Below are 115,343 nucleotides of genomic sequence, written 5' to 3' on the forward strand. Positions count from 1 at the left end.
CTAAAAGAAGTACTTCCGGGTTGATAATGAGCGCCCGTGCAATAGCAAGCCGCTGCCGCTGACCACCAGATAAGGAAACGCCTTGTTCGCCAACCTCAGTATCAAATTGAGCAGGTTGCTCTAAAATATCTTCATACAGATCACTTTTTTTTGCAGCTTCTTCTACTTCTTCATCGGTTGCAGAAAAGTCCCCAAATTTAATGTTGTTTTTAATTGTGTCAGAGAATAGAAAACTTTCTTCTGGAACGTAACCAAGTGAAGGCAAATATGAATTCAACGCATAATCCTTAATATTAATTCCACCGACAGTTATCGCACCTTTATACTCATCAAATTCACGCAAAACAAGCTTCATAATTGTTGATTTTCCAGTTCCAACTTTTCCAACCAACCCAATGGTATTTCCTGCAGATAATTTAAAATTAACGTTATCCAAACTACTTTTTTCATCACCCGGATAAGTAAAGGATTGAATTGCAAAATCTAAATCGCCAGTCGCCCGTTTCTTCACAGCGTGTTTATCGTCAATAATGCTGGATTTGGCGTGGAGTAACAAATTAACCCGGTCGTAACTAGCATTACCACGTTCCATAATGTTAAATAGATTTCCAATCGCAAACATTGGCCAAATTAACATTGTAATATAAGAAATAAACGAAACTAGTTGTCCAATATTGATTACATTATGCACAACAAACGATCCCCCAACAACAAGGGTAATCATGTAAGAAATTCCAATCAAAATTGTGGTCATCGGGTTAAACAGAGCATCCAAAGCATTTACTTTTCGATTAATTTTTATGGTCTGATCAATTAGTTTTTCAAAATCAACTGTATCTTCTTTATCTTGTCCAAGGGATTTGATGACTTTGATCCCCATAATACTTTCCTGCGCTTTATTATTTAGCTTAGAAAATGCCGCTTGTGATTTTCGAAAGGCAATATGAATTTTAGTCCCCAAATAACCAGCAGTTACCGCAAGAATTGGGAACGGAATCATTGCCAGAAGTGTCAATCGCCAGTCAACAAGGGCCATCATGGCAATAATTGTTGTAATCCCTGTAATAATTGAATCGGCAAACGAAAGAATTCCAGAACCCGCAACCTGTTGAATCGCCTGCAAATCATTCGTAGCATGAGCCATTAAATCACCAGTTCGATGTTCTTGATAGAAGGTTTGGTCCATCTGCATGTAGTGGGTAAAAAGGCGACTTCGTAATGTTTTTTCAAGGCGAGCTGCCCCACCAAATATTCTTGAACGCCAAACAAACCGAAAAAGATACTGGAGAATACCAACAGTCGCCAAAATGATTAACGAAAAAACTAGCGTTGACGCACTCAATTTTCTTGTGCTAATTACTTGCACTAAATTACCAATAATCTTAGGCGGTAAAATGTTTAAGACAGCAACAAGCAGGAGAAAGATGACTCCAATAAGGTAATTCCATTTTTCTATCTTAAAAAACCAAGCTAATTTATGAAAGATTGACACGAGTTACTCCTCCTAATATTACTATCTTCTATAATTTGTCCATTTTTTGGCAACAAAAAAAGGACAAAAAATAATCTTTGTCCTTTATCATTCATAAAATCTGTCTAAAACTATTTTTGATGTTTAGATTGGTTCTGCATAGAAGTCATCATTTGATGTAACTTCTTTTGTGATGGTTTTTGTCCCATTTGCAACATCATAGTTCGTAACATATCTTCATTGATTGGAGGATTATTCTTAAGATAGCTTTCCATATATTTACGAGCAGCAAAGAAACCACCTACTGCTCCGACTAATACCGCAATAACGACGATTAAAATCCAAATTCCTGTTGACAATGTCCTAACCTCCTATCAATTATGTATACTACTCTATAGTACACAAAAACTTCGTAAAATAAAAGAGGTCGATCTGATTTATCTATCAGTACCTCTTATTCTATCATTAAATTTAAATAAGAAAAGATTAAATGATTATTACAAAACTAAATGATAAATTTTAATCATCACGAAGACCCTTTTTACGTTGAACTTCTTTCACCTTTTCGGGTGTAACTTCCTTACCGCTCTTGTCAAAAACCTGCATCATTTCAACTTGGCTCTTAAAGCCTTCTCTAAACCGTTTTAAATACCTTTGACGCAGATCTTTTCGCTCAATAATTTCCAAATCTGTTAATCCGTCACTTTTTGCTTTATGTGCTAGTTCATTAATCCGTTTGATTAACTTCTGAAATTCTTCATCTGATTTAGCCAATTTAATCACTCCCGATTTCTTTATACATAATTCTACACTGTTAATGACTTTTTTTCAAAAAAACAAACCCGAACGTTTGTTTGAATACTAAATTTACATATGGTAAAATGAAAGCAAGAAAACGCGAGGTGCTCACAATGTCAAAAACATCTGAAAGCAAGCAATTTGCTGTGCTTCGGTTCATATATGATAAAGTAAACGAAAAAGGATATCCTCCGACCGTCCGAGAAATTGGCGAAGCTGTTTCCTTATCCTCTACTTCTACTGTACATGGCCATATTGAAAGATTGCAAAAAAAAGGGCTTCTACAAAAGGATCCTACAAAACCACGGGCTTTAGAAATTACACCTGCTGGTTTAGAAGAACTGGGCGTTAGTGTAACACCTAACAAAATCCCAGTATTAGGAACTGTCACTGCCGGAGAACCTATCTTAGCAGTTGAAGAAGCCACTGACTTTTTTCCCTTACCACCAGAATTTGAGCATGAGGACGGGGACTTGTTCATGCTAAATATCCGTGGTGAAAGTATGATTCAGGCTGGTATTCTAAATGGTGACCAAGTAATTGTGCGCAAACAAACTTCTGCAGATAATGGCGACATTGTGATTGCAATGACTGAAGAAAATGAAGCCACTTGCAAACGATTCTTTAAAGAATCAGATCATATTCGTTTACAACCTGAAAATGATACGATGGCACCAATTATTTTAGATAACGTCAGTATTCTTGGTCGCGTCGTTGGCTTATACAGAGATCAAATTTATTAAAATAAATAATGGGCTTCAATAAAGTTAGTTTTTTCTATCTTTATTGAAGCCCATTTAATTTAGAACAAAAGAGAAAGTTTTTAGCTAACCATTCACTTGCCTGACGAATGTTTTCAGGTCCCCTACTTAACGTCTGATCAACCAACTTTTGACCGTCATTTATATTTTTAACCAGTGTGATATTTTTAGGTAAGTCACCTAAATTCGAGGAAACTTTCCCTGCTAAAATAATTACCTGACACTTAGGATTTATTTGCAAAGCCATTTCAGCAATTCCAAATGGAACTTTTCCATTTTTTGACTGCGTATCAAATGACCCTTCCCCGGTAATTATAAAATCTGCGTCTTCACAATCTTTTTTGAAATCTAGTAATTCCAAGATTGTTTTAATACCGGATGTCAGCTGTGCGCTAAAAAATGTTTTCAAGCCATAGCTCAAACCACCTGCACCACCAGTTCCCCAATCGTCTGCAAAATCTAGATTCAAATCTTGCTGAACTATTAAGGAAAAGTGGTGGAGATTTTCTTCAAGGATTTTTTTATCATCGGATGAAGCTCCTTTTTGTGTTCCAAATATATTAGTTGCGCCCTCTGGACCTAAAAGAGAATTCGCCACATCATTTAAAACAGTTACCGGTACTGATAGGACGTCTTTTTCAGGTGTCACAATCGTTTTAAGTTCACCCAAGCCGATATTTCCTAGAGGAATTGGTTCTCCAAATTTGTTCAACAACTGGTACCCAAGTGCCATAGCAACACCTGCACCACCATCATTTGTGGCACTGCCGCCGACCCCTAAATAAATCTTTTTGGGGTGATAAGTAAGACAGGCTTTAATGAGTTGCCCAGTTCCATAAGTTGTGGCGCTAAATGGGTTAAGCTCAGAACTATTCAAATGTTCAATTCCACTCGCCGATGCCATATCAATCACAGCCACACCACTATTTGTGATTCCAAATTGGGCTTGAATAGGACGACCTATTGCGTCCAAAACTTCACGAGAATATAGTTCTCCCTTCAAGTGGTCCATAAGCACTGACATTGTGCCTTCCCCACCATCTGCCATGGGCAAGGACACAATGTCAATTTGCTGCTTGGCTTGTTTCAACCCAGCCACAATCTGTTTAGTTGCCAGTTTAGCCGTCATACTATTTTTAAAAGAATCTGGTGCCACAATAATTTTCATCATTTAAACCTTCATTTCACTGCTGCTTTTCCTCATCTAATTCTACTCGGACAATTTGAACATGCTTACAATCCTTTACTTCTACAACCGTATTATACTGAATTAATGTCGCTTTGTAACGGTCACGACGATCAATTTGTAAAATTTCAACTACGAGCTTAGTGCTTAATATGTTTATTATTTTGCCAACAAAAGGATAATCTAAATCATCACAATTCACACATTTTATCAACATTCCAATCTTGAGTTCAGACAGCATTTAATCACCGCCAATCATTAGTTTAACTATATAATAACAATAAGAATACTCATAATACAATCTATAACCTTCGTCATAACGTATTTTCTCGATTGTACTTTCAGTTTTTTTGCGCGATAATATAAGAAAACATCCATACAAGGGGAATAATTATGTTATTTTTGTTCATCATGGCAATTTTTGCACTCATTTTATCCATTCTTAGACTTTCAATGGTCATTCAAAATGGCGAAAATTTAATTTCACCAATTTTACTTATTTTAGTTTGTGCTGGGCTCATTATCTATAGTGGGATTAACCTACCTTTCTGGCATAACTCTAAATCAAATAGCACCACAAATAATACTTCTACTGCGCTAGTTTCCAAATCTTCCAAAGACTTTTCAAGTGCTGGTACAAATGCCTTTCCAGATGGTTCAGACAAGCAGAAAAACGCGGCTCAGTCTGTTAAAGCCCACAATATTCTTACCTCTCTTCAAAAAAATTACAACGGTACAGGAACAGTTACTTTCGTTAAAGGAACTAAGGAATATCGGGTTAAACCAACTAACAAAGATTTTGTCAGCTCGTTAAAGGCTTTAATAAAAACACCAGCTAATGCAAAAGAAGCTAACTTCGATCAAGTAGTCACAAACTTTAAAAAACTTTCCTTATCCATTAAAAAGAATTTAGGAAGTGGCTATTCAGTTTCATTGATGAATCCCAACAAAGAAGATCAGCCAATCTTAACAGCTAAAGATGGTGTCATTACTTATAACTATTTCAAATAATCAGTTAACTAAAAGGGGCCGCGCATCCATCCGATGCACGGTCCCTTTTGTTTTTTTAAACTTCTCGCCGTCGATATAAACGCTGCTGATCTTTTTGACCCGCTAGATAAAACTTAGCAGAATCCAATTTATCATTAGTCACAAAATTATCGTCAGTCAAAGGCATCTGTGAATTAAACATAGTTTCATACTCAGAAATTGAAAGTTCTTCCCGATCTTCTAGCACTTTTTTGATTGATCCACTTTCAATTGCAGTTTGAAAATTTGTTTGAAGAGTTGCCACATAAAACTCGCCTTCCGCTCCAGATCCATAACTGAATAGGCCAATTTTTTGTCCACTTTTCAGGTTCTCACTATTAACTAGGAGAGAAAGTAAGCTTAAGTATAAGGAACCCGTATATAGATTCCCAACCTCACGGCTAAAAATACGTGAATATTCAAATTCTCTTAATAGTTGGTTTGCATGCCGTTCATCGGTCCTATTTAAGACAGATTTCAGGGCCTTTAATCCCATCTTTGTGTAAGGAAGATGAAAAATAACTGCCTGTAAATCGGCAAGTGAAGATTTGGTTTTAGTTTGGTATTCGGTTAATGTCCGATCAAAAAAATCGATGTATTCTTGAGAAGAATACTTACCATCCACTACGGCCTCTGTTGCATATAATGGCCGCCAAAAATCCATGATATCTGCCGTGTAATGGGCGGATGGCTCTTCGATTGCCAAAATTTTAGGATCTGCACTAATGATCATGGCTACCGCACCGCCACCCTGAGTTGGTTCACCGGCCGTATGCAAGCCGTATCGCGCAATATCAGAACCAACGACCAAAACTTTACTGGCTGGATGTGCAAGGACATGATCTTTAGCAAGCTGAATTCCCGCCGTCATTGCATAGCAAGCTTGTTTAAGTTCTACACTTTGAATATCGGCGCGCAATTGCAACAAATGCTGCAGATAGATTGCTGCAGATTTCGAATTGTCGATACCAGACTCCGTTCCAAACAAAACTAGATCAATCTGATCGCGGTTATTGTCATTAATAATTTGGTCAGCAGCATTGGCCGCCATTGTGACCGCGTCTTGTGTATTTGGAATAACCGCCTGTTTACTCTGACCAATCCCAATCAAATACTTTCCAGGTTCTTCATGACGGGCTTTTGCCAACTTCGCCATGTCCACATACCATCTAGGTGTGTAAAATCTAATTCGATCTATTCCAACTTTCACCGCAACCAGCCTCCGTTTTCCGTTAAGTTCTTGCTATAGTTATTTTATCATACTCAATTTAACTGCCAAACGATTCAGAAAACCTTTTAACTAAAACCTAAGCATTGTTCCAATTAATCTATAATATTATTTTCAATCATGCTTAAAACGGCTGGTGGAAATGCATATAAATCATCCATGTTTATCGATCTTCCTTAATTTAACAATACCTATTATTTGTTTAAATGTAATAATTTTGCAGCATTAGTATAGGCAATTTTTTCTTGATCCTTGGCGCTTAAGCCGGCGTCAGCTAAAAATGTCGCTACACCAGTGGGATGATTGTATGGGTAATCTACTGAATACATCAAATGATCGCTACCCATTTCTGTCATATCTAATTGTAATTGAGTGTCAAAAAACATACCGCTGGGCGTAATATAAAAATTGTCTTTATACGTCTGGCTAATACTCCGTTTGAGTTGAACTGTTAGCCCAATTGTTTGATCCATCCGTTCTAGGAAGTTAGGCACCATTTCACCCCAATGACCAGTTATAATGTGCAAATTAGGATGACGATCAAACAATCCAGATAAAATCAATCGAACCATTTGAACGCCAAGATCTTCATGCCAACCCCAGCCAGCACCAGCAAAGGTGAACGCAGTTAATTCTGACCAACTATCACCATCATAATAATGTTCCTTAACGTCATTAGGAATTACCGCAGGATGAAAATACAATGGCACATCTAGTTCCTCAGTCTTAGCAAAAATTGGCTCGTAGAATGGATCATCAAAAAACTTACCATCATAATAGCCGTGAATCATTGCCCCTTGGAGCCCTTTTTCTTTCACGGCCCGCTCAAGCTCTGCAGCAGTGGCTTTCGGATCCCCAACTGGCAGCACAGCCCAACCACCGAAACGATCAGGATTTGTGGCAATTGCATCAGCCAAATCATCGTTAGCCATTCGGCTCAGATCAATAGCCACCTTTGGATCAAGGTTTTATGGTGAATTATCACCATAGCCCATAATTTGCATTTCAATGTGATTTTTATCCATAAATACCAAACGTTTATTACCCACGCTCGTCAACTCTGTATTGTCTCTTTTGGATTTTGCCATAAATTCTTCAATACTGTGATCCTCTGGATTTTTATGTGGGCTGACTGGAGCTGGCATATAAGGTTTAGCTGCTGCATTGACACGTTCTGATTCCCAGTGTTCTTCTAATGTAATAAATTTCATTTTAATTTCTCCTCGTTTTCTATTTATTTAGTATTTACTTTACGAGACCCATAATAATGATTGCCAAAAATAATTAATAGCCTATTTTGTTGTCAAAAGAGTTAAAATGTCACATAAAAGGGTGATGAATATGAAAATTGTTAAAATGCCACTTGCACATGATCAGCATATTGACAAACGCTTACGGGCCACTCAAAATAAGTTGTTCGTAACTTTGAAAACCTATTTTTCAACTAACCAGCCATTCTCTACAATCCGAGTAGGAACCCTATGCAAAGATGCAAAAATCACACGCCAAACATTTTACCGTCATTACGGTAGCATCGGTGAAATTATTACAGTTAGCTGTGTCAGAATGATCAACCAATTTCTCCAGAAAATTGATCAAGCATCCAATTCCAGTCATATTTCTGCACAATTAATTGTAGATGCACTGCTTAACCATCAAACATTATTGGAAACGATGTTTTGGAGTAATGAAGAAGACGCGGTCATACAGTTGATGACTGGCGATATTCTGCGTGCTTACAGTTTCGAAGACATTCACAAAACCCATAAACCTTTCATTGCCGAATTGATGGCTCGCAGTATAATTAGTTTTGCGCAGGTCCTAATAAAATATCCGAATACAAACAAAACAGATTTAATTCGCATTTATAAACGAATGGTCCCGTCGTCTGCCATTTTGGTTACAGAAGACAAAAAATGATAAATATATTTTCTTTTTCGTTACGCAAACAGCTCACCTCATTCCTCTTTTACAATTCAGCAAAATTTTTCAAACAAACATTAAGATGTAAAATCTAAAAGCTAACCACCACGTCAGGCCTAAATAAAGCGTTTTCACGGGCTTTTAAAGAGAAAAAACTTACGATAGTCAGAAATTTATGCTAATGTAAATACCTGTTTGGTAAATAGATAGAAGGAAGTAGAATTATGTCAGAAAGTCAAGAACAAAAATCAGCGGCGTATACTGCCACTGTCCCCGTTAAGCACCCTATGCTAGCCATGATGGGAATGTTAATTGGAGGATTTGTGGGAATGTTAAGTGAAACTTCGCTTAACATTGCCCTTCCAAGCCTAATGGTGAAGCTAAATGTTAGTGTTGGTACAATTCAATGGTTAGTAACTGGATATATGTTAATCATTGGGATTGTCCTTCCACTTTCAAGCTTGCTTACAAAGTGGTTTTCAACCCGCCAACTTATTATTTTTGGATTAGTTGATTTTATCGTTGGTGCTATTATTTCAGCCATTGCACCCAGTTTTACAATTTTGTTGATTGGACGAATGATTCAAGGAATTGCAACTGGCCTGATCTTGCCACTCATGTTCACTGTAGCTACATTAATTTTTCCACCATATAAATTAGGCACAGCAATGGGCTTAATCGGTTTGGTTATTATGTTTGCTCCCGCAATTGGACCCACATTGTCAGGAATTATTTTAGGTACACTTTCATGGCGCTGGATCTTCTGGCTTTTCGTACCTTTTTTGCTTGTTGCAACATTTTTTGCCATTAAGTACCTACCTAATGTAAACAAGCTCACAAAACCCAAAGTTGATGTTCTCTCAATTTTGCTATCCACAATCGGTTTTGGTGGCCTGGTCACAGCCGTAAGTATGGCAAGTAACTATGGTTGGGGATCAGCCGCGGTTTTAATAACTTTAGTAGTTTCTTTGCTAATCCTCTTCGCATACATCTATCGTCAACTACATTCGAAAGCTCCTATCTTAAATTTCCATGTTTTCGAACGTCCTAATTTCAGAATCGGCGCCATTTTGGTGATGCTAGACTTTGGTATTATTCTTTCATCAATGTATCTACTACCAATGTTCTGGCAAAACGGTTTAGCAATTGCCGTTGCATTAACTGGTATTGTTATGTTGCCTGGTGGTGTTGCAAACGCAATATTCTCTGCAGTTTCTGGACGTCTGTATGACCGTTTCGGAGCTCGCCTATTAGCAGTTATTGGTTTCTTAATTGTGATTATTGGTGTCATTATGCTATTATTTGCAACTTCACATTCTGCAGTTTGGTACGTTATTTTGGCCCATATCGTTATTATGATTGGAGCCCCCGTTGCCATGTCACCTACTCAAACATTTGGATTAAATGCTTTGGATGCACATACTGCTGGTGACGGAAGTACAATCATGAATACTTTCCAACAAATTATTGGTGCAATCTCAACAGCTGTTGCTACAAGTCTCCTTGGCTTAGGACAACATGCTTCTTCTTCACCTTTGAATTCACAAAATGCTTTTACAAATGGTGTCCACTTTGGATTATTTTTCACCTTGGCACTAGCAATCATTGCTTTCTTGCTATCATTTACAATAAATGATAAATCAGAAGAAAAATAAAATTAAAATAACTTAATAATCACAAAAAGCTTATTCAGAAATTTATTCTGAATAAGCTTTTTAATTACCTTTTTTCATGTTGATAATAGCGAACTTTTAAGCAATCAAGGATTAAGGTAGCAATGATAATGAGAATGATAACTAGCGCAATCCAAGTCCACGAAACTGATACTGTAATCCAGCCAAAACCAACTAAACATGTGGCTACAATAATATCCAACGCAACCATTGATGCAACCCAGTTACTTGGTCGTGAGTGCCAAAAGGTGCCCTCAGTTCGCGTCATTAAAATTGTTGTCATCGCTGAATAAATTAAATAAAGAAACATAATTGAGCTAATTCCAGCCTGCGATAAAAATGTTTTTGAAACGAAATACCACAAAAGTCCCAATCCAACCACTAACCAGCTAATTGTGAAAATCGCAGCAATTTTTGACAGCTTCGGTAAATCCCAATGCTCAGGGGTTTTCGATGGCACAGCTTGATCTGTACCCAAAACTAAGGTAACCATATCATTCATCACCACGATAAAAACGATTAGGCTTAAAGATACCGGAAAGAACCCTGTAAAAATAAATCCAAAAGTTAGCAGTGCAGCAAGCTCAGCCGTCCGCGCTAATTTAGTAATCGTCCAAGTCATCATTCGACGATAAACACGATGACCACTGTCAATGACTTTCATAATGTCTAACAAACTATCATTGGTTAACACTACTTTCGCCGCATTTTTGGCCACATCAGTTGCCGTGGACACCGCTATTCCCACGTCAGCTTGTTTTAGAGCTGGCGCATCATTAATACCATCGCCGGTCATTCCGACGACCTTTCCTTGTTTCTGTAAGGCCTTAACAACTTTAAACTTATCTTCAGGAAAAACATTGGCGTATCCATCATAGTCAAGCGGATTCTTTAATGCTTCATTAATATCAGAAATGCGATTACCAATCCCAACTTTTGAGGCAATTACCGTTGCAGTTTCTCGCGTATCACCGGTCAACATAATCACTTTGATCCCACGATTACGGATCTTTTGGATTGCTTCTTGCGCATCTTCTTTAGGAACATCTGTCAACCCAAGCAATCCCACAATATTAAGTTTTTGCTCATTCCGAATTCCAACTGCCAAAACCCGCGCACCATTAGCACTAATTTTTTTAATGTCCTGCATATAACTTTCAGGTACACTGCTTATTTTCTGTAAAGCATTGGGTGATCCCATCACTATGTCTTCTGTATGATTATCCACCGTAATCGTTGCAGTTGAGTATTTTACAGACGGATCAAATCCCGTAAAACTGGTTCGAGGAATTTCTTGTAATTTTCGTTTTGCAAATTCATTTCGAATTGCCAGATTGATCGCGTCCGTAGCCGTCTCATCAGTAGCGGTGTTTGCTAGGGCTATTAAATGATCTTCATCATATTTTGGATCATAAATAATCGTTTCGGAAACTTGGGATTGATTTTTCGTTAACGTCCCAGTCTTATCAATCAACAATACATCTAAACTCGCTGCTTCTTGAATTCCCGTCAATCCGGTCACTAGGACCTGTTGTTTAGTGAGTTCCTTTGCCTCCAAAGAATTTGCAACTGTGAAACTAGATGGCATTGAAATTGGAATCGTAGCAATGAAAAGAATTACCAAAAATGGAAGTAATTGTTGCCAAGCTGTCCCCTTTGCAATCGCCGCAATCACTAAAATTACAGCAAGAACAACATCTAAATAGGCAAGATAACGCACAATATTAAATAGCAGAACCTGAAGCCGACCAGGTGCCTCTGACTTTTGTGAAAGCTCTACAGTTTTACCATACGAACTTTTTGCCCCTGTAGCACTGACTTCTGCAATTATTTCTCCGTGCGTAATTGTGGAGCCGGAGGGAACTTTTTCATCAACTGCCACCGTCACATCAGCAGATTCACCAGTGAGCGCTCCCTGGTTAACACTAACCGTGCCCTGAAGCACCTGCAAATCGGCGGAAACAATATCACCGACTCGTTGATGCACAATATCTCCCGGAACCAGTTGCTTTGAAGAAATAAATTGCCAAGTGCCATTTCGACATGCTCGCACTGAAATGCTTAACTTTTTATGCAAATAACCGACCGCATTTTTAGCTCTTCTTTCCTGAATCTCACCATCAATGGCTGAGAACAGTAACAATAAAACAATAACTAGTGCTTGAAACTGTTTCCCTAAAAGAAACTCAAAAATTATTGCTGCCTCGAGGAGCCATGAAATTGGGTCCCACATTCTTTTTAAGGTTCCAACAACAACGCCATCCTCTTTTTCGGTCACTTCATTGGAACCATACTGTTTCAATCGTTGGGCAACTTGTTTTGAAGAAAGACCAGACTCAATTTTAAATGCTTTTTCAAAATTGGAAACTACCGCAGTTTGTTTTTCAATCATCATATAACCTCTCATCATTCTAAAAAAACGCCTACCAAAATTTAATTCAGTAGACGTTATTAATTATCATTGCTGATAATGGTTAAGGTGAACATCATCGCCGCATATGAATTGATTTTAATTTATAAAAAAGGCGATACAAATTTACTCGAGTCCAAAAGACTCTGTTAGCACTTAAAAGCTTGTCACCAAGGTGCTACCGTCCCTCTTATTACTGATATTTATGCACGTATCTTTTTCAGGAGGAGATACTAATTTAAGATAAATTTGGCATTGATTACTTAATGATTAGTCAAAATCAACGTCATTAGGGAAGCGAGCAATTCTTGTACTCTTGCCTAAGTCTTCTTCAATTCGTAATAATTCGTTGTACTTTTCAACACGTTCTGAACGTGCAGGAGCACCAGCCTTTAATTGAGCTGAGTTGGTAGCAACTGTAAAGTCAGCAACGAAGGTATCACCAGTTTCACCAGAACGATGTGAAATCATTGTTGTGTAACCATTCTTACGTGATAAACGAACAGCTTCAAGAGTTTCAGTAACAGTACCGATTTGGTTAAGCTTAATTAAAATTGAGTTAGCCAAGCCATTCTTGATAGCTTTAGTGATTAATTCAGGGTTGGTGCAGACAGGATCATCAGCAACGATTTGAACTTTGTCACCCATTTTAGCAGTAAACTTCTCAAAATTATCCCAGTCATCTTCACTGAATGGATCTTCAATAGAAATAATTTCAGGGAACTTCTTAAGAAGACCTTCGTAATACTGACCCATTTCGTCAGCTGATTTATGAGTTCCTTCAAAATCATATTGTTTTGTCTTTGTGTTGTAGAAATATGAAGCTGCAGCGTCAAAGGCAATCGCGATTTCTTTACCAGGTGTGTAACCTGCTTTTTGAATCGCTTCATGTAACATTGTCAATGCTTCTTCAGAAGACTTCAAGTCAGGTGCAAATCCACCTTCGTCACCTAGTCCTGATTGATAACCAGCATCTTCAATAACTTTTTTCAATGTGTGATATGTGTTAGCAATCTTTTCAAAACCATCACGGAAGCTTGTTCGTTCAACTGGAGTGATCATGAATTCTTGCATATCAATACCATTATCAGCATGTTCTCCACCGTTGATAACATTATGGAATGTTTGTGGTAATTCAAGGTCTGCACCGCCAAGATAACGGTACAAAGGAATCTTTTCGAAATTGGCAGCAGCACGGGCAGTTGCCATTGAAACACCGAGAATAGCATTAGCACCTAAACGAGCCTTATTCTTAGTTCCATCAAGATCAATCATAATTTGGTCAACATTGCCTTGGTTAAATGGTGAAACACCTTTCAAGGCTTTGTTGATCTCAGTATTTACATTGTTAACAGCTTTGCTGACACCTTTACCCTGAAGACGATCGCCGCCATCACGTAATTCAACAGCTTCAAGTTCACCAGTTGAGGCACCTGATGGTACTTCGGCACGGCCGAGTGTGCCATCTGATAAAATGACATCTGCTTCAACAGTTGGATTGCCTCGAGAATCAAAAATCTCTCTTGCTTTAACCTGATCAATATATACTGACATATAAAAAATCCTCCTCATATTTTACCTCGAAAAAAAGGACGTCTGCCATAGCTAAATAAGCTTGGCAGACGTCATCAATTATCCGAAAATAATATTAACGCGAACGTCATCGCGTTTAAGTTTTTACAAGATCAGTATAGTTCAGGTTTTTTAATTTTGCAAATTTAAATGTTAAAAATGAAAGCACCAAAACTAATTGCAGTAATTCCCACAATTAAAGAACCTAAGACATACTCTACTGCAATCCAATAACGCCGCTCTTGAATTAAAATTATCGTTTCAAAACTCAAGGTTGAAAATGTTGAAAGGCCCCCACAAAAGCCAACGCCACCCAACGCATACAGATTGCCAGTTTCTAACGTTAATGTTGCAAACATGCCCAATATTAAACAGGCTAAAACATTAATTATTAAGGTTCCAAAAGGAAAATAAGACGGGACCCGTTTTTTTATATATTTTGTCATCTCATAACGCAAAATTGCCCCAAAACTTGCACCGATTCCAACCAAGCTCACTGTCACCATTCTGATTTGTCCTCCCTTGGATGTAACTTCTCACCAAGAAGAATTCCCAGCCACGCACCAATGATGCCACTAATCAAGCTCAAGGCTGCATAGCCAAATCCCAATAAGTATTGATGATTAGCTAATAGATCAAAGATTTCTAATGAAAATGATGAAAAAGTGGTAAATGCCCCAATCAACCCGGTTCCGATTCCCAAAGTTAACCTCGCTGAAATACGTTCATTCAAACTCCACGCGGTTGTTATTAAAGCCAATAGAAAACTACCGATGATATTAATAAATAGTGTCGGCACAGGAAAATAATCTCCAAATGGAATCAGTTGATCGAGCCCATAACGTAAAATACCACCTGCAAACGCAAAAATCCCAATAACTAGTTCATCCATTTAGGACATCTCTTTTCTAAACCGTTTAAAATCATAGTTAATAGTTTACCAAAATTTTTGGTTTCTGAAAAGAACGTTATTTTCATGCTGGTTTTCAAAATTTCATAAAACAGGCACAAACAGGATAAATAAGGAGAGTACAGGAATTGAACCTAAGCAGCTGTTGCCTGTATGAAGACAAGCTTGAAATGAAGATTTAAAAAAAACGCTTTTTGCCAATATGCCAGATTTTTGGTATACTTATTTAGTAAATTCTGGAGAGTTGGCAGAGTGGTAATGCACCGGACTCGAAATCCGGCGAACCGGCTTATACCGGCGCGCAGGTTCAATTCCTGTACTCTCCTTAAAATAATAGAAAAGTGTTGCCATAATTTGTCCTGATTGGACATCTTATGACAACATTTTTTTACTTACTTTAATAAAACTGGGCTTGTTCCCTTCACTGCCTGTTTTATCTAAACCGCCACTTGCCCTAGTATCAAAAGATGGCTCGTTGATCAAACTTACCACATATGTGGCCACACTTAAAAAAAAGATTTCTGACCAATCGGGCAATCGCACAGTCTGCAGCTAAATTTAGAACTAAAGGCTCCAATTCGGTTTAAACTGTCAAAGTTTTTTTGATAAGTCCATAAAAAGCAAATTTAAAAATTTCTCACAAGTAAGTTACAATGGAAATACTGTTATCATTTTCTGCTTCAAACGAAAGGAATCTCCACAATGGGAAAAATCATTTTATCTGGTGCCACAGCCTACATATCGACAAGTATCGATTACTTGATCATCTTAATGCTTATTTTTAGCCAGGTACGATCTCACAAACAGCGATGGGCCGTTTACTTAGGCGATCTGTTGGGAACCGGGACCTTAGTTTTGGCCGCTTTGATATTGGCCTTCATTCTCCACCTTGTACCAGCCGAATGGGTACTCGGAATACTGGGTATCATTCCAATTCTTATGGGGCTTAAGCTCTTAATAAAAGGTGAAGAAGATACGGATGACATTGTTCATGAAACCCTATCCAGTCACCGGGGCTTAATGTTGAACGTCGCTACGATTACAATTGCAACTTGTGGTGCAGACAATATTGGGATTTATGTCCCATTTTTTGTGACCCTTTCCCCATCTGCCATAGTCATTGTATTGCTTACCTTTTTAGTCATGCTAACCCTATTCTTTATTGCTGGGTACAGCCTAGTAAAAGTCCCGATAATTGCGGGCATTCTGGAAAAATATGGTCGTTGGTTGACGGCGGCAGTTTATATTTTAATTGGCCTGTACATTATGGTAGAAAGCGGCACTTTAACTAAATTTCTATCATTAATATAATGCTAAGTAATCCGGATTGGCGTAAAATGAAAATCATAAACGTAAAACAAGGGAGTATATCATGTATCAATTACTAACAGATTCAGGCGTTGACTTACCCTACCAACTTCTTGCAGATAATCATGTTGGCTTCGTATCAATGCATGTGGATATCGACGGCCAGGACTATACTGATGATTTAGAACATAAATTTGATCTTAATCATTTTTACCAACAAATTGATAAGGGCGTTATGCCTTCAACAGCCCAAATTAACATTGGTCAGTTTGTTGAGTTTTTCAAGCCTTATGTAAAAAAACAAATTCCTATTTTATACCTAGGTTTCTCATCTGGTTTAAGTGGCACCTTTAATAACGCTAAAAATGCTAAAAAAATGCTAGTACAAGAGTATCCCGATGCTCAAATATTTTTAGTGGATTCTCTTGCCGCTAGCTGTGGCGAAGGATTAATGGTACTTGATGCAATTGACAAGAAAAAAGCTGGCATGGACATTACTGAACTAGCTGACTGGTTAGAAACAAACCGCCTGCGTTATCGCCAGTGGTTTACAGTTGATGATCTGAATTATCTGTATCACGGTGGTAGAGTCTCACGGGCATCAGCTGCTGTTGGGTCGCTCCTCCATATCAAACCAGTAATGGATGTAGATACGATGGGTTACTTGCGAGTGGTTAGCAAAGCCCGCTCGCGACGAAAATCACTAAAAGCACTGGCAGACAATACGCTTGAAACGTTGGCAAACCGGGATAATCCCCGCATCGTCATTGCAACTAGTCAAGCTGATGAGGCTGCTCAACTAGTTAGCGATCATATTCATGAAAGCATCCCTGAAGCTCAGGTCTTAATTGAGCATATCGGACCAACCATTGCTAGCCACACTGGTTTAGGATGTGTGGCAGTCTTCTCCTTAGGTAATTCAGAACGTAAATAAATTTAACGATTATCCAGACTAGCATATTGCTAGTCTTTTTTTGATCTTAGGTCAATTAATTCCCGAATATCACTAGAATTTTTCAATTTTGCCCGATACTGATCATGCGTGGTTGGATCCACAAATTTTGTTCCGGGCGTAAAGTGAATATCTTCGGTTCCTGCTTCTACAGAAGTTTTGTAGTACCATTTTTTAAATCTCAAAAAATCCAATTGGCTTTGCATTTCATGAACTTTATCCTCTAAAGCGCCCTCTTCTTGATCTAAATAATCATATCGCTCCTGGAGTGTCCCATCCCCTTGCAAACATAAACTAATGAAGTTCCCGATGTCTTTGATAGGTACGCCACTCTTTTTTAAACAATTAATCACTTCAAGAAAATTAAAATCATTATCTTTAAATTTACGTCTGCCAGCGGCATCTCGATCTACAAAAGGAAGCAATCCTTTTTTATCATAATACCTAAGTGCCGATGTGGTGGTTCCCATTTTTTCTGCTGCTTCTCCAATTGAATAATTCAAAATATTATCTCCATTTCATGTTTGACTTAAACCCGGGTTCAAGTCGTATGATAACAGAGAATTAAGAAATTATAAATATGAGGAGATAATTTTTATGGCAAATAAAACATGGTTAATCACAGGAACATCAACAGGCTTTGGTCGAAACTTAGCAACTTTACTGGCAAAAAAACCAAATATAAACTTAGTAGCCACTGCCCGAAATGTTGATAAGCTAGCCTATTTAGACAAGTTTAACCAGGGTCAGATCAAAAAGCTAACTTTAGACGTCACCAAGCCAGCGGAAATTGAAGAAGTTGTCAAACAAACTTTAAAATCTTTTGGTTCCATTGATGTTTTAGTTAATAATGCTGGTATTGGGTATTTTGGGACTTTTGAAGAAAGTAATCGCGATGCCGTCAAATATATGTTTGACGTCAACGTATGGGGACTAGTGGATATGACGCGTAGTGTATTAGCCACCATGCGTAAACAAAAATCGGGTGTGATTGTAAATTTTTCATCAATTGGTGGCCTGTTCTCTTTTCCTACCCTTTCGTTTTATCATGGAAGCAAGTATGCAGTTGAAGGCATTAGCGAGGCAATCGCCAAAGAGGTTGCAAATTCTGGTATCAAAGTAATGTTGGTCGAACCAAGTGGTTTTAGAACCGACTGGGCCGGTCGCTCCTCAGAAAAAGTACTACCTGAAATTAAAGACTACGAGCAATTCAAACAATTTATTGTCGCTAATACTGAAGGCGCCCATCACGAAGCCGGTGATCCAGAAGCAGCGGCAGTGTTTGTACACAAACAAAGAACTCTCGGATCGTTGAACTGAGGCTTGCCTCCAATAACGTTAAATATTAATTTGCAAAAAAAGTAGCAAACTCAAATCTGGAGTTTGCTACTTTTCTATCTATAAAGACTTAATTTTACGGGCCGGTACACCACCAACTAATGTGTTATCTGAAATATCTTTCGTAACGACTGCTCCGGCAGCAATCACCACGTTATTGCCGATTGTCACCCCCGGCATAATGGACACTTTGCCACCGATCCACACATCATTACCAATTGTGACTGGTGAAGCCTGGGCCAAATATTTACGGCGCCCTTCTGGAGTCATGGGATGATTAACCGTGTAAATATCTACATTTGGTCCAATCATCACGTTATGACCCATCGTGACCGGTGCAATATCCAAAATCGTTAAATTATAATTACTTAGAAAATCTTCACCCACATGAATATTTTTGCCATTGTCACAATTAAAATTTGCTTGGACTGACACTCGCTTACCAGTTGAGCCAAAAATTTCTTTAATTTTTTAGTTTGCGCTTCGGGATTATTTGCAGAAATTTGGTTAAACTCCTCGCATAGATGAGCAGCACGTGCCTTTCGCTTAGCTACCTCACTGTCTAAAAAATAATATTCCTCGCCAGCCTCTAACTTTTCCAATTCAGTCATCATATCACCTCATATTCCATGTTAGCACTTAGACTCTGGTTTAAGTCCAGCAATTAAGGGAATGTTTTTCTCATTAGCTTTAACTATTACTTAATTTCACCCTTACGAAACGCTTCAATCATCGTTTTCGTCAAGCTAAGGGTTGTATCATCTTGCGGAAGCTTATCACGATCGAACCACTTTGCCATTGCCAATTCTGCTTCATCAGAATGGTATTCTTCGGTTGTATAAGCATCCGGACCCACATTATCGGCAAAAAATCCCATTAAAACAGATTGGGAAAATGCCCACGGCTGACTTTTATAGTATTGAATGTGATTAACTTGTAACCCTGTTTCTTCAAAAACTTCTCGTCTGATCGTGTCTTCAAGGGTCTCCCCAACTTCAACGAATCCTGCGATTAGCGCGTATCGTTTATAGCCAACAGCATATTTAGTTAATAACAATTGGTCGTTTTTCTTTACACCCACAATAATGGCTGGCGAAATTCTCGGAAAGATTTCTGCGTGACATGATGGACAAACTAACTTTCTCTCATTGGTTCCTTTAACTAAGCGATGCCCACAATGCCCACAAAAACGAGTTTGTAAATACCAATTTGCCAAATGGGCTGCTGTGGCGGTGGCAAAAGCTAACCATTTGGGTTGCAGTGTTCTCAACACATTCAAATTTTGGAACCTAAAATCGGTTTTCTCTTTGAGTTCTATATCAAAAAAGAAGAAGCTGCGGCCTTCAATTGATAACAAGTAGTCTGCCTGCGTGAACTCTTTGCCATAGTTTTCTTGTATTTTCTGAAATGTCGGTACCTGAGCAACACCGTCGACATCCCGCATTAGAATTTTATTTTTATTTAAAATTACCACGTAATCCAACGGAGTAATTTCTTTAGGCAGATATTGAATATCTAAAATATGTGGTTGAATCTCTTGAAACATTTAGGTTGCCTCTTTTCAGAATTGTTTGTCTTTTCATAATAAATCTAAACTAAAAAAATAGCCATCAAACATCTTTCAGCATCGAAACATGTTTGATAAGCTATTGCTACTTCAAAGCTACCAGGGTAAAGTTCCTTCGTTTTCAGTAAAGGTACCGGTAGTTTTATCATCTGGGTCAGAGGCAAGTTTAACAACGCGAGCTGCCCCTTCTTCAACATCTTGCATCCCCGGTATCTTAGGGCTATCAATTGAACGACCACCAAATCCCGTAGCCGTCCAACCAGGATTAACAGAATTCACGGTGATTCCAAATTCTTTTAATTCTTTGCTGAGGTCAATTGTTACAAAGTTTACGGCTGCCTTAGAAGATTGATAACCGACTGAACTAACTTGATAAAAACGGGACTGCGGATCACTAGCCAATCCCAAAGAGCCCATGTTGCTTGAAAGATTAATAATCTTAGCCCAGGTAGATTTTTTCAATAGTGGCACCATTGCTTGCGTAGTATCAATTAAGCCAAAGAAGTTAACATCGAACTCTTCACGAATTGTTGCTGTTGAGATTTCTGAAGCTTTTTGATGGGCATCATTGGTCATTCCCGCATTATTAATTAAAACATTTAACCGACCATATTCAGCCTGAATTTTGTCTGCTGCTTTTTTGATACTCTCTTGATCAGTCACATCAAGTTGAATGAGATCAGCTTTAACGCCCAGATCAGTCAACTTTTTTACTGCTTTTTCTCCACGTTCAATATTGCGTGAACCCAGCAAAATGTGTTGACCTTTTTGTCCGAGTTCCTTAGCCGTTTCAAAACCAACGCCCTTATCGGCCCCGGTAATTAAAGTTAATACTTCTTCGTTATCAGCCATCTTTAAAAATCCTCCATTTTTAAAATCAAAATTCTTTCAAAAATATCCTAACACATTTTTAGAATTTAATAACCAGTGTAATAAAACAAATAAGGGGCCTATGTCTCACAACCTGTTGGGTAATAGTAATCGATACAATCGCAAGGCCTCTGCTTTGGGCATGGGTTCTTTTGCGTCAGCAATTTGTTGCGCAAAATTGAAGATTGCCGTACCCAAATATTCACTAATAAAATTCTTAGCTTCTTTTGAATAATCACGTGAAATTAGGATTTTCAACGCTGTTCCGCCAAATAAATCCTGAATCTTAGCTTGCATATGACTCCATTTAACCATTTTAATCAAATCTAGATTTGCATATATCACATCAATAACTGTGATACTGCCGTTCTCAAAATTCACCCGATTTAACGCATCTATCTTCTGTTCAAATTCAGAAATGGCCATTAGAAACTGAACCATCACAACATCTTCAATTCCTTGATGATGTCGGTAAAATGTCGCTCTTGAAACTCCTGCACTTTCACATAATGCTTTGATTTCAATTTGATCAAAACCGATGCCCTCTTGCCATTTTTGCTTGAGTGTTTGAATTAATTTTGATTCCGTTTGTTGTTTGCGTTTATCAATTTTAAATTGCGCATCTAAAAACATTTTTGCCATATTATGTAGTGAGCCATCTCCTGCTTTGACAGCTCTTAATCTCCTTTGTTTATGATTCTTCTAACATCATCAAGATTTGTGCTACGCTCTTTTTAAAATCAGCCTGTCTCACTTCAATACTATTTCCATCATTATCATGCGAATTGACTGATTCTCCGAGCATGAAGTCAGAAAGCAATGCGGTCCCACGCCGAATCGTCTCAGCATCACGCGTAAGTTGTCCCAGGTATAAAGGTAACATGTCATATAAGCGGTGATATTGTGTCGCGACATCTACGTACTTTAAATACTTGGATACCGCCGCAAAATCATGGGGAATGACATCACTATATTTATCAAATGCCACAGTGTATGTTAATTGGATAAGTGCCGCTGCTCCACTTAATCCAATTAAAGATTGATAAAGCTGGTCCACCAATTCTTGCATGCTTTTCGCAAAAACCTTAGCTCGCAGGTCTTCGGTATTTTTTGTATAGCGATACATGGATTGAGGCTGAATATCTAGACGTTTCGCAACCCGACTTAAAGTAACTGTTTCAAAACCGCTTTTTGCTGCAAGTTCGGTAGCAGCCTCCACAACACGTTCTTCATTTAAAATTCTTTTTTTCATTATTTTCTCCAATTCGAGCTGAATGGCTTGCTAAACTTAGTCACTAAGTTTATAATTCTTGTTAAACTTAATAACTAAGTTTATCATAAAATCTTGATATTCATCAATCAATATAATTATAACGAGTTTCCGATTGTGACTGAGATATCAAACTTATAAGGAGAACTATTATGAAAATTGGAATTATTGGTGCCACCGGTAACTTTGGTAACGTTGTTTTTAATGAAGCACAGGATCGTGGTCATGAAGTCACGGCCATTGTTCGGAATGCAGCTAAGGCTAAAAAAATGCTTGGTGATGATATAAAGGTCATCGAAAAAGACGCCCTCTCACTTACCAAAGCGGACCTGAGCGGTTTTGATGCGATTGTTAACGCATCTGCGATCCAACCAGCCTATCTAAACTTGGATCTTGCAACAAAACTAGTTAGCTTCTTCCGTGAGGATGAGCATACCCACTTATTATTCATCTCTGGAGCAAGTTCCTTAATCAAAGCTGATGGTACGATCCAGATCAACGACATTTTAAAAACATTTGCTGGACAACCTTGGATCGATACTCCCCTGCAACAAGTTCATGAACTACAATTTCTACAATGGATTGATAATGTGAAATGGACTGTTATGACCCCACAAAGTGACTTTATTGCTGGTGATAAGACTAAGTATCGCCTTGGAACTAACGAAATTATGACCGATAAAAATGGCAAATCTCAAGTTTCATTTGGTAATTTTGCCGCAGCTTTAGTTGATGAGTTAGAAACACCTAAACACGTTCAACAACAGTTCACCGTCGTTGATGATTAATCTCTCCATCACGGACAACACGCTAATCCCCCTCACCGGTGGTTGGCGCGTTTTTTTATACAAATCAAAAAATAAGGCAAAAAAAGTAAAATATAGTTTACTTACTTTTTGTAAGCTGGTATACTATGCTCAACAAATATAAAAGCACTAGCCAAGGGAGGCAATCATTATGAATACAAATTTACTGGGACTTCACCACATCACCGCGATTACTTCTAGCTCACCAAAGATCTTTAAATTTATGACCGAGATTCTTGGGTTACATCTAATCAAAAAAACGGTTAATCAAGACGACGTTCGTACCTATCATTTATACTTTACAGATGATATGGGAAAAGCCGGAACAGATTTGACATTCTTTGATTTTCCTGGTATTCCAAAGGGTAAACAAGGAAAAAACGGTATTACTCGGATTGGATTCCGTGTTCCAAATGACAAGGCCCTTGACTGGTGGCAAGACCGCTTTGACGAATTTGATGTTCGTCACAAAGAAATTAAAACGCGTTTTGGAGCCAAGTACCTTTATTTCTATGATTTTGACGATCAGCAATATCAACTTGTATCAGATGAAATTAATCATGGGGTTCCGGCTGGCGATCCATATCGTCACAGTCCCGTACCTGCAGAATACGCCATCAGCGGCTTAGGACCTTCCTTTGTCACGGTTGACTATCCCGAACAATTAAATAAGGTCTTAACTGAAGTGATGGGCTTCACAAAATTGGATACTGAAGATGGCAAAACTCTTTATGAATTACACGACAGCGGCCATGGCGCCCAAATTGTCACAGAAACAAGCGTTGTGCTACCAGATCAATTCCAAGGTTTCGGAACTGTGCATCACATGGCGTTTCGAACTGAGGATGCCGAAAGTCTGAATTGGTGGATCAAACGGATTCAAGGAGCACGCCTTGCCCAATCTGGGTTAGTGGATCGATTCTACTTCAAGTCAGAATACTTCCGTCCTGGTCGTGGCGTACTCTTTGAAATTGCTACCGATGGCCCTGGATTCTTACTAGATGAAACTTATGAAGAAGCTGGCGTTCATTTGGAATTACCACCTTTCTTGGAAGATCAACGTGAAGATATTGAAGGACACCTTGTAGATTTTAATACGGAACAAAAAACGGAGGATTAACAATGGCTAACGAACAAGCCCATGTTTTCTTCAAATCAGGAGACCCTGCTGTCGCCCCTATTCTGATGCTTCATGGTACCGGTGGTGATGAAGAGGATCTCTCAAAAATTGCCAGTTATCTTTCCCCATCTAGTCCGCAATTAGGGATTCGCGGACACTTGATTGAAAACGGACAAACCCGTTATTTCAACCATACTGAAGATGGCGGTTTTGATCTAGAAAGTTTAGATTCTGAAACCGATTGGTTGTTGGAAGCTATCGACACCTACTCTGAACAGTATCATCTCAACCAGGAAAAAATGATTGTGGTTGGTTACTCCAATGGTGCCAATGTGGCCGCGTATGCTTGGTTAGCAAAACACCCTCTTTTCAAGAAGGCCGTGTTATTTCATCCGATGGTGTTGACCCAAGTCACGACACTACCCGATCTTTCTAACGTTAGTTTGTGGGCATCACATGGTGCACAGGATCCGATCGTCTCTAAAACAAACTTCGATGAACTGATGCAAACTCTTGATACAGCACATGCTGATATTTCCATTTTTGAACATGAGCAATCACACAACATTAACGAACCTGAATTAGTCAGTGCTAAGGCATGGGTAACCGCCCATTTAAATTAAATGCACATAAAAACTCAGCAAACCTATTGTGAATTTAGGTTTGCTGAGTTTTTTGTTTAATAACTTTTTAAATATAATTCATTCTTAAAATCTTGCATACGTGACATTTTGATCAATATAACCGTTAAAAAAGGTCTTTACTTCGAATGTGATAGTATAGATTCATTATTATTTTATTGATAACCACTATTTTAGACCTTATTAATTAGCCTTTCATTCTTTTCAACGTACGCCAATCCCAAAAAAGTGCAAGCAGCGAAAAAATCATCACCATAGGAAAGAGCGCACGTAAATCCATCCAGAACATTGCCAAAACGATGCCAAACACGGGAACGATGATAATATATCTATACATGCCAAATTTAAGAAAAACCCATTTTTTATATTTTCCAGGAATAAAACTACTGATAATCAAAAGTACGGGTAACCCAACACTTACGATTGTTTCAATATTCATATCTTATTTACCTCCTTAGAAGGTGTGAAAAGATACGCCACCTTGATAATTCATATCCATGTAAATATGTTTCTTGCGGTGTGAATTATTATAAGCATTTAGTCGCCGGGCTACATGCTGAAAATATAGTGCTCCTGATCCTGCAACGGCGGTCGCAACTCCAGAAGACAACACAGTACTTACAATTCCAAGTCCAGTAAGAGTTTCAGCATGACTATAAAACCTATTCACAATATAATTCACTGCTGCATTTGTTTTAAAATAAACTCTTTCTCCCCACCAGAACCATTTGTGACTTAGTCCCTTAACAGAAGCTGATCGTGCCATAATTTGAGGAGTGTGTGTATTCTCGTTAATTTCTTTTGTTTCTGGATTAATAGTGTATCCATTTTTTCGGATAGTATCGTTAGTGGTAGAAATTTGTGTTTCGATAATGTCTCTCAGATCTGGCGTAACCATCGATGTATTAAGAATAAATTGATTATCTTTTACTACCACAAATTTGTCTACTTTTTCAACTTCTGACTGCGACAAAAATTGTTTCTCATTCCCCCCCTGTAACTGTTCTGCACCGGTTGTTGCAGCCTCAGCATATGTAATTGATCCTCCAAACGACAACAAAATTGAAGCTACAATAATTTTAATTACTAGCTTTCTCATAAAAAATCCCCCCATATTTTATTTTGTTAAAATGGATTTAGGTCAAGAATCTGGACACATTTTATGTATAATTTAAGCGACTAATTTTTCCTTTTCATTTGGAGTTAAATAATCAATGCTACTGTGAATTCGAGCACTGTTATAAAAGCTCTCAATGTAGCTGAATATTGCAGCATTTGCTTCTTCAAAATCCTGATAATGGTGTTGGTAAACCTCTTCTTTTTTCAAACTGGCGTGAAATGATTCCAAACATGAATTGTCATAGGGACAGCCACGCTTGCTATAAGAATGGCGAATATGGTGTTGCGCTAAGATCTGTTCAAAGCCAGCACTGCGGTACTGGCTACCCAGATCGGTATGCACAATTAAGTTATTAGTCGTCTTTCTAGTTTCAAAGGCTTGTTGAAAAGTGCTGATCACAAGATCAGCAGTCATATGACGGCTGATTTTATGGGCAATGATTTTACGTGAATATAAATCCTGAATGCTTGATAAATAACACCAGCCATTGGCTTTGGTGTGAATATAAGTTATGTCTGCACACCACTTTTGATTTGGACTGGTTGTACGAAAATCTTGCGCGAGTATATTTGAATAATCAGTCGCATCAATATCATTAGTTTGTTGATAATGCCACTTCTTGCGCGTGATTGATTTTAACCCCATTTGGCGCATTAATCGTTGAACTAGCTTAATACTGGCAGTCTTACCTTCTTTTTGTAACGCTTTTAGAATTTTAGGTGCCCCGTAGATACGTCTAGAATTAAAGTAAATGCGTTTAATCGACTGGCTAAGTGTCTTACGACGCTTGGCTTGTGGCGATACATGATTCTGCTGATGTTCATAGTAAGTTGAGCGTGGAACTGAGAGTACTTTACAGGTTTCTTTGATACTATGGTGCTTCAAATTAATATCAACGGCTGTCTGCCAGTCATCTGGGTTTACTTTTTGGCGAATATGGTTAAGGCTTTTTTTAAGATGTCATTCTCACTTTCTAGCTGTTTCAAACGTTTTTGCAACGCTAAAACATCTGATTTGGAAATTCCACTTCCTTTGTCTTCTTTATATAGATTAATCCATTTGTAAATAGTTACATTTGATACACCATATTCGTCTGTAAGATCAGCTACCGGGGCGCCATCCTGGTACAGCTTGACAATCATTTTTCTAAAATCTACTGAGTACTTTTTCTTGGTCATAAAAACACAATCCTTCCTATTATGGAATTATACTAAATCGTGTCCATGATTTCATACTACCTTCAAAACGCTTTAATTGTATATCACTTAACCTCAAAAAACAATTCTATTTTAATACGTAAGTTATTTAAACGTTTAAAGTACCATCGCTATTATCTTCCCAAATTGTTAAATTAAGTTAGAAAGAAGTTAATACCTCATCTGTGATATGTTTCATAAAAATTTTAATAGGCGTTTTATAGCCTAAAGACTTACGTGAGATATGATTTCTTCTTGTACTGATTTGTTGAACAAATTCGTCAGATTAATCACAAAAATCTAACAACTTTTCAAGGCCCTCTTTTCGAAGAAGCCCATTATTATTTTCGTTAAGTCCTCGCTGATTAGGTGTACCAACTTGAGCAAAGTACGTACTAATATCGTGTTTGTTGGAAATTCCTTGCCAATCAGCAAATGCTGTATTTTTCATTGGTAACTGATGGACATCAAAATAACCACGTTTGAACATTCTGTAAAGTGTTCGAGCATTACAGCTAATCTGGTGTTCTGAACGACCGATGATCGTGTCAGGCGTCCAACCATCTTTTTATGCGTTCGTTAATGTAGTCAGTCTCGTCAACGGGCAAAATAATACGTTTGCGCCCACATTTGGCCTTGTTTTTGATGTAGCGTTCCTGATAATCAACAACGCTTAGGCCATCTTCTAAAGCGTGATAAACATGATAAATTGTTTGTTTTGAGCGCCTAAGGTGCTGAGATACTTTATAAGCTTTTTCACCATTTTTCCAGAATGCATATATAGTTGTGAGTTCAGTTGTGCTAAGATGTTTGTAGGTCATTTGTGGTCATCACTTTCTATTTTATTAGCGTAGAATGAAAGCTTACCACAAATGGCTTTTTTGTTTTTTTCTAACTTAATTTTACAAACGGCGTACAAAAATACTCGTACCCAATCAGAATTCTGTTTCTGAGTGAATACGAGTTTAATTTCATTTTATTAATCTTTCAAAACATCTTACCTAAGCTTTGTCTCAATTTTACTTTGGTCGTGTAATTCGATAAGTTTTTCCAAGATTTGCGTATTGGGGACCAGCTAATCTAGCAACCGGCTTTAAAGCCTTCGCATCGATATAATTCTTTTCTTGATTCAAAATTGTCTCGTCAAAATACATCTCAACAACTTTCAAAATAAACATATCGGTAATGATCTGATCATGAGCATCTTTAATAGGCACGTATTGATAAACTTGGACTTCAAAACGAACCTTAGCAGCCTGCAACCCCGGAACTGCCACAAGTTTACTTTCAACTGTTTCTAAATTAGTGTCTGCCAACTCGGTTTCCTTGGCATCCAAACTGGCCGCAGTCTGATTCATTTTATGCACGAGCCCTTCCGAAACAACGTGAACAACCGCTTCTTTGGTATCGATCAAATTACGGGCAGTATCTTTTATGCTGCCATCTTCCTTCCGTAAAATTGAAACGGAAACAAGCGGTTCCTTGCCAGCAACACCACTAAAAAAGCTGAACGGTGCCAGATTAATCACACTTTTATCCCGATTATAGGTTGTGATCCACGCAATCGGACGGGGAATCACGCTGCCACTAATAAGTTTGTAGGCTTCTTTAGCTGCTAAATCCTGGCTATTTATTGAAATCAACTTGATCACGCTCCTTATTTTATGTAAGCAAGTGTAACTTATTTAACCACACTCTGGCAACTGATTCAGTTTTCAGAGTGTTTAAGCCAACAGCTGCTTATACAACCAAAATCCAATCAAGAAGGTTAGAACATCTGCCACCGGTTGAGCCACGATAACACCCTGAAAGCCAAACACGGCCGACAAAATTATAATTGCAATCGCAAAAATCACACCTTGCCGAGAAATTGCCATAACTAAAGCTCCAAGTGCTTTGCCAGCGGATTGAAAAATTGTCGTAAACACAAGGATTGCACCAATGAATGGGGCTGTTATCAAAAGCCACCGTAACATGATGGTACCCATGGAAATAACAGCAGCGTTACGCATGAATAATGCCATTATTTGTGGTGCAAAAATCATTAAAATCACTGCACAGATTAAGGCGTATACAACTTCAACCATAAAATCAAATCTCACAATATCTTTGAATCGCTGTTTATCTCCAGAACCATAATTATAACCAATCAACGGCTGTGCACCAAAGGCAAAACCAACCATAATCAACATCACGACCATGTATATTTTTAACACGATCCCCATTGATGCAATCGCCGTCGCCCCATAGGGAGCCAAATAATTATTTAACATCATGACTCCGAAGCTTTGCATAAAATTTGTCAACGAAGCTGGAATTCCAATACTTAAAACATCACGCATGGCAGTCTTCGAAACGTGCACCTTTTTAAGGGATAAAGAGAGTACCTGAGAATCTTTAATCATGAAATAAACCAACAAAGAAGTATTCAACATATAGCCAATTACATTTGCCAAACCAACGCCAATGGCTCCCCAGTGAAAACTAAACAGAAAAATTGGATCTAGGATAATTGTCAACACCGTTCCTGAAATCGTTGCAATCATTGATTTGGTGGCTAACCCTTCCGTCCGAATAATATTACCGGGTACCAAAGACACAATAATAAAGACTGCCCCCATTGCCAACATGCGGTAAAAATCGGCCGCATATTGATAAGTTTGTGAAGTCACCCCCATTACTCCCAAAATTGGCCGTTCAAACACCAACATTAAAACCGTTAAAAATAAGCTGAATACAATGGAACTGTAAAAACAAAAACTACTAAGGCGGGCACTTTCGTCATGTTTCTTTTTACCCAAAAGCCGTGAAATTGCTGCGCTCCCACCTAACCCAAAGATATCGCCGATTGCCAGCATAAATGAAAATAATGGGGTTCCTAATGCAATGCCAGCAACTAAGTCTGCATTACCAGTTTGTGCCACAAAAAATGTGTCAGCTAAATTGTAAATCATACTAGTAACCATGCCTAACACCACTGGCAAGGCGATCTTCATATACACCTTTGGAATTGGCGCATGCGCGAATAATTCATCCATATCCATAATTGTTTCCTCCTTCCATAAAAAAATCCCCAGCCAAAGTAACCTGAATCCGGTTGCTTTGCCCTGGGGTTTTAATACCTCTTACATTAACTCGATATTTCTCAATTAATTCTACTACTGGGTTTTATTTTTGTCCAACATTGTTTGAAAACGGCTTCTTACTTTTTAGTAGTGAGCCAATCCTCTGCTTTCGCATAGACCTTGGCAACATCATCCGGACGATCAATCCCCAGTAAATCGGAACTGATTTTTCCACCAGCAGCCTGACGAACATAAGCCAAAAATTGATATGAAGGACGTAATCCTTCAAGTTCTTTAGGATCAATTTTTAAAGTTGTCCCTGGCACGACTGGCCGTAAATTATCACTTTCGTTGATTGAAATCATACTTGCAATCTTCCAATCTTGATCGCGTTTTTCCACCCGATAGATCAAACGACGGTAAGATTCAATTTCCATTAAAACACCTTTGACAATCATCCGCATATGGGGTCGTTGTAGGTAATTCCACATAAGCTCGAGTGCCGTTTTGATGCACAACAGGAGTACTAATACTACCGAAAATTGAAAACTTAGGATCAACTTCCGCAGGTTCCCCATGTAAAAAGCTGTCTAAACTACCAGCCTGCCAACTAGTTGCCACCGTCGAATCTGGGTAGTAGCAATCTGCTAATTCCTTAACGTGCCGTACTCGGTATAAACGTTCTCTGGCCACTAATTGACTAATTTCAGCGTAATCATTCATAAAATTTCCTCCTAATTCTTAGATCGATAAGTTTCTTTTCTTTAAATAATATTCCGGCTAATTAAGTCCTCATACTAATTACCCATAGTATAAGTGTTTTTACACATGAATAGAAGAAACTTATGAAACGGATTTCCTCTAAATGTCGCAATATAAAAAATTTAAATGTAGTCATAAAATAGACCTCTTGGCATCCAAGTTTAAGTGTTTATAATCAAATTAGATAAGTGAGTGATTACTCACTTATCTAAAAAAACATTAGAGGAGATTATTTTTTTATGAAAGAAGCAATAATTTCATTAACACACTTAATGAAAAAATTTAGTTCGCAAACTGTTTTAAAAGATGTAACACTCGCTGTTAAACCAGGCGAAATAGTTGGCTTGATTGGCCCATCAGGTGCTGGAAAATCAACAATTATTAAAACTACGCTTGGAATGGAAGTTGCTGATGGTGGTTCCGCAACCGTGTTTGGTAAAACAATGCCTAACCGACAATTGCTTTCTAAAATTGGCTATATGGCTCAAACTGATGCGCTTTATGACTCATTAACTGCTAAAGAAAACTTAGCTTTTTATGGAAGAATGAAAGGCCTTAATAAAACAGAGATTCAAAATGAAATTGAACATGTCATTCGTGTCGTGGATTTGTCTCAAGACTTAAATAAACGAGTCAGTGGATATTCTGGTGGTATGATGCGTCGCCTTTCACTGGCAATTGCGCTACTAGGTAATCCCAAATTATTAATTCTAGATGAACCAACTGTGGGTATCGATCCAGCCCTTCGTCGTCAAATTTGGCGAGAATTAGCGAAAATAAGAAATGAAGGTCGTGCCATTTTAATCACAACCCATGTCATGGATGAAGCTGAGCTAGTTGATAATGTGGCACTAATCCTGGATGGAAAAATTATGGCTTTTGACACTCCAAAAAAATTAAAACAACAATACCAGGTCAACACAATTGAAGATGTATTTTTGAAAGCAGAAGGTGTAGAAAAATGAGAACAATTACAATTATGAACCGCGTTTTAAAAGAGCTTTTCCGAGATAAACGAACTTTAGCGTTGATGTTTTTGGCACCAATTTTAGTCCTAACTTTGATGAATGTCGTGTTTTCAAGCAATTCTTCCACAACAGTCTCAATTGGCACAGTTTCAGTTTCGAAAAGTGTAAATTCTGATCTCAATAAGATTAAACATGTTAACGTTCAAAAATACGCAGATTATGCTTCAGCAAAAAAAGACTTAAAACAAAACAAACTAGATGCAATTATTCAAAAGGCGCATAATAAGTATACATTAACGCATGCAAATACCGATTCTAGCAAAACAATTGCTGTTAAAATGGCTTTTAAAAGTGCCTTAACTGAAAGTAATATGAATGATCTTAAAAACAATTTACTGACTTCAACCACTGCACTAAAAAAAGTACAAAAACAACTTGTGACAACTTCTTCTGCCTTGGCAAAATTGCAGGTACAAACTGCTAAAGCTAATAAGCAAAAATCAATCAATGAATCTACAAAATTACCCAATCAACCACAAAAAGAGACGTCAGTTAAACATGTTTCATCTCCTCAAGTGTTAAATAAATATGTATACGGGAATTCAGATACCGGTTTCTTCACTAAAATCATTCCGATTTTAATGAGCTTCTTCGTTTTCTTCTTTGTCTTTCTAATTTCTGGCATGGCATTATTAAAAGAACGCACCAGTGGCACCTTGGATCGCCTGTTGGCAACTCCGGTCAAACGATCAGAAATCGTGTTTGGTTATATGTTAAGTTATGGTATTCTAGCAACCATTCAAACTATCACTATAGTGCTGTATACGGTTTGGGTACTTGGTCTTCAAGTCATAGGAAATTTAGGTAGCGTAGTCTTTATCAATTTAATTTTGGCGTTAGTAGCGCTGGCTTTCGGAATCTTGATTTCTACTTTTGCCAATTCTGAATTCCAAATGATGCAATTTATTCCTGTTTTAATTATTCCTCAAATTTTCTTTTCGGGAATTATTCCGTTAGATACAATGGCGGATTGGGTAAAAGGTATTTCCTATGTTATGCCCATAAAATATTCTGGTGATGCCGTCTCAGATATTGTTATGCGTGGTACCCACATTACAGCGCTCGGATCAAACATTGACATACTTTTTGGATTCTTGATCGTTTTAACTTTATTAAATATTATTGGTTTACGCCGTTATCATAAAGTATAGTAATCTATATATATGGAGGACTCTCAAAATGGATAACAATATATTTTTAAATTATCGCGAATGGCTTGCTGAACAAAAAATTCCCAAAGGAAAGCGATCCGTTTTGCTTGCAGGCCTTGATTTGTTTTCGCAGTATGGCTTTAACGGAACCTCAACAGCTCAAATAGCTACAAAAGCCGGAACTAGTCAAGCCACCATTTTTAAATACTTCAAAACGAAGGAAGACTTATTATTGGCAATTATTCAACCCATCATCAAGAACTTGCTTCCCATTTACCAAAAAGATTTCTTGAATTCTTTAAATAAATTTACGACCGTCAAAGATCTGATTCACTTCTTTATAAGAGATCGTTATCATTTCGTTTCTGTGAATATGGATGCCTTTATAATCATTTTTTCTGAATTTCTAACTAATAAAAAGGTTCGGGATTTATTTATGCAACTTATTACTGCCTCTGCTCCTAAAATATCCGGAGCAGCATTCATGCAGAATCCACTTAAAAAACAGATTCGACCGGAGTTGGATTCTTTAACGATTATCAGAACGATTCTTGGACAAATGATAATTTATCTTTTGCAACAAAAATATGCTCCAAAAATTACGACAGATTTAAATCATGATTTAAATCTTATTGAAGAACAAATTACCCGTGCAATTAGCATTAACTAAAAAAGAATGAAGCCAAGATAATAATTTTGATATTATCCTTGGCTTCATTCTTTTTACTTTTATTTAACTACGCCATTTCTTTAAAATAGCTAATTCTTGGTCATTAACATAATTTTGTTTTTTAACTTCTTCAATTAGAATAGAATAATTGGTCACCGTATCAAATTCAATTCGCGCATCTGCAAAATTTTTAGTGGCACTTGGAAGCTGATAACTAAAGATTCCGGCCACGCCTACCACTTTGGCGTCTGCATTTTGAACGGCTTTGACCGCTCCCAACACACTTTGGCCCGTTGAGATTAAATCATCAATCACTACAACTTTTTGACCAGGCTTTAAAACACCTTCAACCTGCTTGCCTTGTCCATGATCCTTTGGCTTAGAACGGACGTAAATCAACGGCAGATTCAACTTATCTGCGACCCATGCTGCATGCGGAATCCCAGCCGTTGCTGTCCCCGCAATTACTTCAGCCTCGGGGTAATTTTTTTGAATTAACTGAGCCAGTCCTTTACAAATCAAGTTTCGAACTTCTGGATATGAGATGGTTAATCGATTGTCACAATAAATGGGGCTCTTCATCCCACTAGCCCATGTAAACGGATCATTTGGTCTTAGTGCAACAGCCTTAATTTCAAGCAACGATTGGGCAACTTCTTGAGCGATTGTCATAGATAATTCCTCCATTTTTTAGATTGCAGTAACTTCATAAGTCTGGCTCATTAGCATGGTGACCACTGCCGCTAACGTGTCCAGTGATGTAAAAACTAAGATGCCATGACTCACTGCCAGCGCACGAATCTTCGCACCATCATTGACGGAACTCGAGTTGTCATCAATGGTGGTGACGACCAATTGAATCGTTTGATTCGCCAGTAAATCCGTAATTTCACAGGCATCATCACTTAGTTTACTTACCTTCTGTTCCACAAAGATCCCTTGGTCTTGTAAATAATTAGCGGTCCCACCAGTCGCATACAAATTAAACCCTAATTGCGATAATTGTTTGGCTAACTTGCCAGCTTCCGGTTTTTCCTCATCACTTACGGTCATCAAGATGTTTCCATGAGCTGGCAGATGCAACCCGCTCCCTTCGAAGGCTTTATAAAGAGCCTTCGCAAACGTCGTATCCGTGCCCATCACTTCACCAGTTGATTTCATTTCCGGTCCCAGTAAACTATCAACATCATTCAACTTACTAAACGAGAAGATTGGCGATTTAACATGTACTAATTTTGATTCCGGCTGTAAACCGTTTTGATACCCTAAATCGACCAACTTTTGATCCATAATAACTTGAGTGGCTAATTGGGTCATCGGTATTTTTGTCGTTTTACTTAAAAACGGCACTGTGCGGCTTGCGCGTGGATTCACTTCAATCACGTATGCCTCTTCATTATGAATGACAAATTGCACATTCATCAGCCCGTAGCACTTCAAGGCATGCGCTAACTTGATCGTTTCACTCTCAATCTGATTTTTGACTGATTGTGAGAAAATTTGGGGTGGATAAACCGCCATCGAATCTCCGGAGTGAATTCCGGCGCGTTCAATATGCTCCATAATTCCAGGAATAACAACCGTATCACCATCACAGATCGCATCAACTTCACACTCGCGACCAGTTACATACCGATCTAACAAAACGGGATGATCGTGCGAAACTTTAATGGCGGCGTGCATATAATGTTTCAGCTCCTGCGTGTTATGAACAATTTCCATGGCCCGACCACCTAACACATAACTTGGGCGCACCAGCATTGGATACCCCACCTTTTCGCCAACCGTTAGTGCTTCTTCATTGGTAGTGGCTGTATCTCCGTATGGTTGCGGGATCTTCAGTGCTTGAATAATTTTATCAAATTCATCACGATCTTCTGCTCGGTTAACATCTTTGACCGCTGTGCCTAAGATTTTGACGCCATGGTCTGATAATGGTTGCGCTAAATTAATTGCGGTTTGGCCTCCAAATTGAACAATAACACCAACTGGCTGCTCCAAGTCAATCACATTTAACACGTCCTCTAAAGTCAGCGGCTCAAAATACAATTTATCCGAAATGGAGAAATCAGTCGAAACTGTTTCCGGATTATTATTCATAATAATCGCTTCATAACCGGCCTCTTTTAAGGTTTGCACACAATGAACGGTGGCATAATCAAATTCAATGCCTTGTCCAATTCGAATGGGACCCGCGCCAAGCACCAAAACGGATGGTTTCTCATCTCTGACACTTTCATTTTCAGTTTCATACGTACTGTAAAAATAAGGAGTTTGTGAGTCAAACTCGGCTGCACAGGTATTGACCATTTTATAAACTGGCCAAATGTGATTAGCCTGTCGTAGCTGACGAATTTCATCACCGGATTTTTGCCAGGCAACACCAATCTCTTCATCCGTATACCCATTTTCTTTGGCTATCTTTAAAATGGCTGTGTCATTCGGGCTTTGAAGTAATTGCGTTTTAATTTCAAGAATGTGCACTAATTTATCCAAGTAGAAATAATCAATTTTGGTAAATTCATGAATTTCATCAGTCGTCCATCCTCGTTTTAAAGCTTCAAAAATACAAAACAAGCGATCATCTCGCGCATGAACCAAACGATCCGTTAACTCTTGATCAGTTATGAATTTTAATTCTGGCAAACTCAGGGAATGGGTTCCGATTTCTAAAGAACGCACTGCTTTTTGCGTGGCTTCTTCGATGTTACGCCCAATCGCCATCACTTCTCCGGTGGCCTTCATTTGTGTACCCAGTAAGCGATCCGCGTGATTAAATTTATCAAATGGCCAACGCGGAATCTTGCAGACTACGTAATCTAAAGCAGGCTCAAACATTGCATAAGAAATTTGGGTAATTGGATTTTTGATTTCGTCCAAAGTTAGCCCAACGGCAATTTTGGCAGCGAGTTTTGCAATGGGATAACCGGTTGCTTTTGAGGCCAATGCGGAAGAACGGCTTACCCGTGGATTTACTTCGATAATGTCATAGTGGAAACTATCCGGATCCAGTGCTAATTGGACATTACAGCCACCTTCGATCTTAAGTGCTGAAATCAACCGCAAGGAAACATCCCTTAACATTTGATATTCCCGATCCGACAGGGTTTGGACGGGCGCGTATACAATCGAGTCGCCCGTATGAATACCCACTGGATCAAAGTTTTCCATTGAGCACACGACCATTGTATTATCGTTGTGGTCACGCATCACTTCAAATTCAATTTCTTTATATCCGGCAATACTTCTTTCAATCAAAACTTGTGTAATTGGTGACAAGTCTAATCCGTTTTCCGCAATATCGGCGAGTTGTTGCGCATCGTGGGCAATCCCCCCACCGGTACCGCCCAGCGTATAGGCCGGTCGAATAATAACGGGAAACCCAATTGCTTTCGTAAATGCTTCTGCTTCTTCAACAGTTGAAACTGTCTTTGATTCAGGTACCGGTTCTCCTAGTTTTGCCATTAATTCCTTGAATTGTTCACGATCCTCGGCCTGGTTAATCGATTTTAAACTAGTTCCCAACAATTCAATCTTGAAGTCTTTTAGCACACCGGCTTCATCCAATTGTTTTGCCATGTTAAGCCCAGTTTGGCCTCCGACCGTTGGTAAAATTGCATCTGGACGTTCTTTGCGAATGACCCCACTCACAAATTCCAACGTTAAAGGCTCTACGTACACGCGATCAGCAATCTCTGGATCCGTCATGATTGTGGCGGGATTGGAGTTTACCAAGATTACTTCATATCCCTCTTCTTTAAGTGCTAAACAAGCTTGAGTACCAGAATAATCAAATTCGGCAGCTTGACTAATAATGATTGGACCCGACCCAATAACTAATATTTTATGAATATCTTGACGTTTAGGCATTCTGACCAGCTCCTTTTCATAATCAATGGTGATTTTGCAGATGCAAAATCTTATCCTCAACTACGGATGTCTATCCTCGCTACACCGCTAAAGCGGCTAGTCGGACTAGCTCCTTTTCATAATCAATAACAATTTTGCATTCGCAAAATCTTATCTTCAACTACGGATGTCTATCCTCGCTACACCGCTAAAGCGGCTAGTCGGACTAGCTCCTTTTCATAATCAATGACAATTTTGCATTCGCAAAATCTTATCTTCAACCACGGATGTCTATCCTTTTTTGGCGTTGGTAGCTTGTAATAGATTCTAAAAATTCATCAAACAAATGGCTTGAATCATGAGGCCCTGGCGCCGCGTCAGGATGAAACTGAACCGAAAATGCCGGATATTTTTTATGACGTAGCCCCTCAATGGTGTCATCGTTAATTTCTTCATGAGTCACCAGTAAATCAGTGTCTGCCACTGAAGATGCGTCCACGGCATAACCATGATTTTGTGCGGTAAAATCAATTCAGTTCGTCGCAATTTCACGAACAGGATGATTAAAACCTCGGTGACCAAATTTCATCTTAAACGTATCCGCCCCATTAGCTAAGGCAAACAGTTGATGTCCAAGACAAATTCCGAATAAGGGTACCGTCCGTTCAACCGTTCGAATCATTGTGGCTGCCCCTTGCACATCTTTTGGATCACCAGGCCCATTGCTCAAAAGAACACCATCAGGTTTATAATTCAAAATTTGCGCTGCCGTTGCGGTTGCAGGCAAGACAACCACATTACATTTTCGTTTTGAAAGTTCCCTTAAAATACTATGTTTTAATCCAAAATCAACAACCACAATCCGCTTGCCAGTATTGGGATTCGGATAACCATTTTTGGTGGTACTTTCCATCACCAGACTCTTTGGAGAAACTTGCATTCCTTGTTCTAAAACTGATTGAGCTTCCTTCTTAGAATTAACTAGTACGGACTTCATCGTCCCACGTGCGCGGATTTTTTTGGTGATTGCCCGCGTGTCCAATCCAGAAATTCCGGGAATGTCATGTTGTCTCAAAAATTCGTCCAAACTCATTTGATTTCGCCAGTTACTGGCTAACCGAGCTAATTCATGGACCACCACTCCTGCAGTGGTTGGGGTGACCGATTCATTATCATCAAAGTTAACACCATAATTACCGATGAGCGGATATGTAAACATCAAAATTTCGCCATTATAGGACTGGTCCGTAATCGACTCTTGATAACCAGTCATACCGGTATTAAAAACTAGTTCGCCAGTTCCGCTATGCTCTCCGCCAAACGCAGTTCCCTCATAGACACTGCCATCTTCTAAAACCAAATATCTTTTTGCCATGTTTTAATACCTCCGATAGACAATTTGACCGTTCACTAATGTGAAAAGCGTATTTCCATAAACTTGTTGGCCAAGAAATGGTGAATTATGCCCTTTTGATAAAAAACCAGTAGCCGAAATCTTTTCACGATGTGCTAAATCAAAAACCGCAATATCTGCCAGATCCCCGACCCTAAGTTGCCCCACAGTTGAAAGCTGAAATACTTGTTTAGGTGCCTCGCTAAGCCAGTCGATCAATTTGTTTAATGGCCAAATGCCAGTTTTTACAAATCTTGTATAAAGTAAGGCAAATGCCGTTTCAGAACCGACAATCCCATTTGGTGAATTCAGCAATCCTTGTTGTTTTTCTTGATCCGTATGGGGTGCATGATCTGTGGCAATTAGATCGATCGTGCCATCCATCAACCCAGCCACACAGGCCATGCGATCTTCGGCACTTCGCAACGGTGGATTCATTTTGAATTGCGCATCGCCGTTTTGAATCATTGTGTCGTCTAACAACAAATGATGAGGTGTAACTTCGCAGGTAACGTTGACCCTCGCTTTTTTCGCAATCCGAATCAATTCAATGCTTTCTTTTGTGGAAACGTGACAGACATGGTAGTGAACACCAGTAGCCTGCGCTAAAACTAAGTTGCGTGCGATTTGCGAACTTTCACTGACCTTATTCACACCAGGCATTTTCAATCGTTCAGCTGTAGCTCCAGCATTGATCACCCCGCCGTTAGTAAGTTGCATATCTTGGGCATGATCACAAAGCACCATGTTTAAGGCCGCAAGTTTTTGCATGGCCGTCCACATGACCTGACTGTTTGCAATGCCAGAACCATCATCACTAAACGCAAACGCCCCTGCACCTCGCAATGCTGCAAAATCAACTGTAGCTTGTCCTTTTCGATCCTGAGTTACCGGTGCATATTGCTTTATCTTCACGGAACTCTTTTGATTTAACTCAAGTTGCTTTTTGAAACGTTCAGGTGTGTTTGGCGTAGGATTTAGATTCGCCATTGCGCCGATTGTCGTAAAGCCTCCGTGGGCTGCAGCCGCGCTTCCGGTTTTAATCGTTTCTTTGTTTGTGAATCCTGGTTCGCGTAAATGAACGTGCACATCGATTAATCCTGGCGTAACCAAGGCTTGGTGTAAATCAATGACCGTGTCGGCAGTTTGGGCGGTACTATGCAGATCACTGATGTGCTCGCCTTCAATTAACACGTTCAACTGTTGCAATTTCTTATCGACATAACCTTGACCATTTTTAAGTAACATTGACATTGGGACACCTCCTATAAGAAGTTCTGGAAACGAAGCATTCGACTCAAGATTGCCATCCGCACAAACACACCGTTTTGCATTTGGGTAAAGATACGAGAATGTTCACTTTCAACCAGATCATCATCAATCTCAACACCGCGATTGACGGGACCTGGATGCAAGATGATGGCATCTTTCTTTAATTGGTTTACCCGCTCATCCGTTAACCCAAATTGCTGACGGTATGTTGCCGCATTAAAACTGGCATTGGCATCCCCACTAATCCGTTCATGCTGCACCCGCAATAAATTAATGACATCCATCTTTGGTAAAAGTTCCTCAAAACCGCCATGTTGCCCATACTTCTCTAGTTTCGGATCAGCCCAATCTTTTGGACCGGAGAAATATACGTCGGCACCCAGTTTCCAGAGCATCTCTGCATTCGAACGGGCAACTCGTGAATGGCGAATATCACCGATGATCATAACTTTCAATCCTTTGAAATGATTGAATTGCTCGTAAATGGTCATCATATCAAGTAAGCATTGAGAGGGATGCTGACCTGTGCCATCACCGGCATTGACTAATCCTATGTTCAGATTTTTATGGTTGAGTAAATCTTGATAGTAACCAGTTTGCGGATGGCGGACAACCGCCACATTAACGCCGATCGATTCTACTGTTTTTAAGGTGTCATATAAACTTTCACCCTTTGTTACGGAACTGGTTGACGCATTGAAATTCAAAACCTGCATTCCTAATTTCATTTCGGCCATTTGAAAGCTTGTTTTCGTGCGCGTTGAGTTTTCAAAAAATAAATTCATCGCATACGTCGGCTTTTTTAAGGTTACCTGTTTACCAGCTTTGAAAGCTTGAGCTTCATCAATTAAAGCTAGTGCATCATCCGCATCGATTTGATCAATCGTCACTAAGTTTGCTTGTTTCCGATCAGTAGTTGTCATGTCGATCATCCTTTCTTATACAAAAAAAGCACTTGGTTAATCGTTTTCCGATCAATCAAGTGCACTTAGTCTGCGGGTAGACTCTTTGCCTAGTTCTGCAAAGACTTTACTGCACCGTTTTGCTCTCTCAGGAAACAATTAAATGGTTCAGTTACTTTATATTTAGTTAGATACACAATAAAAGATCTCTCAACCGTTTTGGTTAAGAGATCTCCTCATACTTTCTACCGAGATCATTCTTAGCCTCACGGGACTAAATTAAAGATCATTTCTGTTAGTGATTAGTATGGACGATCACCAACGCTAAGTCAATAGCCAATTAATTATAGATTTTGGTGCCTGAGACTTTGTAGCGCTATAAACCCAAACACCAAAATGACAACCGCCTCAATCCCAACGTTGATCCAACTACTTGCTGTCGCACCTGAATCAAAAGCTGAACTGCTCATAAGTGGCCCTGCTACTACCATACTGACTATGAAGCTAAACCCAAAGTATAGTAAAATGCTCAGTGTTTTTCCTTTTAAAAGAATTACAGCAGTCATTAACATGACTAGTCCCGCGATATAACCCAAAACACTATAAATACTAAGTGGGACCATTTCAGGTGCCATGATTACACCAATATTTTGAAAGAGCTCATCCCAGCCACCATTAGCACCAACCTCAAAGAAAATTGTCCCGATTGGCACAATGGTTAAAATAATGGACATGACTACCGTTGCCAAGATAGTTGCCCCAATTTTTGAAAAGAACAATTTGCTTCGATTAACGCCGGAAGCTACCATCAAAGCTAATACCCGGTTTTTATAATCAATTGCCAGCAAGTGGAAGGGATAAATAATTCCCAAGAATATCATATTACTAAATAGTAATATGATCCCCAGGAGAATTGCTGTCCCTAAAAGACCTGAAGAAAGATGCTCAAAATTAACAAATAGGACAGTTGTCAAAATGTTTAAGATCAGTAAAACTAAGGCTGCAATCAAATAAAATTTATCACGCAGATATTTAAATAATTCCATTTTAAAAATCAATCTTGCATTCATTAGTTAACCTCCTGCTGATCTAGCACCGAAACTTTGGACATCGCGGTAATCGCAATCGCGTGTTCGCCGAGCTGTGGATATAGGGTCTGCCACTGTTCAGAATTAATATCTATTTTAAACCCAGTGGCTGTTTTATCAAAAGAAACTTCTGCTGAAGCAAGTAAATCAGCAAAAAGCGCGTCATTATCAGTGGAAATAAGGCGAAAAGCTTGGTCATTCACGCTAGTCAAGTCGACAGTTTTAACTAAGCGACCCTGGTCAATCATGAAAACTGTATCGCATAAACTTTCCAAGTCAGTTTGGACATGACTGGAAATAATTAATGTGTGTTCCGCACTCGCCCACTCTCGTAAGTAATCCTGAAACCACTTAACCGTTTTTTGGTCCAAACCACGGAATGGTTCATCCAAAATTAAAACTTCTGCAGAATTAATCAGTGCAATCAATAACACCAATTTCTTTTGCATCCCGTAGGAAAAAGTCTTAACTGGGCGATCAAGGGCTGCTAATAGTCCCAACTCGTCAGCCAACTTTTCAGCAGCAACGGCATCATAATGACCTCGCAACCCAGCAAAATATTGAATATTAAATCGGGCACTATAATCTTTGTAAACAGAAAGGTCATCTAGGACAATTCCCATTTTGGTTAAAATGGCAGTTTCTTTGCGTGGATTATGGCCATCAAATATAATTTCTCCAGAATAATCCGTAATAATATTCGTTAAGCATTTAAAGAACGTTGTTTTACCAGCCCCGTTGGCCCCGACCAAACCATAAGCATGCCCGGGAGCAATTGTAAGTTGGTCAAGGTCTAATGCTTTAATACTACCGTAACTTTTACTTAAATTTTTCACCGTAATCGTCATTACACCATCTCCTCATATTTATGTATTATTATATCAAAATTAGATATTCATTACACTATTATTTCATACGTTTATTTTTTCGAATTATATAAATTCAAATTATTTTAAACGCCAAGGCAATCAAAAAAAGTAGTGAATCATCGGTATGAAGATTTCGCCAATTTTTTTACTTCATATTCTCTTTGACTTAACTCACATTATCAAAAAATTAGTCATAATAGGTTTCTGTTCCCACATCCAAAAGTTTGATTGCTGATTCACCAGCAATCCGACCTGAGTTCCAAGCAAACGCACAGCTAATTCCTTCTAGAGTTGGATATGAAGTATCATACATCCCACTGGCATTGTTGCCGGCCACAAACGTTCCTTGCACAGGCTTTTTGTTCGTCTTCAAAACTTCCATCCTTTCATTAGTTTCAATGCCGCCAATGGTTCCTAAAGAAGTCGAGCGAGCCTTAACTGCATAAAATGGTCCTTGCGCTACTGAAAAGCGCATGAATTCACTTGGCTTATAGAAATCAGAATCTTCTTTTTGGGCAACCTGCATATTGTATCGGTTCACCGTTTGTCCAAGAGTTTCTTTTGAGACCTGAAGTTGCTCTGCTAATTCTTTTAAGTTTTCGGCCTTCCAAGCGGCCCCTTTGGCAACGGCTTCTTCTAAATCAACATCAATTTGGGGAAATGGTCCAACCTTATGTGTCATTGGTTTGTGCGCCAAACTGACAAACGTTCGCTCAAATGAATTGGTCCAATTAAGTTCTTGATCAGACAATTTATCCACGAGGGCTTGATCCAAAATGAAGTAGTACGCTCCGCCAATTGTGTAAGTAATATTCCCCCACAGCGCAAAGTCATAACAAACACTTTCATCAACAAATCGTTTGCCACTTTGATCAACCCACAGAAACGGCAAATTGGTTAGGGTAAAAATTGTGTCGTTGTGCCATTTAGCGTCATGTGGTGAAATGACAGAAGCTGCGTGATTTTCAAACACCCCAATATGGCTGGTGTCTGCGCCCAATTGTGCCAACATTTTAATACCGTCTCCAGTTGCTTTGCGCTCGCCCATGCTATACAGGTTATTTGAATCAATTGCTAAATGTTCTTTGACCAAATCTGAGTTGCCAATAAATCCACCATCAGCTGCGATAACTATCGAACAATCAATCACAAAATCTTTCTTGTTTTGGATAACTTTAATCCCTGTAACTTGATCCTGATCACGGATAATTTCAACTCCAGCAGTTTGTAACAGCAACCGTCCACCTTGATCTTTGAAATTTTGCATTAATCGATCAAATCCGGCAAATTTATCAATATATTGGTGATAGACTTTAGGATGATCTTGATGCACTTCTTGAGTATTGTTGACTAACTCGGTTTTTAATCCGCGTTCACTCAACCAATCAATCGTAGAAGCTGATTTGGACAGAATTGCTTTTGTTAAGGCAGAATTAGAACGGTAATGCGTGTATCCTACCAGCTCTTGGTAAGCCTGTTTTAAAGTGAAAGAATTACCTTCCGCTTCTTGCTGGCTACTGCCAACTGCAAACAAGCCTTGAGCACCAAACATTCCGGCACCCCCAAACTTATCTCCCTTTTCAAGTAAGATAACCTGTTTGCCTGCTTCAGCTAAAGTGAGTCCCGCACCAATTCCTGATGCGCCGGCCCCAACTATCACTACATCTGCTTTCATGTCCAAAGATCTCCTTTGCAAAAATTTGTTTTGTCGATCGTTATCAGTGTACTCCAATATTTACATAAAATCAGAATGCTTTACGATCCTCAAAAAAATTCTATCGCAGGCTTATTTTGCCGACAATAGAATTTAAATTATTTCTTTTAGTGCATCTTGGCATCAATATTCATAATTTTCCAGCCAATCAGCTAACTTTTCTACGTGTAAATTCAATTGTAAAGGCCACGTATTTCGACCACCATGAATACTGGCATCTACCTGGCTCTGCCCACTTAAGACCGACTTATCATTACCCTCTTCTTTGATTTCCACATGTTCTCCAGTTGAAGAGAAATAATTCATTTGTTTGCTATCAATTTGTCCCAACCATTCGGCCTTAGTTTGGACCATGCCGGTCATATGAACTAAATGAAAATTATCATCTGAACTGAACCCCGATAATTTGAATTACTCCAATTATCGGGGTTTGTTATGTTCTCAAAGGAAAATAAAATAAATGCAGTTCTAGAATTAACTAGTGGCCTGCCTCAAAGTATCATCATGAAAAAGTACGGTATCAAGGGCTCTGCCACTTTATATGAATGGAAACGCAGGTTAGAACAGTTCGGTGTTGAAGGTCTAAGTTTAAACCATAAGAAGACTTACTTTGATTATTCGTTTAAAATGAAAGTAATTAAATGGCGTTTAGATCAAAATGCATCCTTGCCGATAACTGCTAAGCAGTTTCGAATTAAACATCCAGCTGTAATTTGGCAATGGGAACGAGCTCTTGAACAAGGACGCCTTAATCCTAATCAAAGGCGGTCAAATACCATGTCAGATAGTAATAATGAAAAGTCTAAAAAGGAATTAGAAGAAGAAAACCGTGAATTGAGAGTTAAATTAGCTTATTTGGAAAAATTACACGCCTTGGTTCAGAAAAAGAAAGCATTAAAAACCAGGAAAAAGCACAAATAGTTGCTGAATTAAGGCGTGATTTGAACGAAGTGCTTAGCTTTATTTTAAAAGTTGTCGGTATGTCAAGTAGTAGTTATCATGATGCACTTAACCGACAATATAAAACTAATTATTCCCAGGACTTAGTGGATGAAATTCTTCAAATTAGACAAGATAATCCAGATTTCGGGTATCGTACGGTTACCGATGCATTAAGGAACAACGGTAAAATTGTTAACCATAAAGTGGTATTAAAGATCATGAAACAAAATGACGTGCTTTGTCATGCTTTTGATCGAAAAACTAGAAAATATAATTCTTATCGAGGTACTGTTGGTAAACTTGCTAAAAACAAACTGAATCGCAGATTCAATACGGATCGACCTTATCAAAAAGTAGTGACCGATGTGACTGAAGTTCGCTGGGGTTCTGGTTCGATTTCTGAGCGTGCTTATTTTACTTCATTTGTTGATCTTTACAGTAACGAGATATTGTCATGGAATATTGGTCTTAGCCCTAATGTAGCGTTTGTCACAAAACCTTTAATGGATTTAATTCGTTCAAAACCACAATTACCTTATAAGATGACAATTCATTCAGATCAAGGTTTTCAATATCAGAATTATCAGTATGTTTCCAAGCTAAAGAAAAACGGGTCTACACTTTCTGGTATTGGTGAATAACTAATACCGGTTTTTTGTCTGTTTTGAAAATCAGAAAAATAAAAAAGGACATCTGTCCTCTTTGTGCTACGATTTAATCGCCAAAACAAATCGAAAAGAGGAAATTCAGATGTCCCTAACTAATCCTATCTTATGCTTATTCGAAATAACAGACCCAAACTTAATTGTCACTGGTATTTCTAAAGAACGGTGTTCCACAAACCAACGTATTCATGTCGTCCATGCAACTTTGTCTTATCAACTTTTAAAGTGCCCACATTGTGGCCATAAAAGCTTAATTAAAAACGGAACTCACATGAGTCACCTGCGTTTAGGAACCTTATCCGGTGGTCGTTACGAAATGCATTTAAAACGTCAAAGATACCAATGTAAAGATTGTTCAAAAACCTGTGGTGCTAAAACTAAGTTGGTTAATCGTAACGAAACTTTCACACATAATATCAAACATCAAGTGATCGTTTTGGCACGCGATATGTTGACGAGTAAAGAAATTGCTAAACTTTGTGGAATTTCGCCAAGCAGTGTTCAACGAATCCTAAATGCCAATATTCACTTAGCCTATCGTGTTAAACATCTCCCAGAGAATCTTTGCTTTGATGAATTTCGTTCCTGTAATCACTGGATGTCCTTTAATTGTTGCGATGCCGTTAGTCATCGCCGAATTGTTACTTTAAAAGATCGGCTAAGTAAAGATATCATTGACTACTTTGAAGCTCGTTTTTCGGTTCAAGAACGTGCCCAAGTTCAATCAGTGACGATTGACATGAATGCTGAATATGGCAGCTTCATTCATCGCTTATTTCCCAATGCGGCCACGATTATCGATCGTTTCCATATTATTCAACTGGCTGGGCGTGCCTTAGATAATGAACGCACGCAGACCATTCGTACTATCCAAGATAAGCATTCACGAATTTATCATATTTTAAAATCTCAATGGCGTTTATTTCATCTTGATGAAATAAAAGTTAATGATTCTAAGGCTGTTTATTTACGCGGAATTAACGAGTATATGACGCAACAAAACGCCATTGATTTAGCTCTAGACGCTTTTCCCAGATTTAGATCTGTGTATCAAACCTATCAAGGTATCTTAAGTGCCATACACCAAAAGGATGCTAATGCGTTCCAATCCTTACTTACTAACTACCAACCCACTAGTAATCAAATGGACATAACGATCAACACGTTTATCAAAAATGGTTCAGCCCTTCTAAACAGTTGTCGTTATCCATTTTCCAACGGTCCAATTGAAGGACTTAATCGTAAAATCAAGGCATTAAAGCGTAACTGTTTTGGTTTTCAAAATATTGACAACTTCTTTATCCGGATTAGTTTAATTCATGAGTAAACAAAAAGCACATTCACCGAAGTGAATGTGCCGTTCAAAATCTCCACCAATACGATTTGACAGAGACCCAGAAAAACCACATTATGCAGAGTATGAGTCGCAAAGCGACTTGTCTGGATAATGCGGTTGCTGAGAGTTGTTTCCATATTTTAAAAGTTGGAACGGTGCATAATAACCACTATTCCTCCTACGAAGAATTAAGAATAGCCATAACTGAATACGTTAGTTATTATAATAATAAAAGAATTAGAACAAAACTGGCCGGAAAAACTCCGGTACAATACCGAAACCTATCCGACCAGTTGGTTGCTTAAAATCCACTCCAAATTATGGGGTTCAGTTCACATTCCTTTTTTTATGCTAATTTTATCTCCTCAATGACCACTTCTTTAATACAATACTAGTGTAAACTACGGTCTGGACTCTATAGCAAGCTTTAATTCTTACTTTTTTATTATTTGCCACGTGTCATTCTAGTCAATTTGAAGTTAGTCGATAAATAATCCTCATCGTAGTCGGTGAATCAGTACCTGTAAAGAGATATTGTGCGGCACGGCTCTCGCTGAATCGATATCAGTAACTACTTCCACTAAATCCATATCAAACCGGACAGCAACATCACTCCAAATATTAATCACGGTTTCAGTACTAGCTCCAGCCGGCATTACTAAAACCAATTTTTTTCGTCTAAACGGATTATCAATTCCCTGCACCTCAGCCATTCGCTTAATAAATGCGGTCATTGATGATCTACTTTGCCAATCTGGCGGCACACCGACAGTCAAAACATCTGCGTCACGAACCGACTCACAAATACCTAAAAATTCATCCTCATCCTCTTCCCCAAGATCAGCTAAAACGAGATGTTTAGCTAAACTAATCGTTTGACTCATCTGCTTTGAAACAACTATTTTAGCTAATTTAAGAACCAGGCTACCGTGATAATTACTTGTATTAATAAATAATGTTCGTTGCATACGCTCACCTCAAAATTATAGACAAAGTTGATTGCTCTGTCTTCAATAACCGTAGTTTAAGCCCTAGACTGAACTCTATGGCAAGCTTTTTAATCAAAAAAATTTTCTGAACGAATTATTATTTTTAGCGCAGTTCAGTATAAACACCCTTTAAGGGACAATTGAAGCATTAAACGCATAAGCAAACAGAATCAGCGAATAGCTTTTGGCTTCCGTAATTACCATCATTCAGTTTCCCGAATCAAGTCACAACAGCTGCGAACCAAACCAAATAAAAAAACAGAACTAGAAGTTATGTAACTTCTAGTTCTGTCCAAAAATTAGCTATCAGTAGGATTGGACAGGTGCCCAATTTAAACTTAATGATTACATAACTGTGTCTTTGCTTTATCTGTTATTCATCAACTTTAATAATTATTTTACCATGAGCGTGACCAGTTTCGGAATATTCTAACGCCGCTTGCGCATCTGGGAGTGAAAATATCCGATCGATAATCGGTATTAATTTTTCCTGTTCAATCAACTTTGTCAATTGCTCAAGTTCTTTTCCACTAGGTTGCATAAATAAAAAATGATACGACACATGATATTTGCGCTCCAACCGCGATAACTTAAGCGTTGCTAGTCCAAATAACCATGTTTTTAGCCACCCTAATTTTCGTTCACGACCAAATTTTGCATTTGGTAATCCCGATACTGAGACAATCCTGCCACCTGGTTTTAAGATTTTAAATGATTTATCGAGTTGATTGCCACCCAATGTGTCAAAGACTATATCGTAGTCGCTCAAAACGTCTTCAAACTGCGTAGTGTGGTAATCAATTACTTGATCCGCACCTAATTCTCTAACTCGTTGTTCATTTTTAGCACTTGCAGTAGTTGTTACATATGCTCCTAAATTTTTTGCCAGTTGAATTGCAATTGAACCGACGCCACCAGCACCAGCCTGAATAAATACTTTTTGGCCGGGTTCCACCTTGGCGATATCAACTAATGCTTGGTAACTGGTCAACCCAACTAAAGGAATCGCAGCTGCTTGCTCGAATGATAAATTAGCTGGTTTAAGTGCAATATCAGCTTCATCGACTGCCAAATAATCTGCAAAAGTACCAATTCTTGTATCGCGTGGCCGACCATAGACCTCATCACCCACTTTAAATTTAGCCACCTGTGCACCAATCTTTACAATTATGCCAGCAAAATCCTGGCCTAAAGTGAGTGGCATGGTATGCTTCACCAGTAGCTTAACTTCTCCATCACGAGTCTTAGAATCAATTGGATTCACACTGGCAGTTTTGATTGCTACAAGTACATCAGTGGCTCCAATTTCAAGAATTGGTACTTGTTTTAAAACAAGTTTAGCGTGACCGTATTTGTTAATTTGCATTGCGCGCATTGTTACATTCATTTACTCTCATTCTCCTCTGCTAATCGCTCAATGATTGCTGCAGTTTGTTGCATAATCGCAAAGTTTTTACTTGGCTGAACTGCATAATAGTGCTTAGTGCCATCCTTTCGAATTGAAACTAGCTGAGCCTCTTTTAAAATTTTCAAATGATGTGAAACTGCAGGCCGTGATAAGTGAGTTTGCTCGGTTAGTTGACCAACTCGCAGACCATCGCAACCAGCCTTCAATAACGAAATGATAATTGACTGCCGGTTTTCATCCCCTAATGCAACAAAAATCGCTTGGCTTTGTACAAACCCACGTTCAATCATTTGAAAGTCTTCTGTTTTTGTCATATTAACGTTCCTCCGTTAAAACGTTTAAACCTTTTCATATATTTTATCGTATTAATTTCAAAATAGCTACATCGGGAAAGTAAATCGAGACAGAGCAATATTTTATTTCTCTTGCTATATTTTCAACAATTTTTAAAGTATCTGGCATCATTATTATTCGCTAATTAAACCTCTATAGAAAAAAAGTACTAGCAAAAACATTGCGACTGTATACTTTACCCTGCTGATCTATAAATTAGGTTATGTATGAAAATAGCTATAACTTTAATTAAGATTATAGCTATAATCAACCGATTTAACACTTGTAATTATGCGATTATTACATCACTTGTTTGCTTGGACGAATAATAATTTCATTAATTGCTGTATCTTCTGGTGCATTGATTGCAAAAGCAATCGATTCCGCAACACGATCTGGCGAAATTGCAAATTGATCATAAAATTGTTCAGTCCCTTTTTTGACCGCTTCATCCGTAATCGAGTTTGTTAGTTCAGTTGCAATTGCACCTGGTGACACAACCGTAACCCGAATGTTACTACCAGCCTGTGCCTCTTCTTGGCGTAAGCCCTCACTAATAGCTAAAACAGCCTGTTTAGTAGCGCTATAAACAGCAGAACCAGGTCCAACAATATGTCCTGCAATAGAAGAAGTATTAATGAAATGACCAGACTTCTGCTCACGCATAATACCAAGTGCTGCATTAATACCGTAAAGGACACCCTTTTCGTTGACATCGATCATTCGTTCCCAGTCTTCAACTTTTCCTTCTGCTAGCACAGATTGTGGCATTAGGCCAGCATTATTCAGCCAAACATCAATTCGACCATACGTGTCGATTGCCTGTTGAGCTAATTTCTTTACAGAAGCAAGATCCGTCACGTCAGTCACCATGTAAGTTGCTTCACCATCTGCAGCTTCGATATCTCTGACAATTTCTTGTAAACGAGCTTCACGACGGGCGCCTAAAACTAATTGATTGCCCTGTGCGGCCAATAATTTTGCCGTTGCTTCACCAATACCACTTGATGCACCTGTAATCACAATAACTTTTTTTGTCATAAAATAAACACTTCTTATCTGTTTTCATTGCTTAATATAAACCTTAGTCTGCACACTATAGCAAGCTTTTTGTTCTAATTATTTTAAAAAATGTGTTTTATATCAATCATTTATTTCTTAATAGAACGATGGTTTACTCATATTTTCAGAACCCTTTTCAATAATTGCGACATTTTTATTAATTTGCAGTGTCGGCGTTTTTACCATATCAGTAATAAAACGTGCGACTGCTTGCCGTGAGACTTGCGCTCCTGTGACCATTTCTCCAAATGGAATCAATGTATAATCGTCATTCTTCGAATTGTTGTATAGCATTGACATCCGTACATAAGTGTAGTCAATATTAGAATCAGAATCCAACGCATCGATTGCATTCCGCTCTGGTTGTCGGTTTGAAAAATAGGCCCCCATAGAAGATTTTCCCCATTCACCGAACTTACCCCCAACTTCGTCATAAAGTCCTATGGTTCCAGAAACTATTAATCGACGAATACTAGCTTGTTGCATAGCCGTAGCAGTCCCATTCATTGTGTCCGCAGTTGGCACATTCAAGAACACTATATCTTGACCTTTGAGGGCATGTACTAACGTGGCAATATCCAAAATATCACCATCAACGATATTCTCTCGCTCTGGTACACTTAATTGAACACGATTAGTTACGTTATGGCCAAATAAAGTCAACTCGGCATCAGTTTCTCTTAACAAACGTTCAATCAAAAAACCTGATATTTGTCCTGTAGCGCCTAAAATAATTACTTTCATTTGATTGCCTCCTTGACAGCTTAACTTGCTAATCTCACTATAAACCTCAGTGTGGTTTCAAAAACAATTAAAAGAACTTAGTAATGATTATTTTCACACTACACAAATTAACAGCCTTTATAATTTCAACTATAGCTTTCGATTAAAAAAAGTGACCAATTTATCTATTTCCTGCGTAACATATGGTTCTTTCCAGTAGGTATCAATATGTGAAGCGCCTTCCAATAAGAAAAGATCTTTATCTTCAGTAGTTAATTTTTTATAGACGTCATCGGTCATATAGCGCGTATCTGCATCAGATCCTGCCATCATTAGCAATGGTTGATTAATTAATTCAACGTGATCTTCGACGTCAAAGGCCATTAAGTTAATCAGGCTGCTTTTAGTATATCGACCCGTAGATCTAGGATGAAAATGAGTATTACCGTAATAGACCATACCGTCCCGATAAAGACCAGCAGGAATTTTTTCAAGCTGTTCTGTTGTGAGAACTACAGGTTGAGTAAATAGTTCACCAATATACTCAACTTCATTACCCCGTTTCTCATTAGTACGTGCTTGAGCGGCGTCTTGTAATCGTTGCTGGATTGAATCAAGTTGTGAATCGTGGAAACCATTTCGTCGAACACGGCCACTATTAAACATACTAATAGTCACGATAGCTTTTAAACGCTTATCAGTTTTTGCTGCCTCAATCGTGTAACCACCACCACCGCAAATCCCTAATGCGCCAATTTTGTTAATATCAACACCAGGAAAACTCTCTAAGAAGTCTGCCATAGCCCGAATATCTTCTGTTCGATAAGCTGGGTTGTCCGTATTACGTGGTAATCCATCACTAGCTCCTTGATAAGCCGCATCAGCCACAACTGTAATATACCCATTATCTGCCAATTTTTGAGCAAATAACCCGGCAACTTGTTCTTTAACACCACCATTTGGATGCGCAACCGTTACTGCTGAATATAATTGATCACTGTCTTCATCATAGTTGGCAGGTGTATAAACATTGGCCCCAATTTTTACACCATTTGCCTCATATTCAACTGTACGAATATTGACCTCACCTGCAACATTTTGAGTCAATGCACCTTTATAAACTAAACCAAATTGATTTTCCATTCTTAATATCTCATTTCTATATATTTCATCCCTGCAACTCTTGCAAAAGTTTTAATGATGCTGTTGGTCGGTTCAATAGTGTCACTTGGACTAGAACCTTGAACAAATACACCAATCGATTTATCATGCAATGCATCTTTATCCGAATCCTGTGAAAGTCTTTCTAACAGCGTTTTTAAATAGCCACTCATCGTATGCCAGTAAACTGGTGTTCCCAGTATGACAGTTTCAGACTGCTCAATTACACCAAGTACATCGTTAAATTGATCATCTGAAAATTTCTGGCCTATTTGATAGATTTTATAATCCACAAGATTTAATTGTCGATACTTATTACCTTTGAGTAATTTGTTGCCTAGTTTACTTGTATTGCCAGTTACGTTTTCGCTTGCATTGATAAACAATACATTATTACCAAAACCTTGGTTATTTACCTTTTTAAGGATCTTCAAATTTATTCCTCCTTCACAACAATTACTATTGTATCCGCTAGACCGCACTCCAGCGCAAGTACTTTTTAAAAAGTTTTTTTAAATTATTTTGATTGTCCGCTAATCTCCATTAAACAGCAGTTTATAGCTATTCTTATGTAAAAAAAATCAACAGACATTGAAGTGAACCCATAAAATTGGACAAATATTTATGCTGCTCTCTGAACGGCGAGTTCTCGGTATTTTACCGGGGACTTGCCGTTCAATTTTGTTTTAATTCGACGATTATTATAAAAACCTATCCATTCGGTCATTGCTTGGATTAAGCTAGCTTTATCTTCAAAATGTTCATCCATCATTTCAGCTTTCATAATGTGAAAGAATGACTCCATCGCCGCATTATCAAGACAAGTTGCTTTACGTGACATGCTTTGATAAGCGTGATGTTGCTTTAAAACCTGCTGCCAGTGTCGATGTTGATACTGAAAGCCTTGGTCAGTATGGACTGTTGTCCGGTAATTTAGTTTTGGTAGCTTTTCTAAAGCCTCTTTAAGCGGTTTAATTGCGAATTTAACTGTTGGATGTTCACTAATATTGAATGCTAGAATTTCTCCAGAAAACAAATCAAGAACTGGTTCGAGGTAAACTCGTTCGTTCATTCCCATGTTTCCATATCTGAATTCACTAACGTCTGCGACGAGCTTTTGATAAGGTCTATCGGTTTTGAAGCGTCGCTTTAAGCGATTAGCGGCGATTTTACCCACTAAACCTTTATATGAATTATATTTTTTGGTTTGTCGATTAAAGGCATGACACAACCACCCGTGTTCCTGCATAATTCGCAAAACGCGTTTATGATTACCTTTAAATCCTAAATCATGTAATGCATTTGTAAGTCTTCGATAGCCGTATTTTTTGGTGTATTTTGGATCTTTTTGGCGAATCTCGTCTATTGCTTGAATAATCTGGTCATCATCAAATTTACGTCTCTCATGACTCTGAGTGTAGTAATAGGTACTGCGTGGAATTTGGATTACTTTAAGAATCAGTTTGATAGAAGTTTGGAATAGTTGCCTTAACTCGATGGCTATTTCTGAGATTTCTTTTGTACTGATTTTTTCCGAGTTAAGGCCTCTAATTTTTTTAGGTAGGTGTTCTCAATCTTTAACATTTCATTTTCTTTTTGAAGCTGTTTTAAATCCTCTTTGGCTGTGGAATTGTCCTTTTGGACAATGGGTTTGCGACTTTTATTCTTGTGTTTTACCATGTTCTTGGCGTTGCCTCGCTTTCGCTCTAGACCCACAATTCCTAATGCCTTAAACCGACTTTCCCATTGCCAAATGGTACTCGGCGAGGATAAATTAAAATGTAAGGCAGTTACTGGAAGCGAGGCCTGATTTTGTTTTCTCCAGTTTAATACATCGACTTTGAACTGGCTAGCATATTCTAAATCCATTGCTTTGCGTTTAAGACCGTTAAGGCCAAATTTCTCATATCTTTGAATCCAATTTAAAACTGTGGCACTACTACCAATCCTGTATTTGTGTGCTAATGAATTAACGGGCAGACCACCTAAATATTCAGTTACTACTTTCACTTTGAAATCAAAATTAAATTTAACCATAAAAGAACCCCCAAGATTAGATTTTATCTGTCCAATCTTGGGGGTTCACTTCACATCTTGATTATGTCTGTTGATTTTTTTATTTAATTCATTTCGCCATTCAAAATCTTTTGCATAAATACTTCCCGTTCATCATGACAAACTGCTAATGACCCTTATTTACTTGCCTCTTCATAGTAATGAAGTTTTCCGTTGATTGTTTTCAATGCATTTTGTAAGTCAATAATCTGCTGCTGAACCTTTATTTTCTGTTCCCGAAACATTTCTTTTCTTTCCGATATTGATTCTATACCTTTATCCACTAATTCTAAGTAGTTTTTAATATCTTTCAAAGACATACCTGTTTGCTTAAGCCGATAAACTGTATTTAGTGTCACAATATCCTCTTTACTAAATTCGCGAACACCATTCTCATTTCGCTTTACAAAGGACAACAAACCAATTTTCTCATAGTATCTTAGCGTGTAGATACTAATCTCCATAATATCGCTAACATCACGAATACTATACATAATTACACCCTCAATTCCTCAAAAAGCGCAGTAATTTGTTTAAAGACATTTCCTAGTTAAACACAACTAACAGTATCAATCTTTTATAATTCAAATAAAAGAATTATCAAAGATTTTATTGTACATCATATTATAACAAACCAAACCAGACGTAAAGTCTAAAAATAATACTTGATCATATGAGCATGTCAAATTTTTATGTGTAAATGATAGAGCCCTCAATCTTCTTGGCAATTTTTTTTGCCGCAACCTTAGTATCACCTGATAACAAGGAGCAAATGATCATTTTTTTATTATTCATGCCATCATAACCCATTTTTCATCTTGAACTACTCGTGGGATCACCAACTCGTTCATAATATCGTGAAGTATAACAGAAACATTTAAAGTCTCAGCAACCTTTTTTACTATTCATATATACTATCTCCTACACTATAACTTTATTTGACTGAAAATAATCAATTGAAACCATCAAACTCGCTGAGCAGCCAGAATGCAATTCCACCCACGATAACCGCCACAATTACGATGCCACCTAAAAACAAATTGAATATTAGCCCTAACCCACCACCAAACAATAATACTAAAAAAATAATAGGATGACGAAGGCAAAATTTAATAAATCCAACGATTAATTTAAAGAACAGCACAGCGAAAATAATTAAACCAATTACGACAGCTAGTCTGGTATTAGTACTCAAGCCTGTAGCTAACATGATAAATTTCATCGAAAACTTCCTCTCTTTTATGCCTAACTTGATGTTCCCGAGGTTAGATCTTAGTAACCCAGACCATTTAACCAACTATTAACATCACTTCTAGCATCTGCTGCATCGCTGCCTGAAACTGAAAAACCTTTCAATACTTTAGCGCGAGTGTATTGCTTTTTCAATGTTTCTGTTGTATTCCCTAGACCAGACCCTTCATGCGTGGTAAATGGCACAACATTTTTATTATTCAAGTTAACGCCATCTAGAAAAGTACGGACAACCATTGGATATTCACTCCACCAGATTGGCGAACCAATAAAAATGGTATCGTACTTGCTAACATCTGGTAGCTTATTCTTTATTTTTGGTCGGGCATTATCTTCTTGTTCTTTTTGGGCAACCTCAGTCGTTTTCTTATAACTTTTTGGATACTCCTTAGCTGGCACTATCTCATATTCGTCACCTTTGGTTTTGGTTTGAATAAAATCGGCAATTCGTTTTGTATTACCAACTTTTAAGTTTCCACCGTAAACACCGTCTTTACGCGAAAAATAAACAATTAATGTTTTACCATTCTTTTTAGCTACTTTACCTTTCGAACTACTTGATTGTGTTTTTTTATTACCCGAAGTTGCTGCCGACTGATCATTTTGATTTGTTGACCGACTTTGGCGTTGGTTATAAACATTATATCCAATCAGTACACCAACTATCGCCACCACTGCAACGATAAAGATCGTAATTCTCGTTTTCATAATTTGTACTCTCCTTTTTATATTTATCATCATTGATAAGAAACATTGTTCTATTTAGTTTCAAAAAGTTGTGAAAATGCATTATAAGCTTGATTTGCCGCCGAATCTATATCGTGACCACCACCACTATCGATGTGATAAATTAGATTCTCCTTAGTAAACTGCTGTGGATGTTGTCGCATTTGCTTAATCTGTGGAGCCATTGAACTGCTTGTGCCATCCGTACCACCAACAGAGGCCAGAATCAAGAAATCATTTGCTTGATAGTCACTATTTTGAACGTGTTTAGCCAGCTTTATTGCAGTTTTTTTTGGTTCTGTTCCCCCACCATTTGCTTCCACCGTCCAACTGTCTCCAGCCATTGGAACATAATATTTAAAAAGGTTCAGATCGTGTTCAAAAACGTACCAGGTCGTAATGGCCCCCATCGAGAATCCACCAAACGCACGATGGTCACGTGAATCTACAAAACCTTTTTTATCTGCAGTTCGCGCATAAGTCCGATAACGCTTCTCAACCGCCGGCATTAAATCGTTGGGCAACTCATTGCGTGCAAATGCTAGATTCAATGGATCATCTTCCACATAATCACTAGTCTTAAAACTATTATTTGGATAATAACTAGGGGTAACGACAATTGTCGGCTTCATTTCTTTTGCGGCAATTTCGTGGTCCAGTAACATTTTAAAAGCACTGCCAGAATTTGTTCCAGCACCACCAAGAAAACTGGCTTCACTCATCATGGCCCCATGTAATAAATATAAAATGTTATAACGCTGAGAATCGTTTGGATTATACCCAACCGGTAAATAAACCAAAGCCTTTTTTTGATATCTTTTATTCTGGTAAGTTGTTTGATAAGTAATTCTCTCAACTTTACCTCGTTGTGCGTCTAAAGCACGTTTCCGATAACTAGCAGGTATTTTTGCCATCTGCTTCCTCCGCTTCTTTTTTGAGCTGTTAACAGTAACCTTCCGATTACTTTGGTCTGTAACAGATTGATTTGTATAAACCAAATACATACTAATTATTCCCAAGCTTATTATTAGCCCTAAAGCAATTAAAATAACTTTTTTCTTCACTAGTCTCACCTCATTTACGCTTGATTCTTGCTTAGCATAAACTATGGAGTCCAGACCAAGGCAAGTCTTTTTTTAAAAAAACTTGCCTTGGTGTGCACACCATGCTGTATATTACAGTTATCAACAAGAATGGAGGAGTATCCATGCTAAAAAATCATCCAGTATCCCTATATATAACTTGGTTAGTTATTATTTTGATCGTCCCATTACCATTAGTTATTCTGTTGAACACCGGTTTATCCGACTCAATTCAACATCTAATAATCTATGACGCCGGAATTGTCGCCTATGTCTGGTGGTTAAGCATTGTCTTATTATCGACACGGCCACAATGGTTAGAATGGCGGATTGGGTTACCTGCTATGTATTTTGTTCACGGTCTACTTGGTGTTTTGGCATTAGGTTTGGCAACTTATCACGTTTTAAATGCTTTTTCAATGGATCAACTTATCAAAAATACCGGTCATTTTGCTTGGTACCTCGCAATTTTTGGGGTTCTTTATGCTAGCTTTTTCCTGTCAGGCTGGCTGGTAGATCGATTTCCAATTGCTGCTTCACTTAAGCGAAAATTGCAATTTATTTTCAAACATCAACTTTCTTTATGGATTCATCGCCTGAATTTTGTGGTTATCGGCTTAATCTGGTTACACGTTCACTTAATTGGTCGGGTCAGTCAAATTACTGATTTTATAATTTTATTTGATGTCTACACTATTGTTAGTCTCGGCTTATATGCTTGGAAAAAATTTGTTGCCAGCTCTGCTGAACGTCTGAATGGACAATTAATTGATAACACCGAATTAAATCAACATGTTCGGCAGGTGAAAATTAAATTAGGTCGTAAAGCCCCTAAGTATCAGGCTGGGGATTTTTACTTCTTATCATTTCAACATGTTACCGGCTTAACTAATGAATCACATCCGTTCTCTGTCACCACTGCCCCAATAAGTTCACCAAACATAATCACTTTTACCATTCAAAATACTGGTGATTTTACCAGCCAGCTATCCAGCATCCCTACTGGTAGCGATGTCAAATTGGAAGGTCCATTTGGACGTTTTGCACCTTTAATTGAAAATGCCAACCCAAAAATTCCTTTAATTTTGATCGGTATGGGAACCGGAATTGCCCCTCTTTTGAGCCTGACACAGCAATATGCAAGTAGTCGAAAAATTCATGTGCTCTGGAGTGTTCATGAAGCTTCTGATTTTTATTATCAACAAGCATTTGATTCCCTAGAATCTCTAATTACTTTTGACCAACATATCACTAGATTTACCACCCTTGACTACCAAAATAAATTAACTGAGCAAGAATTAACGTCCGCCTTATTTTTCATCGTCGGTCCTGCCAATGGTGTTTTAAGTACCGAAAAAGTTCTCCGACACTTGGGGGTTAGCGCAAACCAATTAATCGATGAACGGTTAACAATGTGACGCCTTTTTGTAGTAATTTAAAAATCATTTGTTGCTACCGTTGGATCCTTTAAGGGTTAGCAAAAAAACAGGATTAAAATCTCATTTCCGAGATTTTTAATCCTGTTTTTATTTAAAGAATACTATCTGAAACCTTGTTACCCAATCCTGATTTCTCATAAAATTCTATTCTTTAACAATCAATAGTGATTTAATTGCTTTTCGCTGATCCATAGCATCATAAGCCTTTTGAACATCGTCAAGCTTAAACTGTTGGGTAAAGACTTTGCCAGGATTAATTTTGCCATCTAAAACAGCTTTTAATAATGTCCCCTTATCATAAGTTGTCACAGATGCAATTCCACCGCGAAGACCAATATTCTTCCAGAATAAATTATTCGTATTCATGGTCTCTTTTTGAGGTACGCCAACCCGGCCAACAACGGCACCAGGCCGACCAACTTTAACCGCAGTATCAACAGATTGTTCGGTTCCAACACATTCAAGAACCGCGTCTGCCCCATCACCTGTGAGCGCCATAACTTTGGCAACAGCTTCATCACCACGTTCCGCGATAATGTCTGTCGCTCCAAATTCACGAGCTAATTTTTGGCGATCTTCATGACGACTCATCGCAATAATTCGTTTAGCACCAAGCAACTTAGCAGCAATTACACCACTAAGACCAACAGCACCATCACCCATCACAACCACCGTATCACCTTCAGAAACTTCGGCGCTAACAGCAGCATGATAGCCAGTTGCCATGACATCAGCCAATGCAACAAACGAATTCAATTGATCATCGGAATAATCACTTGGTTGACCAGGAACCTTAACTAATGCCCAATCAGCACTTCTAAAACGTAAGTATTCGGCTTGATAACCAGAACTACCCATCTCTTTTTGATTCAAGCAATTACCATCAAATCCTGCAAGACATGCAGCACAATGCCCACAACCATGTGTAAATGGCGCAATAACAAAATCGCCCACTTTCACGCTATGCACATCTTCGCCAATCTCATCCACAATCCCAATGGCTTCATGACCAACGAGTGAGTTAGCTGGCATATCATTGATTCCTCGGAACCACCATAGATCTGATCCACACACACTAGCTCTTACTACTTTGATAATCGCGTCAGTTGAGTTTTGAATGGTTGGCTTATCAACCTCTTGAATTTCGACTTTACCGGGCTTAATAAATACTGTTGCTTTCATTTTAAGATTCTCCTCTTATTAGATTAGCTATTCAGGATCTGTTGCAACCAAACCGCCTGCCAAATTAGTCATATCTGGCTTATTAGCAGTCACAATAAGTTGCTCATTTACAAAAGCATTCAATCCTAAATTACTCATTTCACGACCATAACCAGAATTTTTCACACCACCAAATGGTAAATCAGGTAATGAAGTCATAAAGTTATTGACAAACACCATTCCAGTCTCAATTTGACTGGCAACTTTTGTCCCCCGTTTAGGATCGCCACTGAAAACAATGCCCCCTAAACCTAAGTCAGAATCATTAGCCAAATCAATTGCTTCTTGTTCACTATTAACTTTATAAACTTGGGCAACCGGGCCAAACATTTCTTCTGCATAAGCCGGATTATCCTTATGAATATCTGTTAAAATCGTTGGTTGGAAAAATTGACCAGGTAAATCGATTTTTTCATTGCCATAATACAAGGTTGCCCCTTTTGCGATTGCTTCATCAACTTGGGCCTGCAATTTTTCTTTAGCTCGCTTAGAATTCATCGGTGCCAAAGTAGTTTGACTATCCATAGGATCACCAGGCTTTGCATTGGCAAAATTTTCCTTAAGTTTCGCTAAAAATTGGTCATATACGTTAGCTGCCACAATAAAACGTTTCGATGACGTGCAAACTTGTCCCGCATTATATAGTCGAGCCCGCCAAGCAATATTAGCTACACTTTCAATATCTGCATCATCCAAAACAACGAAAGCATCGGTTCCACCAAGCTCCATCGTATTTTTCTTTAGATTCTCACCAGCCGCTTTAGCAACACTGCGGCCACCACGTTCAGAACCCGTGAGCGCCACCCCTTGGACACGTGAATCAGCAATAATTTCAGAAACTTGATCATAACTTAAAAATAGATTTTGCAAACTTGCATCAGGAGCCGAAGAGGCCTTGATAATATCTTCAAACGCAACCGCAGATCCTGGTGTATTAGAAGCGTGTTTCAAAATCATAGGATTTCCCACCATAAAGTTAGGCGCAAAAACACGCATAATTTGATACATCGGAAAATTCCATGGTTCAACCATCATTAAAATTCCTAAGGGATGCTTTTGAATCTGCGCATCACCAGTCGCAACTGTCTCAATCTTGGTAGGAGCTAATAAATCTGCCCCATGATCAGCAAAATAATCTGCAATCAGCGCACAAAGTTCGGCTTCACCCTGTGCTTCTCGATATAGTTTGCCCATATCGGTAACCATTGCTTTGGCTAATTGATCCCGATTTTTCCGGAAACGATCGGCAATGTCATGCAATTGGGCTGCACGTTGAATCGGTGGCTCTTTTTCCATTTGCTTAAATAAACTATTCCCTTTTTCAAGAGCATCCTGAATTTCACCAGTTGTGGCGTTAGGGTACTCTTTAACAACCTCATTTGTATAAGGATTAATTGTTGCATATGCCATTAAAAAACACCTCTATAAATATTCTTGACTAATTTTATTTTTAATATACGGGACGATCTTCACCTTGAGTTGCGGGATCAGCAATTCCCAAGCTATCCTTTGAACCAACAGTAGGATCGGCCACAATCTTTAAAACAACGTCCGCAATACTTTGACGTGAACCGGACACACCATTGTATTGATCATTTCTATGGGTAAGCACGTACTTAACTTCATCACGATCATTTAACCATGGGAGCCTTAAAGTTGTGTAATCTAAACCAGACTCCTCAAGTAATTTGTCAGAATTAATGGCAGCTTGTAACCCACTCATGACACTTTGTTTGTTCCAACGGCCAAATTCACCAGGTACTTCATCATACAAGCCTAAGATATTTGTGAAAATAACTCGCTGAACACCGTTTTCTTTCATCGCTGTGATCACATTTTTTGTCCATGCATTGTTAGAAGTATGATCCACAACGGCTACAAATACCATATCCTGGCCAGCAACCGCTTTGTTTAGAACACTCTCATTGTCCAAACTTCCTTCTACAACTGTAACGCGGTTATCTTTAGCCAAATTGCTCAACCGTTGACTGTTACGTAATAATAAAGTCAATTCAACATCATCAAACGTCGATTCGTTTAAAATACGATCCTCAACAATTCGGGCAATTTGACCATTTGCTGCTGCAATTAATAATTTCATAGTTAATTCCTCCATTTTTTAAATTCGCTTTTATCATATACCCTGAAGTACACTTTAATGCAAGCCTTTACATTTACAGACTTTTATATTTATTATCCTTGCCGTGAAGGCCGCACAACAATTTCATTGATTGCGGTATCACTAGGTAAATCAATCGCCGTTGCAATCGTTGTCGCGATCCGATCGGGCGTAATTGCAAATTGATCATAATATGAATCCATCGCTTTTTTCTGATCAGCATCGGTGACATGATCGACCAATTCGGTTGCAATCGCACCAGGTGAAATAACCGTCACACGGACATTACTCCCAGCAGCTGCTTCCTCTTGACGAAGTGCTTCACTAATCATCCAAACACCAGCCTTTGTGGCACTATAAACACCACCACCAGAATGAACGGCATGGGCCGCAACGGAAGCTACATTAATAAATTGACCTGCCTTTTGATCACGCATAGCTGGTAAAGCGGCATTAATTCCATATAAAACACCACGAAGATTAACATCAATCATGCGATTCCAATCTTCCACACGGCCCTTAATAAACTCAGAATGAGGCATTAAACCCGCATTATTCATCCAAACGTCAATCCTGCCAAATTTATCTAATGCTAACTGAGCAAGGGCTTTTACTGAATCAAGATCAGTTACATCTGTAACAGCATAAACAGCCTGTCCATTCTCTTTTTCAATATCTGCAACAATTTCTTGTAACTTCTTTTCACGACGAGCGGCAATAACTAATTTATTCCCCTTTGCTGCTAGTAGTTTGGCTGTTGCTTCGCCAATTCCGCTGGAAGCTCCTGTAATAACAACTACTTTACTTTCTTCACTCACAATAATTTTCTCCTTCATTACATATATTTATTTAAAATTCTTTAACAACCAAAGTCTAAACCTTCGTCCGTACTTCAATGTAAATCATACTGATAATTAGTTTTACAATCCGGCCCGTTTAGCCAATTCTGGTGTATAGCGATTACCCACAATTTTAATATTTTTAGACAATTGATCAATGCGGGCTAATTCTTCAGAAGAGAATGCCACATTTAAAGCACCCAAATTTTCTTGTAATCTTGTTAATTTGGTTGTTCCCGGAATTGGAACGATCCAAGGCTTCTGTGCCAATAACCAGGCCAAAGCGATTTGTGCAGGGGTTGCTTGTTTTTTAATGGCAAATTCTTTTATAAGGTCTAATAATTTTTGATTTGCTTCAAGCGCCTCTTTAGTAAATCGGGGTAATTTACTTCGGCCATCATTTTTGGCAAAGGTTGTATTCGTATTAATTTTTCCCGTTAAGAAACCTTTTCCTAAAGGACTAAATGGCATAAAACCGATCCCTAATTTTTCCAATAGCGGCAACAATTCATTTTCTGGTTCTCTGGTCCACAATGAGTATTCACTTTCAACTGCTGTTAAAGGCTCGACTGCATTAGCTTTTTTGCTTGTTTCAATTCCAGCTTCGGACAATCCCCAATGCTTAATTTTCCCGGCTTTTTTTAGTTGTCCCATTGTATAAGCCACATCTTCAATGGGAATTTTCGGATCAACACGGTGAAGATAATACAAGTCAATGGCATCTACGTTTAAACGCTTAAGTGATCCTTCTACAGATTGACGAATCCCGTCTAGATTAGCATCTACAACCTGTTTACCATTTTCAATTCGAATCCCGCACTTCGTGGAAATTGTGACCTTATCTTTATACGGGGCCAACGCTTTTCCTAACAGACTTTCATTGGTGAACGGTCCATAGACTTCTGCCGTATCGAAAAATGTTTCACCCATTTCAACCGATGCTTGCAAAAGCTTAATCATTTCTTGTTGATCAGGCGGATTTCCATAGGCAAAATTCATTCCCATGCAACCTAAACCCAGCGCATCAACCTGCATACTACCAAGATTTCTTTTTTGCAAAATTATCACCCTTCAATAAGTTAAGTTTCGAATTATCGCCTATCCTTGACCATCTTTAAACGCAGGATACAACGTCATTCCACCGTCAATAAACAGCGTAATGCCAGTTACATAACTCGATTCATCTGAGGCTAACCATGCGGCGCCAGCTGCGACCTCTTCAGGTGTGCCAATCCGATTCATGGGAACCATAGAAACTGTCTGATCATACTGTGCTTGATCAGCAAATTTTTTAGCGTTAATGGGTGTATTAATCGCACCAGGTCCAATTGCATTTACACGAACACCCTCTTTGGCATATTCCATAGCAATGGTTTGCGTGAATAGTTTTACGCCACCCTTAGCAGCTGCATAACTTGCAAAAGTTGGCCAAGGGATCTGTTCATGAACAGAAGACATATTGATAATATTTCCTTTTTTACTATGAGCTTTAAAATAAGCCAAAGCTGTTTTAGAACCCTAGAAAACTCCCGTTTGATCGATGGAAACTACTTTATTCCAGTCATCCAATGATAATTCATGGGTTGGTGATTTAATTTCCATCCCTGCGTTATTTACCCAAACATCTAAATCACCAAAGTTATCTAGTGCTGCTTGAAGTAAGTCATGATTTCCTTTTTCCGTTGAGACATTTGCTTGCACAATAACCGCCTTACCGCCATTTTTTGTCACTTTATCGGCAGCTGTTTGAGCACCAACTTGGTCACTATTGTAATTGATCACAACAGACATGTGTTCTTGCCCAAAACGATTAGCAATTACATTGCCAATCCCTTTTGAACCCCCGGTAATAACTGCTACTTTTCCATATAAATCTGTGTACATAATGAATTTCCTCCTTAAATAATAGTTGTCGTAATTGCCCCAATTACAATCAAAAATAACCCAATTAATGTGAAGCTTAACTCACGATGACTCTTCTTTTCATGTAGAAATACCATCCCGCCAATCGTGGAGATCACGACAGAAAGTTGAGAGACCACAAATGCTGAGTTCACTCCGTTATCACGGACCGACAATATGTACGTGATTGCAGCAAATGAAAAGATTATTCCTGCAAGCAGACTTTGCCAGCTTGCTTTTTCACGTAACACTTTAGGTTGATGGGTTGCGGAAATATAAATCAGTACCGCAATGACCATCCCAACAGATTCAGGCAAGAAAATAGCTAATCCTGACGTAGCCATGGCTTTTGGAATTGCGTTATAAACCAGAAATCCAAACGTTGTCAGAAACAACATAATTAGAGTTTTCGTTTGACTGCTATTTTTGCTCTGTTGCATTTTTCTATCATGAACAGCCGTTAGTGAAATGCCAATAATTAAAAGTAAAATACCAATTACACCAAATATTTTGGCATTACTTGATGCCCATTCACCAAACAAAAATACCCCAATTAACGAAGTCCCAATTAGCTGTAGACCTGTAGAAATTGGCATTGTCTGAGAAACACCAATTTCATGATAAGCGGTATATTGTCCCAATTGACCAATAATCCAAAAACCACCGGCAAAAGCTGCCAGAATAAAGCTTGCTAAAGAAATTGTTGGATGAATAACCGCGTAGACAATAAAACTAACTAAAAGGGTGCCAACTGCTGTACCAAAAATTTGATTAACCGGTCGGCCATTTATACGTTCAACAGCTAATGGTAGAATTCCCCATGCAACTGCCGGTAGTAACATTAAAATAATATTCATAAGTCCACCTTTCCTAATTCAGATCATTTTCATTTAAAAACTTAGCTAATGCTTTTTTATTATCATCATAGCGAAAACCATTGATAATTTTTGCGTTATCCCCTTTTGCAAGTTTCCGCATATCAGGCATTGAACGACTAACTGGATCACTCATACTTGTCGTAAATGGCACGATTGTTTTTCCAGAAAAATCAAACTTCTCAAACAACGAATGGATAATCATTGGCGGTTGATGCCACCAGGTGGGATACCCAACGAAGATTGTGTCGTATTGATCCAAGTTAGTGATCTTAGTTCGAATTGCTGGATGAATCTTATCAGCCAACTGTTTTTGGGCAACTTTCACATAAGCATCATAGCCACTAGGGTAAGCTTTTTGAGGCTGAAGCCGGATAATATCTGCTCCGGTGTCTGCCTTAATTTGCTTAGCCGCTTCCTCAGTTGAACCAGACAGTGAGAAATAGATAATTAAACGCTTTTTAGAATTCGTTTGTTTCTTCTGGACAATATCCGTTGTATGACTTATTTTCATACCTGTCGATTTATGCTGAAAACGAAAGACCGTAAATCCACCAGCCAAGATAATTACAATAACTCCAATGACAATCAATAGTCTTTTTTTCATTTCTTCCATCCCTTTTCGATTACTTCATCTCGAAGCTTAAACCTTCGTCTGCACTCCATGGCAAGCCTTTTTTTAAATCAATTATTATCTGCGTGAACCTGGCTCACCCACTGGGTCACTCGCTTATCAGCCTGATCAACTTTATTACCGTCAACTACTAAAGCCTTCGTAAAGGTATCGCGCTCGCCACCTTGTTCACGGATAATTTCTCGAACTCGCTGGACGCTATCTCCTTGACCATAACCGCCTTCAGTCATAAAAGGTGCAATGATTTTATCAGTCAAGCGACCCCCGTATGTTTTCAAAAAAGCTGTCATTGGGTGAGATAAAGTCATCGCCCAGATCGGATAGCCCAAATAGATGGTGTCGTATTGCTTTAAATCGGGAACTTGCATGTTAAGTTCAGGATAATCTTGATTTTCTCTTTCTGAATTGGCTCTTGAAAGGGTCTTTTGATAATTTCCGGCGTAAGGATCCTTTACGACAATTTCTAAAATATCCGGATTGGTTTGATTGGCAATTTTACTAGCCAGCAATTCGGTACTACCCGACCGAGAAAAATAAATAATTAAACTTTTAGCAGTTTTTGTAATTTTGCGTGTGGGCTTATTTTGACTATTGGTATCTTGACCATCTGATCTTGTGCCATATCCATTTTGCCATTCCCGGTCGTTTTTACTGAGTTGTGGTGCTGAAATTGACTGGCCAGCAATTTTATAGTTAGCCTGCTGATTTTTGTTTGATACTGAATCGTTATTAAAATTCATAATTATAATTCCTCCAATTCCAAGGATTAGACATCCCATGATCACTGCTATTAACTTAATCTTTTTCATTTTCTTTTTATCCTTTAAACTTATTCAATAAAGTCACTGTAAACTATGGTCTGTACTTCAAGGCAAGCACTTTCTCTCAAAATATGTCACGCATAAAAAACGTAATCCCAATGATGACCGCTGCAAAGGCCAATAAGTAACCTAACAAAAGGTTAAAAGAAAATCCTAATCCACTAAATAGGAGCATTAATATAAAAATATAGGGATGTTGAAAACAGAATTTAATAAAGCTTATTATTAAATTAGAAAACAAGCTCATTAAGACAATGATGCCCGTTACAATTGCAATCTTATCGCCGTGACTCATAGCCACACTTAACATTAGAAATAACATGACTTCTACGTACCTTCTTAACTAATAAATTCTTTGTTCAAACTCTCTTAAAGTTTCATGCTTTTACAGACTAATCGCGCTAATCGGTCGTTCTCACATTTTTAAGCTTATTCACTAAACTCATCACAACGGCTAATATGACAAAAACAATCATATTAATCCAAAACAAGTTTCGAATATTATCGATGTGCAAAACATTTTGAATTAGCAATGCGGTATATGGTGATAGAGAGCCGGCCAAATTGTAAGCAATCAGGATTAATGAAGTTGCCATTATGTTTCCACTCCCGCCTAAATTAACAGCATTTAAAATCCATGGGAAAAACAAACGCGCACCAATTCCAGTCAAGAATCCGCCCAAAACGGTTAACCAAGTTGTATTTGAAATGGCAATTAAAAACATTGCTAAGCCTAGAGATAAAAAGGCAGCCACTAAAATGTAATCTTTCAACCAGGTAAAAACGCGTCCAAAGAGAATGCCACCAAGCATTGCTCCTAAACTCAGACCTAAAATAACGTAACTTGCAGACGTAGCTGTTCCATATCCCGCATTAACCATTAAGGTTGGCACTTTAATTCCCATAATCATATAAAAGGTAATCACAATAAAGGTTAGGATCATGTAGCCAAAAATTGCATTAGGTAATTTTGATTTTTTTGTTGAACCTTTAACTTTAGAGCCCGTTGTTAATTCTGTTTTTGGTATTTTAGGTACGAATAAAGCAAACATTATTAATGCAGGGATCGTGATTAAATATGCCCAAAATGACATATGCCAATTAAACCTTACAAGTTGGCCAGCAATAAATGTGACTAACACCCCAGACCTTCAAAGGTACTTTGAAAACCAAGTGTTTGTGATCGTTCGCTACCCTTGAAAAAGTAACTAATAATACTAACTAGTAACGAATTAAACAAGCCAATTCCAAAGCCAAATGCGGCCCGTGAAATCATCAGGAGCAGAAAACTATTGATTATCACTGGGGACAACCCAGCAATAACGGTGATAAAAACCCCAACCAGTACAGTTTGTTTTAATCCAATTCGTTTGGCAATCCAATTACTCAATAGAATTGCAATTAGCAAGAATAAAGATGGAATGGTTGTGAGAAGTTCAATTTGAGCCAAAGCGACATTAGGAAATGCTTTTGCCAAAACTGGGATGTTAGCATTAATTGCCGGTGCAGATGCCGTCACAACCGACACCAGCAGGATAGATAATTTTATTAAAGAACGTTTGGTGTTTTGCATTTTGTAGTTCCTCCATATGTGACTACCGGTCATATTTTTTTTTAAAAACATCGTCACTTATTAAATAGTGACGATCACGTTACGCATTAATTAGGTATGGCTGTAACAAAGCACTTAGTTGCAAATCACAGAACCGTTTTACAGTCGCGATTGGATCAACTGTTTTAGGAGATATACACCAGGTAAAAATAACGCCATACATTTCCGTTAAAAAAAGTTGTGCGAGTTGGTGCACCGGCGTGTTCACCTTTAATTTATCTGCATCAATTAATTTCATCAAAAGCTGTTCAAAAGACTGAACATCAAATTGCCATTTATTGCTATTCGTCTCGGAAAAGCTAATGTAGCGTACCCACTGACGAGCCAATTCGATTTTTGAATTAAAAATAACGGACATAAAATCAATTAAATATTTCTTTATAATAATGATTGGGTCATCTTGTTCGCTTAAAATGGTTTGCGTATTTAGCTTAGCAAAGTGCTCTTTACTTAATTCAAAGATCAAATCTTCTTTACGTTCAAAATAATTATAAAAAGTGCCTTTAGCGATCCCGCTGGTTTTCACGATATCATCCACGGAAATATTTTCATAACCCTTTTGCACAATTAAATGATCTGCTGCTTCAATCAAACTTTGCCGAGTTGCGATTGCATTATCTTCTCTTTTTCCCACTGGTCTCACCTCAAAAAGAAGTATACAACATTTACGCCTTAAAAACAATGACTAACGGTCATTTTATTTTTTTATCCCTTATTCAACTTAATCTTTTGCATCATACGCCAACTTTTCTTTTTCGTAGTTTAAGGTATGATCTTCAAAATTAACAATTTTATAGTCTAAATATTTGATTGTTTTGTCGATTTCGGCGCGTTTCTCTTTCAATTCCTGGCGTTGATCCATCAATAATGATTTACGAGTTTGTTCCGTTTGACTGCCTTCACGATATAATTTTACAAATTCGATCAGCGCTTCAATTGACATCCCTGCCTTTCGCAAAGCTTTAATATAGAAAACCCAGTTCATATCGTGTTCACTATATTCACGATAGCCACTTTCATTCCGTTTAATTTCCGGTAACAGTCCAAGCCGTTCCCAGTAGCGGAGTGTGTCTTTTGTTAACTCAAACTTTTTACTGACGCCGTTTATGTTCATTTGATTCAACCTCTTTTTCATGTTTATCTTTTACTTACTTTATTATTCTAAACCTTGGTCCTCACTTCAAGGCAAGGAAAAAATAAATTTTTCTCTCAAACATTAAAACGGCGCTAAATCTCTTTCGGAATTTAACACCGTTTTTCTATTTTTCGAATAAGATAGCTCCCGCATTTTCTGCAAGATCTGAAAATGTTTCAAGCGTATCTGTTAAAGGCGTCGAGGCACTAGTTGCAAAAGCCACGACTTTTTTACCTGCAAAATCAACTTGATCAAATAAACTGTGAATGATCATTGGTGGTTGTGACCACCATGTGGGATATCCCACATAAACTTTATCATAACGTGTTAAATCTGGGAGCGGTTTTTTCAATTCCGGATGAACTTGCTTATCTTTTTCATTTTGAGCAACGGCTACAATCCCATCATAATCGCTTGGATAAGTTTTTTTTGCTTGTAACTGATAAATATCTGCGTTCAACTTTTTTTGTAAGTTTAATGCAGCTTTCTTTGTAGTTCCCGATAGTGAAAAATAGATAATTAACTCTTTTGCCATGTCATATACTTCTTTCTACTCAAACTAAGTCTATTGACCGCCGCCCAGTCGATTGACTTGCTCTGGATCACGATGATCAAAGAAAGCCGACTCCTTCATATCTAATGCCGCAATTTGTTTCATTTCCGGATCACTTAATTCAAAATCAAAGATATTAATATTTTCTTCCATTCGGTTTTTATGAACCGATTTGGCCAGACTAACAATGCCACGTTGATATAGCCACCGTAAAACAACTTGACCTACACCTTTATTATGATCAGATCCAATTTTTTCTAAGACTTCATTCGTAAATAAATTGTGTCGTCCCTCTGCAAATGGTGCCCAAGCTTCTGGCTGAATACCTAATTTTTCATGCCATGTCATTTCATTTTTTTGTTGATTCCATGGATTAAGTTCAATTTGATTAACTGCAGGTGTCACAGTATTATGCAAATTCAAATCGACAAAACGGTCTGCACTGAAATTTGAAATTCCGATTGCGCGAACTTTTCCTTCTTTTTGCAAATCTTCCATTGCTCTCCATGAGCCATACACGTCTCCATAAGGTTGATGAATAAGATACAAATCAAGATAATCTAATTGAAGTTTGTCCAAAGATTCTTGAAATGCTTGCTTCGTTGCGTCGTAGCCAGTTGAGCTAACCCAGACTTTTGTTGTAATAAACAAGTCATTACGATCAACACTAGTCTCTTTGATTGCTTCCCCAACTTCAGCTTCGTTCCCGTATGCTTGAGCTGTATCAAGCAATCGATACCCTGCATCAATTGCGTTTAAAACTGCTTGTTTTGTGCCACCATTTTCAATTTGGAAAACACCAAATCCGACTGCAGGCATCTCAATACCATTATTTAATTTAAAAGTTGGAACTGTCATCATTAAAAACTTCCTTTCATATTTACAAGACCTATGATAAACCCTGGTGTGGACTCCAAGGCAAGCATTTTTTTAAATCAATTATTTTCAAAAACATGCTATACTAAAAAACTGAATAGAAAGAAGGAATTATTTTGAACAAAGAACGTTTAGCAGCCTTCACTGACGCCGTTCTCGCCATTATTATGACGATCCTAGTTTTGGAACTAGAAAAACCTAAAACAGTTAATTTAGCTGTATTATGGGATTTGCGCGCTAACTTTTTTGCTTATACGCTTTCGTTTTTTTGGCTAGGTTTAATGTGGACTACCCATCATAATAACTGGCACTCAATTACAAAGGTTTCCAACGCAACTGTGTCTTATTCATTACTCATGTTATTTATTGCATCACTATTTCCATACACGACCAGTTTGGTAGCCACAAATTTTAATAATGTGACTGCACAAACTTTTTATGGCCTGGTCGTTTTAGGCGTTTCGTTTAGTAACATGGCTATCTCCCATTCTTTAAAACAAGTTAACCCTTCAGTCCACTTTGGCTGGCTATATGCGTTACCAAATACCTCAATTATTTTAGATGTCGTGATCAAACTCATTGGTCTTCTAATCACCCTAACCGTTTACCCACCGGCCATGATGTACGCAATTTTCATTGATATTTTTGTCGTTGGTTACGCATCTCGGCAAGCAATAAAGAAACAACCTAAAAAAAGTTAATTTAAATCGCAAAATGGATCGCCATCTTTTAGTGGAGATCCATTTTTAGTCTATAAATGTAAAAAGATGCCAGCATCGACTAGTTCTTTCGTAAAACCAGGGACAGTATCGGTTCGTTGCCAATCCCGTTGTAATTCGCAAGCCAATTGGGGAATGCTGGTTGGTTTAGCTCCTGCTTGTTCGACCCGCCGTAAGGCTGCCTCATGGGCAATGACCGAGGTGCCACCAACAGAATCAACCACCGGAAAAACATCGTAGCCTTCATCTAACGCATCTAAGGTTGGAAATGTTAAACACGCTTCCGTCCATAACGCGGCAATAATCAGGTTATGTCGCCCTGTCTGTTTGACTGCTGCCTTAAACTCTGTATCTTCCCATGCATTAATTGTGGTGCGATCATAACTCGGTACATCAGGTAATAAATCTTTAATCGGTGCAATGGTATCTTTATTCCGGCCATTTTTTACATTAACCGTTGATAAAATAACCGGAATCTTAAATGTGTTCATTAATCCGATCACGTTCACCACATTTTTAATGAGTTGTGCGCGATTCATGGAATTAATCGAATTAATCTGGGTTGGTTGATAATCAATTAATAAAAAGGCTGAATTTTCAGGCGTTAACAATTTATCTGCAACTGGATCTCTTCTTGCTTCACTTGTCATCTTCATCGCTCCTTAATTTTAAATAACGTGTCAAAAAATACAAAATGTTTGGCTTTACTTGGTCTAGATAACCTTTCGCGTGGTGCGTCCCCGGTAGTAAGGAAATTTCTACCGGTGTTTGATACTGTCCTAACCGTTTACTTAATTCAAAAATCCCGGAAACTGGTACAAATTCATCCAGGGAATTAATCAGTAACATCGGTCCCGTTTTACCCTGAACGCGATAATAAGGGGGCGCTTCTTTGGCTAGTTTAGGATCATGTAAATAATTAAGGATAAACCATTTATAAAAGCTATCATCCTTACCACTCTGATTAATTGTAGAGCTAGCTCCGGTTGTAAACTTCTGTTTTTGATCCTGTTTTGGCACTACGTCTTGATGATTATTCAACCACACTTCGATATCAAGAATTCCAGAAAGTGATACAGCTGGAATCTGATATTTAATTCCCATTTCAACCGCCATGTTGCCACCAACGGATGAACCGATCACCGCAACTGGTAGCTTCGGTGCATACTTTTTGACCTGTTGATATAAGTGATCCATATCAACCAAGGGCTGCGGATAATATCCTTCTGGTGTTAAATGATAATTTGGCGTGACAACCAAATAACCCTGTTGTGCAAGCCATGTAGATATATCTTCATCTTTAGCCTTGTCGCCCCGAAACCAACCGCCACCATGGATAATAATTAAAAGACCTTTTAACTTATCAATCTTTGGCCGATATTCATCCAACGTTAAATCTGGTGCATAGGTTACGTCTCGTTTAATCTCAATCTGCAAATACAACACCTCATTTCAAGAATTCCATTTGATACCTACACTCTAAGCATCGGCTATTAAAAATGCAAGCGTTTTTATTCGGCAGTTAAATTATCTAACGCGTTTTAGTTAGTCTAAACATCATAATGGTGGTAACTTTAAATTAAGGAGTCCAATTTTTTTGTGAAAGGAGCTTATTTTGAAACAAGAATCGCTATTTGCTAGTGAAAACAGCCAAAACAGTCCTTTAGCTAATCGCGTCCGTCCACAAACCCTTGACGAGTTTACCGGACAAACTCATTTATTAGCTAAGGGAAAAGTGCTACGTGAGATTATCGATCAAGATCAGTTACCCTCAATTATCTTCTGGGGACCACCTGGGGTTGGTAAAACGACTCTGGCACAAATTATTGCCAATAAAACTAAATCACATTTTATTACCTTTAGCGCGGTAACCAGTGGCATCAAAGACATTCGCAAGATCATGGAAGAAGCCGAGGAAAATCGTGAACTTGGTGAAAAAACAATTGTCTTTGTTGATGAAATTCACCGTTTTAATAAAGCCCAACAGGACGCTTTTCTGCCCTTTGTTGAACGTGGCAGCATTACTTTAATTGGCGCTACAACCGAAAATCCGTCATTTGAAATCAATTCGGCGCTGCTTTCCCGTTGCAAAGTCTTTGTTTTAAAAGAATTACAACCAACCGAAATTGTCGAGCTTTTACACAAAGCTCTCAATAATCCAAATGCCTTTCCAAAATGGCAAGTTAAAATCTCTGATGATGTCTTATCGTTGATTTCTCAATTTGCGAACGGCGACGCACGAATTGCGCTGAACACTCTCGAAATGGCCGTCTTAAATGCCGATCATAAAGATAATCTGGTTACAATTACAGAAACTAATTTGAATCAATTTATTAACACCAAGTCTCTACGCTATGATAAACACGGCGAAGAACACTACAATATAATTTCGGCATTGCATAAATCCATGCGCAATAGTGATGTTAATGCCGCGATTTATTGGTTATCTCGGATGTTAGATGGTGGCGAAGATCCTTTGTATATTGCTCGCAGACTGGTACGTTTTGCCAGTGAAGACATCGGCGTGGCTGACACCAAGGCGCTTGAATTGACGATTAACGTTTTTCAAGCCTGTCAATTCTTAGGAATGCCAGAATGCGATGTCCATTTAACGGAAGCCGTTATCTATTTATCACTGGCACCGAAATCCAACGCCGTTTATAAAGCGCGTTTAAATGCAAAAAAAGACGTCAAGAAAAAGGGTAACGAACCTGTCCCACTCCAAATTAGAAATGCTCCTACTAAACTCATGGGCGATCTCGGTTATGGCAAAGATTACCAATACGCTCATTCGAAAAAAGATAAATTAACCGACATGAAAACCATGCCCCCAGATTTAGGGGTCTACACTTTCTGGTATTGGTGAATAACTGATACCAGTTTTTATTTTGAAAATTAAAAGGACATCTGTCCTCTTTGTGCTACGATTTAATCGCCAAACAAAATCGAAAAGAGGAAAAACAGATGTCCCTAACTAATTCTATCTTAAGCTTGTTTGAAATGACAGACCCAAATATAACCGTAACTGGTGTTACCAAGAAACGTTGCCCGAATGGACAACGAATTCATGTCGTTCACGCCAACCTTTCTTATCAGCTTGTGAAATGTCCCCATTGTGGCCATAAAAGTCTAATTAAAAACGGTACCCACGTTAGTCATCTAAGGTTGGGAACCTTATCAGGCGGACGTTATGAAATGCAGCTAAGACGACAAAGATATCAATGCCAACATTGTTTAAAAACCTGTGGAGCTAAAACTAACCTCGTTAGACGTAATGAAACTTTTACCCACAATGTTAAACATCAGGTCATTGTGCTAGCTCGTGACATGCTGACCAGTAAAGAAATCGCTAAAATTTGTGGCATTTCACCAAGTAGTGTTCAACGTATTTTAAATGCAAATATTCACTTGGCTTACCGTGTTAAGCAACTTCCGCCAAATCTTTGTTTCGATGAATTTCGTTCCTGTAATCATCTAATGTCCTTTAACTGTTGCGATGCCGTTAGTCATCGCCGCATTGTGACCCTCAAAGATCGTCTCAGTAAGGATATCATTGATTACTTTGAAGCTCGTTATTCAGTTCAAGAACGTGCGAAAGTTCAAACAATTACTATTGATATGAACGCCGAATATGCTAGCTTTATTCATCGTTTATTCCCGAATGCTGTCACGATTATTGACCGTTTCCACATTATTCAGCTTGCTGGTCGTGCACTAGACAATGAACGTACATGTATTATCCGTACTTTTCAAGATAAGCATTCACGCATTTACCGCATCCTTAAATCTCAATGGCGTTTATTTCATTTGGCAGAAGAGAAAATCAATGACACTAAGCTTATCTATTTACGAGGCATTAACGAGTATATGACCCAACAGAACGCCATCGACCTTGCCTTAGATGAATTTCCAGAATTCAAAACTGTGTATCAAACTTATCAAGGCATTCTAACCGCTATTCACCAAAAGGATGCCACGGAATTTAAAAATTTGATTACCAACTACCAAGTAGCTGGTAATCAAATGGACGTCACCATTTCAACCTTCGTTAAGAACGGCTCAGCAGTGCTCAACAGTTGTCGTTATCCGTATTCTAACGGTCCTATTGAAGGACTTAATCGTAAAATCAAGGTATTAAAGCGTAGCTGTTTTGGTTTTCGAAATATTCATAACTTCTTCATTCGTATCAGTTTAATTCATGAGTAAACAAAAAGCACATTCACCGAAGTGAACATGCCTTCAAAAATCTCTACCAATACAGTTTGACAGAGACCCAGATTTAGAAGGACACGAATACTACTTACCTACTGAAGAAGGCAACGAAAAACGATTTAAACAACGCCTTGAATATATAAAGAAATGGCATGAACAGCATAATAATGAGTAATCAAAAAGCGCGAACAAAGTTAAATTTGTTCACGCTTTTTGATTACTTAATATTGCATTAATGAAAGCATATCATAGTCTTTAATCTTATCGCGACCATGCATATCTTTTAATTCGATGATAAACGCTGTTCCAACTACAATCCCGCCAAGTTCTTCAACTAAGTCGATCGTAGCCGAAATAGTGCCACCTGTTGCTAGTAAATCATCAGTCACCAAAACTCTTTGTCCTGGTTTTACAGCATCTTTATGCAGATAAAGTGAAGAAGTACCGTATTCCAAGTCATAAGTTGCTTTGATTGTTTCACGAGGCAGCTTCCCTTTTTTACGAGCTGGTGCAAAGCCAATCCCCAATTCGTAAGCAACTGGGCATCCAACGATGAATCCCCGTGCTTCTGGTCCAACAATCATTTCAACGCCCTTGTTTCGAGCATAATCCACAATCTGGTTTGTCGCTTCCTTATAAGCATTTCCATCACCCATTAAAGGAGAAATATCACGAAAAATAACGCCTTTTTCTGGATAGTCAGGAATACTTGCAACGTAATCATGTAAATCTAATGCCATTTAATCAGCAACTCCTTCATTTTTATCCGCTAACTGCTCTTGAATCCAAATTTTCAGAGTAGCAGATTTACTGTATAATAATTTTTCTTGTGTTTTTATTTGTTGTTCTCTTAAGCTGTAAGCTGGTGCTTCACTCAATTTATGGGGTTCTGGATTCTGAATAAAGGAAACACGACCGGTTTCTATTTTAACAAATTCTAGCTCAGAAAACACCTCAATTAGAAAAACTAATAAACTTTGCGCGATATGCAGATATTTAACTACGGCCGGTAACTGAGTTTTTAAATCAATAACCGGATGATTGGCGAAAAATTTAAATACCTTACCGCTTTGCTCGCGACTTGGCATCCCGTCCAGATAAGCGTTATTCCGCTGATAAAAGTACACCGTCAGTGTGTCCGGTTCCTGTTCGTTCAACCAATTGGTGAATGCGGAAATCGAATCAGGACAATCCACCAAGGTCACATTGCCCGTCAGCAAAGTCTCGTCAGGTTTATTTGCATCTAAAACAACCGATTTTACATTATCTGCCAAATACGGTTTGACCCGTTTATAGGTGGCTTCATGAAAAAATACGTAAGTTGCTGGCTCAGAAAACAATTGAACACTAAGATGCGTTGTTCGTTTGTCAATAACTGGAATAGCATCAATTATCAAATCTTTGACCATCACTTGTGGTTTGGTTTGATTTCGCCAAGTATTAGACTCTAATGTTCCCACTACTTTGATATGATCCGGAACAGCCTGTAAATAAGGTAACAATGCACCCTGCTGAAAAGCGATGGTGTCGATTTGTTGTTTTTCACCAACCAATTGAAATTTCAAATGGCTTTTATCCGCCCCGATTTGTTTAGCGTCCGTAACTTGTTTTGGATCAATCTCAAATTCCGGCATTGGATTGTCCGTCCCGAACGGTCCTAGATGTTGTAAATCTTGAATAACTTTTAAACTAATCTGATCAACCTTAAGCCGTCCATCAATTTGTAAGGGCGTAACTTGATTGAGATTCAAATGATTGGCCTCGGCGGCTGATTCCAACAGCTGTCTAAGTGTCTCAACATTAGTTTTGGCAATGGTTAATCCAACTGCCATATGATGCCCACCAAAGTTTACATACAAATCGCGTTGGCTATTCAAAGCCTCAAACAAATTTAGAGCCTCAACACTTCGTCCAGACCCTTTTAAATTGGGCTCTGTTTCAGCAGCACTAAGGACGATGGTTGGTTTCCCGGTCGTTTCAACAAGTCGACTAGCAACAATTCCTAAAACGCCCTGATGCCAACCAGTGCCCGTTATAACCAAAGTTTTTTTCGCGGCATTCTCAGGTGTCTGCGCCTGCATGATTGCTTCATCATAAATATCCGCAACTAACTGTTTTCGTTGTTCATTGACAGAATCGATATGCTTGGCAATCTGATCAGCTTTATCCTCATCAAAAGTGGTTAATAACTCCACTGCTTCCCCAGCATTTCCAATTCGTCCAACGGCGTTCAAACGTGGTGCAACCGTAAATCCAATATCTTGTTCGTTAATTTCATGCCCGTCTAATCCGCACACTTTTAACAACGCATTAAGACCAACTCGTTGCCCCTCGCTCATGAGCTTTAACCCACTCGTAACCAAGAACCGATTTTCATCTGTTAAGGAAACTAGATCTCCAATTGTGCCAATGGCGACCAAATCTAAGAATTCTTCCGGCACTTCATCCAACAGCGCTGAAGCTACTTTAAAAGCCACCCCAACCCCAGAAAGATCAGAAAATGGATAATGACTACCTGGATAACGAGGGTGCACAATGGCCGTTGCATTTGGAAGCTCATCTGGCATTTCATGATGATCAGTCACAATCACATCCATTCCATGGGTTACTGCGTAATTAATGGGCTCATTACCCGCCACGCCGTTATCAACAGTGATCATCAAATTAACGCCGTTATCAATAAATTCCTGATATTCAGCCATGTTAGGCCCGTAACCATCTTTGAAACGGTCAGGCACAAAGTAATCGACATTAGCCCCTAACTCATTAAGGGTTTCAAACATAATCGTTGTACTCGTCACCCCATCAGCATCATAATCACCATAAACCACAATCTTTTCATCGGCTACGATAGCAGCCTGGATGCGATCGACCGCTTTTTGCATATCATGTAATAAAAATGGATCGTGAATCATTTCGGGATCCATTTTTAAAAATTGGGTGGCTTTATCCACCGTATCATAACCACGACCAACTAGAACAGTTGCCGCAACTTCACTCAACTCACAAGCTTGTGCAATCGCCGTCACTTTTTCTGAATCGATTTTATTTTTTGGCATTTGCCAACTATACTTTGATTTCAGCACTACTTCACTTCCTAATTCATAAAAACAGAATGGACGAAAATCGTTCCTCAAATGAGATTTTCGATCTTTCGTCCAACTCTTAATCATTTAATTTTATCAAACAACTCATTATAATTCTTCGATTTTTTGATTCTGCTGACCATTTTCGCTGCTAACATTATTGACCCGTCGTTTTAATGCGGCGTTTTCTTCGCGAAGTTCATCAATCTCTTTAGTTGCAACATCAATTTCATTACGATGTTCACGTTTTTGAGTCATAATTGTTCCCATCGAAACCAGGAATGTAATTAAGGCGCCCGCAACTAACGACACCAAAATGACCAGGACTAGTGGCCAGTGAACTGTTGTGAATAAAAGACTGATGGGCACTTCACTCACATTAACCACTGCAAAAGCAGCCACTAATAAGACCAAGATTAAAATTATAATAACTCGCCATTGATTTTTCATGTTTCAAATGCCTTACTTTCGATTAAATAATGGACTACTTGCTAAGCGATCCCCAAGGGTTGGAAACCATTCGTATCCGCGATGAATAGCTTCCATATACAGAGGCGCATTGATTTCGCGCCGTGTATAACCAACTGCATTCGTAATTTGATGGGCCACTTTTTCAGGTGACAACGCCAAGAACTTGACGCTATCAAAGTATTTACTGCTTTCAGGTGTCCTTCTAAAGAAATTGGTATCCATCGGTCCAGGATTTACGGTGGTCACTTGAACACCAAGGGGTCGTAATTCTAACCTTAGGGCATTAGAGAAACCAATAACCGCAAACTTGGTTGCCGAATAAATTGAAGATTTGGGTGTAGCAATTTTCCCAGCTACAGAGGCAATATTAAAAATATGTCCCCTGCCACTTTTGATCATTTGTTGCGCAATTCTTTGCGTTACATACATGAGGCCTAAAACATTTACCCGAAACATGTTTTCTGCTTTATCCATCTCAAAGTTTTGAAAGGGTTCAAAAATACCAAATCCAGCACTGTTAATCAAAACATCTACTGGACCAATGTCCTGCAAAATGTGGCTCAATTGCCGGTCAATTGCATCTGGATCTGAAACGTCAAGTTCTACAACATAAGAATTAGTTTGAGAAATCTCTTTACACTTATCTGCTACTTTACGCAAAGCAGTTAGATTGCGGGCACATAAAACAACATTAGCCCCGCGCATAGCCATTTCATAAGCAACTAATTTACCTAACCCACTTGATGCACCGGTAATTAAAACCAATTTACCATTCAAATCACGTAGTTCTCGTAATTTTTCTAGCATTTGATCACTCCTCATCTATTTGAGCGGAATATGAATCACATCAAAATCATGAACAACTTTTGTCGCTTTAAACACTGACTGAGCTTGTTTTTGTAGCTCATTAGCCATTTTACCAGTGTAACGAGCCGAAATATGCGTCAAAATCAACCGTTTTACATTGGCTTCTTTCGCAATTCCAGCTGCTTGAACATTAGTAGAATGATAATAATTACGTGCCAGCTTGCTTTCATTCTTGGCAAAAGTACTTTCATGCACAAGGACATCCGCGTCTTGTGCAAGAATCGGACTGTTCTTAGTTTTTCGGGTATCTCCCAAAATGGTCACAATCCGTCCTGGTTGGGGTTTTCCCAAGTACTCTTTGCCATCGATTTTACGGCCGTCATCTAACGTCACAACTTGTCCCTGTTTCAAAAGACCGTAGAGAGGCCCTGACGGCACGTGCAGGTCTTTTAGCTTATCAACTTGGAGTTGACCGGCATGATCTTTTTCGACAATTCGATAACCAACACTTTCAATTCGATGATCCAATCTCATGAAGGATACCTTAAATTTTTCATCTTCAAAGATAACGCCCTCATCACCTAATTCAACAAAACGAATGGGGTAAGAGAGATGTGAATCAGAAACCCGCATCGCCGTTTGGACAAACTGACGGATTCCCTTGGGGCCATATATCACAAGCTCTGACTCGCCACCTTGAAACGAACGACTGCTTAGTAAGCCAGGAAGGCCAAATAAGTGATCACCATGAAGATGGGTGATGAAAATTTTGTCGATTTTTCGAGGCTTGATTGTGGTACGCAAGATTTGCTGCTGAGTGCCTTCTCCGACATCAAACAACCAAATCGAGTTGCGCTCATCTAATAACTTCAATGCTACACTTGAAACATTTCTAAATTTACCGGGAACTCCTGCTCCGGTTCCTAAAAATTCTAAATCCATAACGCATCGTTCCCCATTTACTCTTGTTTTTTAAATACTACCCTAAACACCATACCACAAATTCGCTCTAATTTGCTATGTAAACTATCTTAGTTTACACTTCAAATGCGATCTGTAATCAATTATAATTGATATTGTAATCTACAAACTAAATTCACAGGATATAATGGAGAAGTCAAATGCGTTTAATTGATTTTAATCTTTCGGTTGCTGAATTGGATCCACAATTAAAACTTTATTTCAAACCGGCTAATCACCCAGCTCTGCCTGTGTCTTCTTTGAAATTACTCGACCATTGGCTAATTGTCGAACCTGGAACAACCCCTTTAACGCTAGATCAATTTGAAACCCGTGTCCAAGCTGCTGGTGGTTCTCGTCAGCTTGCCTATTCGGACACTAACCAAGTTAAATTATTTGGTTATCAATTACGAGAACAAAAAATAATTTTAGGATAAGTGTGAATAAAAACAATGAAAAAAACCATCGTATTTCTTTTCCTTGCAACTTTATTTTTAGGTGGATGCGCCTCGCAAGGCACAGATTCCCATTATCAAAGCAAGGGAAAAACAACTTTTACCAATCAAAACAAGGACGTGCATAAAAAATCTAGCTCAGCAAGTTCCAAAAAAAGTTCTACAGACTTGAGCTCGACTGAAAGTAGTAGTAGCGCCAGTAGCGCCAAAAAATCTTCCAGCTATCGCGTGCCAACGAAGATAAAGAAAAGCGCCAACTATATTTCCCATGGTTATCTTACTAAGCCTAAGCAGTTCTCTTATGATAGCTTCGGAACAAAATTAACCTTGGATAAATATAAAAAATCAGACCAAGTCATTATCAACCGGCCATTGCGTTATCAAATTAGCCAAGTACGTCTATTGAAAAATGAGGCCAAAACCAAGAAAGCAAAACAAGTAGTCGCTACGGCTTTTAACAATACAGATATCACCAATCCTTATTATACCTTGCAGTTAAAATACACGATTAAAAACGAAAGTAGCCAAACAGTCATTATTGGTGGTCTAAATTACGTAAAGCTTTCTAATAGCTATGCGGGAACCCCACTCAGTAATATGGTAGATAGCGCTGCCGGTAAAAAACTGGCCGCGGGCAAAACCCTAAGTACCAATGTCGTCGTCCTTGTCCCGGCGTCTCTAGTTCATACGCTAAATAATTGCACCATTCAATTTTCTAGCGCCTATAGCGTAAATGGTAAGAGTCTTTCAAAAGATTCACTCGATTCAAAAATCACTTTTTAAATAATTAAAAAAGTCCAATTTACCACTTCTCATATGTTGCAGTGCAACACAACGAGATAGTTTGTAAACTGGACTTTTTATTTAATTTGTACTTCCGTAACCCACGATTGCTTTAGTAATCAATGAGGTATATTCTTTGCTTCCTTCGATATTTGGATGCACATGATCTTCATAGAACCAATCAGCATTATTCTGACTAGCTCCATACCAATCAACTATATGAACATTTTTATACTTTTTAGCTGCATCTGCTATTTCATCATTAACTTGCGACTCCCAATTTTGAGTTGGAACATGGACATTTACCCAGAATATCTGGCGCTTAGTTCCAATAATAGAAACAATCGATTTCACTTGTTCACTAGTAAAAGGACCGTTTGTTCCTAAATTAAGCAAAACATTACTGCTCAACGTTCCTTGTGACTTCATCTGATTCAATATATCAGCGGCTTGGTACACTTGACGACCAACCTTGGCTGAAATATAAGCTGTTGGAAAGACTTCTTGTAAATCATCAGAAGTATCCGCCATAATTGAATCACCAATTCCAGTAACAGACATCTTTTCAGCAATTTTAACTTCTGAAGGCTGTAGGCCATATTTCGTTTTAATTGCTGTTTCCTTGTCATTCAATTTAATTGATTTTTCTTTTTTTAATTTTGCTACTTCTTCAGCGTGCTGCTTTTTCTTTTCTGCAGCTTCCTTTTGAGCTTTCAAAGCTTTATCATTTTGCTTTTTTGATTTTTTATTGTTTTTCGTAATATTAAGCTGTAAGGCACTGTGTTGACTACCATTGTTATTTGAGCCATTCACAATTCCAACAACCGCAATTGCAAGCACTGCCACAACTGGAATAACTAAAAGGCGTCCTTTTTTGTGCTTTTTAAACATAATCCCTAACCCCCGTAATGGATGCATGTAATCAAAATGAGCTAACGGTGTTTCAATAAATCGATAGGACAAGTCACTAATTACCACAATAATGGCTGCCTCTGCTAGTGCATTCCATAACGGATGAGCAGCAATGTTCACAATGGCTTTTTCATAAAAAATCATTACCGGAAATTGATACAGATAAATACCGTAACTCCGTTTTCCAATCCAAGCAAAGACTGGGTTAGTAAACCATTTATTAAAACTTGCACCTGGGTGGGCAATAACGGCAACTAAGATTATAGAAAAAATAGAAAAGATAAGCATTCCACCGCGATAAGCAAAACTCTCAGTCCCGCTTAACTCAAACGCCATCCAGACAATAACCCCTAGCGAAACCAAACCAAGCAGATTTAAGAACCACCGCCCCCGGTTATTCAAATTGGGATTAAGATGCGTTGAAGGCCAAAAGAACGCCAATGCTGCTCCTAATAGGTAAGGTGTCATCCGCGTATCAGACCCATAATAGACACGATTGGTATTGCTTGGATCATAAAGAATCATCATTAGCAAAGCAGACACAATTGCTAGTCCAGCTAAAATACCCAAAATGTGACTACGATTTCTGAAAGTAAATAACAACGCAATCATCACAATTGGCCAAATAAAGTAGTATTGACCGATAACAGACAAATACCATAAATGGGTAAACGGTGATTCGCCATTATAGCGATCAAAATACGATTGTCCGTTTCCAATCTGCCACCAATTATAAACAAATAGAAGATTGGTCCATAAAATACTCTTAATATGCGTCAGCAAGTTTTGTGCAAACAAAGTCATGTATGCCGTACTTGCAACTAAGATAACTACCAAAGTCGGATAAAGTCTTTTCAACCGACGTCCGTAAAATGACCATATTTTAATTGAGCCATTTTGATCCCATTCTTGAACAAATAAATCGGTAATTAAGTATCCCGAAATCGCGAAAAAAATCGGAACTCCCAAATAGCCACCCTTCATGTCATAAGGGAGTAAATGATACAAAATAACGCCAAGTAGCGCAAGGACTCGCAGTCCATCAAACCCAGATATGTATCGGCTATGTTTCAGCCGTTTTCCATGAGTTTCATTTACTGGTTTTTCATTCTTTTGAAGTGCACTTCTTTTTGATCTGGATTTCCCCACAGAAGTTGTCTTTTCTAAATCCATATGCATCCCTCTATAATCGTTTAATCAACGAATTCAAATGTGAAATCTAGAATACGAACTGAATCACCATTCTTTATGCCAGCCTTACGGAGTGCATCATCAACACCCATCCCGCGCATCTGACGAGCAAATCTAACGATGCTGTCATCATGTTCCGTATTCGTCATCTTAAATAACTTTTCAAGCTTCTCACCAGCGAGAACCCATGTGCCATCCTCATCTTGTTCAACTGTAAATGGTTGTTTTGGCTCGTAAGCGTACGTAACAGAACCATCGGAAACAACTGGTGCCGGAATTGGATCTGGTGTGCTTTCAAGCACGTCTGCTGTATGTTGCATTAAAGGCTCAAGTCCTTTATGCGTAACAGCAGAAATCGGAAAAATATCTGGTGAGTCAGTTTCTTTGGTTGATTCGCGAATTTTCTTTTCAAATTTCTTTAAATTATCTTCAGCATTGGGCATATCCATCTTAGTTGGCACAATGATCTGACGGCGGTTAATCAAATCTGGATCATATTTACTCAGCTCTTGATTAATTTTTTGATAGCTGTCAAACGGATCTTCTTCTTCAACACCACTCATATCTACTAAGTGCAATAAAACTTTTGTTCGTTCTACGTGACGAAGAAATTCGAAGCCTAGGCCAATTCCTTGTGAAGCACCTTCAATTAATCCAGGAATATCAGCAATTACGAAGTCTCGTCCATCATCTAATCGGACCATGCCAAGGTTAGGAACTAAGGTTGTAAAATGATATTCGGCAATTTTAGGCTTAGCACTTGTAACTACTGACAATAAGGTTGATTTTCCAACAGATGGAAAACCAAGGAGCCCAACATCAGCAAGAACTCTAAGTTCTAACTGAATACTTCTTTCTTGCCCTGGTTCCCCATTTTCTGCAATTTCAGGAGCCGGATTTTTGGGACTTGCAAAATGAATGTTACCACGACCACCACGACCACCTTTTGCAATGACAAGTTCTTCATCGTTATCTACTAAATCGCCAATTACTTCACCGGTTTCTGTATCTTTAACGATGGTTCCCCCTGGGACATTAATCACATAATCTCTAGCACTACGGCCGGTCATTTGTTTATTCATTCCGTTACTACCAGAAGGCGCTTTAAACTTACGTTGGTAACGAAAATCCATTAACGTTCTCATTCCTGAATCAACTTTTAGAATGACATCGCCACCGCGGCCGCCATCACCACCGGCTGGTCCACCATTAGGCACAAACTTTTCACGACGGAAAGCAACGATTCCGTTTCCACCGTTCCCAGCCTTTATATTAATTTTAACTTGATCAACAAACATATTTTTCTCCAATGCTATCTAGCTTGACTTGTTGTTACGAATACTCTTATTTTAGCAGAGAATCGCCCTAAATTATACTATTTATTAAACCCGTCTACTTATTTTGAATTAAGGTCTAAAATTACTTAGTTTTTGCTGCTCCATTCAGTGAAATTTTGATTGTTTTAGCAACATTTTCTGGAATCCCTAATTTCTGAAGATCAGCAATCGTTGCCTCAGAAATGTGTTTCATTGAGCCAAATTTACGTAATAACTTGTTGCGCGTCTTTGGCCCTACCCCCGCAATATCATCTAGTCGGGAACTTAAGGAGTGCTTTGTGTGTACTTGACGATGAAATGTAATCGCAAACCGATGCACTTCATCTTGAATTCGTTGAACCAAATAAAATCCCTGGCTCTTAGGATCCAGTGCAACATGCCGATCATCTGGTCCAAACAATAAATCTGCAGTCTTATGTTTATCATTTTTAACCATTCCAGCAACTGGAATTTGTAAGTTTAGTTCATTTACTAAAATGTCTTTCACAGCATTGAGCTGAATCTCCCCGCCATCCATTAAGATCAAGTCCGGCATTGGTTGATGCTCTTTTAATAACCTCGTATAACGGCGACGAATCACTTCTCTGGTACTTGCCGCTTCGTCCGCATGATCTACGGTAGTAAGTTTATATTTACGATACATCTTTTTATCTGGTTGCCCATCCGTAAAAACGACCAAAGCTGAGACTAAATCAGTTCCTTGAATATGTGAATGGTCAAAAGCTTCAATCTGATGACCCTCTGGAATTCCCAATGCGTCGGTAATCTCTTTCATAGCACCAACTGTTTTAGAATCGTCTAACTCCAACAAACGAAATTTCTCTTCTAAGGTAATTTTGGCATTCTCTTTGGCAAGATGCATTAAATCACGTTTTTGTCCTCGTTGTGGTGTTCGAACCGGGATTTTTAAAATATCGCTCATCACTTGATTGTCCAACCCGGCCGGCACAAGAACCTCGTTAGGTAATAAATTATTCTTTTGATTATAAAATTGCAAGATAAATGTCGTCAATTCTTCTGTTGCCGTGCTAACAACGGGAAAAAGTCGTTTTTCTCGTTTCATGAGTCGTGCTTGGCGAATAAAAAATACCTGAATTGATAACCACCCTTTATCAATGTAGAAATTAAACAGATCTCTAGGCGTATGATCATTAGAAATGATTTTTTGCTTCTCGACTGTTACTTCAATGTAGTGAATCTGATCCCGAATATCCGCAGCTCTTTCAAACTCTAAATCTTGAGCTGCTTCATTCATTTTGGTAGTCAACTGTTTCTTAACAGTTTTCACATTGCCATTTAGAAATGACTTAATCCGGGTAATTTGCTTAGCATAAGCTTCTTCAGGCACTGTTTTAAAACAGACTCCCAAACATTGACCCATATGATAGTACAAACACGGACGGTGCTGAAATCCATTGCAACGCCGCAGTGGATAAACCTTTTGTAAGAAGTTCAAAGTTTCTTCGGCAGCATAAACATTAGGATATGGTCCAAAATAATAAGCCCCATCTTTTTTTAGATCTCCAGAGATAATCATTTGGGGATCCCGCTCATTAGTAATTTTTATATACGGATACCCAGTGCCTCGTTTTAATTTGATATTAAAATAAGGTTGATACTTTTGAATTAAGGTAATTTCTAGCAAAAATGCTTCTTTATCACTAGAAGTCACAATATAATCAAAATCCGCAATTTCGGAAACCAGCCGCGCAGTCTTGCCATCATGCGAACTCTTAAAATAAGAGCGCACCCGGTTCTTTAGATTTTTAGCCTTTCCGACATAAATAATCTGACTATTAATATTCTTCATCTGATAACAGCCCGGTAAATCTGGTAACAAAGCTAACTTATGTTCAATATGTTCTGACGCCAACTGGTTTCACCTCCCCGGATAATGTAAATAACTTGTAACATTATACCGCCTTTTAGAGGCAGTCGCAAACAAAAAGCAAACGTACATTCGGACTCTAATTATAAAAACATCCGCAGCAATTTTTGTTTTGTGCGGATGCTTTTTTAAATCTATTAAGTTTACTGCATAAGAACCTTTGAAAGAAAATCTTGAGCACGTTCTGTTTGTGGATGGTCAAAGAAATCTTCTGGAGTGCCTTTTTCTTGAATGTAGCCCCCATCCATAAACCAAACTTGGTCGGCAACGGAACGAGCAAATCCCATTTCATGGGTAACTACTACCATCGTCATGCCGGCTTTAGCCAAATCCTTCATAACTTGTAAAACGTCACCAACCATTTCAGGATCTAGCGCGGAAGTTGGCTCATCGAAGAGCATAACTTCAGGTTCCATTGCTAAAGCACGTGCAATGGCCACTCGTTGCTGCTGACCACCTGATAAACTACTTGGGTAGACAGAACCTTTGTCGGACAGTCCAACCTGTGCCAAGAGCTTCTGTGCAGTTTCTGTAGCTTGTTCATCAGTTAAATTTTTAACTTTCATGGGTGCTAATTTGAGGTTGTCTAAAACCGTCATATTGGGAAATAAATTAAAGCTTTGAAAAACCATTCCCATTTTTTCACGCAATTCATCTAGCTGTTTTTCTTTCAATGTGGTCAAATCAGTTCCTTCAAACAAAATATGCCCATCACTAGGATGTTCCAATAACGTTAAGCAACGCAGGAAGGTACTTTTCCCGGCTCCTGAGGGTCCAATCACACAAATTACTTGGCCCTTTTTCACTGTTTCTGAAATATCTTTCAGAACTTCTGTTTCATGATATTTTTTATTTAAATTTTGAATGTCTAAAATATTAGTTGGCATGTTTCATTCTCCCTTCAAAGTAAGCTAAAACTTTTGAAAGCCCGAAAGTAACGACGAAATAGAGGACCATTGCAACAACGATTGGTGCTACCCCTCGGTAAGTATCTGATTGCACAATCTTAAGTTGGTAAATAAGATCCGTAACTCCGATAATCGACACAATTGAGCTTTCCTTAATAAGTGAGATAAATTCGTTACCTAGTGCCGGCCAGATGTTTTTAATCGCTTGTGGCAAAATAACATAGCGCATGGTCCCGTTCTTAGAAAGCCCCAAACTACGAGCAGCTTCCGTTTGTCCTTTATCAACCGAATTAATTCCGCCTCGAATGACTTCTGCCACATACGCACCACTATTTAACGAAACCGCGATGATCCCAGATGTTAAAGCAGGAATATTCACGATCAGTCCAATTCCAAAGTAGACAAACATAATCTGAACCATCAAAGGCGTGCCTCGCACAAATTCGATATAAGCAGTAGAAATTGCTTTAAACAATTTATTACGACTCAAACGCATAAATGCCAGAATGGTTCCTAAAATAAATCCAAAGAATACTGAGAACACTGAAATTAGCAACGTATAGCCAATTCCTTTAGCAAAGTACTTCCAGTAATGAGTCATCGAAGTATCAACCGTATTGGTCTTCATATGACTACCAGCATCTTTTAAATACTCTTTGTTAATTAAATCTTTTTTCTTAATCTTAGCAAGACTCTTATTTACAGCAGCAGCTAATGTGTTAGAACCCTTTTGAAAGGCAATTGCTGAACTACTCTCATCTTTGCTTAGTGTAAAGCCGCCCTTAACTAAACTAAGTTGGGGATTATTTTTCACGTAGGCTTCAGCACTAGGTTTTTCCATGACAATCCCGTCAATTTTATTGGTTTGCAAAGCAAGGATTAAGTCGGCCCCTTTATCAAATCCCTTAACTTTTACATTTGAGATTTGTTTCTTGGCCATATTATATTGCATTGTCCCCGTTTGCGCACCAACCGTTTTATTTGCAAACGAATCTTTGTTTTTGTAAATCTTGTTATCTTTTTTATTAATGACAATATCCTGTCCACCTTGATAGTAGATATTAGAAAATGTCACATTTTTACGACGAGCTGGTGTTGGATTCATCCCCGCCATGACCATGTCAACTTTTCCGGTCTGTAAAGCCACCAGTAAAGAATCGAAATCCATATTTTTGATTTTTAGCTTTACGCCTAAATCTTTTGCAATTTGCTTAGCAATACTAATATCCATCCCAACATCCACGCTCTTACCATTTTTGGTGGTTTGGAATTCATACGGGGCATAATCAGGACTAGTCCCTAATACTAAAACACCTTTCTTTTGGATCTCAGCTAGTGATTGATCATTTGAGCTTGTCTTGGAATCGGCTGCCTGGGCATTCCCAAATGGAATCATTGTAACCAGCAAACCGATAATTGCGATAATTTCAATAAATTTTTTCTTCATAACTGCAACTCCCTACGTCAAATAGAATATATGAAGTATAAGCGCTTTTGGTTTTTTATGCAAGCTTTTTTGTAAAATAATGTGTTTTATTCATTTTTAATAGGAATATTCATTATAAAATGTATATAATATCGTTTTCATTTAAATAATTTCCTAAACAATAGAGTGTTAAAGAGTTAATTGCCTAAATTCTGATTCAGGCCATTTATTAAGTTTATCCGAATCTGCTGCTTGATTACCTGACAGATAAAATGAAATCTGGTATGATAAGCGCATAGTATGGAAGCTGTAAGAAACTTGGTCATATGCGCCGGAGGGAGAATACTAAATGAGTTTAAAAGTAAAACAAGAAATTAATTTAGAAAAAATGTTGGATAAGTTCGTTGCCCCCGTGGAAGATAAAAAAGCTACGGACAAGAAAAACAAGTTTTTAAAACGTGACGACACTGATACGAAACAAAAATCATCAAAAAAATGAGTGAACCGACTAAACTGTCGTTTCACTCATTTTTTTATTTATTCATTACTGGCTGGATACCGTTTATTTAAAGTCTCAATATTTTCTTGTGCGATTTGTTCAAAGGGAATGTCTGCCCACTCGGCAATTTGAGATAAGTACCATAACACATCGCCCATTTCTTTTGTTAGTTCTTCATGATTGAGGTCTTTGCCATGAAACGTGTAATTTTTGACAAGATCAACAACTTGTCCACTTTCACTTGCTAATCCCAATGCGCAGTTTGTCAAAACCTGCTCATTACCAAATAATGTTCGGTTTGCTTTTTTTTGATAATCATTAAACTCCATGTCTAGTCCTCCCCAATTCGCTTTTCGATCCAATTCCAAACTTCATCTTTACCCATCTTAGTTTGTGCTGAGAATAACTGAAATTCATCAGGATCGCTAAGCTGAAGGCCCTTCTTAACAACACTTTCTGTCTTATTCCATTTTCCCCGAGCTACTTTATCACTTTTGGTGGCAACTACTAGAATCGGAATTTTATAGTAATGCAACCAGTTATACATAGAAACATCATCGTCGCTAGGTTCATGACGGGCATCAACCAGGGAGATCACGCCTTTTAATTGGGGACGTGTACTCAGATAAGTTTCAATCATTTTTCCCCATTTTTCTCGTTCTGAACGAGATACTTTTGCGTAACCATAACCTGGCACGTCCACAAAATATAATTGATCTTCCACATTATAAAAATTCAATGTTTGCGTTTTGCCAGGTTGAGACGAGGTCCGCGCATAACTCTTCCGGTTAATTAAAACATTTGTTAGAGAAGATTTCCCCACATTCGAGCGTCCCACCAGCGCTATTTCAGGATAACCAGTTGTAGGATATTGTGCTGGAGCTACAGCACTCATGACGAGCTCTACATTATGAACTTCCATTTCTTGAACCACCTTTTTAATCTTGTTTAATTTTAACACACAAAGATTAAAAAAAAGATGGTTTCTAAGTTCTAGAAATCATCTTTCGTCTCAATCTCGGGTTAAGAAGCTTTTTTATCTTTTAAAATTAATTCTGGTTCTGCGTTATCAATCACCGTTCGTTTCGTAACTGTTACTTGTTCCACATCATCACGAGATGGAATGTCAAACATAATGTCACGCATCACTTCTTCAATAATTGATCGCAAACCACGAGCCCCTGTATTTCGAGTAATGGCTTCCTCGGCAATTGCTCGTAAAGCCTGAGGAGTAAAGTGCAGTTTGACATCATCCAAGGACAATAACGTCTTATACTGCTTAACTAAGGCATTTTTTGGCTCTGTCAAAATGTGTACCAAGTCGTCTGTGGTCAGTTTTTCAAGTGCTGACAAGATTGGCAAACGACCAATAAATTCTGGAATTAACCCAAAACGTAACAAATCTTCTGGAATAACTTGCTGCATTAAACTCTTAGATTCATCAATCACTTTTGTAGAGTCTGTTCCAAATCCAATGACCTTATCACCTAAACGACTTTTGACAATTTCTTCGATTCCATCAAACGCACCCCCAACAATAAACAAAATGTTAGTTGTGTCGATTTGAATGAACTCTTGTTGTGGATGTTTCCGTCCGCCTTGAGGTGGGACGTTGGCAATCGTGCCTTCCAAGATTTTCAAAAGTGCTTGTTGCACACCTTCACCGGAAACATCACGTGTAATTGAGACATTTTCACTTTTCTTGGCAATTTTATCAATTTCATCAATGTAGATAATTCCCTTTTCAGCTTTTTCAACGTCATAATCGGCATTTTGTAATAGCTTCAAAAGAATATTTTCAACATCTTCACCAACATATCCGGCCTCTGTCAAAGTGGTCGCGTCAGCAATCGCAAAAGGTACATTTAAAATTCGTGCTAAACTTTGTGCTAAAAATGTTTTTCCGGATCCGGTTGGTCCAATAATACTGATATTACTTTTTTGTAATTCAGCGTCACCTTCGTCAGCATTCTCCATTTGATTAATTCGCTTGTAGTGATTATATACAGCTACTGATAAAGTTCGTTTAGCCTCTGTTTGGCCAATTACATAATCATTTAATTTAGCAACAATCTCTGCAGGAGTTGGTACATCGGAGAACTCTTCTGCGCTTTCTCTAGAAACTTCTTCATCAATAATTTCTTTACATAAGTCAATACATTCATTACAAATGTAGACTCCAGGACCAGCGACAATTTTCTTAACCTGATCTTGAGTCTTGCCACAAAATGAACATGTAATTGTCCCTGTGGTATCAGTGTTATCTAACAACCAACTCACCTCTCTATTATTTATACGGTTATCATACCAAAATCCGTCATATTAAGCTAACAACTCGTTTTAAAAAAGAACCCAATCAAATAAACTGAATGGATTCTTTCTTTAAGCAAACTTAATTTGCTTTATTTAGTTTCAGCATCGTCAGTTTTGTCTGCATCTTTTGTTTCTTTTGCAGCCTTAGCTTTGCTTTCTTCTACAGCAGAATCCGTAATTACGGAAACAGCCTTTTTAACTGCGATATCATGCTTCAACATGTCTTCTGAAAGAGCCTTCTTAATGGCACTTTCTTCCATTCCATATTGTGAAGCCAAATCTTTAACTTCTGCAGCAACTTCCTCTTCAGTTGGGACAATCTTTTCAGCATCAACGATTGCTTCCAAAACCAAGTTAGTCTTAACTCGGTTTGCAGCGCCATCTGCTAATTGCTTCTTAAGATCGTCTTCAGATGTACCTGTGATCTTGTAGTAGGTCTTAGGATCGATTCCTTGTTGTTGCATGTTTGCAAGGTATTGATCAAGTTGACGTTGAACGTCTTCATCAATCATTGATTGAGGAATTTCTTTGACTTCAGCATTATCAACAGCCTTTTGAATAGCTTCGTCTTCTTTAGCTTGTGCAGCAGCTTCGTCTTTTTGTGCTTTCAATTCGTCATGTGTCTTTGCTTTTAATTCTTCCAAAGAATCAACTTCTTCGTCAACATCTTTAGCAAATTCATCATCTAAATCAGGAAGCTCTTTTGTTTTAATTTCATGGATTGTAACAGCAAAATCAGCTGCTTTGCCTTGAAGGTCTTCAGCATTGTAGTCATCTGGGAAAGTAACTTTAACATCTACTTTTTCATCAGATTTATGACCAACTAATTGTTCCTCAAAACCAGGAATGAATGAGTTTGAGCCAAGCTCCAAGTCATAGTTATCAGCTTTACCGCCATCAAATGGTTTGCCATCAACAGAACCTTCAAAGTCGATTGTAACAGTGTCGCCATTTTCAGCTGGTTTGTCTTCTTTTAAGACAAGTTCAGCTTGTTGTTCACGTTTCTTTTCAATGTCAGCGTCAACTTCTTTTGAAGTTACACGATGAGCTTGTTTGGCTACAGTTACACCCTTGTAGTCGCCAAGCTTAACATCAGGTTTAACGGTCACAACAGCCTTCAAAACCCAAGCCTTGCCTTTTTCCATGCTATCAACATCGATTTTAGGTTGGTCTACTGGTTCAATTTTTGCTTCTTCAATTGCAGCTTCATAAGCATCTGGTAAAACGATATTTAAAGCGTCTTCGTATAATGCTTCTTCACCATACATTTGGTTGAAAATTTGGCGTGGAACACGTCCCTTACGGAATCCAGGTACATTTAATTGTTTCCGTGTTTTTATAAAGGCTTTATCTAAACCTTCACTAATTTTATCAGTACTAATTTCGAAAGTTAATTCGCCATCATTAGCACCCTTTTTTTCCCATTTTGCAGTCATTAATTTTTCCCTCCGACAATAAAAAAGTAGTTTAACAATTACTATTGCATACGTGTACTAGTTTACCGTAACCGTTGCTAATTGTAAATGCTTATGTTCCTATATCACCCGTAAACTCTCAATAAATTACAAATATATCCGGAATTTTGGTTACAAAAAAAGACTCGGAACGAATCCCGAATCTTTTTTCTGTGTGAATTTGAAATTAATTAGTCATCAACTTCAGAAACGACACCAGCACCAACAGTATGTCCACCTTCACGAACAGTGAACTTGAGGCCTTTTTCAATAGCAACTGGTTCGATAAGTTCTACAGTAAATGTAACGTTATCACCAGGCATTACCATTTCAACGTTTTCAGGTAATTCAATTACACCTGTAACATCAGTTGTATGGAAGTAGAATTGAGGACGATAGTTTGAGAAGAATGGCGTATGACGGCCACCTTCTTCTTTTGTTAAGATATAGACCTCAGACTTGAACTTCTTGTGAGTCTGGATTGAACCAGGAGCTGCAAGAACTTGTCCACGGACAACTTGATCACGGTTAATACCACGAAGCAAGACACCAACGTTATCGCCGGCCTCACCTAAATCAAGAGTCTTACGGAACATTTCAAGACCAGTAACAGTTGACTTCAAAGGTTCGTCATTCAAACCAACGATTTCAACTTCATCACCGACTTTAACTTCACCACGATCAATACGACCAGAAGCAACAGTTCCACGACCAGTAATTGTGAAGACATCTTCAACAGGCATCAATAAAGGCTTGTCATTTTCACGTTTTGGTGTTGGGATATATTCATCAACAACATCCATTAAGTGAAGGATAACTTTTTCTTGTTCTGGATCGCCTTCAAGAGCCTTCAAAGCTGAACCACGGATTACAGGAATATCATCACCAGGATAATCGTATTCTGATAATAATTCACGGACTTCCATCTCAACTAAGTCAACTAATTCGTCATCATCAACTAAATCAGTCTTGTTTAAGAAGACAATAATGTAGTCAACACCAACTTGGTGAGCAAGTAAAATATGTTCACGAGTTTGTGGCATAGGACCATCAGTTGCAGCAACAACTAAGATGGCACCATCCATTTGTGCAGCACCAGTGATCATGTTCTTGATGTAATCAGCATGTCCTGGGGCATCAATATGTGCATAATGACGTTTTTCTGTCTCATATTCAACATGAGCAGTGTTGATTGTGATACCACGTTCACGTTCCTCTGGAGCAGCATCAATATCAGCATAATCTTCAGCCTTAGCTAAACCTTTTGCAGCTAAAACCTTTGTAATTGCTGCCGTTAAAGTAGTTTTTCCATGATCAATATGGCCAATTGTACCAATATTTACATGGGGTTTTGTTCTTTCGTAATGTTCTTTTGCCATTAATACGAACCTCCTGTATTTTTCGTAAGAATTACTCAGCCCTTGACGTGGCTGGATTCTTTAAAAACTATTATACTACATCCTCATAAAAAGGCCAAGTCTCACCTAAGAGAATCCTTAAACATTATATAAAGAACAACGTTATTTGTAAACCAATTAAGCTAAAAAAGTTTTATTATTTATAGCTTTTTACTTATTGTAATCGGTACCATCTAAAATTTGTTGGGTAAAATCTTTGAATTTTCTTTGCCATTTTTCTATTGATTGGGTGGCTTCTCCATCTTGATGAATCCGTCCGTAATACTCGTCCAGCCAGTATTCCACCCAACGATCCGGATCCGAAAAGACCTGGTCTGCAAACGGATAAACATAGCTTAAATACAAATCTTTTTCTTTTGAAATTCCGGTCAACATAATTGGATCTAGATTAGCCAATTTTTTTTGTAAAGAATCAGTTAATTTTTGATTGGCAGGATTATCCAAAATTCCCTTTAGATCATCGAGGACCACATCGTGATTTTGTTTATCCAACCAATAATAGCTAACCGTCCCCTGCTGTCCCATCAACACGACATTCTCCAAAACCGTCGCTCGAATTAATGGGTGCACAAAAGGATCCACGAAAATGAACTGAGCAGCTTGAAAATATTCAGTCGCCGGTAGTTGTTTAGCCGCTTCAAGTGCTTTGTTGGCTGCTACTATAGCTAAATCTCCTATATGATAGAATTTTTTCAATCTTTGTTTCAACGTTTGACTTTGCTCTCGAGCTTCACTTTCCGCGGTCATTAGTTTAGCCTCAAATTCTTGTAAATCTTCAAAATGATGTTTGTGAAGAACTCCTAAAAAACGATGAGCATCTAAAAAATCTTGGCAAGCCAACATTAAAGAAAAGTACAGCTCTCTTCCCTGTTCATCCTGCATATAAAAATCCACGGCATCATTTGCATATTTCAAGCCTTCCACATAGTGTTTCGTTTGAAATAAACTAAGCACAAAAAAATAATTTAATTTTGAATTGGTTTGAATTTCATCTAGATTTGGCTCAATTAGATTAAGGACCTTTTGCCAGTTTTCATCTGCCACGGCCTGCTTTATTTGCTCACTCTCAATCACATTTTCATCTCCTATAATTATCCTAAACCAAGAAACTGGCAATGCCATCTATCCTAGCATTACCAGTTTCGTTAATTCTCTACGCTTCTTTTGCAGGAGCTTTTTTTACTATTTTATGATGATGTTGATTAACTTCCATAATTACAGGAAGAATCACTGGGTGTCGTTTTGTTTGTTCAAACAAATAACGACTTATTTTTTCTCGAATATCTTGTTTCAAGTGACCCCAATCAAATTCTTTGTTATCAAGGTTATTTTGCACAGCTTCAGTAACAATGCTGCCACTCTTCTTCAAAATATCTTGGTCGGTATTATTAACGTAAACAAACCCCCGAGACGTCACTTTTGGTTCGCCAATAATCAGTTTCTTTTTGCGATCGATGGTTACAACCGCGATAAATATCCCGTCATCTGAAAGAATCTTTCGGTCTCTTAATACAATGTTACCAATGTCACCGACACCGATACCATCAATCATGGTGTCACCAACTTCAATTCCCTCACCTAAATGCATTTCATTATTCTTATATTCTAAGACATCGCCCTTTTGGGTTAAGAATATATGGTCATCTGCCATACCAACTTCACGAGCAAGCTGCGCATGAGTATTTAAAAGCCGATACTCTCCTTGAATTGGGATTAAGTATTTTGGATTCAAAAGATTAATCATCAGTTGTAAATCATTTTTGCTAGCATGACCAGAAGCATTCAAATCATCAGAAATCGCCTTAACTTCACCGCCAGCACGATAAATCATATTTTTCGTTTTCGCAACAGTGGTTTCCATTGCATGGGATGGCGTCGTTGTGATAAACACTAAATCTCCGGCTTCAATATGAACACCTTTGCCAGGATCGTTAGACATTTTTTGCAGAGCTTTAATTGGTTCGCCCATTTTGCCAGTCTCTAAAATAACCGTCCGGTCTTTGTCTAAACTAGCAAGTTTATTGAACGGCACAATAATATTTTCATCAGGCAAATGCAATTTATTTAAGCTTAGAGCTGTGTTTACAATTTTTTCCAAATCGTGACCAGTCAAAACAACTTTCCGATCAGATTGCGCAGCAGCGTCTAAAACCTGTTGAATCCGTAAAATATTCGAAGCTACTGAGGCCACCACAATACGTCCTTGATGGTACTTAAAAGTTTCCAGAATATAATTCGCGATATCTCGTTCATTAGTTGAAGGCTTGGGATTCTCATCATTTGCAGATTCGCTCAATAAAGCGAGGACACCATTTGCTCCAATTTGACCTAAACGACCAAAATCTGTTGCATATTCTGGTGAGGCCGTCTGATCAAATTTAAAGTCACCCGTGTAGACAATCTGCCCTTCTGGTGTTTTTAAAACAATGCCTAAAGACTCAGGGATTGAATGGGTTGTCCTAAAGAAACCAACTGTCACGTCACCAAAATCAATTTCCATTTTCTCGGTAACAATATGGAAATCACTAAATTGCTTTAATTTAGGATCTTTTTCAACGTTTAATTTAGCTAGTGCAATCGTCATTTCTGACCCAAATACAGGCACTGGAAATTTGTCTAAAAAGTAAGGCAATGCTCCAATCGCATCTGCGTGACCGTGGGTAAGGAAAACACCCACAATTTTGTCACTATGATCTTCCAAATACGAAAAATCAGGAATGACGACATCAATTCCTAATAACTCGTTTTCCGGGTACTTCAAGCCACAATCCAAAATATAAATGGCATCATTAACTTCAACGGCATACATATTTTTGCCATTCTCACGAACCCCACTGAATGGGATTATTTTAATACTATTACTCATTTATTCCACCTCAAAATTTTAATTACTTTCATTATTTTACTTGTCTATCTATCAAAATACTCTGATTTCTTAATAGCCTATGAAATTCATAAAATCTCATAGTTAAATTAAAACCCTAGAGTGTCATTTTAGATGAATTTTCGGTTGCCAAGTACAAATTCAATCAAACTCTATTTGTAACTTGTTTGAACTTATAAATTCTATCTACCTAACGAAACACACGCTTATTGTGTTTTTAAACTTTTTTCTGTCTCGACGTATAAACTGTTTTAAGTTTACCACATTTTATAGTAAGAGTTGCGTTTCAAGTATTTAAACATGAGAGAAACAAATGATTTTAGTCTATATTTTGATTTTTTATTGAAATGCTTCGAAATTTTGGGTACAAAAAAAGTGGGCGCCGAAGCTCCCACTTTTTTCTTTTTAACGACGTAAACCTAATGATTGGATCAAGTCACGATAACGTTTGATATCTGTACGACGTAAGTATGCTAATAAATTACGACGATGACCGATCTTCTTCATCAAACCACGTTGTGAATGAAAATCTTTTTTATGAACACTTAAATGTGCATTGATTTCATTAATATCTGCTGTTAAAACTGCAACCTGGACCTCTGTAGAACCAGTGTCACCATCTTTACGAGCATATTTCTTAATGATTTCAGTTTTCTTTTCTTGTGAAATTGCCATTTTTTTCACCCCTTTTTTTATATTGCCCGAAACTGGGTAATTCGTTGGTGTTTCGAAAAACCAAGTATGGGTTCGTGCGCTAGGCACATGTTATATCATACCTAATTCAAATCCAAAATACAAGTTTTACCTTAATTTAGGTCTGTAAAGCCCGCAAAAATCCAAGTTTTACCTATCAAGTAAAATTACTTGACGATTTTTTATTGCATTCAATTGCTGTCTTCTGTATAATAACACTTGTTGTAGTATTAATTTCAGATTAGTGGAGGTGAATCAAATGCCAGTTATTAAATCCGCAATGAAGCGTGTAAAGACTAATGAAAAAGCAGCTTTACGTAACCAATCACAAGTAAGTAATTTACGTTCAGCCGTTAAGAAGTTCGAAGCAGCTGCTGTTAATGGCGCTGACGATAAACAAGATTTATACCTTTCAGCAATTAGCAAACTTGACCAAGCCAAAACAAAAGGCTTAATCAAGGCTAACAAAGCCGCACGTACAAAATCACGTTTAACAAAACAACTTGCTAAATAATTTATGAATATTATAAAAGCCCAGGGATATTTTATCTCCGGGCTTTTATAATACCTATTTTTATGCAATCTTTTGATCAACAAATTGGAGTAAAAACAGCTCAAACAACAATTCGGGATCTTTTTGAGTAGATTTTAACTGTAAATCTAAATCTATCAAACCGGTGTATCCCATCGTCAGATCATTCATTGAAAAATGCCGACTAGTCTGCATTGCTAATTTAACTCGATATGGATGAACTTTTAAAGTTCCGGCAATGTCTCCTTGAGAGGATCCCTGATTCTGCAAAATTTTGACCTGTAATAATAAGCGAAATTGACTAACCAATACAGCATTGATTCGAAGTGGTTGTTCCTGTTGGGTGATCAAGCTTTGATAGATATCAATAGCTTGCTTTGAATTTTTCTGCAAAACTGCATTGCTCAAATCAAAAACATTTTGGTCCAAACTTTTTGAAACAAGTGCATCAACTGATTCAACTGTAATTGTTCGTTCCTTGACATTATATAACATCAATTTAGGCAACTCATTCATCATCTTGCTTAGATCAGAATCGGTTCGAAACAACAACTGTTCCAAGGCTTCTGAAGCAATCGAATATTGATTTTCTTCAAGTTTAGCTGTCACTAATTGACTGACTTGGTTTTGATTTAGATTGCCGATTTGGATTGTTATGGCTTGATTGTTGAGGGTTTTGACAATTTTCTTTCGCCCATCCAACTTCTCATAACTCGCAAGAAAGACTAAAACAGAGGTTTCAACTGGCCGATCTAAATAAGCCTGTAAACCATCAACATCATGAACCGGACCACCCTTATGTCGCTCAGCAGTTAAGAAATACGGATTCTTAACAAAAATAATGCGTCGCTCTCCAAAAAAAGGCGCGGAAGTTGCATCATCCAAAGCAGCTCCCAAGGGTGTGACTTCCATGTCGTAACTAGCCACATTCATCTCTCGTTCTTCTTCAGGCACAAGTTTTTGGAAGGCTTCTTGAATTTGCTGTTCAAGATAGTTTTCCTTTCCCAAAATTAAATACATGGAATCCACTTTGTGTGCAGTCAATCTTTTTAAAAGTTCAGTGTATTGGATCTTTTTCATAATTCCTCCGTACGAAACGCCAGTTTGTAAATCCTCGGTTTGTAAACCGATAACTGATCATCCCTTCTTCAATTGTTGATAACGATTGAATATCTAACTTCTTTAGCGTAGTTAGCGTTTCAGGGTTGGGATGACCATAATGATTATTTTTCCCCGCTGATATAACTCCAATTTTAACATGAATTTGCTTTAAATATTCTTCTGCAGAAGCAGTTTTACTGACATGATGTCCCAATTTAGCAATGGTTGCCTGTAGATTAGGATAAGTAGCAATAATATCTTTTTCTCCCGCCTGGTCCAAATCGCCACTAAAAATAAAAGTGTCAGATCCTAGCTTCCCCCACAGAGTCAGCGAATCATGGTTCTCACCTTTTCCTGCCACAAACGGATGGACAATCTCTAAAGGTAAGTTTTTTATTTTTTGCCCTGCTAGAACTGGCGTTACTTTAGCCCGCCCTAGAAAAGGCTGAACTTTTGATTGAAACCCACGGGAATTCTCCATTCCTTTTGGAATAACTACCTGTTCTACGGTCATTTTTGAGAGCAAAACTCCGGAATCTCCCACATGGTCCGCGTCTTGATGTGACAAACATAGCGTATTAATTCTAGCTATGCCCAGACTATGTAAATAATTTAAAACCGGTGGCAGATGCCTTTTAGGCGGGCCCTGCGCCCAATCTGGTTTTAGAAATCCTACTTTCCCGCCGGTATCAATAACCGTCACTGATCGATTAAACGGCGTCCGAATCATAATACTATCACCTTGTCCTACATCCACAAATGTTACTTCACCATGCAACGGAAAATGAATCCAAATAAATCCACCAAGGTAACAGGTTATTAGAGTAAAAGTAAAATATTTTTTTAAACGTGGAAAAGCAATCCAGCCTAATGACACCACCAATAAAATAACCGTAAACTCCAGTGACAATTTTCCAAAAACAATTTGTCCCGGCACATGACTCAATGCCGTCACTAAGTAATGAAACAGACTCAATCCTAGATTAAGCACTTTCGTTAATTGAGGAATAAACCAATAAGTAGCGGCACTTAATATCACAAGCGGCATCACAAAATTCGAGAAAATGGGAATGATCAAGAAATTAGCAAACGACGTCAGTAAATGCCATTGATACGTATGAAATAAGATAATGGGTAAACTCGCGATATTTAGAACCCAGGCCCGTTTAAAGGACGAATAATTACCAATGAAAATAAGCAAAAAGGACAATAGGTAACTAAGCTGACCACCCATACTTAAAATTACATACGGATCAAACATAAGATTTACTAACAGGGTCACACTCCACACGTTTAGTTGGACACGTTGTCTGCCGAGCTTTGTTCCAAGCATCCCCAATTCCGCCATCATAATGGAACGAAACAGACTGCCTGATCCACCCCCAATCACTAAAAACGCAGGGAGCAATAACAAAAGTAACAAGGATGTTGTTTCTTTTGTTATATACATTCGTAAGAAGAGGCGCCGTAATAACCAGCAAAAATAGAAAACATGGAGGCCTGATAAACTAAATAAATGCAACAGGCCAAGCGTTGTCACACCCTCCATATCCTCTGAAAATTCCTCGTCTTTAAAGCCAATCAAAAGACTTAGCGCGTAAGTTTTCATTAATTTAGGCAATTGCTCACAATATTTCCGCATGTTATTGCGTAGAATATGTAACCAATTTAGCACCCAAGTTAACGGATTGGTAGCCTTGTATTCCTGCCATCCTATAATAGTGGTCTTGCCTAATAAATTAGTAATTCCCTTGGAATAGCAATAAGTCCGATAATTAAATTGATTGAGATTGCCTGGTTGATCGATCGTTTGTAGCTGGCCGTTAACTGCCAGCTGAATCGGTCGGTTAATTTTTTCGAGCCGCTTTTTTTCTGCAGCCGATTTTAAATAGCCTGAAACTTGTAAATGATGCTTGTTAGCATCAGCTCCTGTAAATTGAAAATAGTCACCCTGACATTTGATCTCGTCCGGTTGAACTAAGATTGTTCCTCGCCAGTCTGCTTGATTGAGCTGAATTCTATTAGTCAGCACAACCTTATGGCCTACAAAAAGTAAGCTCATTCCAATTCCTGCTAAAATCGTGTAAACGGCAATTCGCTTACTATGCAAACAAAAAATCCGAAAAATCCAATAACTCGTAAAAATTAAGAAAAACCATAATTTACTAGTAATTACAGCATCGAGAAGAATAGCTAAAACCGCAATAAAAATCCACGGGAAAGGTTCGCGATTAGTCTTGATTAAGAACTTTTTCCATCGAAATGGCAGCTATTTCGTCATCAGTAAATTTAACGTGTTGTACTTCAATGTGCATTCGTTTTAAAAGGCTCATGGCATAGGGATCATTATGATAATTACGTAAATAATGAATTTTTTTAATCCCTGCTTGAAGGATCATTTTGGTACATTGTAGACAAGGAAAATCAGTCACATAAATTTCAGCACCTTCAGTAGCCGCGCCAAATTTGGCACACTGCAAGATAGCATTCATTTCCGCATGGATCGTCCTAACACAATGCCCATCTACTAAATAACATCCTTCATCAATACAATGTGTGTCTCCAGCAACGGATCCGTTGTATCCCCCGGCAATGATGCGTTTGTCTCGCACAATGGTTGCTCCAACAGAAAGTCGATTACAAGTACTTCTTAAGGATAGTAATGCAGCTTGCGTCATGAAATATTGATCCCACGGAATTCTTTTATCACTCATAATGATTTTTCCTCCCTTTTAGTAAAATATACAATACCCTATTATAACCTACACACTCAATTGTGGCTTTAAAGCCTCAAATGTTTTATCGCCAATTCCCTGCACTTCTTTTAATTCCTCAACACCTTTAAATTTACCATGTGCTTCTCGATACTGAATAATCTGGTCTGCCTTCTTTTCGCCGACTCCAGTCAATGTTTGTAATTGTTCTTTAGTGGCACTATTCAAATTCACTGTCCCGTTGCCGGCAGCTGCTCCTCCTGCACTTGTTGCAGACGTCGAACTATCACTTATTTCCCCAGCACTGTTAGCCGCACCAGATGAGGCGCTTCCCGCGAATTCTTCAACTACTTCCGTATCAACCGTTCCTGTAGCTGCCCCTTTGATCTCACCGCGAATTGGGACATAGATTACTTGCTGATCTGTTAACCGCTGTGCCAAATTAATGTGCTTTCGATCTGCAGTTTTTTGCATCCCACCTGCTAAATTAATCGCATCATCTACCCGCATAGAAGTTTTTACTTTAAAAATGCCAGGATGTTTAACTGCTCCTTTAACGTCCACATAAATTACTTGGCTACTAGAAGCCACAGTTGATCCTGTATTTGTCGTTGCCGGCGCTACTTCCGAACTACTAGCACTACTTGAAAAACTTTGCGTGCCTGATGACTCTTGGCTGCTATTCATGGTCATCGCATCTGATTGGCCTGTTGAGGTTCTTTTTCCTAATAAGATAAAAGCTCCGATCGCAATCACTGCCACGCCAGCACCAATAATAATATATTTTTTATAATTCTCCCAAATTTCTTCGATCACAGTCGTTCATCCCCCTCTTTAAGAAGATACGACAAAAAAAGAGATTTTTTTTATTTATTATCGCTTTTCGATAACTTTTAAAAAAATCTCTTCATAACCTATTTAATTATGCGTTTCTAGATACTTTACCGCATCGCTAAAGTTTTTTACAGGCACCACTTTTAAATTTGGTGCAACTTTTTTAGCGGTCTTTTTAGCTAATTGATAATTTGTGAGATGATCTGGTTCATACTTTTCCACTAATTTCGTCGGTTTCACATAAGGCGCAAAGAAAATTGTGGCACCTGCCTTTTTGGCAGCAACAATTTTCTTATCAATCCCACCAATTTCACCCACGGTCCCATCTGTGGCAATTGTTCCGGTTCCAGCAATGTTACGCCCTTTACGCAAATTTTTCTGAGTTAACTGACTATATATTTGTAAAGTGAACATCAAGCCAGCCGAGGGGCCTTCAACACCATGGGAATCAATGGAAACAGGAACTTTAGTGGTAACTTTGTTATTATCAGTTAAGCCAATGCCGATCCCAGGTTTCCCCGTTGATAATTTAACGAGCTTTCCAGAAGTAGTCTTTATCTTACCATTATGCTGATAAGTGATTGTCAGTCGATCTCCAACTTTTTGACTACTAATTTTTTTCACGGCATCCTCAGCGCTAACCAACCGTTGGCCATTAACTTTAGTAATCGTGTCACCAACTTTTAGGGCATTTTTAAACTGCGAATTTTTCTCGATTTCAAGCACATAAATTCCTTTAAACTGAACCTTAACTTCCTGATGGGCCTGTTTATACGCCACATAAATCGCTTGGTTTACCGCACTCTTCATATAAAAAGTTTGGACTTTATTATACGTTGCATTATTTTGATTACCCGTTATTTCACTAACGGAGGCCACTTCATAATTTGGCATCAGTTTGGCATAAATATATAGTGCCGGTGTGCCTTGCGCAATCGAAACTGTCGTCATCCGGAAACTACCTTTTTGGGTATCTTTTTGATGATTGACCCGCACATACGGGCTCAATTGGTCCGCCGTTCCGGGACCCTCTACATAAAAAGGTAACGGTAAGAACAAAAGGACTAATAAAACAACGACTCCGACAAGAAAGGGCCAAATCCTTTTTAAAAATTTACGTAATTTCTGCAAACGACATCATCCCTACTTAAATTTAGCTTTTAATGGTTCACTGACATTTTGGGGAACAAACTGCGAAACGTCGCCACCCATTTTGGCAATTTCTTTGATAATACTTGAAGCAACATACGTATCCTGAGGCCGGGCCATCAAAAAAATCGTCTCGACTTTTTTATCCATCTGATGATTCATTTGGGCAATCTGACGTTCATACCGATAATCAGCTTCATCCCGCAATCCCCGAACAAGGGTGGTGGCACCTAACTTTTTAAATAAATTCACAGTCAGCCCTTGCATCGTCACTACCCGAACATTGGGCAGTGAGTCAACCGCTTCTTTAATCAGAGTAACTTTTTCGTCTGTACTAAACAACGCCGTTTTACTGGTATTAATGCCCACTGCGACTACTAATTCATCAAATAGCTGACTTCCGCGTTTAATGATATCAAGATGGCCATTTGTCAGGGGATCAAAACTCCCGGGAAAAATTGCAATTTTCATTTACTCACCCACTTCGTCAAATTGGTAAATGCTCACTTCTGTAATGCCATAATCCTGGCGCTTCCAAAGTTTAAAGTTTGGCAACGTCTCTGGCAGCTTCGCAAATTGATCAGTTTCGCAAACCAAAATGGCACCGGCGTTTAGCAAGCTTAGGCTTACCATTTTTGCCATATTTTGGGTAATTTTTTGTAATTTATAAGGCGGATCTAAAAATACTAAATCAAATTTTTTCCCTTGGTCTGCTAAAATATTCAGAGCAATTTTGGCATCCTGGCGAATAATTTTGAACTGGTCATCAGCCTTCGTCACCTTGAAATTTTCTTCAATTGTTTGGATGGCCTGCCACTGCTTATCAACCAGCACGGCAGTATCAATTCCGCGAGAAACAGCCTCAATACTTAATCCACCACTTCCAGCAAACAAGTCTAATGACATCCCCCCATCAAAATAGGGTCCAATCATATTAAAAATGGATTCCTTCACTTTATCCGTAGTTGGACGCGTCTTTACTCCTGGAACTGCCTTTAGTCGGCGGCCCCCAAAATCTCCAGATACAACTCGCATTTATCTCACCTAATCTTCGTTTGTTCGTTTATAGTCTGTACTTTCGGCATCATCATAGTTGGTTCTCAAGGCTGCGCGCGGTGAAATTTCGGCGCGTTTCACACTAGAGAGCTTGCCAATCGCTGTACAAGCTTGCTCTGCCTTATCTTGATCTGTATACAATACGGCATACTTCATGCTCTTTGAAACGAAATATAAAATACCAAATTTTTTTAACTGCTTTACTTGGCGCATATTACCTAAAGTAACGATAATGCTTTCTCGCGGCTGAAGTTTAAATTCCATCAAAAAGCCTCCTAGATTACAATTTTTGTGGCGCAATTTCAATCAATAAATCATTTGTGTCCACAACGTCACCGGCCGACACATAAATGTGTTTAATCACACAGTCAAACGGCGCTTGAATTGTCGTTTCCATTTTCATGGCTTCAGTAACCAATAAATTAGTCCCTTTACTGATTTTATCTCCTGCTGCCACGCTCACACTCAGTACGGAGCCACTCATCGTCGCCCCAATTTCATTACTATTGGTTGGTTCAGCTTTTCGTTTGGTGATCGCTGTTTCGTGAATACTTAAATCGCGCACCACAATATCTTGTTTACGCCCATTGACTTCGAAATACAACGTCCGGCGCCCTTGTTCATCTACTTCACCGATTTGATTAAGTTTGATAATCAAATGCACGCCGTGATGCACTTCCACGTCAACTGTTTCCCCACGCCGAATTCCTTGGAAAAACGTTGGTGTATCTAGTTGCGTCACAGGCCCCGAGGTCTCTTCAAACTTATCAAAGTCTTCGAAAACTTTCGGGTAAAGAATCGCACTAATTACCTCTTCTGGAGTAGTCTCTCGTTTCAATTTTTTATCTAACACTTTTTTAAACGCCACAAAATCAACTGGTTTCGCTAAACTACCTGGGCGCACGCTAATGGCAAGCTGATTTTTCAAAACTAATTTTTGCAGTTGTTTAGGAAACCCATTTACAGGTTGGCCTAAATTGCCCGCAAAGAAATCAACGACCGATTTAGGAAAATCAAGGTGCTCACCCTGTTCCAGAATTGCATCTGGTGTAAGTCCATTTTCAACCATGAAGAGCGCCATATCACCCACAACTTTAGAGCTAGGCGTTACCTTGATAATATCACCAAATAGCTGATTAACCTGACGATACGCACGTTTAACGTCTTCAAAGCGCCCTTTTAATCCGAAGGCCTGCGCTTGTTGTTGTAAATTAGAATACTGGCCACCTGGCATTTGCGTTTGATAAATATCAGTCTGAGAACCGGTCATCCCGTTTTCAAAATCTTGATAAAACGGTCGAACCCCTTTCCAGTAGCGATTAATTTCTTCCACGTTTTGGCTATTAATCGTTGGCTGGCGTTTCGTTCCAGCCATTGCATAGTACAGACTGCTCATACTTGGTTGACTAGTTGTTCCTGACAAACTACTTGCGGCAACATCAACAATATCGACACCAGCCTTAGCAGCACTCAAGTAGGTTGCAATGCCGTTCCCCGTTGTGTCATGGGTGTGCAAATGAATGGGAATTGTCAGAGTTTCTTTCAACGTGCTAATTAAGCGATAGGCAGCTTCTGGCTTTAATACACCTGCCATATCTTTGATTGCTAGCATCTGTGCACCAGCTTGTTCTAATTCTTTTGCCAAATCGGTGTAGTATTTTAACGTGTACGTTTGCTGGTGACCATCCAAAATATCGCCGGTATAACACATCGTTGCTTCTGCAATTTTTTCAGTGTCCCGGACCGCCTGAATACTTGTTTCCAGCTGTGGTACCCAGTTTAAACTATCAAAAATCCGAAAAACATCAATGCCATTTTTGGCAGCCAGTTGAATAAATTCCTGAATAACATTATCCGGATAGTTTTGATAACCGACCGCATTACTCCCACGGAAAAGCATTTGTAACAGTGTGTGAGGCATCCGTTTTCTTAATTCATGGAGCCGAACCCAGGGATCTTCATGCAAGAATCTGTAGGCAACATCGAAAGTTGCGCCACCCCAAGCTTCAGCAGAAAACAACTGGGGAATTCCCCGGTCAATCTGATTGGCAATCGGCAACATATCGTGCGTTCGCATACGCGTTGCAAATAGACTCTGATGAGCATCTCGCAATGTGGTATCAGTCAACAATAATTGTTCCTGATCCGCAATCCAATTTTGAAGCCCCACAGCCCCTTTTGAGTCCAAAATATCTTTGCCGGTTTCCACAGTTTGCGGGATAAGCTGAATTTTTTCTAAAGCCTCCGGATAATATTTCTTTTCGTGCCGTTGGACACCATCCGTGCCATTCACAGTTACCTTACTAATGTAGGTAAGCAATTTATTGGTTGGGTTCATGTCACTAGCAACTTCAAAAAGCTCTGGTGTTTCATCAATAAACGTGGTCGTTGCTTCTCCAGATTGGAAAACAGGATGACTGATCACATTTTTTAAAAAGCCAATGTTTGTGTGAACACCGCTAATCATGAATTCGTCTAAAACTCGGAGCATTTTTTTAGCCGTATTCTTAAAATTGCTGTCATGGACACAAACTTTCACTAATAAAGAATCAAAGAATGGTGTGATAACCGCACCGGTATAGGCATTTCCGACATCCAAGCGGACCCCATTACCACCGGGAGAACGATAGGTTTCAATTGTTCCGGTATCCGGCATAAAATTCTTAGTCGGATCTTCAGTCGTGATCCGGCATTGAATGGCAGCCCCTTGATACGTTAAATCTTTTTGTTGAGGAAAATGAAGATCTGTAAATAAGTTTTTGCCTTGCGCAATTAAAATTTGAGATTGAACAATATCACGATCGGTAATCAATTCCGTCACAGTATGTTCTACCTGCACCCGGGGGTTCACTTCCACAAAGTAAAACTGATCCTTCTCCACTAAAAACTCCACCGTCGCCGCGTTTACATAATTAACCGACTGCATTAATCGGACCGCAGCATCACAAATGCGTTTTCGTAAAGCTTCAGGTAACGTCACACTTGGGGCAATTTCTACGACTTTTTGATTACGGCGTTGTACTGAGCAATCGCGCTCAAATAAATGCAAAACATTGTCAAATTGATCAGCTAGAATTTGCACTTCAATGTGTTTGGGTGATTGTAAATATTTTTCTAAGTACATCTCATCGCTACCAAATGACTGCATGGCTTCACTTTTGGCACGCTCATAGCTTTCTTTCAGCTCTGATGGCTCACGGACAATTCGCATGCCGCGGCCACCGCCACCCAAAGCGGCCTTCAACATAATCGGATAGCCGTGTTTCTTAGCAAAAGCTTGGACTTGTGCAAAACTAGCCACTGGATCTTTAGTCCCAGGGATCGTAGCAATTTCCGCTTTTTCTGCAACTGATTTAGCTTCTAGTTTATCGCCAAACATATGTAAATGGGCCACTTTCGGCCCGACAAAAGTTAATCCTTCTTCTTCACAACGACGCGCAAACTCTTCATTTTCCGATAAAAAACCATAACCAGGATGAATGGCATCCACGTCATTTTCTTTCGCAATTCGAATAATATCTTCAATATCTAAATAGGCTTCAACTGGCTTTTTACCAGCGCCTACCAGATAAGCTTCATCCGCTTTGAAACGATGCACCGAAAGCGCATCTTCCTTGGCAAAAATGGCCACTGTTTGTAGAGATAGTTCCTTACAAGCACGAAAAATTCGCGTGGCAATTTCGCCGCGATTAGCTACCAAAACTTTTTTCATGAGTACCCCTCCAAACTAATTTTCTTTAATTAATTGTAAAGTTGCAACGCGTTCTCTTTGAACACTTGCACTAATATTTAGAATAATCCCCATCGCTACTGACAAGACCAACATACTTGATCCCCCATAGCTAATGAAGGGAAAAGTGACTCCGGTAATCGGTAAAATTCCGGTAACCCCACCGATATTGAAGACCGTTTGGACTGTCAAATAAGTTGCAATTCCGTAACAAACGAGCGTTTCATACATCTGCTGCGCATGAATACCAAGCCAGATTGTCCGGCCTACAATCACCAGCAACAAAATTAGAATCAAACTAACGGTAACCAACCCGAGTTCTTCAGAAACTACCGCCATAATAAAGTCGGTATTAGCTTCTGGTAAGTACCCCTTTTTTTGGATACTATTTCCTAGTCCAACTCCAAAAACGCCCCCGTTACCCAAAGCATAATAGGAATTCACCAGTTGATTGCCGGCACCTTTCGCTAATTCAAATGGATGCGCAAAACCAACAATTCTTTGGAGCATATAATTTTTTGTATTGACATTAATCCGCGATAGTAAGGGTAAAATCACAAACATAAATCCGGAAACACCTAACAAAATTGTGCCAATTCCCTTGCGATAATCAATGCCACTGGCAAAGAAGATGATTAGAGCAATCGCAAAATTGATCGTGGCCCCACCCATATCGTGTTGTAGGAAAATGGCCAGTACAAACACAAAAACCATTGTTAACGGAGCGCGATAGTATTTCTTAGGATCCGCCGTTAGTCTGTCATTATGTTTGGAAAGCATATCAGCTAAATAAAGGGTCAAAAAGACCTTGGCCACTTCGGCTGGCTGGATGTTAACTGGTCCAAGCGAAATCCACCCTTTGGCACCATTAATTTCGGTTCCAAAAAAGATCAAATAAATAAATGAAAACAGCATGAGGACCGCAAATATTTTAAGGAAAGTCGGGCTTCGCAATTTGCTTAGTTTTAAGCTAAACACAATTCCAGCCACTAATATTCCTACCATTGTATAAGCCATCTGCCGAAAAAGATAACTGGTCGCGCGAATACCATTAATAATATAGTAATCAGCACTTGAAGAATACACCATGATAATCCCAAAGACGCATAGAACGATGTACGGAACTAAAATAAAATAATCTAAATTTCTCAACTTCTTCATTAAAAAGAACCCACCTTGATTGTAAAAAATTACAGTGCTAACTCTGCATATTATAGCATACGTAACCGCTGGCAAAAATTAAGAAACTGCGCAGATTACAGTAAATTGTTGGCATCCTCGAATTTTATTTTATTTTCGAAAAATATTTCTTATAATTCTAAAAAAATAGATGATGCCATCACTGACATCATCTACAAAAGCTCAAATTTCAAACTTTTTATTCTTCATCTTCGTGTTTCCGACGTTTCAAACCAAACAACGCCGTGAATCCACCTAAAATTGCCATGCCAATCAAGGAAGCAACATTTTCATGCTGTTCACCAGTTTGTGGCAATATCCCAGCTTTCACAACTGCGATATTCTTATTAGCCTTGCCTTTAGTGTTTGAACTCTCCAAGGTTTCCAATTTTACTTGTGAACCTGCAGAGTTCTTAATACCTTCTGTACTTACACCTGAATTACCCGTTCCAGAATTGGAGCCTGAACCAGGAGTAGTTGGCGTGTTAGGTGTTGTACCACCATTACCTGGTTTATTATTATTTCCATTGCCAGAGTTGTTACCGCCTTCGCCTGGATTGGAAGGTGTACCTGGGTTATTTCCACCTTCGCCAGGGTTAGAAGGATTTCCAGGGTTCGTTCCGTTGCCATCAGAAACCTTCTTGTACTGAACAACCACTAAACTATCTTCTGGTTTGTTGGTTGTCGCTTCTGGAATGGACTCAGCTACATCACCACTGTTCGTGTATCCAGACAAGTCTGGCGTTGCAACAGCCTCATAAACTCCTTGAGGTGTATATGAAACCTCACCAGTTGTCTTGTTTGTAACTACCTTGTAAACAACGTTTTCAATCACATCGTGTGGTGTCTGCTTACCAGCCCCCTCATAGTGAACGGTTCGAGTAACCGTAATTTCACTATATTCTAGGTTATTGGTTGGCTTGTAGGTAACCGTCACGGTTGAATCAGTTGGTTTATTAGTCGTTGTGGCCGGTGTATATCCAGCCACATCACCGCTGTTGGTGAACCCGTTAATGTTAGGCGTCTTAACTGTGGCATAGCCAGATTCTGGTGTGTAAACTGATTCACCAGTCGCCTTGCTTGTTGCGACATCGTAAACGATTGACTGAGTTTTATCAGCAGGTGTCCTTACTCCAGTCCCGGTATAATGAACGGTCTGGCTCACAGTAATTTTACTGTGGGTAATGACATCATTAATCGTGTAAGTGCCACTGATAAAGTCGCCATCATTAAACACATAATTTAGATTTGCATTTTTAACTTTTGCTTGCCCGCTTGCATTCAATTTAACTTCATAATGACCCACATTGGTTGGAATACCATCTACTGTTTTACCTGTGTCTTTATCAATAAATATGAAATCATCATTCGTAAGATTTCCAGGATCTACAACATCTTTGCCAGCTGTAACACCAAAATTAGGTGTTTTATCTCCAAAGTTTGATGTCACATCATTAACAAAGATTTCTTTGTCTGCATCACCAGTACTTGTTCCCGCGGGTTTGATCGTAAACGTACCACCACTGACCTTCACATTATAATTTGCACTTTCTTCGGCCGTTACCGTCTCATCATAATTTCCGGCACTTTCGCCTTCAACACGATTAACGACATAGGCCACATTGTCATTGCCTACCAAACCAGTAACGGTACCAGTCAGATCAGGATCAGCTTCTCCGAACACTTTGCCAGAATTATTGGCAGATACAGTAATTGTCTTCTTATTAACAACTAATGTTGTACTGATAACCGAATCTTTGCTGATTGTGTAATTTGGATTAACTGCCTGCAACTTAGCTAAACCCGATTCATTCAACGTAACTTTATAGCTACCAGATGCCAAATATTTTCCATCATTCGTGTAAATTGCATCAGTAATCATGTAATCATCATTGGTTAATTTCACACCATCAGTAGTTAAATTACTACCCACGCTAATCGTAAAACTCGGTGCGTCCCCA

At 38.5% G+C, this 115,343-nt stretch carries 116 protein-coding genes, 1 tRNA gene, 4 pseudogenes and 1 riboswitch (2 of these 122 only partly in view); of the genes and pseudogenes, 26 read left to right on the forward strand and 95 right to left on the reverse strand.

The features are described from left to right. The 3 genes from PI20285_RS04650 to PI20285_RS04660 all read right to left on the reverse strand — a co-directional run. Positions 1 to 1,492, reverse strand: partial view of an ABC transporter ATP-binding protein gene (locus PI20285_RS04650; protein ID WP_057772017.1) — the 5' portion only. 272 nt of this gene lie to the left of the window's left edge; the window shows 1,492 of its 1,764 coding nt (coding positions 1–1,492); its start codon is at positions 1,490 to 1,492; its stop codon lies off the left edge, out of view. A 110-nt stretch (positions 1,493 to 1,602) separates the two neighbouring features. Further along, positions 1,603 to 1,830 (reverse strand): YneF family protein, encoded by a 228-nt coding sequence (locus PI20285_RS04655; RefSeq protein WP_057772016.1) that lies wholly within the window; start codon positions 1,828 to 1,830, stop codon positions 1,603 to 1,605. Positions 1,831 to 1,990: 160 nt separating this feature from the next. Continuing rightward, positions 1,991 to 2,245 carry a DUF896 domain-containing protein gene (locus PI20285_RS04660; RefSeq protein WP_057772013.1) on the reverse strand — a complete coding sequence of 85 codons (255 nt, stop codon included), beginning with the start codon at positions 2,243 to 2,245 and terminating at the stop codon, positions 1,991 to 1,993. A gap of 137 nt (positions 2,246 to 2,382) precedes the next feature. Between PI20285_RS04660 and lexA the strand changes: the two genes are divergently transcribed. Continuing rightward, positions 2,383 to 3,012 (forward strand): transcriptional repressor LexA, encoded by a 630-nt coding sequence (gene lexA / locus PI20285_RS04665; RefSeq protein WP_057772012.1) that lies wholly within the window; start codon positions 2,383 to 2,385, stop codon positions 3,010 to 3,012. A gap of 40 nt (positions 3,013 to 3,052) precedes the next feature. Here the strand turns inward: lexA and PI20285_RS04670 are convergent, their stop codons facing one another. After that, entirely contained in the window at positions 3,053 to 4,201 is a 1,149-nt protein-coding gene (locus tag PI20285_RS04670; RefSeq protein WP_082623216.1) for a glycerate kinase, read from the reverse strand. A gap of 13 nt (positions 4,202 to 4,214) precedes the next feature. Beyond that, positions 4,215 to 4,418, reverse strand: a complete 204-nt coding sequence (locus tag PI20285_RS04675) for a hypothetical protein (protein WP_156406503.1) — start codon at positions 4,416 to 4,418, stop codon at positions 4,215 to 4,217. 191 nt (positions 4,419 to 4,609) lie between these two features. Between PI20285_RS04675 and PI20285_RS04680 the strand changes: the two genes are divergently transcribed. Then, positions 4,610 to 5,227 carry a hypothetical protein gene (locus PI20285_RS04680; protein ID WP_057772007.1) on the forward strand — a complete coding sequence of 206 codons (618 nt, stop codon included), beginning with the start codon at positions 4,610 to 4,612 and terminating at the stop codon, positions 5,225 to 5,227. 55 nt (positions 5,228 to 5,282) lie between these two features. Here the strand turns inward: PI20285_RS04680 and PI20285_RS04685 are convergent, their stop codons facing one another. The 3 genes from PI20285_RS04685 to PI20285_RS04695 all read right to left on the reverse strand — a co-directional run bounded on the left by PI20285_RS04685 (position 5,283) and on the right by PI20285_RS04695 (position 7,684). Next, positions 5,283 to 6,455 carry a hydroxymethylglutaryl-CoA synthase gene (locus PI20285_RS04685; protein WP_057772005.1) on the reverse strand — a complete coding sequence of 391 codons (1,173 nt, stop codon included), beginning with the start codon at positions 6,453 to 6,455 and terminating at the stop codon, positions 5,283 to 5,285. A 212-nt stretch (positions 6,456 to 6,667) separates the two neighbouring features. Continuing rightward, on the reverse strand, positions 6,668 to 7,405 hold the full coding sequence (locus PI20285_RS04690) for an amidohydrolase family protein (protein ID WP_057772003.1): 738 nt from the start codon (positions 7,403 to 7,405) through the stop codon (positions 6,668 to 6,670). Between the two features lie 36 nt (positions 7,406 to 7,441). After that, positions 7,442 to 7,684, reverse strand: a complete 243-nt coding sequence (locus PI20285_RS04695) for a hypothetical protein (RefSeq protein ID WP_057772001.1) — start codon at positions 7,682 to 7,684, stop codon at positions 7,442 to 7,444. A 130-nt stretch (positions 7,685 to 7,814) separates the two neighbouring features. On the opposite strand from PI20285_RS04695, the gene PI20285_RS04700 reads away from it, so the two are divergent. Together PI20285_RS04700 and PI20285_RS04705 are read left to right on the forward strand one after the other, a co-directional pair. Continuing rightward, a complete protein-coding gene (locus PI20285_RS04700) occupies positions 7,815 to 8,393 on the forward strand; it encodes a TetR/AcrR family transcriptional regulator (RefSeq protein ID WP_057771999.1) in 579 nt (192 codons plus the stop codon). Positions 8,394 to 8,620: 227 nt separating this feature from the next. Then, a complete protein-coding gene (locus tag PI20285_RS04705; protein WP_057771997.1) occupies positions 8,621 to 10,051 on the forward strand; it encodes a DHA2 family efflux MFS transporter permease subunit in 1,431 nt (476 codons plus the stop codon). A gap of 64 nt (positions 10,052 to 10,115) precedes the next feature. Here PI20285_RS04705 and PI20285_RS04710 read toward each other — a convergent pair whose 3' ends face one another. From PI20285_RS04710 to PI20285_RS04725, 4 genes are all read right to left on the reverse strand, one after another. Further along, on the reverse strand, positions 10,116 to 12,464 hold the full coding sequence (locus tag PI20285_RS04710; protein ID WP_158694973.1) for an HAD-IC family P-type ATPase: 2,349 nt from the start codon (positions 12,462 to 12,464) through the stop codon (positions 10,116 to 10,118). Positions 12,465 to 12,504: 40 nt separating this feature from the next. Beyond that, positions 12,505 to 12,572, reverse strand: a riboswitch (Fluoride riboswitch). Between the two features lie 177 nt (positions 12,573 to 12,749). After that, a complete protein-coding gene (gene eno, locus PI20285_RS04715) occupies positions 12,750 to 14,033 on the reverse strand; it encodes a phosphopyruvate hydratase (RefSeq protein ID WP_057771994.1) in 1,284 nt (427 codons plus the stop codon). 164 nt (positions 14,034 to 14,197) lie between these two features. Continuing rightward, entirely contained in the window at positions 14,198 to 14,557 is a 360-nt protein-coding gene (crcB, locus tag PI20285_RS04720) for a fluoride efflux transporter CrcB (protein WP_057771992.1), read from the reverse strand. Beyond that, positions 14,551 to 14,943, reverse strand: coding sequence for a fluoride efflux transporter FluC (locus PI20285_RS04725; RefSeq protein WP_057771990.1), 393 nt, complete (start codon positions 14,941 to 14,943; stop codon positions 14,551 to 14,553). The genes crcB and PI20285_RS04725 overlap by 7 nt, the downstream gene beginning before the upstream one ends. A 256-nt stretch (positions 14,944 to 15,199) precedes the next feature. On the opposite strand from PI20285_RS04725, the gene PI20285_RS04730 reads away from it, so the two are divergent. From PI20285_RS04730 to PI20285_RS04740, 3 genes are all read left to right on the forward strand, one after another. Further along, positions 15,200 to 15,287, forward strand: a tRNA-Ser gene (locus tag PI20285_RS04730). Positions 15,288 to 15,663: 376 nt separating this feature from the next. After that, a complete protein-coding gene (locus PI20285_RS04735) occupies positions 15,664 to 16,272 on the forward strand; it encodes a cadmium resistance transporter (RefSeq protein ID WP_057771988.1) in 609 nt (202 codons plus the stop codon). Between the two features lie 61 nt (positions 16,273 to 16,333). Beyond that, the gene (locus PI20285_RS04740; protein ID WP_057771986.1) at positions 16,334 to 17,203 is read left to right on the forward strand and encodes a DegV family protein; all 870 of its coding nucleotides are present in this window, start codon (positions 16,334 to 16,336) and stop codon (positions 17,201 to 17,203) included. 29 nt (positions 17,204 to 17,232) lie between these two features. Here PI20285_RS04740 and PI20285_RS04745 read toward each other — a convergent pair whose 3' ends face one another. Next, positions 17,233 to 17,724, reverse strand: a complete 492-nt coding sequence (locus PI20285_RS04745; RefSeq protein WP_082623214.1) for a MerR family transcriptional regulator — start codon at positions 17,722 to 17,724, stop codon at positions 17,233 to 17,235. A gap of 94 nt (positions 17,725 to 17,818) precedes the next feature. Between PI20285_RS04745 and PI20285_RS04750 the strand changes: the two genes are divergently transcribed. After that, positions 17,819 to 18,541, forward strand: coding sequence for an SDR family NAD(P)-dependent oxidoreductase (locus PI20285_RS04750; RefSeq protein ID WP_057771984.1), 723 nt, complete (start codon positions 17,819 to 17,821; stop codon positions 18,539 to 18,541). 78 nt (positions 18,542 to 18,619) lie between these two features. On the opposite strand, the pseudogene PI20285_RS04755 reads toward PI20285_RS04750, so the two are convergent. The 5 genes and pseudogenes from PI20285_RS04755 to PI20285_RS04775 all read right to left on the reverse strand — a co-directional run bounded on the left by PI20285_RS04755 (position 18,620) and on the right by PI20285_RS04775 (position 22,248). Next, a pseudogene (locus PI20285_RS04755) lies at positions 18,620 to 19,170 on the reverse strand (sugar O-acetyltransferase). An 86-nt stretch (positions 19,171 to 19,256) separates the two neighbouring features. Next, positions 19,257 to 20,105, reverse strand: coding sequence for an NAD(+) diphosphatase (nudC, locus tag PI20285_RS04760; RefSeq protein WP_057771982.1), 849 nt, complete (start codon positions 20,103 to 20,105; stop codon positions 19,257 to 19,259). Between the two features lie 117 nt (positions 20,106 to 20,222). Next, positions 20,223 to 20,978, reverse strand: coding sequence for an SDR family oxidoreductase (locus tag PI20285_RS04765; protein ID WP_057771980.1), 756 nt, complete (start codon positions 20,976 to 20,978; stop codon positions 20,223 to 20,225). A 105-nt stretch (positions 20,979 to 21,083) separates the two neighbouring features. Beyond that, a complete protein-coding gene (locus tag PI20285_RS04770; protein WP_057771978.1) occupies positions 21,084 to 21,638 on the reverse strand; it encodes a TetR/AcrR family transcriptional regulator in 555 nt (184 codons plus the stop codon). A gap of 49 nt (positions 21,639 to 21,687) precedes the next feature. Continuing rightward, positions 21,688 to 22,248, reverse strand: coding sequence for a TetR/AcrR family transcriptional regulator (locus PI20285_RS04775; RefSeq protein ID WP_057771976.1), 561 nt, complete (start codon positions 22,246 to 22,248; stop codon positions 21,688 to 21,690). Positions 22,249 to 22,418: 170 nt separating this feature from the next. Between PI20285_RS04775 and PI20285_RS04780 the strand changes: the two genes are divergently transcribed. From PI20285_RS04780 to PI20285_RS04790, 3 genes are all read left to right on the forward strand, one after another. Next, positions 22,419 to 23,054: an NAD(P)-dependent oxidoreductase gene (locus tag PI20285_RS04780; RefSeq protein WP_057775546.1), complete on the forward strand. Its 636-nt coding sequence runs from the start codon at positions 22,419 to 22,421 to the stop codon at positions 23,052 to 23,054. Positions 23,055 to 23,223: 169 nt separating this feature from the next. Next, positions 23,224 to 24,192 (forward strand): ring-cleaving dioxygenase, encoded by a 969-nt coding sequence (locus tag PI20285_RS04785; RefSeq protein WP_057775544.1) that lies wholly within the window; start codon positions 23,224 to 23,226, stop codon positions 24,190 to 24,192. A 2-nt stretch (positions 24,193 to 24,194) separates the two neighbouring features. Then, the gene (locus PI20285_RS04790; RefSeq protein WP_057775543.1) at positions 24,195 to 24,815 is read left to right on the forward strand and encodes an alpha/beta hydrolase; all 621 of its coding nucleotides are present in this window, start codon (positions 24,195 to 24,197) and stop codon (positions 24,813 to 24,815) included. A gap of 205 nt (positions 24,816 to 25,020) precedes the next feature. On the opposite strand, the gene PI20285_RS04795 is transcribed toward PI20285_RS04790, so the two are convergent. The 9 genes and pseudogenes from PI20285_RS04795 to PI20285_RS11830 all read right to left on the reverse strand — a co-directional run bounded on the left by PI20285_RS04795 (position 25,021) and on the right by PI20285_RS11830 (position 30,937). Then, on the reverse strand, positions 25,021 to 25,272 hold the full coding sequence (locus tag PI20285_RS04795; protein ID WP_057775541.1) for a hypothetical protein: 252 nt from the start codon (positions 25,270 to 25,272) through the stop codon (positions 25,021 to 25,023). Between the two features lie 15 nt (positions 25,273 to 25,287). Beyond that, positions 25,288 to 25,932, reverse strand: a complete 645-nt coding sequence (locus tag PI20285_RS04800; protein WP_057775539.1) for a hypothetical protein — start codon at positions 25,930 to 25,932, stop codon at positions 25,288 to 25,290. A gap of 72 nt (positions 25,933 to 26,004) precedes the next feature. Next, positions 26,005 to 26,889, reverse strand: coding sequence for an IS3 family transposase (locus PI20285_RS04805; protein WP_105782191.1), 885 nt, complete (start codon positions 26,887 to 26,889; stop codon positions 26,005 to 26,007). Next, a complete protein-coding gene (locus tag PI20285_RS04810; protein ID WP_017866964.1) occupies positions 26,874 to 27,131 on the reverse strand; it encodes a transposase in 258 nt (85 codons plus the stop codon). The genes PI20285_RS04805 and PI20285_RS04810 overlap by 16 nt, the downstream gene beginning before the upstream one ends. A gap of 178 nt (positions 27,132 to 27,309) precedes the next feature. Continuing rightward, positions 27,310 to 27,970: pseudogene (locus PI20285_RS04815) on the reverse strand (transposase). Between the two features lie 198 nt (positions 27,971 to 28,168). Beyond that, positions 28,169 to 28,792, reverse strand: a complete 624-nt coding sequence (locus tag PI20285_RS04820; RefSeq protein WP_057774758.1) for a flavin reductase family protein — start codon at positions 28,790 to 28,792, stop codon at positions 28,169 to 28,171. Positions 28,793 to 28,873: 81 nt separating this feature from the next. Beyond that, the gene (locus PI20285_RS04825; protein WP_057774797.1) at positions 28,874 to 30,187 is read right to left on the reverse strand and encodes an MATE family efflux transporter; all 1,314 of its coding nucleotides are present in this window, start codon (positions 30,185 to 30,187) and stop codon (positions 28,874 to 28,876) included. A gap of 164 nt (positions 30,188 to 30,351) precedes the next feature. Then, on the reverse strand, positions 30,352 to 30,651 hold the full coding sequence (locus tag PI20285_RS11825) for a hypothetical protein (protein ID WP_231908622.1): 300 nt from the start codon (positions 30,649 to 30,651) through the stop codon (positions 30,352 to 30,354). Continuing rightward, complete coding sequence (locus PI20285_RS11830) at positions 30,641 to 30,937, reverse strand: hypothetical protein (protein ID WP_057774763.1); 297 nt, start codon at positions 30,935 to 30,937, stop codon at positions 30,641 to 30,643. The genes PI20285_RS11825 and PI20285_RS11830 overlap by 11 nt, the downstream gene beginning before the upstream one ends. Positions 30,938 to 31,215: 278 nt before the next feature. On the opposite strand from PI20285_RS11830, the gene PI20285_RS04840 reads away from it, so the two are divergent. From PI20285_RS04840 to PI20285_RS04850, 3 genes are read left to right on the forward strand one after another with little or no spacing between them, the layout of a single operon-like run. Then, complete coding sequence (locus tag PI20285_RS04840; protein WP_057774766.1) at positions 31,216 to 31,941, forward strand: ABC transporter ATP-binding protein; 726 nt, start codon at positions 31,216 to 31,218, stop codon at positions 31,939 to 31,941. After that, the gene (locus PI20285_RS04845; RefSeq protein WP_057774768.1) at positions 31,938 to 33,155 is read left to right on the forward strand and encodes an ABC transporter permease; all 1,218 of its coding nucleotides are present in this window, start codon (positions 31,938 to 31,940) and stop codon (positions 33,153 to 33,155) included. The genes PI20285_RS04840 and PI20285_RS04845 overlap by 4 nt, the downstream gene beginning before the upstream one ends. 28 nt (positions 33,156 to 33,183) lie before the next feature. Beyond that, positions 33,184 to 33,825 carry a TetR/AcrR family transcriptional regulator gene (locus tag PI20285_RS04850; protein ID WP_057774771.1) on the forward strand — a complete coding sequence of 214 codons (642 nt, stop codon included), beginning with the start codon at positions 33,184 to 33,186 and terminating at the stop codon, positions 33,823 to 33,825. A 63-nt stretch (positions 33,826 to 33,888) separates the two neighbouring features. Here PI20285_RS04850 and pyrE read toward each other — a convergent pair whose 3' ends face one another. The 9 genes and pseudogenes from pyrE to PI20285_RS04895 all read right to left on the reverse strand — a co-directional run bounded on the left by pyrE (position 33,889) and on the right by PI20285_RS04895 (position 45,275). Then, on the reverse strand, positions 33,889 to 34,497 hold the full coding sequence (gene pyrE / locus PI20285_RS04855) for an orotate phosphoribosyltransferase (RefSeq protein ID WP_057774775.1): 609 nt from the start codon (positions 34,495 to 34,497) through the stop codon (positions 33,889 to 33,891). Between the two features lie 18 nt (positions 34,498 to 34,515). Then, positions 34,516 to 37,695, reverse strand: a complete 3,180-nt coding sequence (gene carB / locus PI20285_RS04860) for a carbamoyl-phosphate synthase large subunit (RefSeq protein WP_057774777.1) — start codon at positions 37,693 to 37,695, stop codon at positions 34,516 to 34,518. A gap of 256 nt (positions 37,696 to 37,951) precedes the next feature. Next, positions 37,952 to 39,049: pseudogene (locus tag PI20285_RS04865) on the reverse strand (carbamoyl phosphate synthase small subunit). A gap of 3 nt (positions 39,050 to 39,052) precedes the next feature. Then, entirely contained in the window at positions 39,053 to 40,321 is a 1,269-nt protein-coding gene (locus PI20285_RS04870) for a dihydroorotase (RefSeq protein ID WP_057774780.1), read from the reverse strand. A gap of 11 nt (positions 40,322 to 40,332) precedes the next feature. Next, positions 40,333 to 41,262, reverse strand: coding sequence for an aspartate carbamoyltransferase catalytic subunit (locus PI20285_RS04875; RefSeq protein ID WP_082623313.1), 930 nt, complete (start codon positions 41,260 to 41,262; stop codon positions 40,333 to 40,335). Positions 41,263 to 41,585: 323 nt separating this feature from the next. Beyond that, the gene (locus PI20285_RS04880; RefSeq protein WP_057774785.1) at positions 41,586 to 42,311 is read right to left on the reverse strand and encodes an ABC transporter permease; all 726 of its coding nucleotides are present in this window, start codon (positions 42,309 to 42,311) and stop codon (positions 41,586 to 41,588) included. Next, complete coding sequence (locus PI20285_RS04885; RefSeq protein ID WP_057774789.1) at positions 42,311 to 43,177, reverse strand: ABC transporter ATP-binding protein; 867 nt, start codon at positions 43,175 to 43,177, stop codon at positions 42,311 to 42,313. Before PI20285_RS04885 ends, PI20285_RS04880 begins: the two co-directional genes overlap by 1 nt. Before the next feature lie 208 nt (positions 43,178 to 43,385). Next, positions 43,386 to 44,873: an FAD-dependent oxidoreductase gene (locus PI20285_RS04890; RefSeq protein ID WP_057774792.1), complete on the reverse strand. Its 1,488-nt coding sequence runs from the start codon at positions 44,871 to 44,873 to the stop codon at positions 43,386 to 43,388. Between the two features lie 162 nt (positions 44,874 to 45,035). Beyond that, positions 45,036 to 45,275 carry a nuclear transport factor 2 family protein gene (locus PI20285_RS04895; RefSeq protein WP_057774794.1) on the reverse strand — a complete coding sequence of 80 codons (240 nt, stop codon included), beginning with the start codon at positions 45,273 to 45,275 and terminating at the stop codon, positions 45,036 to 45,038. A gap of 72 nt (positions 45,276 to 45,347) precedes the next feature. Between PI20285_RS04895 and PI20285_RS04900 the strand changes: the two genes are divergently transcribed. From PI20285_RS04900 to PI20285_RS04915, 4 genes are all read left to right on the forward strand, one after another. Then, positions 45,348 to 45,833 carry a helix-turn-helix domain-containing protein gene (locus PI20285_RS04900; protein WP_063698689.1) on the forward strand — a complete coding sequence of 162 codons (486 nt, stop codon included), beginning with the start codon at positions 45,348 to 45,350 and terminating at the stop codon, positions 45,831 to 45,833. Positions 45,834 to 45,853: 20 nt separating this feature from the next. Then, on the forward strand, positions 45,854 to 46,495 hold the full coding sequence (locus PI20285_RS04905; RefSeq protein WP_105782192.1) for an IS3 family transposase: 642 nt from the start codon (positions 45,854 to 45,856) through the stop codon (positions 46,493 to 46,495). Positions 46,496 to 46,556: 61 nt separating this feature from the next. Then, positions 46,557 to 47,846 carry an ISL3 family transposase gene (locus tag PI20285_RS04910; RefSeq protein ID WP_245080630.1) on the forward strand — a complete coding sequence of 430 codons (1,290 nt, stop codon included), beginning with the start codon at positions 46,557 to 46,559 and terminating at the stop codon, positions 47,844 to 47,846. Between the two features lie 92 nt (positions 47,847 to 47,938). Further along, on the forward strand, positions 47,939 to 48,160 hold the full coding sequence (locus PI20285_RS04915) for an IS3 family transposase (RefSeq protein WP_158694974.1): 222 nt from the start codon (positions 47,939 to 47,941) through the stop codon (positions 48,158 to 48,160). Between the two features lie 192 nt (positions 48,161 to 48,352). Here PI20285_RS04915 and PI20285_RS04920 read toward each other — a convergent pair whose 3' ends face one another. From PI20285_RS04920 to PI20285_RS04980, 13 genes are all read right to left on the reverse strand, one after another. Next, the gene (locus tag PI20285_RS04920) at positions 48,353 to 48,823 is read right to left on the reverse strand and encodes a hypothetical protein (protein WP_057775470.1); all 471 of its coding nucleotides are present in this window, start codon (positions 48,821 to 48,823) and stop codon (positions 48,353 to 48,355) included. Between the two features lie 394 nt (positions 48,824 to 49,217). After that, entirely contained in the window at positions 49,218 to 50,219 is a 1,002-nt protein-coding gene (locus PI20285_RS04925; protein WP_105782255.1) for an NADP-dependent oxidoreductase, read from the reverse strand. Between the two features lie 8 nt (positions 50,220 to 50,227). Beyond that, entirely contained in the window at positions 50,228 to 50,542 is a 315-nt protein-coding gene (locus tag PI20285_RS04930; RefSeq protein ID WP_197460030.1) for an ArsR/SmtB family transcription factor, read from the reverse strand. A gap of 343 nt (positions 50,543 to 50,885) precedes the next feature. Further along, positions 50,886 to 51,626: an SDR family oxidoreductase gene (locus tag PI20285_RS04935; RefSeq protein ID WP_057775464.1), complete on the reverse strand. Its 741-nt coding sequence runs from the start codon at positions 51,624 to 51,626 to the stop codon at positions 50,886 to 50,888. A gap of 117 nt (positions 51,627 to 51,743) precedes the next feature. Next, positions 51,744 to 52,391, reverse strand: a complete 648-nt coding sequence (locus PI20285_RS04940) for an NAD(P)H-binding protein (protein WP_057775462.1) — start codon at positions 52,389 to 52,391, stop codon at positions 51,744 to 51,746. 129 nt (positions 52,392 to 52,520) lie between these two features. Then, positions 52,521 to 53,513 (reverse strand): alpha/beta hydrolase, encoded by a 993-nt coding sequence (locus PI20285_RS04945; protein WP_057775461.1) that lies wholly within the window; start codon positions 53,511 to 53,513, stop codon positions 52,521 to 52,523. Positions 53,514 to 53,515: 2 nt separating this feature from the next. Next, entirely contained in the window at positions 53,516 to 53,965 is a 450-nt protein-coding gene (locus PI20285_RS04950; RefSeq protein WP_057775459.1) for a flavodoxin family protein, read from the reverse strand. 188 nt (positions 53,966 to 54,153) lie between these two features. After that, positions 54,154 to 55,083: an IS3 family transposase gene (locus PI20285_RS04955; RefSeq protein WP_105782194.1), complete on the reverse strand. Its 930-nt coding sequence runs from the start codon at positions 55,081 to 55,083 to the stop codon at positions 54,154 to 54,156. Then, positions 55,032 to 55,568 carry a helix-turn-helix domain-containing protein gene (locus PI20285_RS04960; protein WP_063698703.1) on the reverse strand — a complete coding sequence of 179 codons (537 nt, stop codon included), beginning with the start codon at positions 55,566 to 55,568 and terminating at the stop codon, positions 55,032 to 55,034. The genes PI20285_RS04955 and PI20285_RS04960 overlap by 52 nt, the downstream gene beginning before the upstream one ends. Before the next feature lie 155 nt (positions 55,569 to 55,723). Beyond that, positions 55,724 to 56,080 carry a MerR family transcriptional regulator gene (locus tag PI20285_RS04965; RefSeq protein WP_082623305.1) on the reverse strand — a complete coding sequence of 119 codons (357 nt, stop codon included), beginning with the start codon at positions 56,078 to 56,080 and terminating at the stop codon, positions 55,724 to 55,726. A 458-nt stretch (positions 56,081 to 56,538) separates the two neighbouring features. Continuing rightward, on the reverse strand, positions 56,539 to 56,808 hold the full coding sequence (locus tag PI20285_RS04970; RefSeq protein ID WP_236698835.1) for a hypothetical protein: 270 nt from the start codon (positions 56,806 to 56,808) through the stop codon (positions 56,539 to 56,541). Positions 56,809 to 56,858: 50 nt separating this feature from the next. Next, the gene (locus PI20285_RS04975) at positions 56,859 to 57,545 is read right to left on the reverse strand and encodes a flavodoxin (protein WP_057774535.1); all 687 of its coding nucleotides are present in this window, start codon (positions 57,543 to 57,545) and stop codon (positions 56,859 to 56,861) included. A gap of 50 nt (positions 57,546 to 57,595) precedes the next feature. Further along, complete coding sequence (locus tag PI20285_RS04980; RefSeq protein ID WP_158694975.1) at positions 57,596 to 58,477, reverse strand: alpha/beta hydrolase; 882 nt, start codon at positions 58,475 to 58,477, stop codon at positions 57,596 to 57,598. A 293-nt stretch (positions 58,478 to 58,770) separates the two neighbouring features. Here PI20285_RS04980 and PI20285_RS04985 point away from each other — a divergent pair, with 293 nt between their 5' ends. Then, a complete protein-coding gene (locus PI20285_RS04985; protein WP_057774540.1) occupies positions 58,771 to 60,063 on the forward strand; it encodes a ferric reductase-like transmembrane domain-containing protein in 1,293 nt (430 codons plus the stop codon). 165 nt (positions 60,064 to 60,228) lie between these two features. Here the strand turns inward: PI20285_RS04985 and PI20285_RS04990 are convergent, their stop codons facing one another. The 15 genes and pseudogenes from PI20285_RS04990 to PI20285_RS05065 form a co-directional block, all read right to left on the reverse strand. Next, on the reverse strand, positions 60,229 to 61,266 hold the full coding sequence (locus tag PI20285_RS04990) for a zinc-dependent alcohol dehydrogenase family protein (RefSeq protein WP_057774542.1): 1,038 nt from the start codon (positions 61,264 to 61,266) through the stop codon (positions 60,229 to 60,231). Between the two features lie 27 nt (positions 61,267 to 61,293). After that, positions 61,294 to 62,715, reverse strand: a complete 1,422-nt coding sequence (locus tag PI20285_RS04995; RefSeq protein WP_057774545.1) for an NAD-dependent succinate-semialdehyde dehydrogenase — start codon at positions 62,713 to 62,715, stop codon at positions 61,294 to 61,296. Positions 62,716 to 62,755: 40 nt separating this feature from the next. Beyond that, a complete protein-coding gene (locus tag PI20285_RS05000; protein WP_057774548.1) occupies positions 62,756 to 63,406 on the reverse strand; it encodes an NAD(P)H-binding protein in 651 nt (216 codons plus the stop codon). Between the two features lie 92 nt (positions 63,407 to 63,498). Further along, positions 63,499 to 64,242: an SDR family oxidoreductase gene (locus PI20285_RS05005; RefSeq protein ID WP_057774550.1), complete on the reverse strand. Its 744-nt coding sequence runs from the start codon at positions 64,240 to 64,242 to the stop codon at positions 63,499 to 63,501. A gap of 102 nt (positions 64,243 to 64,344) precedes the next feature. Next, on the reverse strand, positions 64,345 to 65,331 hold the full coding sequence (locus tag PI20285_RS05010) for an aldo/keto reductase (protein WP_338107467.1): 987 nt from the start codon (positions 65,329 to 65,331) through the stop codon (positions 64,345 to 64,347). 30 nt (positions 65,332 to 65,361) lie between these two features. Continuing rightward, positions 65,362 to 66,147: pseudogene (locus PI20285_RS05015) on the reverse strand (glucose-1-dehydrogenase). Between the two features lie 14 nt (positions 66,148 to 66,161). Further along, positions 66,162 to 67,022, reverse strand: a complete 861-nt coding sequence (locus tag PI20285_RS05020; protein WP_057774556.1) for a GRP family sugar transporter — start codon at positions 67,020 to 67,022, stop codon at positions 66,162 to 66,164. Positions 67,023 to 67,035: 13 nt separating this feature from the next. After that, a complete protein-coding gene (locus PI20285_RS05025) occupies positions 67,036 to 67,647 on the reverse strand; it encodes a flavodoxin (RefSeq protein ID WP_231908597.1) in 612 nt (203 codons plus the stop codon). A 77-nt stretch (positions 67,648 to 67,724) separates the two neighbouring features. Next, the gene (locus tag PI20285_RS05030) at positions 67,725 to 68,414 is read right to left on the reverse strand and encodes a flavodoxin family protein (protein WP_082623306.1); all 690 of its coding nucleotides are present in this window, start codon (positions 68,412 to 68,414) and stop codon (positions 67,725 to 67,727) included. Between the two features lie 482 nt (positions 68,415 to 68,896). Further along, entirely contained in the window at positions 68,897 to 69,637 is a 741-nt protein-coding gene (locus PI20285_RS05040) for an MFS transporter (protein WP_057774562.1), read from the reverse strand. After that, positions 69,631 to 70,068 (reverse strand): MFS transporter, encoded by a 438-nt coding sequence (locus PI20285_RS05045; RefSeq protein ID WP_057774564.1) that lies wholly within the window; start codon positions 70,066 to 70,068, stop codon positions 69,631 to 69,633. Before PI20285_RS05045 ends, PI20285_RS05040 begins: the two co-directional genes overlap by 7 nt. A 79-nt stretch (positions 70,069 to 70,147) precedes the next feature. After that, complete coding sequence (locus tag PI20285_RS05050; RefSeq protein ID WP_057774567.1) at positions 70,148 to 70,741, reverse strand: TetR/AcrR family transcriptional regulator; 594 nt, start codon at positions 70,739 to 70,741, stop codon at positions 70,148 to 70,150. Positions 70,742 to 70,828: 87 nt separating this feature from the next. Then, the gene (locus tag PI20285_RS05055; RefSeq protein WP_105782195.1) at positions 70,829 to 71,221 is read right to left on the reverse strand and encodes a MerR family transcriptional regulator; all 393 of its coding nucleotides are present in this window, start codon (positions 71,219 to 71,221) and stop codon (positions 70,829 to 70,831) included. Between the two features lie 145 nt (positions 71,222 to 71,366). Continuing rightward, entirely contained in the window at positions 71,367 to 71,777 is a 411-nt protein-coding gene (locus PI20285_RS05060; RefSeq protein WP_057774573.1) for a flavodoxin, read from the reverse strand. A 30-nt stretch (positions 71,778 to 71,807) separates the two neighbouring features. Next, a complete protein-coding gene (locus PI20285_RS05065; protein WP_236698836.1) occupies positions 71,808 to 72,656 on the reverse strand; it encodes an aldo/keto reductase in 849 nt (282 codons plus the stop codon). A 131-nt stretch (positions 72,657 to 72,787) separates the two neighbouring features. Between PI20285_RS05065 and PI20285_RS05070 the strand changes: the two genes are divergently transcribed. Then, a complete protein-coding gene (locus PI20285_RS05070; RefSeq protein WP_057774576.1) occupies positions 72,788 to 73,372 on the forward strand; it encodes a TMEM175 family protein in 585 nt (194 codons plus the stop codon). Positions 73,373 to 73,422: 50 nt separating this feature from the next. Here PI20285_RS05070 and PI20285_RS05075 read toward each other — a convergent pair whose 3' ends face one another. After that, the gene (locus tag PI20285_RS05075) at positions 73,423 to 74,040 is read right to left on the reverse strand and encodes a hydrolase (RefSeq protein ID WP_057774579.1); all 618 of its coding nucleotides are present in this window, start codon (positions 74,038 to 74,040) and stop codon (positions 73,423 to 73,425) included. After that, positions 74,030 to 74,827 (reverse strand): alpha/beta hydrolase, encoded by a 798-nt coding sequence (locus PI20285_RS05080; RefSeq protein WP_057774581.1) that lies wholly within the window; start codon positions 74,825 to 74,827, stop codon positions 74,030 to 74,032. Before PI20285_RS05080 ends, PI20285_RS05075 begins: the two co-directional genes overlap by 11 nt. A gap of 178 nt (positions 74,828 to 75,005) precedes the next feature. Here PI20285_RS05080 and PI20285_RS05085 point away from each other — a divergent pair, with 178 nt between their 5' ends. Together PI20285_RS05085 and PI20285_RS05090 are read left to right on the forward strand one after the other, a co-directional pair. Continuing rightward, positions 75,006 to 76,256, forward strand: coding sequence for a replication-associated recombination protein A (locus PI20285_RS05085; protein WP_057774583.1), 1,251 nt, complete (start codon positions 75,006 to 75,008; stop codon positions 76,254 to 76,256). Between the two features lie 50 nt (positions 76,257 to 76,306). Then, positions 76,307 to 77,596, forward strand: coding sequence for an ISL3 family transposase (locus tag PI20285_RS05090; RefSeq protein WP_245080610.1), 1,290 nt, complete (start codon positions 76,307 to 76,309; stop codon positions 77,594 to 77,596). A gap of 227 nt (positions 77,597 to 77,823) precedes the next feature. Here the strand turns inward: PI20285_RS05090 and PI20285_RS05095 are convergent, their stop codons facing one another. The 5 genes from PI20285_RS05095 to rnz all read right to left on the reverse strand — a co-directional run bounded on the left by PI20285_RS05095 (position 77,824) and on the right by rnz (position 82,908). Continuing rightward, a complete protein-coding gene (locus PI20285_RS05095) occupies positions 77,824 to 78,342 on the reverse strand; it encodes an adenine phosphoribosyltransferase (protein WP_057773638.1) in 519 nt (172 codons plus the stop codon). Then, a complete protein-coding gene (recJ, locus tag PI20285_RS05100; RefSeq protein WP_158694976.1) occupies positions 78,343 to 80,661 on the reverse strand; it encodes a single-stranded-DNA-specific exonuclease RecJ in 2,319 nt (772 codons plus the stop codon). Positions 80,662 to 80,796: 135 nt separating this feature from the next. Continuing rightward, on the reverse strand, positions 80,797 to 81,138 hold the full coding sequence (locus PI20285_RS05105; protein WP_057773634.1) for a LapA family protein: 342 nt from the start codon (positions 81,136 to 81,138) through the stop codon (positions 80,797 to 80,799). Between the two features lie 12 nt (positions 81,139 to 81,150). Beyond that, positions 81,151 to 81,966: an SDR family NAD(P)-dependent oxidoreductase gene (locus PI20285_RS05110; protein ID WP_057773632.1), complete on the reverse strand. Its 816-nt coding sequence runs from the start codon at positions 81,964 to 81,966 to the stop codon at positions 81,151 to 81,153. 15 nt (positions 81,967 to 81,981) lie between these two features. Further along, positions 81,982 to 82,908, reverse strand: a complete 927-nt coding sequence (gene rnz / locus PI20285_RS05115) for a ribonuclease Z (RefSeq protein WP_057773630.1) — start codon at positions 82,906 to 82,908, stop codon at positions 81,982 to 81,984. A gap of 179 nt (positions 82,909 to 83,087) precedes the next feature. On the opposite strand from rnz, the gene PI20285_RS05120 reads away from it, so the two are divergent. Then, the gene (locus tag PI20285_RS05120) at positions 83,088 to 83,363 is read left to right on the forward strand and encodes a hypothetical protein (protein ID WP_057773627.1); all 276 of its coding nucleotides are present in this window, start codon (positions 83,088 to 83,090) and stop codon (positions 83,361 to 83,363) included. Between the two features lie 15 nt (positions 83,364 to 83,378). Continuing rightward, positions 83,379 to 84,164 (forward strand): hypothetical protein, encoded by a 786-nt coding sequence (locus PI20285_RS05125; RefSeq protein WP_057773626.1) that lies wholly within the window; start codon positions 83,379 to 83,381, stop codon positions 84,162 to 84,164. A gap of 81 nt (positions 84,165 to 84,245) precedes the next feature. Here PI20285_RS05125 and PI20285_RS05130 read toward each other — a convergent pair whose 3' ends face one another. The 5 genes from PI20285_RS05130 to PI20285_RS05150 form a co-directional block, all read right to left on the reverse strand. Then, positions 84,246 to 86,249 (reverse strand): acyltransferase family protein, encoded by a 2,004-nt coding sequence (locus PI20285_RS05130; RefSeq protein ID WP_082623269.1) that lies wholly within the window; start codon positions 86,247 to 86,249, stop codon positions 84,246 to 84,248. Between the two features lie 20 nt (positions 86,250 to 86,269). Then, positions 86,270 to 87,565 carry a GTPase ObgE gene (gene obgE / locus PI20285_RS05135; protein ID WP_057773624.1) on the reverse strand — a complete coding sequence of 432 codons (1,296 nt, stop codon included), beginning with the start codon at positions 87,563 to 87,565 and terminating at the stop codon, positions 86,270 to 86,272. 121 nt (positions 87,566 to 87,686) lie between these two features. Continuing rightward, on the reverse strand, positions 87,687 to 89,477 hold the full coding sequence (gene uvrC / locus PI20285_RS05140) for an excinuclease ABC subunit UvrC (RefSeq protein ID WP_057773623.1): 1,791 nt from the start codon (positions 89,475 to 89,477) through the stop codon (positions 87,687 to 87,689). Between the two features lie 158 nt (positions 89,478 to 89,635). After that, on the reverse strand, positions 89,636 to 90,379 hold the full coding sequence (locus PI20285_RS05145; protein WP_057773621.1) for an amino acid ABC transporter ATP-binding protein: 744 nt from the start codon (positions 90,377 to 90,379) through the stop codon (positions 89,636 to 89,638). Then, positions 90,369 to 91,847, reverse strand: coding sequence for an ABC transporter substrate-binding protein/permease (locus PI20285_RS05150; RefSeq protein ID WP_057773619.1), 1,479 nt, complete (start codon positions 91,845 to 91,847; stop codon positions 90,369 to 90,371). Before PI20285_RS05150 ends, PI20285_RS05145 begins: the two co-directional genes overlap by 11 nt. A 328-nt stretch (positions 91,848 to 92,175) precedes the next feature. Here PI20285_RS05150 and PI20285_RS11600 point away from each other — a divergent pair, with 328 nt between their 5' ends. Continuing rightward, on the forward strand, positions 92,176 to 92,325 hold the full coding sequence (locus PI20285_RS11600; RefSeq protein WP_156406514.1) for a hypothetical protein: 150 nt from the start codon (positions 92,176 to 92,178) through the stop codon (positions 92,323 to 92,325). A gap of 38 nt (positions 92,326 to 92,363) precedes the next feature. Here the strand turns inward: PI20285_RS11600 and PI20285_RS05155 are convergent, their stop codons facing one another. The 8 genes from PI20285_RS05155 to rpsO form a co-directional block, all read right to left on the reverse strand. After that, a complete protein-coding gene (locus tag PI20285_RS05155) occupies positions 92,364 to 92,654 on the reverse strand; it encodes a nucleoside triphosphate pyrophosphohydrolase family protein (protein ID WP_057773617.1) in 291 nt (96 codons plus the stop codon). Positions 92,655 to 92,656: 2 nt separating this feature from the next. Beyond that, a complete protein-coding gene (yihA, locus tag PI20285_RS05160; protein ID WP_057773615.1) occupies positions 92,657 to 93,247 on the reverse strand; it encodes a ribosome biogenesis GTP-binding protein YihA/YsxC in 591 nt (196 codons plus the stop codon). A gap of 101 nt (positions 93,248 to 93,348) precedes the next feature. Further along, positions 93,349 to 94,596, reverse strand: a complete 1,248-nt coding sequence (clpX, locus tag PI20285_RS05165) for an ATP-dependent Clp protease ATP-binding subunit ClpX (RefSeq protein WP_057773613.1) — start codon at positions 94,594 to 94,596, stop codon at positions 93,349 to 93,351. Between the two features lie 131 nt (positions 94,597 to 94,727). Further along, entirely contained in the window at positions 94,728 to 96,074 is a 1,347-nt protein-coding gene (gene tig, locus PI20285_RS05170; protein ID WP_057773611.1) for a trigger factor, read from the reverse strand. A 209-nt stretch (positions 96,075 to 96,283) separates the two neighbouring features. Next, the gene (gene tuf / locus PI20285_RS05175) at positions 96,284 to 97,471 is read right to left on the reverse strand and encodes an elongation factor Tu (protein ID WP_057773609.1); all 1,188 of its coding nucleotides are present in this window, start codon (positions 97,469 to 97,471) and stop codon (positions 96,284 to 96,286) included. Positions 97,472 to 97,660: 189 nt separating this feature from the next. Then, the gene (locus PI20285_RS05180) at positions 97,661 to 98,584 is read right to left on the reverse strand and encodes a hypothetical protein (RefSeq protein ID WP_057773607.1); all 924 of its coding nucleotides are present in this window, start codon (positions 98,582 to 98,584) and stop codon (positions 97,661 to 97,663) included. A gap of 79 nt (positions 98,585 to 98,663) precedes the next feature. After that, positions 98,664 to 100,376 carry a ribonuclease J gene (locus PI20285_RS05185; RefSeq protein WP_057773605.1) on the reverse strand — a complete coding sequence of 571 codons (1,713 nt, stop codon included), beginning with the start codon at positions 100,374 to 100,376 and terminating at the stop codon, positions 98,664 to 98,666. Positions 100,377 to 100,799: 423 nt separating this feature from the next. Further along, a complete protein-coding gene (gene rpsO / locus PI20285_RS05190; protein ID WP_057773603.1) occupies positions 100,800 to 101,069 on the reverse strand; it encodes a 30S ribosomal protein S15 in 270 nt (89 codons plus the stop codon). Between the two features lie 277 nt (positions 101,070 to 101,346). Here rpsO and rpsT point away from each other — a divergent pair, with 277 nt between their 5' ends. After that, the gene (gene rpsT, locus PI20285_RS05195; RefSeq protein ID WP_057773602.1) at positions 101,347 to 101,601 is read left to right on the forward strand and encodes a 30S ribosomal protein S20; all 255 of its coding nucleotides are present in this window, start codon (positions 101,347 to 101,349) and stop codon (positions 101,599 to 101,601) included. Positions 101,602 to 101,661: 60 nt separating this feature from the next. Here rpsT and holA read toward each other — a convergent pair whose 3' ends face one another. The 11 genes from holA to PI20285_RS05250 all read right to left on the reverse strand — a co-directional run. Further along, the gene (gene holA / locus PI20285_RS05200; RefSeq protein ID WP_057773600.1) at positions 101,662 to 102,699 is read right to left on the reverse strand and encodes a DNA polymerase III subunit delta; all 1,038 of its coding nucleotides are present in this window, start codon (positions 102,697 to 102,699) and stop codon (positions 101,662 to 101,664) included. Beyond that, positions 102,677 to 104,830 carry a DNA internalization-related competence protein ComEC/Rec2 gene (locus PI20285_RS05205; RefSeq protein ID WP_057773597.1) on the reverse strand — a complete coding sequence of 718 codons (2,154 nt, stop codon included), beginning with the start codon at positions 104,828 to 104,830 and terminating at the stop codon, positions 102,677 to 102,679. The genes holA and PI20285_RS05205 overlap by 23 nt, the downstream gene beginning before the upstream one ends. 121 nt (positions 104,831 to 104,951) lie before the next feature. Continuing rightward, the gene (locus PI20285_RS05210) at positions 104,952 to 105,434 is read right to left on the reverse strand and encodes a ComE operon protein 2 (protein ID WP_057773596.1); all 483 of its coding nucleotides are present in this window, start codon (positions 105,432 to 105,434) and stop codon (positions 104,952 to 104,954) included. Positions 105,435 to 105,482: 48 nt separating this feature from the next. Further along, positions 105,483 to 106,250 carry a helix-hairpin-helix domain-containing protein gene (locus tag PI20285_RS05215; protein ID WP_057773594.1) on the reverse strand — a complete coding sequence of 256 codons (768 nt, stop codon included), beginning with the start codon at positions 106,248 to 106,250 and terminating at the stop codon, positions 105,483 to 105,485. A gap of 102 nt (positions 106,251 to 106,352) precedes the next feature. Beyond that, complete coding sequence (locus tag PI20285_RS05220; RefSeq protein ID WP_057773592.1) at positions 106,353 to 107,399, reverse strand: SepM family pheromone-processing serine protease; 1,047 nt, start codon at positions 107,397 to 107,399, stop codon at positions 106,353 to 106,355. A gap of 12 nt (positions 107,400 to 107,411) precedes the next feature. Continuing rightward, positions 107,412 to 107,888: a pantetheine-phosphate adenylyltransferase gene (gene coaD, locus PI20285_RS05225; protein WP_057773590.1), complete on the reverse strand. Its 477-nt coding sequence runs from the start codon at positions 107,886 to 107,888 to the stop codon at positions 107,412 to 107,414. Beyond that, a complete protein-coding gene (gene rsmD / locus PI20285_RS05230) occupies positions 107,889 to 108,452 on the reverse strand; it encodes a 16S rRNA (guanine(966)-N(2))-methyltransferase RsmD (RefSeq protein WP_057773588.1) in 564 nt (187 codons plus the stop codon). Positions 108,453 to 108,461: 9 nt separating this feature from the next. Continuing rightward, positions 108,462 to 108,737, reverse strand: a complete 276-nt coding sequence (locus tag PI20285_RS05235) for a YlbG family protein (RefSeq protein WP_057773586.1) — start codon at positions 108,735 to 108,737, stop codon at positions 108,462 to 108,464. A 16-nt stretch (positions 108,738 to 108,753) separates the two neighbouring features. After that, positions 108,754 to 112,185: a pyruvate carboxylase gene (locus PI20285_RS05240; protein ID WP_057773584.1), complete on the reverse strand. Its 3,432-nt coding sequence runs from the start codon at positions 112,183 to 112,185 to the stop codon at positions 108,754 to 108,756. A gap of 15 nt (positions 112,186 to 112,200) precedes the next feature. Next, a complete protein-coding gene (locus PI20285_RS05245) occupies positions 112,201 to 113,364 on the reverse strand; it encodes an FtsW/RodA/SpoVE family cell cycle protein (RefSeq protein ID WP_057773581.1) in 1,164 nt (387 codons plus the stop codon). 217 nt (positions 113,365 to 113,581) lie between these two features. Next, positions 113,582 to 115,343, reverse strand: the 3' end of a protein-coding gene (locus PI20285_RS05250) for an MBG domain-containing protein (RefSeq protein WP_105782196.1). 6,737 nt of this gene lie beyond the right edge of the window; the window shows 1,762 of its 8,499 coding nt (coding positions 6,738–8,499); the start codon falls outside the window, past its right edge; the stop codon is at positions 113,582 to 113,584.

The sequence above is a fragment of the Pediococcus inopinatus genome (genome assembly GCF_002982135.1).
GTDB classification, from domain to species: Bacteria; Bacillota; Bacilli; order Lactobacillales; family Lactobacillaceae; genus Pediococcus; species Pediococcus inopinatus.

Coding starts and splice junctions, on each gene's coding strand:
- PI20285_RS04690 (WP_057772003.1), bottom strand. CDS start 7,405: ATGGCTAACGATGATTTGGCTGATGCAATTGCCACAAATCCTGATCGT.
- PI20285_RS04845 (WP_057774768.1), top strand. CDS start 31,938: ATGAGAACAATTACAATTATGAACCGCGTTTTAAAAGAGCTTTTCCGA.
- obgE (WP_057773624.1), bottom strand. CDS start 87,565: ATGTTTGTTGATCAAGTTAAAATTAATATAAAGGCTGGGAACGGTGGA.
- PI20285_RS05145 (WP_057773621.1), bottom strand. CDS start 90,379: ATGCCAACTAATATTTTAGACATTCAAAATTTAAATAAAAAATATCAT.
- PI20285_RS04875 (WP_082623313.1), bottom strand. CDS start 41,262: ATGACAACTACTGATCGGAAACAAGCAAACTTAGTGACGATTGATCAA.
- PI20285_RS04960 (WP_063698703.1), bottom strand. CDS start 55,568: ATGGTTAAATTTAATTTTGATTTCAAAGTGAAAGTAGTAACTGAATAT.
- PI20285_RS05125 (WP_057773626.1), top strand. CDS start 83,379: ATGAAAAAAACCATCGTATTTCTTTTCCTTGCAACTTTATTTTTAGGT.
- pyrE (WP_057774775.1), bottom strand. CDS start 34,497: ATGACAATCGCTCAAGAAGTTGCCCAATCGTTGCTTGAAATTAAGGCT.
- PI20285_RS04710 (WP_158694973.1), bottom strand. CDS start 12,464: ATGATGATTGAAAAACAAACTGCGGTAGTTTCCAATTTTGAAAAAGCA.
- PI20285_RS05120 (WP_057773627.1), top strand. CDS start 83,088: ATGCGTTTAATTGATTTTAATCTTTCGGTTGCTGAATTGGATCCACAA.
- PI20285_RS05155 (WP_057773617.1), bottom strand. CDS start 92,654: ATGGAGTTTAATGATTATCAAAAAAAAGCAAACCGAACATTATTTGGT.
- PI20285_RS05025 (WP_231908597.1), bottom strand. CDS start 67,647: ATGAAAAAAAGACTATTGATTGTCATTGGAGTTATTGTAATTATCTTG.
- eno (WP_057771994.1), bottom strand. CDS start 14,033: ATGTCAGTATATATTGATCAGGTTAAAGCAAGAGAGATTTTTGATTCT.
- PI20285_RS04705 (WP_057771997.1), top strand. CDS start 8,621: ATGTCAGAAAGTCAAGAACAAAAATCAGCGGCGTATACTGCCACTGTC.
- PI20285_RS04985 (WP_057774540.1), top strand. CDS start 58,771: ATGCTAAAAAATCATCCAGTATCCCTATATATAACTTGGTTAGTTATT.
- PI20285_RS04885 (WP_057774789.1), bottom strand. CDS start 43,177: ATGACGATTACGGTGAAAAATTTAAGTAAAAGTTACGGTAGTATTAAA.
- PI20285_RS04895 (WP_057774794.1), bottom strand. CDS start 45,275: ATGACCGGCATGGTCCAAACTAAGGCCGAATGGTTGGGACAAATTGAT.
- PI20285_RS04995 (WP_057774545.1), bottom strand. CDS start 62,715: ATGGCATATGCAACAATTAATCCTTATACAAATGAGGTTGTTAAAGAG.
- PI20285_RS04795 (WP_057775541.1), bottom strand. CDS start 25,272: ATGAATATTGAAACAATCGTAAGTGTTGGGTTACCCGTACTTTTGATT.
- nudC (WP_057771982.1), bottom strand. CDS start 20,105: ATGTTTCAAGAGATTCAACCACATATTTTAGATATTCAATATCTGCCT.
- PI20285_RS04680 (WP_057772007.1), top strand. CDS start 4,610: ATGTTATTTTTGTTCATCATGGCAATTTTTGCACTCATTTTATCCATT.
- yihA (WP_057773615.1), bottom strand. CDS start 93,247: ATGGAAGTTCATAATGTAGAGCTCGTCATGAGTGCTGTAGCTCCAGCA.
- PI20285_RS05235 (WP_057773586.1), bottom strand. CDS start 108,737: ATGGAATTTAAACTTCAGCCGCGAGAAAGCATTATCGTTACTTTAGGT.
- PI20285_RS04920 (WP_057775470.1), bottom strand. CDS start 48,823: ATGCAACGAACATTATTTATTAATACAAGTAATTATCACGGTAGCCTG.
- PI20285_RS04900 (WP_063698689.1), top strand. CDS start 45,348: ATGTTCTCAAAGGAAAATAAAATAAATGCAGTTCTAGAATTAACTAGT.
- PI20285_RS04800 (WP_057775539.1), bottom strand. CDS start 25,932: ATGAGAAAGCTAGTAATTAAAATTATTGTAGCTTCAATTTTGTTGTCG.
- PI20285_RS04970 (WP_236698835.1), bottom strand. CDS start 56,808: ATGAAATTTATCATGTTAGCTACAGGCTTGAGTACTAATACCAGACTA.
- PI20285_RS04965 (WP_082623305.1), bottom strand. CDS start 56,080: ATGTATAGTATTCGTGATGTTAGCGATATTATGGAGATTAGTATCTAC.
- PI20285_RS05060 (WP_057774573.1), bottom strand. CDS start 71,777: ATGGCAAAAGAGTTAATTATCTATTTTTCACTATCGGGAACTACAAAG.
- PI20285_RS04810 (WP_017866964.1), bottom strand. CDS start 27,131: ATGACCAAGAAAAAGTACTCAGTAGATTTTAGAAAAATGATTGTCAAG.
- PI20285_RS04750 (WP_057771984.1), top strand. CDS start 17,819: ATGGCAAATAAAACATGGTTAATCACAGGAACATCAACAGGCTTTGGT.
- PI20285_RS04775 (WP_057771976.1), bottom strand. CDS start 22,248: ATGAAAAAAAGAATTTTAAATGAAGAACGTGTTGTGGAGGCTGCTACC.
- PI20285_RS04945 (WP_057775461.1), bottom strand. CDS start 53,513: ATGGAAAATCAATTTGGTTTAGTTTATAAAGGTGCATTGACTCAAAAT.
- PI20285_RS05095 (WP_057773638.1), bottom strand. CDS start 78,342: ATGGCATTAGATTTACATGATTACGTTGCAAGTATTCCTGACTATCCA.
- PI20285_RS04740 (WP_057771986.1), top strand. CDS start 16,334: ATGTATCAATTACTAACAGATTCAGGCGTTGACTTACCCTACCAACTT.
- PI20285_RS05185 (WP_057773605.1), bottom strand. CDS start 100,376: ATGAGTAATAGTATTAAAATAATCCCATTCAGTGGGGTTCGTGAGAAT.
- rnz (WP_057773630.1), bottom strand. CDS start 82,908: ATGGATTTAGAATTTTTAGGAACCGGAGCAGGAGTTCCCGGTAAATTT.
- PI20285_RS11600 (WP_156406514.1), top strand. CDS start 92,176: ATGAGTTTAAAAGTAAAACAAGAAATTAATTTAGAAAAAATGTTGGAT.
- PI20285_RS04790 (WP_057775543.1), top strand. CDS start 24,195: ATGGCTAACGAACAAGCCCATGTTTTCTTCAAATCAGGAGACCCTGCT.
- PI20285_RS05240 (WP_057773584.1), bottom strand. CDS start 112,185: ATGAAAAAAGTTTTGGTAGCTAATCGCGGCGAAATTGCCACGCGAATT.
- PI20285_RS04935 (WP_057775464.1), bottom strand. CDS start 51,626: ATGACAAAAAAAGTTATTGTGATTACAGGTGCATCAAGTGGTATTGGT.
- holA (WP_057773600.1), bottom strand. CDS start 102,699: ATGAAAAAGATCCAATACACTGAACTTTTAAAAAGATTGACTGCACAC.
- PI20285_RS04825 (WP_057774797.1), bottom strand. CDS start 30,187: ATGGATGAATTATTCGCGCATGCGCCAATTCCAAAGGTGTATATGAAG.
- PI20285_RS05065 (WP_236698836.1), bottom strand. CDS start 72,656: ATGATGACAGTTCCAACTTTTAAATTAAATAATGGTATTGAGATGCCT.
- PI20285_RS05030 (WP_082623306.1), bottom strand. CDS start 68,414: ATGAATTTTAATAACGATTCAGTATCAAACAAAAATCAGCAGGCTAAC.
- PI20285_RS05075 (WP_057774579.1), bottom strand. CDS start 74,040: ATGACAAGTGAAGCAAGAAGAGATCCAGTTGCAGATAAATTGTTAACG.
- PI20285_RS11830 (WP_057774763.1), bottom strand. CDS start 30,937: ATGAATGATTACGCTGAAATTAGTCAATTAGTGGCCAGAGAACGTTTA.
- PI20285_RS04940 (WP_057775462.1), bottom strand. CDS start 52,391: ATGAAAGTAATTATTTTAGGCGCTACAGGACAAATATCAGGTTTTTTG.
- PI20285_RS04980 (WP_158694975.1), bottom strand. CDS start 58,477: ATGGCAAAAATACCTGCTAGTTATCGGAAACGTGCTTTAGACGCACAA.
- PI20285_RS05020 (WP_057774556.1), bottom strand. CDS start 67,022: ATGAATATTATTTTAATGTTACTACCGGCAGTTGCATGGGGAATTCTA.
- PI20285_RS04765 (WP_057771980.1), bottom strand. CDS start 20,978: ATGGCTGATAACGAAGAAGTATTAACTTTAATTACCGGGGCCGATAAG.
- PI20285_RS04990 (WP_057774542.1), bottom strand. CDS start 61,266: ATGAAAGCAACAGTATTTATTAAGCCCGGTAAAGTCGAAATTCAAGAG.
- PI20285_RS04975 (WP_057774535.1), bottom strand. CDS start 57,545: ATGAAAACGAGAATTACGATCTTTATCGTTGCAGTGGTGGCGATAGTT.
- tig (WP_057773611.1), bottom strand. CDS start 96,074: ATGACTGCAAAATGGGAAAAAAAGGGTGCTAATGATGGCGAATTAACT.
- PI20285_RS04700 (WP_057771999.1), top strand. CDS start 7,815: ATGAAAATTGTTAAAATGCCACTTGCACATGATCAGCATATTGACAAA.
- PI20285_RS05245 (WP_057773581.1), bottom strand. CDS start 113,364: ATGAAGAAGTTGAGAAATTTAGATTATTTTATTTTAGTTCCGTACATC.
- PI20285_RS05210 (WP_057773596.1), bottom strand. CDS start 105,434: ATGAGTGATAAAAGAATTCCGTGGGATCAATATTTCATGACGCAAGCT.
- crcB (WP_057771992.1), bottom strand. CDS start 14,557: ATGGTGACAGTGAGCTTGGTTGGAATCGGTGCAAGTTTTGGGGCAATT.
- PI20285_RS04850 (WP_057774771.1), top strand. CDS start 33,184: ATGGATAACAATATATTTTTAAATTATCGCGAATGGCTTGCTGAACAA.
- recJ (WP_158694976.1), bottom strand. CDS start 80,661: ATGCCAAAAAATAAAATCGATTCAGAAAAAGTGACGGCGATTGCACAA.
- PI20285_RS04840 (WP_057774766.1), top strand. CDS start 31,216: ATGAAAGAAGCAATAATTTCATTAACACACTTAATGAAAAAATTTAGT.
- PI20285_RS04770 (WP_057771978.1), bottom strand. CDS start 21,638: ATGGCAAAAATGTTTTTAGATGCGCAATTTAAAATTGATAAACGCAAA.
- PI20285_RS05150 (WP_057773619.1), bottom strand. CDS start 91,847: ATGAAGAAAAAATTTATTGAAATTATCGCAATTATCGGTTTGCTGGTT.
- PI20285_RS04695 (WP_057772001.1), bottom strand. CDS start 7,684: ATGAAATTTATTACATTAGAAGAACACTGGGAATCAGAACGTGTCAAT.
- rsmD (WP_057773588.1), bottom strand. CDS start 108,452: ATGCGAGTTGTATCTGGAGATTTTGGGGGCCGCCGACTAAAGGCAGTT.
- PI20285_RS05000 (WP_057774548.1), bottom strand. CDS start 63,406: ATGAAATTATTAATTGCAGCAGCAAATGGTCAAATTGCCCGAATTGTT.
- PI20285_RS04870 (WP_057774780.1), bottom strand. CDS start 40,321: ATGTCAATGTTACTTAAAAATGGTCAAGGTTATGTCGATAAGAAATTG.
- tuf (WP_057773609.1), bottom strand. CDS start 97,471: ATGGCAAAAGAACATTACGAAAGAACAAAACCCCATGTAAATATTGGT.
- carB (WP_057774777.1), bottom strand. CDS start 37,695: ATGCCTAAACGTCAAGATATTCATAAAATATTAGTTATTGGGTCGGGT.
- PI20285_RS11825 (WP_231908622.1), bottom strand. CDS start 30,651: ATGGAAATTGAATCTTACCGTCGTTTGATCTATCGGGTGGAAAAACGC.
- PI20285_RS05105 (WP_057773634.1), bottom strand. CDS start 81,138: ATGAAAAATCAATGGCGAGTTATTATAATTTTAATCTTGGTCTTATTA.
- PI20285_RS05110 (WP_057773632.1), bottom strand. CDS start 81,966: ATGCTAGAAAAATTACGAGAACTACGTGATTTGAATGGTAAATTGGTT.
- PI20285_RS05045 (WP_057774564.1), bottom strand. CDS start 70,068: ATGCAAAACACCAAACGTTCTTTAATAAAATTATCTATCCTGCTGGTG.
- PI20285_RS04925 (WP_105782255.1), bottom strand. CDS start 50,219: ATGCGCGCAATGCAAATTAACAAATACGGTCACGCTAAACTTGTTTTA.
- PI20285_RS04670 (WP_082623216.1), bottom strand. CDS start 4,201: ATGATGAAAATTATTGTGGCACCAGATTCTTTTAAAAATAGTATGACG.
- rpsO (WP_057773603.1), bottom strand. CDS start 101,069: ATGGCAATTTCACAAGAAAAGAAAACTGAAATCATTAAGAAATATGCT.
- PI20285_RS04880 (WP_057774785.1), bottom strand. CDS start 42,311: ATGAATGCAAGATTGATTTTTAAAATGGAATTATTTAAATATCTGCGT.
- PI20285_RS04735 (WP_057771988.1), top strand. CDS start 15,664: ATGGGAAAAATCATTTTATCTGGTGCCACAGCCTACATATCGACAAGT.
- rpsT (WP_057773602.1), top strand. CDS start 101,347: ATGCCAGTTATTAAATCCGCAATGAAGCGTGTAAAGACTAATGAAAAA.
- PI20285_RS04785 (WP_057775544.1), top strand. CDS start 23,224: ATGAATACAAATTTACTGGGACTTCACCACATCACCGCGATTACTTCT.
- coaD (WP_057773590.1), bottom strand. CDS start 107,888: ATGAAAATTGCAATTTTTCCCGGGAGTTTTGATCCCCTGACAAATGGC.
- lexA (WP_057772012.1), top strand. CDS start 2,383: ATGTCAAAAACATCTGAAAGCAAGCAATTTGCTGTGCTTCGGTTCATA.
- PI20285_RS04780 (WP_057775546.1), top strand. CDS start 22,419: ATGAAAATTGGAATTATTGGTGCCACCGGTAACTTTGGTAACGTTGTT.
- PI20285_RS04890 (WP_057774792.1), bottom strand. CDS start 44,873: ATGAAAGCAGATGTAGTGATAGTTGGGGCCGGCGCATCAGGAATTGGT.
- PI20285_RS04930 (WP_197460030.1), bottom strand. CDS start 50,542: ATGATTGAACGTGGGTTTGTACAAAGCCAAGCGATTTTTGTTGCATTA.
- PI20285_RS05055 (WP_105782195.1), bottom strand. CDS start 71,221: ATGAACATAAACGGCGTCAGTAAAAAGTTTGAGTTAACAAAAGACACA.
- PI20285_RS04725 (WP_057771990.1), bottom strand. CDS start 14,943: ATGGATGAACTAGTTATTGGGATTTTTGCGTTTGCAGGTGGTATTTTA.
- PI20285_RS04915 (WP_158694974.1), top strand. CDS start 47,939: ATGAGTCGCAAAGCGACTTGTCTGGATAATGCGGTTGCTGAGAGTTGT.
- PI20285_RS05130 (WP_082623269.1), bottom strand. CDS start 86,249: ATGGATTTAGAAAAGACAACTTCTGTGGGGAAATCCAGATCAAAAAGA.